This is a genomic window from Fictibacillus sp. UD (assembly GCF_043558025.1).
Taxonomy (GTDB): Bacteria; Bacillota; Bacilli; order Bacillales; family Fictibacillaceae; genus Fictibacillus.
Genome location: NZ_JARUHH010000003.1, coordinates 172,833 through 288,175, shown reverse-complemented (window position 1 = coordinate 288,175; position 115,343 = coordinate 172,833). Strand labels below are relative to the sequence as shown.

The 115,343-nt window shown below is 38.1% G+C and carries 116 protein-coding genes, 1 tRNA gene, 1 other RNA gene, 1 pseudogene and 2 other annotated features (2 of these 121 cut by a window edge); of the genes and pseudogenes, 87 read left to right on the top strand and 32 right to left on the bottom strand.

Going from position 1 to position 115,343, the window contains the following annotated elements:
* Positions 1-246, top strand: partial view of a phosphonate ABC transporter ATP-binding protein gene (gene phnC, locus P8610_RS07695; RefSeq protein WP_394603839.1) — the end only. It extends 492 nt beyond the left edge of the window; the window shows 246 of its 738 coding nt (coding positions 493-738); its start codon lies off the left edge, out of view; its stop codon occupies positions 244-246.
* Between the two features lie 601 nt (positions 247-847).
* Here phnC and selD read toward each other — a convergent pair.
* Positions 848-1,903, bottom strand: a complete 1,056-nt coding sequence (gene selD / locus P8610_RS07690; protein ID WP_394603837.1) for a selenide, water dikinase SelD — start codon at positions 1,901-1,903, stop codon at positions 848-850.
* Positions 1,904-1,996: 93 nt separating this feature from the next.
* Here selD and P8610_RS07685 point away from each other — a divergent pair, with 93 nt between their 5' ends.
* On the top strand, positions 1,997-2,233 hold the full coding sequence (locus P8610_RS07685) for an Rdx family protein (RefSeq protein WP_394603836.1): 237 nt from the start codon (positions 1,997-1,999) through the stop codon (positions 2,231-2,233).
* Between the two features lie 55 nt (positions 2,234-2,288).
* A complete protein-coding gene (gene selA / locus P8610_RS07680; protein ID WP_394603835.1) occupies positions 2,289-3,668 on the top strand; it encodes an L-seryl-tRNA(Sec) selenium transferase in 1,380 nt (459 codons plus the stop codon).
* Positions 3,669-3,730: 62 nt separating this feature from the next.
* On the opposite strand, the gene P8610_RS07675 is transcribed toward selA, so the two are convergent.
* Entirely contained in the window at positions 3,731-3,871 is a 141-nt protein-coding gene (locus P8610_RS07675) for a small acid-soluble spore protein P (protein ID WP_289495575.1), read from the bottom strand.
* A 76-nt stretch (positions 3,872-3,947) separates the two neighbouring features.
* Between P8610_RS07675 and P8610_RS07670 the strand changes: the two genes are divergently transcribed.
* Positions 3,948-4,205, top strand: coding sequence for a hypothetical protein (locus P8610_RS07670; RefSeq protein WP_394603834.1), 258 nt, complete (start codon positions 3,948-3,950; stop codon positions 4,203-4,205).
* Here the strand turns inward: P8610_RS07670 and sspO are convergent.
* Complete coding sequence (gene sspO, locus P8610_RS07665) at positions 4,202-4,372, bottom strand: small acid-soluble spore protein O (RefSeq protein ID WP_066241155.1); 171 nt, start codon at positions 4,370-4,372, stop codon at positions 4,202-4,204. The genes P8610_RS07670 and sspO overlap by 4 nt on opposite strands.
* Positions 4,373-4,453: 81 nt before the next feature.
* Positions 4,454-4,642 (bottom strand): DUF378 domain-containing protein, encoded by a 189-nt coding sequence (locus tag P8610_RS07660; RefSeq protein ID WP_394603833.1) that lies wholly within the window; start codon positions 4,640-4,642, stop codon positions 4,454-4,456.
* 283 nt (positions 4,643-4,925) lie between these two features.
* On the opposite strand from P8610_RS07660, the gene acnA reads away from it, so the two are divergent.
* Positions 4,926-7,652 carry an aconitate hydratase AcnA gene (acnA, locus tag P8610_RS07655; protein WP_289495572.1) on the top strand — a complete coding sequence of 909 codons (2,727 nt, stop codon included), beginning with the start codon at positions 4,926-4,928 and terminating at the stop codon, positions 7,650-7,652.
* A 37-nt stretch (positions 7,653-7,689) separates the two neighbouring features.
* On the opposite strand, the gene P8610_RS07650 is transcribed toward acnA, so the two are convergent.
* Positions 7,690-7,818 carry an FbpB family small basic protein gene (locus tag P8610_RS07650; protein WP_082820674.1) on the bottom strand — a complete coding sequence of 43 codons (129 nt, stop codon included), beginning with the start codon at positions 7,816-7,818 and terminating at the stop codon, positions 7,690-7,692.
* 148 nt (positions 7,819-7,966) lie between these two features.
* Between P8610_RS07650 and P8610_RS07645 the strand changes: the two genes are divergently transcribed.
* The 5 genes from P8610_RS07645 to P8610_RS07625 all read left to right on the top strand — a co-directional run bounded on the left by P8610_RS07645 (position 7,967) and on the right by P8610_RS07625 (position 9,834).
* A complete protein-coding gene (locus tag P8610_RS07645; protein WP_066241162.1) occupies positions 7,967-8,110 on the top strand; it encodes an acid-soluble spore protein N in 144 nt (47 codons plus the stop codon).
* 106 nt (positions 8,111-8,216) lie between these two features.
* A complete protein-coding gene (locus P8610_RS07640; protein WP_289495571.1) occupies positions 8,217-8,726 on the top strand; it encodes a hypothetical protein in 510 nt (169 codons plus the stop codon).
* A 47-nt stretch (positions 8,727-8,773) separates the two neighbouring features.
* The gene (tlp, locus tag P8610_RS07635) at positions 8,774-9,031 is read left to right on the top strand and encodes a small acid-soluble spore protein Tlp (protein WP_394603832.1); all 258 of its coding nucleotides are present in this window, start codon (positions 8,774-8,776) and stop codon (positions 9,029-9,031) included.
* 84 nt (positions 9,032-9,115) lie between these two features.
* Positions 9,116-9,538: an acyl-CoA thioesterase gene (locus P8610_RS07630; protein ID WP_289495569.1), complete on the top strand. Its 423-nt coding sequence runs from the start codon at positions 9,116-9,118 to the stop codon at positions 9,536-9,538.
* Positions 9,538-9,834: a hypothetical protein gene (locus tag P8610_RS07625; protein WP_394603831.1), complete on the top strand. Its 297-nt coding sequence runs from the start codon at positions 9,538-9,540 to the stop codon at positions 9,832-9,834. The genes P8610_RS07630 and P8610_RS07625 overlap by 1 nt, the downstream gene beginning before the upstream one ends.
* A 2-nt stretch (positions 9,835-9,836) precedes the next feature.
* Here P8610_RS07625 and P8610_RS07620 read toward each other — a convergent pair whose 3' ends face one another.
* Complete coding sequence (locus P8610_RS07620; protein WP_394603916.1) at positions 9,837-10,124, bottom strand: HesB/YadR/YfhF family protein; 288 nt, start codon at positions 10,122-10,124, stop codon at positions 9,837-9,839.
* A 207-nt stretch (positions 10,125-10,331) separates the two neighbouring features.
* On the opposite strand from P8610_RS07620, the gene P8610_RS07615 reads away from it, so the two are divergent.
* Positions 10,332-10,958, top strand: a complete 627-nt coding sequence (locus tag P8610_RS07615) for a uracil-DNA glycosylase family protein (RefSeq protein ID WP_394603830.1) — start codon at positions 10,332-10,334, stop codon at positions 10,956-10,958.
* 8 nt (positions 10,959-10,966) lie between these two features.
* Here the strand turns inward: P8610_RS07615 and P8610_RS07610 are convergent, their stop codons facing one another.
* Entirely contained in the window at positions 10,967-12,379 is a 1,413-nt protein-coding gene (locus P8610_RS07610; protein ID WP_394603829.1) for a Na+/H+ antiporter NhaC family protein, read from the bottom strand.
* 472 nt (positions 12,380-12,851) lie between these two features.
* On the opposite strand from P8610_RS07610, the gene P8610_RS07605 reads away from it, so the two are divergent.
* From P8610_RS07605 to P8610_RS07585, 5 genes are all read left to right on the top strand, one after another.
* Positions 12,852-14,387: a DEAD/DEAH box helicase gene (locus P8610_RS07605; RefSeq protein WP_394603828.1), complete on the top strand. Its 1,536-nt coding sequence runs from the start codon at positions 12,852-12,854 to the stop codon at positions 14,385-14,387.
* A 208-nt stretch (positions 14,388-14,595) separates the two neighbouring features.
* Positions 14,596-15,096, top strand: coding sequence for a metallophosphoesterase family protein (locus P8610_RS07600; protein WP_394603827.1), 501 nt, complete (start codon positions 14,596-14,598; stop codon positions 15,094-15,096).
* Positions 15,097-15,156: 60 nt separating this feature from the next.
* On the top strand, positions 15,157-15,705 hold the full coding sequence (locus tag P8610_RS07595) for a GNAT family N-acetyltransferase (RefSeq protein ID WP_394603825.1): 549 nt from the start codon (positions 15,157-15,159) through the stop codon (positions 15,703-15,705).
* Between the two features lie 100 nt (positions 15,706-15,805).
* Complete coding sequence (locus tag P8610_RS07590) at positions 15,806-19,318, top strand: dynamin family protein (RefSeq protein ID WP_394603824.1); 3,513 nt, start codon at positions 15,806-15,808, stop codon at positions 19,316-19,318.
* Between the two features lie 216 nt (positions 19,319-19,534).
* The gene (locus tag P8610_RS07585) at positions 19,535-19,657 is read left to right on the top strand and encodes a hypothetical protein (RefSeq protein WP_394603823.1); all 123 of its coding nucleotides are present in this window, start codon (positions 19,535-19,537) and stop codon (positions 19,655-19,657) included.
* Positions 19,658-19,683: 26 nt separating this feature from the next.
* On the opposite strand, the gene P8610_RS07580 is transcribed toward P8610_RS07585, so the two are convergent.
* Positions 19,684-21,138, bottom strand: coding sequence for a UDP-N-acetylmuramoyl-L-alanyl-D-glutamate--2,6-diaminopimelate ligase (locus P8610_RS07580; RefSeq protein WP_394603822.1), 1,455 nt, complete (start codon positions 21,136-21,138; stop codon positions 19,684-19,686).
* Between the two features lie 128 nt (positions 21,139-21,266).
* Positions 21,267-22,424, bottom strand: coding sequence for an aminotransferase A (locus tag P8610_RS07575; protein WP_394603821.1), 1,158 nt, complete (start codon positions 22,422-22,424; stop codon positions 21,267-21,269).
* 159 nt (positions 22,425-22,583) lie between these two features.
* Between P8610_RS07575 and P8610_RS07570 the strand changes: the two genes are divergently transcribed.
* Both P8610_RS07570 and P8610_RS07565 read left to right on the top strand, forming a co-directional pair.
* Positions 22,584-23,843, top strand: a complete 1,260-nt coding sequence (locus P8610_RS07570) for an MFS transporter (RefSeq protein ID WP_394603820.1) — start codon at positions 22,584-22,586, stop codon at positions 23,841-23,843.
* 212 nt (positions 23,844-24,055) lie between these two features.
* Positions 24,056-24,208 carry a hypothetical protein gene (locus tag P8610_RS07565; protein WP_394603819.1) on the top strand — a complete coding sequence of 51 codons (153 nt, stop codon included), beginning with the start codon at positions 24,056-24,058 and terminating at the stop codon, positions 24,206-24,208.
* Here P8610_RS07565 and P8610_RS07560 read toward each other — a convergent pair.
* On the bottom strand, positions 24,159-24,770 hold the full coding sequence (locus P8610_RS07560; protein WP_394603818.1) for a cyclase family protein: 612 nt from the start codon (positions 24,768-24,770) through the stop codon (positions 24,159-24,161). The genes P8610_RS07565 and P8610_RS07560 overlap by 50 nt on opposite strands.
* Before the next feature lie 2 nt (positions 24,771-24,772).
* Positions 24,773-26,275, bottom strand: a complete 1,503-nt coding sequence (gene zwf, locus P8610_RS07555; protein WP_394603817.1) for a glucose-6-phosphate dehydrogenase — start codon at positions 26,273-26,275, stop codon at positions 24,773-24,775.
* Between the two features lie 95 nt (positions 26,276-26,370).
* On the opposite strand from zwf, the gene P8610_RS07550 reads away from it, so the two are divergent.
* The 15 genes from P8610_RS07550 (at position 26,371) to P8610_RS07480 (ending at position 41,747) form a co-directional block, all read left to right on the top strand.
* Positions 26,371-27,213: a sulfurtransferase gene (locus tag P8610_RS07550; RefSeq protein ID WP_394603816.1), complete on the top strand. Its 843-nt coding sequence runs from the start codon at positions 26,371-26,373 to the stop codon at positions 27,211-27,213.
* 45 nt (positions 27,214-27,258) lie between these two features.
* On the top strand, positions 27,259-28,089 hold the full coding sequence (locus P8610_RS07545) for a PHP domain-containing protein (protein ID WP_394603815.1): 831 nt from the start codon (positions 27,259-27,261) through the stop codon (positions 28,087-28,089).
* A gap of 73 nt (positions 28,090-28,162) precedes the next feature.
* Complete coding sequence (locus P8610_RS07540; protein ID WP_289495550.1) at positions 28,163-28,759, top strand: trimeric intracellular cation channel family protein; 597 nt, start codon at positions 28,163-28,165, stop codon at positions 28,757-28,759.
* A gap of 122 nt (positions 28,760-28,881) precedes the next feature.
* On the top strand, positions 28,882-29,736 hold the full coding sequence (gene ablB, locus P8610_RS07535; RefSeq protein ID WP_394603814.1) for a putative beta-lysine N-acetyltransferase: 855 nt from the start codon (positions 28,882-28,884) through the stop codon (positions 29,734-29,736).
* Positions 29,737-29,793: 57 nt separating this feature from the next.
* Entirely contained in the window at positions 29,794-31,194 is a 1,401-nt protein-coding gene (locus tag P8610_RS07530; protein ID WP_394603813.1) for a sigma-54 interaction domain-containing protein, read from the top strand.
* Between the two features lie 124 nt (positions 31,195-31,318).
* The gene (locus P8610_RS07525; protein WP_394603812.1) at positions 31,319-31,474 is read left to right on the top strand and encodes a hypothetical protein; all 156 of its coding nucleotides are present in this window, start codon (positions 31,319-31,321) and stop codon (positions 31,472-31,474) included.
* A 117-nt stretch (positions 31,475-31,591) separates the two neighbouring features.
* Positions 31,592-33,019, top strand: a complete 1,428-nt coding sequence (gene ablA, locus P8610_RS07520) for a lysine 2,3-aminomutase (RefSeq protein WP_289495546.1) — start codon at positions 31,592-31,594, stop codon at positions 33,017-33,019.
* A 13-nt stretch (positions 33,020-33,032) separates the two neighbouring features.
* The gene (locus tag P8610_RS07515; protein ID WP_289495545.1) at positions 33,033-33,305 is read left to right on the top strand and encodes a YokU family protein; all 273 of its coding nucleotides are present in this window, start codon (positions 33,033-33,035) and stop codon (positions 33,303-33,305) included.
* A 77-nt stretch (positions 33,306-33,382) separates the two neighbouring features.
* Entirely contained in the window at positions 33,383-34,750 is a 1,368-nt protein-coding gene (locus P8610_RS07510; protein ID WP_289495544.1) for an aspartate aminotransferase family protein, read from the top strand.
* 15 nt (positions 34,751-34,765) lie between these two features.
* The gene (locus tag P8610_RS07505) at positions 34,766-35,497 is read left to right on the top strand and encodes a CoA transferase subunit A (protein WP_289495543.1); all 732 of its coding nucleotides are present in this window, start codon (positions 34,766-34,768) and stop codon (positions 35,495-35,497) included.
* Positions 35,440-36,102 (top strand): 3-oxoacid CoA-transferase subunit B, encoded by a 663-nt coding sequence (locus P8610_RS07500; protein WP_289495542.1) that lies wholly within the window; start codon positions 35,440-35,442, stop codon positions 36,100-36,102. Before P8610_RS07505 ends, P8610_RS07500 begins: the two co-directional genes overlap by 58 nt.
* A gap of 19 nt (positions 36,103-36,121) precedes the next feature.
* Positions 36,122-37,384 carry a peptidase gene (locus P8610_RS07495; protein ID WP_394603810.1) on the top strand — a complete coding sequence of 421 codons (1,263 nt, stop codon included), beginning with the start codon at positions 36,122-36,124 and terminating at the stop codon, positions 37,382-37,384.
* A complete protein-coding gene (gabT, locus tag P8610_RS07490) occupies positions 37,381-38,688 on the top strand; it encodes a 4-aminobutyrate--2-oxoglutarate transaminase (protein ID WP_394603809.1) in 1,308 nt (435 codons plus the stop codon). Before P8610_RS07495 ends, gabT begins: the two co-directional genes overlap by 4 nt.
* Positions 38,689-38,828: 140 nt before the next feature.
* Positions 38,829-40,280, top strand: a complete 1,452-nt coding sequence (locus tag P8610_RS07485; protein WP_394603808.1) for a hypothetical protein — start codon at positions 38,829-38,831, stop codon at positions 40,278-40,280.
* Between the two features lie 30 nt (positions 40,281-40,310).
* Positions 40,311-41,747, top strand: a complete 1,437-nt coding sequence (locus P8610_RS07480; protein WP_394603807.1) for a hypothetical protein — start codon at positions 40,311-40,313, stop codon at positions 41,745-41,747.
* A gap of 23 nt (positions 41,748-41,770) precedes the next feature.
* Here P8610_RS07480 and P8610_RS07475 read toward each other — a convergent pair whose 3' ends face one another.
* Positions 41,771-42,022 carry a DNA alkylation repair protein gene (locus tag P8610_RS07475; protein ID WP_289495537.1) on the bottom strand — a complete coding sequence of 84 codons (252 nt, stop codon included), beginning with the start codon at positions 42,020-42,022 and terminating at the stop codon, positions 41,771-41,773.
* Between the two features lie 104 nt (positions 42,023-42,126).
* Here P8610_RS07475 and P8610_RS07470 point away from each other — a divergent pair, with 104 nt between their 5' ends.
* The 3 genes from P8610_RS07470 to P8610_RS07460 all read left to right on the top strand — a co-directional run bounded on the left by P8610_RS07470 (position 42,127) and on the right by P8610_RS07460 (position 43,459).
* Positions 42,127-42,267, top strand: a complete 141-nt coding sequence (locus P8610_RS07470; RefSeq protein ID WP_289495536.1) for a hypothetical protein — start codon at positions 42,127-42,129, stop codon at positions 42,265-42,267.
* A 30-nt stretch (positions 42,268-42,297) separates the two neighbouring features.
* Positions 42,298-42,482, top strand: a non-coding RNA gene (gene ssrS, locus P8610_RS07465) — 6S RNA.
* Positions 42,483-42,565: 83 nt separating this feature from the next.
* Entirely contained in the window at positions 42,566-43,459 is an 894-nt protein-coding gene (locus P8610_RS07460) for a 5'-3' exonuclease (protein ID WP_394603806.1), read from the top strand.
* On the opposite strand, the gene P8610_RS07455 is transcribed toward P8610_RS07460, so the two are convergent.
* Together P8610_RS07455 and P8610_RS07450 are read right to left on the bottom strand one after the other, a co-directional pair.
* The gene (locus P8610_RS07455; RefSeq protein WP_394603804.1) at positions 43,456-44,385 is read right to left on the bottom strand and encodes a DMT family transporter; all 930 of its coding nucleotides are present in this window, start codon (positions 44,383-44,385) and stop codon (positions 43,456-43,458) included. The two genes, P8610_RS07460 and P8610_RS07455, sit on opposite strands and share 4 nt — an antisense overlap.
* On the bottom strand, positions 44,378-44,785 hold the full coding sequence (locus tag P8610_RS07450; protein WP_289495534.1) for a reverse transcriptase-like protein: 408 nt from the start codon (positions 44,783-44,785) through the stop codon (positions 44,378-44,380). Before P8610_RS07450 ends, P8610_RS07455 begins: the two co-directional genes overlap by 8 nt.
* A gap of 70 nt (positions 44,786-44,855) precedes the next feature.
* Here P8610_RS07450 and P8610_RS07445 point away from each other — a divergent pair, with 70 nt between their 5' ends.
* From P8610_RS07445 to P8610_RS07435, 3 genes are read left to right on the top strand one after another with little or no spacing between them, the layout of a single operon-like run.
* A complete protein-coding gene (locus P8610_RS07445; RefSeq protein ID WP_394603803.1) occupies positions 44,856-45,524 on the top strand; it encodes a reverse transcriptase-like protein in 669 nt (222 codons plus the stop codon).
* Between the two features lie 53 nt (positions 45,525-45,577).
* On the top strand, positions 45,578-45,877 hold the full coding sequence (locus P8610_RS07440; protein WP_394603802.1) for a DUF6123 family protein: 300 nt from the start codon (positions 45,578-45,580) through the stop codon (positions 45,875-45,877).
* Between the two features lie 2 nt (positions 45,878-45,879).
* Positions 45,880-46,524, top strand: a complete 645-nt coding sequence (locus tag P8610_RS07435; protein WP_394603801.1) for an HD domain-containing protein — start codon at positions 45,880-45,882, stop codon at positions 46,522-46,524.
* A gap of 183 nt (positions 46,525-46,707) precedes the next feature.
* Here the strand turns inward: P8610_RS07435 and P8610_RS07430 are convergent, their stop codons facing one another.
* On the bottom strand, positions 46,708-47,034 hold the full coding sequence (locus P8610_RS07430; RefSeq protein ID WP_289495530.1) for a 2Fe-2S iron-sulfur cluster-binding protein: 327 nt from the start codon (positions 47,032-47,034) through the stop codon (positions 46,708-46,710).
* 175 nt (positions 47,035-47,209) lie between these two features.
* Between P8610_RS07430 and P8610_RS07425 the strand changes: the two genes are divergently transcribed.
* From P8610_RS07425 to P8610_RS07410, 4 genes are all read left to right on the top strand, one after another.
* Complete coding sequence (locus P8610_RS07425; RefSeq protein WP_394603800.1) at positions 47,210-48,898, top strand: formate--tetrahydrofolate ligase; 1,689 nt, start codon at positions 47,210-47,212, stop codon at positions 48,896-48,898.
* 54 nt (positions 48,899-48,952) lie between these two features.
* Positions 48,953-49,102, top strand: a complete 150-nt coding sequence (locus P8610_RS07420) for a YycC family protein (RefSeq protein ID WP_082861366.1) — start codon at positions 48,953-48,955, stop codon at positions 49,100-49,102.
* A 78-nt stretch (positions 49,103-49,180) separates the two neighbouring features.
* Positions 49,181-50,041, top strand: a complete 861-nt coding sequence (locus P8610_RS07415; RefSeq protein WP_394603799.1) for a CvfB family protein — start codon at positions 49,181-49,183, stop codon at positions 50,039-50,041.
* A 380-nt stretch (positions 50,042-50,421) separates the two neighbouring features.
* Positions 50,422-51,837, top strand: a complete 1,416-nt coding sequence (locus tag P8610_RS07410) for an amino acid permease (protein WP_394603798.1) — start codon at positions 50,422-50,424, stop codon at positions 51,835-51,837.
* Positions 51,838-51,858: 21 nt separating this feature from the next.
* On the opposite strand, the gene P8610_RS07405 is transcribed toward P8610_RS07410, so the two are convergent.
* Together P8610_RS07405 and P8610_RS07400 are read right to left on the bottom strand one after the other, a co-directional pair.
* On the bottom strand, positions 51,859-53,400 hold the full coding sequence (locus P8610_RS07405; protein WP_394603797.1) for a solute symporter family protein: 1,542 nt from the start codon (positions 53,398-53,400) through the stop codon (positions 51,859-51,861).
* On the bottom strand, positions 53,397-53,732 hold the full coding sequence (locus P8610_RS07400) for a DUF485 domain-containing protein (RefSeq protein WP_289495525.1): 336 nt from the start codon (positions 53,730-53,732) through the stop codon (positions 53,397-53,399). The genes P8610_RS07405 and P8610_RS07400 overlap by 4 nt, the downstream gene beginning before the upstream one ends.
* 213 nt (positions 53,733-53,945) lie before the next feature.
* Between P8610_RS07400 and P8610_RS07395 the strand changes: the two genes are divergently transcribed.
* Both P8610_RS07395 and P8610_RS07390 read left to right on the top strand, forming a co-directional pair.
* Positions 53,946-54,626: an MgtC/SapB family protein gene (locus P8610_RS07395; protein ID WP_289495524.1), complete on the top strand. Its 681-nt coding sequence runs from the start codon at positions 53,946-53,948 to the stop codon at positions 54,624-54,626.
* Between the two features lie 12 nt (positions 54,627-54,638).
* Entirely contained in the window at positions 54,639-55,211 is a 573-nt protein-coding gene (locus P8610_RS07390) for a cysteine hydrolase family protein (protein WP_394603796.1), read from the top strand.
* Positions 55,212-55,244: 33 nt separating this feature from the next.
* Here the strand turns inward: P8610_RS07390 and P8610_RS07385 are convergent, their stop codons facing one another.
* Positions 55,245-56,309, bottom strand: a complete 1,065-nt coding sequence (locus tag P8610_RS07385) for an SDR family oxidoreductase (RefSeq protein ID WP_394603795.1) — start codon at positions 56,307-56,309, stop codon at positions 55,245-55,247.
* Between the two features lie 70 nt (positions 56,310-56,379).
* On the opposite strand from P8610_RS07385, the gene P8610_RS07380 reads away from it, so the two are divergent.
* Both P8610_RS07380 and P8610_RS07375 read left to right on the top strand, forming a co-directional pair.
* Positions 56,380-57,042, top strand: coding sequence for an NAD(P)H-binding protein (locus tag P8610_RS07380; protein ID WP_289495521.1), 663 nt, complete (start codon positions 56,380-56,382; stop codon positions 57,040-57,042).
* A gap of 63 nt (positions 57,043-57,105) precedes the next feature.
* Positions 57,106-57,537: a BrxA/BrxB family bacilliredoxin gene (locus tag P8610_RS07375; RefSeq protein ID WP_394603915.1), complete on the top strand. Its 432-nt coding sequence runs from the start codon at positions 57,106-57,108 to the stop codon at positions 57,535-57,537.
* A 90-nt stretch (positions 57,538-57,627) separates the two neighbouring features.
* Here the strand turns inward: P8610_RS07375 and P8610_RS07370 are convergent, their stop codons facing one another.
* From P8610_RS07370 to P8610_RS07360, 3 genes are all read right to left on the bottom strand, one after another.
* Positions 57,628-57,786, bottom strand: a complete 159-nt coding sequence (locus tag P8610_RS07370; RefSeq protein WP_289497624.1) for a YjcZ family sporulation protein — start codon at positions 57,784-57,786, stop codon at positions 57,628-57,630.
* Between the two features lie 624 nt (positions 57,787-58,410).
* Positions 58,411-58,998: a glycerol-3-phosphate 1-O-acyltransferase PlsY gene (gene plsY / locus P8610_RS07365; RefSeq protein WP_289495520.1), complete on the bottom strand. Its 588-nt coding sequence runs from the start codon at positions 58,996-58,998 to the stop codon at positions 58,411-58,413.
* A gap of 214 nt (positions 58,999-59,212) precedes the next feature.
* Positions 59,213-61,399: an MMPL family transporter gene (locus P8610_RS07360; RefSeq protein ID WP_394603794.1), complete on the bottom strand. Its 2,187-nt coding sequence runs from the start codon at positions 61,397-61,399 to the stop codon at positions 59,213-59,215.
* Positions 61,400-61,587: 188 nt separating this feature from the next.
* Between P8610_RS07360 and P8610_RS07355 the strand changes: the two genes are divergently transcribed.
* Both P8610_RS07355 and ltaE read left to right on the top strand, forming a co-directional pair.
* Positions 61,588-62,364: a class I SAM-dependent methyltransferase gene (locus P8610_RS07355; RefSeq protein WP_394603792.1), complete on the top strand. Its 777-nt coding sequence runs from the start codon at positions 61,588-61,590 to the stop codon at positions 62,362-62,364.
* A gap of 68 nt (positions 62,365-62,432) precedes the next feature.
* Complete coding sequence (gene ltaE, locus P8610_RS07350; RefSeq protein ID WP_394603791.1) at positions 62,433-63,452, top strand: low-specificity L-threonine aldolase; 1,020 nt, start codon at positions 62,433-62,435, stop codon at positions 63,450-63,452.
* 192 nt (positions 63,453-63,644) lie between these two features.
* Here the strand turns inward: ltaE and P8610_RS07345 are convergent, their stop codons facing one another.
* Both P8610_RS07345 and P8610_RS07340 read right to left on the bottom strand, forming a co-directional pair.
* Complete coding sequence (locus P8610_RS07345; RefSeq protein WP_394603790.1) at positions 63,645-65,102, bottom strand: amidase family protein; 1,458 nt, start codon at positions 65,100-65,102, stop codon at positions 63,645-63,647.
* Positions 65,103-65,241: 139 nt separating this feature from the next.
* Positions 65,242-65,982: a DUF6081 family protein gene (locus P8610_RS07340; protein ID WP_394603789.1), complete on the bottom strand. Its 741-nt coding sequence runs from the start codon at positions 65,980-65,982 to the stop codon at positions 65,242-65,244.
* A gap of 189 nt (positions 65,983-66,171) precedes the next feature.
* On the opposite strand from P8610_RS07340, the gene P8610_RS07335 reads away from it, so the two are divergent.
* From P8610_RS07335 to P8610_RS07280, 12 genes are all read left to right on the top strand, one after another.
* The gene (locus P8610_RS07335; RefSeq protein ID WP_289495514.1) at positions 66,172-66,456 is read left to right on the top strand and encodes a hypothetical protein; all 285 of its coding nucleotides are present in this window, start codon (positions 66,172-66,174) and stop codon (positions 66,454-66,456) included.
* A gap of 99 nt (positions 66,457-66,555) precedes the next feature.
* Entirely contained in the window at positions 66,556-66,921 is a 366-nt protein-coding gene (locus P8610_RS07330; RefSeq protein ID WP_289495513.1) for a DUF2203 domain-containing protein, read from the top strand.
* Between the two features lie 80 nt (positions 66,922-67,001).
* Positions 67,002-67,076 (top strand) — tRNA-Arg (locus P8610_RS07325).
* A gap of 137 nt (positions 67,077-67,213) precedes the next feature.
* Positions 67,214-68,122 (top strand): rhodanese-related sulfurtransferase, encoded by a 909-nt coding sequence (locus tag P8610_RS07320; protein WP_289497623.1) that lies wholly within the window; start codon positions 67,214-67,216, stop codon positions 68,120-68,122.
* 87 nt (positions 68,123-68,209) lie between these two features.
* Complete coding sequence (locus P8610_RS07315) at positions 68,210-68,527, top strand: hypothetical protein (protein WP_394603788.1); 318 nt, start codon at positions 68,210-68,212, stop codon at positions 68,525-68,527.
* Positions 68,520-68,897 (top strand): kinase-associated lipoprotein B, encoded by a 378-nt coding sequence (locus P8610_RS07310; RefSeq protein WP_394603787.1) that lies wholly within the window; start codon positions 68,520-68,522, stop codon positions 68,895-68,897. Before P8610_RS07315 ends, P8610_RS07310 begins: the two co-directional genes overlap by 8 nt.
* Before the next feature lie 51 nt (positions 68,898-68,948).
* Positions 68,949-69,770, top strand: coding sequence for an ammonia-dependent NAD(+) synthetase (gene nadE, locus P8610_RS07305; RefSeq protein WP_394603786.1), 822 nt, complete (start codon positions 68,949-68,951; stop codon positions 69,768-69,770).
* 88 nt (positions 69,771-69,858) lie between these two features.
* Positions 69,859-70,110: a hypothetical protein gene (locus tag P8610_RS07300; RefSeq protein ID WP_289495509.1), complete on the top strand. Its 252-nt coding sequence runs from the start codon at positions 69,859-69,861 to the stop codon at positions 70,108-70,110.
* 329 nt (positions 70,111-70,439) lie between these two features.
* Positions 70,440-72,383 carry a phospholipase D-like domain-containing protein gene (locus P8610_RS07295; protein ID WP_394603784.1) on the top strand — a complete coding sequence of 648 codons (1,944 nt, stop codon included), beginning with the start codon at positions 70,440-70,442 and terminating at the stop codon, positions 72,381-72,383.
* A 102-nt stretch (positions 72,384-72,485) separates the two neighbouring features.
* Positions 72,486-73,355, top strand: a complete 870-nt coding sequence (gene dat, locus P8610_RS07290) for a D-amino-acid transaminase (protein ID WP_394603782.1) — start codon at positions 72,486-72,488, stop codon at positions 73,353-73,355.
* A gap of 23 nt (positions 73,356-73,378) precedes the next feature.
* Positions 73,379-73,951: a DUF502 domain-containing protein gene (locus P8610_RS07285; protein WP_289495505.1), complete on the top strand. Its 573-nt coding sequence runs from the start codon at positions 73,379-73,381 to the stop codon at positions 73,949-73,951.
* A gap of 84 nt (positions 73,952-74,035) precedes the next feature.
* The gene (locus P8610_RS07280; protein ID WP_394603781.1) at positions 74,036-75,241 is read left to right on the top strand and encodes a DUF2515 family protein; all 1,206 of its coding nucleotides are present in this window, start codon (positions 74,036-74,038) and stop codon (positions 75,239-75,241) included.
* 19 nt (positions 75,242-75,260) lie between these two features.
* On the opposite strand, the gene P8610_RS07275 is transcribed toward P8610_RS07280, so the two are convergent.
* Positions 75,261-75,650 (bottom strand): hypothetical protein, encoded by a 390-nt coding sequence (locus tag P8610_RS07275; protein WP_394603779.1) that lies wholly within the window; start codon positions 75,648-75,650, stop codon positions 75,261-75,263.
* A 158-nt stretch (positions 75,651-75,808) separates the two neighbouring features.
* Here P8610_RS07275 and P8610_RS07270 point away from each other — a divergent pair, with 158 nt between their 5' ends.
* Positions 75,809-76,465, top strand: a complete 657-nt coding sequence (locus P8610_RS07270; protein WP_289495502.1) for a GDSL-type esterase/lipase family protein — start codon at positions 75,809-75,811, stop codon at positions 76,463-76,465.
* Between the two features lie 46 nt (positions 76,466-76,511).
* Here the strand turns inward: P8610_RS07270 and proC are convergent, their stop codons facing one another.
* The gene (gene proC, locus P8610_RS07265; protein ID WP_394603777.1) at positions 76,512-77,351 is read right to left on the bottom strand and encodes a pyrroline-5-carboxylate reductase; all 840 of its coding nucleotides are present in this window, start codon (positions 77,349-77,351) and stop codon (positions 76,512-76,514) included.
* Between the two features lie 308 nt (positions 77,352-77,659).
* On the opposite strand from proC, the gene P8610_RS07260 reads away from it, so the two are divergent.
* Positions 77,660-78,070 (top strand): group-specific protein, encoded by a 411-nt coding sequence (locus tag P8610_RS07260; RefSeq protein WP_394603776.1) that lies wholly within the window; start codon positions 77,660-77,662, stop codon positions 78,068-78,070.
* Here P8610_RS07260 and P8610_RS07255 read toward each other — a convergent pair.
* The gene (locus P8610_RS07255; protein WP_394603775.1) at positions 78,052-78,876 is read right to left on the bottom strand and encodes a GDSL-type esterase/lipase family protein; all 825 of its coding nucleotides are present in this window, start codon (positions 78,874-78,876) and stop codon (positions 78,052-78,054) included. The genes P8610_RS07260 and P8610_RS07255 overlap by 19 nt on opposite strands.
* A 91-nt stretch (positions 78,877-78,967) precedes the next feature.
* Between P8610_RS07255 and P8610_RS07250 the strand changes: the two genes are divergently transcribed.
* Together P8610_RS07250 and msrA are read left to right on the top strand one after the other, a co-directional pair.
* Positions 78,968-79,912, top strand: coding sequence for a DMT family transporter (locus P8610_RS07250; protein ID WP_394603774.1), 945 nt, complete (start codon positions 78,968-78,970; stop codon positions 79,910-79,912).
* A 300-nt stretch (positions 79,913-80,212) separates the two neighbouring features.
* On the top strand, positions 80,213-81,175 hold the full coding sequence (gene msrA / locus P8610_RS07245) for a peptide-methionine (S)-S-oxide reductase MsrA (RefSeq protein ID WP_394603773.1): 963 nt from the start codon (positions 80,213-80,215) through the stop codon (positions 81,173-81,175).
* Between the two features lie 18 nt (positions 81,176-81,193).
* Here the strand turns inward: msrA and P8610_RS07240 are convergent, their stop codons facing one another.
* Positions 81,194-82,555: an MATE family efflux transporter gene (locus P8610_RS07240; protein ID WP_394603772.1), complete on the bottom strand. Its 1,362-nt coding sequence runs from the start codon at positions 82,553-82,555 to the stop codon at positions 81,194-81,196.
* An 87-nt stretch (positions 82,556-82,642) separates the two neighbouring features.
* On the opposite strand from P8610_RS07240, the gene P8610_RS07235 reads away from it, so the two are divergent.
* The 6 genes from P8610_RS07235 to P8610_RS07210 all read left to right on the top strand — a co-directional run bounded on the left by P8610_RS07235 (position 82,643) and on the right by P8610_RS07210 (position 91,577).
* Entirely contained in the window at positions 82,643-82,924 is a 282-nt protein-coding gene (locus tag P8610_RS07235) for a hypothetical protein (protein ID WP_289495492.1), read from the top strand.
* A gap of 47 nt (positions 82,925-82,971) precedes the next feature.
* Positions 82,972-83,179 (top strand) — a binding site (T-box leader).
* Positions 83,180-83,223: 44 nt separating this feature from the next.
* A complete protein-coding gene (gene argS / locus P8610_RS07230) occupies positions 83,224-84,906 on the top strand; it encodes an arginine--tRNA ligase (RefSeq protein WP_394603770.1) in 1,683 nt (560 codons plus the stop codon).
* A gap of 105 nt (positions 84,907-85,011) precedes the next feature.
* Entirely contained in the window at positions 85,012-85,947 is a 936-nt protein-coding gene (gene rarD / locus P8610_RS07225) for an EamA family transporter RarD (protein WP_394603769.1), read from the top strand.
* A 171-nt stretch (positions 85,948-86,118) separates the two neighbouring features.
* Entirely contained in the window at positions 86,119-88,977 is a 2,859-nt protein-coding gene (locus P8610_RS07220) for a 2-oxoglutarate dehydrogenase E1 component (protein ID WP_394603768.1), read from the top strand.
* Positions 88,970-90,241 carry a 2-oxoglutarate dehydrogenase complex dihydrolipoyllysine-residue succinyltransferase gene (odhB, locus tag P8610_RS07215; protein WP_394603767.1) on the top strand — a complete coding sequence of 424 codons (1,272 nt, stop codon included), beginning with the start codon at positions 88,970-88,972 and terminating at the stop codon, positions 90,239-90,241. Before P8610_RS07220 ends, odhB begins: the two co-directional genes overlap by 8 nt.
* A 361-nt stretch (positions 90,242-90,602) precedes the next feature.
* On the top strand, positions 90,603-91,577 hold the full coding sequence (locus tag P8610_RS07210; RefSeq protein WP_394603766.1) for a nuclease-related domain-containing protein: 975 nt from the start codon (positions 90,603-90,605) through the stop codon (positions 91,575-91,577).
* 254 nt (positions 91,578-91,831) lie between these two features.
* On the opposite strand, the gene P8610_RS07205 is transcribed toward P8610_RS07210, so the two are convergent.
* On the bottom strand, positions 91,832-92,794 hold the full coding sequence (locus tag P8610_RS07205) for a quinone oxidoreductase family protein (protein WP_394603765.1): 963 nt from the start codon (positions 92,792-92,794) through the stop codon (positions 91,832-91,834).
* 155 nt (positions 92,795-92,949) lie between these two features.
* On the opposite strand from P8610_RS07205, the gene P8610_RS07200 reads away from it, so the two are divergent.
* Entirely contained in the window at positions 92,950-93,150 is a 201-nt protein-coding gene (locus P8610_RS07200; protein WP_394603764.1) for a DUF6501 family protein, read from the top strand.
* A gap of 48 nt (positions 93,151-93,198) precedes the next feature.
* On the opposite strand, the gene P8610_RS07195 is transcribed toward P8610_RS07200, so the two are convergent.
* The gene (locus tag P8610_RS07195; protein ID WP_289495484.1) at positions 93,199-94,278 is read right to left on the bottom strand and encodes a bifunctional 3-deoxy-7-phosphoheptulonate synthase/chorismate mutase; all 1,080 of its coding nucleotides are present in this window, start codon (positions 94,276-94,278) and stop codon (positions 93,199-93,201) included.
* 315 nt (positions 94,279-94,593) lie between these two features.
* Positions 94,594-94,804 (top strand) — a binding site (T-box leader).
* 53 nt (positions 94,805-94,857) lie between these two features.
* Here P8610_RS07195 and aroC point away from each other — a divergent pair.
* The 4 genes from aroC to aroA are packed head-to-tail and all read left to right on the top strand — an operon-like array spanning position 94,858 to position 99,513.
* Entirely contained in the window at positions 94,858-96,027 is a 1,170-nt protein-coding gene (aroC, locus tag P8610_RS07190) for a chorismate synthase (RefSeq protein ID WP_394603763.1), read from the top strand.
* A complete protein-coding gene (gene aroB, locus P8610_RS07185; RefSeq protein ID WP_394603762.1) occupies positions 96,028-97,101 on the top strand; it encodes a 3-dehydroquinate synthase in 1,074 nt (357 codons plus the stop codon).
* Positions 97,102-97,116: 15 nt separating this feature from the next.
* Entirely contained in the window at positions 97,117-98,214 is a 1,098-nt protein-coding gene (locus P8610_RS07180) for a prephenate dehydrogenase (protein ID WP_394603760.1), read from the top strand.
* A gap of 15 nt (positions 98,215-98,229) precedes the next feature.
* Entirely contained in the window at positions 98,230-99,513 is a 1,284-nt protein-coding gene (gene aroA / locus P8610_RS07175) for a 3-phosphoshikimate 1-carboxyvinyltransferase (protein ID WP_394603758.1), read from the top strand.
* 512 nt (positions 99,514-100,025) lie between these two features.
* Here the strand turns inward: aroA and P8610_RS07170 are convergent.
* Complete coding sequence (locus P8610_RS07170) at positions 100,026-100,802, bottom strand: hypothetical protein (protein ID WP_394603757.1); 777 nt, start codon at positions 100,800-100,802, stop codon at positions 100,026-100,028.
* Positions 100,803-101,224: 422 nt separating this feature from the next.
* On the opposite strand from P8610_RS07170, the gene P8610_RS07165 reads away from it, so the two are divergent.
* The 3 genes and pseudogenes from P8610_RS07165 (at position 101,225) to P8610_RS07155 (ending at position 102,844) form a co-directional block, all read left to right on the top strand.
* Complete coding sequence (locus P8610_RS07165) at positions 101,225-101,599, top strand: hypothetical protein (protein WP_394603756.1); 375 nt, start codon at positions 101,225-101,227, stop codon at positions 101,597-101,599.
* A gap of 155 nt (positions 101,600-101,754) precedes the next feature.
* Positions 101,755-102,212 (top strand): annotated as a pseudogene (locus tag P8610_RS07160) (GNAT family N-acetyltransferase).
* A gap of 122 nt (positions 102,213-102,334) precedes the next feature.
* A complete protein-coding gene (locus P8610_RS07155; RefSeq protein ID WP_394603755.1) occupies positions 102,335-102,844 on the top strand; it encodes a GNAT family N-acetyltransferase in 510 nt (169 codons plus the stop codon).
* A 378-nt stretch (positions 102,845-103,222) separates the two neighbouring features.
* Here the strand turns inward: P8610_RS07155 and cbpA are convergent, their stop codons facing one another.
* Positions 103,223-103,873, bottom strand: a complete 651-nt coding sequence (gene cbpA, locus P8610_RS07150) for a cyclic di-AMP binding protein CbpA (protein WP_289495479.1) — start codon at positions 103,871-103,873, stop codon at positions 103,223-103,225.
* A 405-nt stretch (positions 103,874-104,278) separates the two neighbouring features.
* Here cbpA and abc-f point away from each other — a divergent pair, with 405 nt between their 5' ends.
* From abc-f to P8610_RS07115, 7 genes are all read left to right on the top strand, one after another.
* Positions 104,279-105,898: a ribosomal protection-like ABC-F family protein gene (gene abc-f, locus P8610_RS07145; RefSeq protein ID WP_394603754.1), complete on the top strand. Its 1,620-nt coding sequence runs from the start codon at positions 104,279-104,281 to the stop codon at positions 105,896-105,898.
* Positions 105,899-106,021: 123 nt separating this feature from the next.
* Entirely contained in the window at positions 106,022-107,545 is a 1,524-nt protein-coding gene (locus P8610_RS07140; RefSeq protein ID WP_394603914.1) for an FAD-dependent oxidoreductase, read from the top strand.
* 359 nt (positions 107,546-107,904) lie between these two features.
* Positions 107,905-108,066, top strand: a complete 162-nt coding sequence (locus P8610_RS07135) for a hypothetical protein (protein ID WP_394603753.1) — start codon at positions 107,905-107,907, stop codon at positions 108,064-108,066.
* A gap of 143 nt (positions 108,067-108,209) precedes the next feature.
* Complete coding sequence (locus P8610_RS07130) at positions 108,210-109,949, top strand: ABC transporter ATP-binding protein (protein WP_394603752.1); 1,740 nt, start codon at positions 108,210-108,212, stop codon at positions 109,947-109,949.
* The gene (locus tag P8610_RS07125; protein WP_289495475.1) at positions 109,946-111,724 is read left to right on the top strand and encodes an ABC transporter ATP-binding protein; all 1,779 of its coding nucleotides are present in this window, start codon (positions 109,946-109,948) and stop codon (positions 111,722-111,724) included. The genes P8610_RS07130 and P8610_RS07125 overlap by 4 nt, the downstream gene beginning before the upstream one ends.
* A 99-nt stretch (positions 111,725-111,823) precedes the next feature.
* Positions 111,824-112,579 carry a TspO/MBR family protein gene (locus tag P8610_RS07120; RefSeq protein ID WP_394603751.1) on the top strand — a complete coding sequence of 252 codons (756 nt, stop codon included), beginning with the start codon at positions 111,824-111,826 and terminating at the stop codon, positions 112,577-112,579.
* Positions 112,580-112,954: 375 nt separating this feature from the next.
* A complete protein-coding gene (locus P8610_RS07115) occupies positions 112,955-113,392 on the top strand; it encodes a hypothetical protein (RefSeq protein WP_394603750.1) in 438 nt (145 codons plus the stop codon).
* A 48-nt stretch (positions 113,393-113,440) separates the two neighbouring features.
* Here the strand turns inward: P8610_RS07115 and P8610_RS07110 are convergent, their stop codons facing one another.
* Positions 113,441-114,769 carry an oligosaccharide flippase family protein gene (locus P8610_RS07110; protein ID WP_394603749.1) on the bottom strand — a complete coding sequence of 443 codons (1,329 nt, stop codon included), beginning with the start codon at positions 114,767-114,769 and terminating at the stop codon, positions 113,441-113,443.
* Positions 114,770-114,897: 128 nt separating this feature from the next.
* On the opposite strand from P8610_RS07110, the gene P8610_RS07105 reads away from it, so the two are divergent.
* Positions 114,898-115,343: the 5' end (the start) of a M24 family metallopeptidase gene (locus tag P8610_RS07105; RefSeq protein ID WP_394603748.1), read on the top strand. It continues 832 nt past the right edge of the window; 446 of the gene's 1,278 nt are visible here — the first part of the coding sequence; it begins with the start codon at positions 114,898-114,900; its stop codon lies off the right edge, out of view.

Sequence of the window (115,343 nt, the reverse complement as noted above, 5' to 3'; positions counted from 1 at the left end):
CCAAAAGTTTTCTTAGGAGATGAACCTGTAGCAAGCTTGGATCCAGGTACTGCGGAGAGAATTTTTCATCTATTAAAAGAAACACATGTTAAGCGAAACCTCGTTTCAATCATAAATGTTCATGATGTAGTTCTTGCTAAGAAATTCGCAACAAGGATTATTGCACTAAAAAACGGAAAGCTTGTTTTTGACGGGATGCCGGAAAAGTTTGACGATCAAATGTATGCAGAGATTTATAATTATTAAAAGGCTGTTTCATATTCTTTGTTGCAATGAAAGAGGTTAATTTCCGCTCCATGACTCGCTTTCCGCAGGGTGTGCGGTGAGCCCATCCACCGCTTTGCGTCATTGAATGGTCTCACCTGTCCCACTTATCCTGCAGGAGTCTCGTCATTCCGCTCCAATTAACGATTCAATGATGAAGCTCTTGAAAATCTACCTTTAGTAAAAATCTTTAAGAAAAGTTCTTTTTGAAGGATGGTTGCTATTTGGATTCTTCCTTTCTTCATTTGCAAGTTGATTGGAGCGAAAGGTGCTAGACTCCTACGGGACGAGCGGTCAGTTCGAAAAGTGGAAGTGGCTCGTTCAGCCCCGACAAGCAAAAGGTGAATGGGCTAGGAAGGTGTACTTTGCCTTCTGGACCATTTAGCTTTTGACCTCGAGGGGCTAGCCACTGCAACTAGACAGGTGGAGACTCCTAATGGCGCATAGCGGCAGGAGGCTCACCGTACGCCCCGTGGAAAGCGAGCAACCTGAAGCGGATATCAACTACTTACTACAAAATTTGCGAAAATAGGGTTTAGAAAAGAGCCGAATAAAAAACTCCGGAACCTGTCCGGAGTTTTTTTCATTTGGCTATGATTGATTTTTCGGTTAACTCCGAAACACGTCCTACGATGCTGGCATCTTTATTTCCTTTTGACTGAAGTCTTTTTAAGTATTTAGCTGCCTCGTCCTCAGGAAGGCTGACTAACAAACCTCCGGATGTTACAGCATCACATAAAATCAATTGCTGCCATTCCTCAAGATTTTCTCTATAGATTACGTCATCTTGAATCCAACGATGGTTCGCTTTTGAGCCGCCTGGTACAATTCCAGCTTGTGCCAGTTCATTCGTTCCAGGAAGGAGTGGTACGGATTCAAAATCAATGTGAATGGAGATACCGCCGGTTCCTTTAGCCATTTCAGCAGCGTGGCCAAGGAGACCAAAACCAGTTACATCTGTAACCGCATTTGGAGAGAGTCCCTCCAAACATTCTGCAGCCGTTTTATTTAATGCGGCCATTGTTTCGCTAACAAGCTCAACCTGCTTCTCTGAAAGTTTGTCATTTTTAATGGCGGTCGTTTGTATTCCTACACCGATTGGTTTGGTTAACACAAGAACATCGCCAGGTCTTGCTCCAACATTCTTAAACACCTTTGATGGATGAACAAGCCCTGTTACAGATAATCCAAACTTCGGCTCCGAATCATCGATCGAATGGCCGCCTACAAGTACGGCACCTGATTCTTTTACTTTATCAGCAGCACCTTTAAGGATTTCAGCGAGCACTTCATGTCCAAGCGTCTTAATCGGAAAACCAACAATGTTCATTACGGTAGTTGGTCTTCCTCCCATCGCATAAACATCGCTAAGTGAATTTGCAGCTGCAATCTGTCCAAACATATATGGATCATCAACGATTGGTGTGAAGAAATCGACAGTTTGAATCATGGCTAAATCCTCTGTTAGTCTGTATACTCCTGCATCATCAGAAGTATCTAGGCCTACTAAAAGGTTTGGATCATTTTCACGTTTAGGTAAATGACGCAAAACTTGCGCCAGGTCTTCTGGACCGATTTTACATCCTCAACCACCTTTAGATGACAGGTGGGTCAGCCGTACTTTATCTTTGCTAGTCATATGGGTTTAGCACCTCCTATTGAGTAGTATAAACATTTTTTTGTTAATTGGCTAAGGATATACTAAAATAGTCTTAAAAAAGGAGGATGAATGATGAAAGTAAGTATCGAATTCTGCATGATGTGAAACTTTGCACCCAAAGCCGCGAGTCTCGCGGAAGAACTTTTTAGCCATTTTCGCACTCATATTTCATCACTTGAACTGATTCCAAGCTCTGGCGGTGTTTTTGAAGTGTCTGTAAATGGGAATAAACTTTATTCAAAAAAAGAAACCGGTGAATTTCCGGATCATGATTTGATCATTGAAGAGTTAGAGAAATTAAAGGCTTAAACGAAGTTATCCTCCTTATAGGATGATCTTTATAGCCTTAAGGAGGAGCTTCACCATGTTAAAAAGAGACCTTTTAAGACAGCTGCCTGCTGTTCATGAGATTGTTAAAGATATCAGTTCTGAAGTGAATGGCAAACCTGAGAAGGAAATAACACGCGCTGTTCAAGATGCGATCAAACTCTGGCGTAAAAATATTCTTTCGGAACAAAATGACATTGACTTGAAAGCTGATATTCAAGAACTTATAAAGACTTCTGCTAGAAAAAGTTTATGTAATCCTGGGAATCAGATTCGCTCAATTATTAATGCAAGTGGAATCGTTATACATACTAATTTGGGCCGATCCAGACTTAGTGATAAAAGCGTACAGCGTATGTCAGAGACTGCTCATATGTATTCAAACTTAGAATACAACCTTGAAAAAGGGAAACGTGGATCACGGCATGACCTTATTGAAAACCTTATACAGCGAGTAACAGGAGCAGAAGCAGCAATGGTCGTTAATAATAATGCTGCGGCTGTTTATCTTGTGCTGAAGGCACTTGCAAAAAACAAAGAAGTTATTGTTTCAAGAGGAGAGCTTGTTGAAATTGGGGGCTCGTTTCGAGTTTCTTCTATTATGGAAGAAAGTGGTGCAATCTTAAGAGAAGTTGGAACAACCAATAAGACTCATTATTTTGATTATGAAAATGCATTATCAGATCAAACCGGTATGCTCATGAAAGTGCATACGAGTAATTTTAAAGTAATTGGATTTACAAAAGAAGTTCACTCTACTGAGCTATTAAAGTTAAAACAAAAAAATCCAGAACTCGTCATTTATGAGGACTTAGGCAGCGGAGCGCTTTTCCCATTCCATTCTCACGGCATTGGAGACGAACCTTTAGTTTCATCTGTTATTGGTTCAGGCATCGATGTTGTTTCGTTTAGCGGGGATAAATTATTGGGCGGACCACAAGCTGGAATTATTGCTGGTAAAAAAGAAATTATCGATACATTGAAAAAACATCAGCTTGCTAGGGTTTTAAGAGTTGATAAATTCACGATTGCCGCGTTAAACGAAACTTTAAATGCTTACTTAAATGGTGAACATATGACAATTCCAACAGTAAGGGATATTCTAAAAACATCGGAAGAAATTAAAGAAAAGGTGATGGAGTTAATGATAAAGGTTGAAAATCATTCATCACTCACAGTTAAAATCGTAGAAGAGTATTCTCAAGTAGGTGGAGGTACAATGCCAGATGTGAAGCTGCCTACTTATTGTATCGGACTGACACATCCAAAAGGCGCTGAATATTTGGCAAAAACTTTCCGTGATTTTCAAACACCAATAATTGTACGTATTAAAGAGGAAGAAGTGCTTCTTGATCTAAGAACGGTTACAGAAGAAGAAACGCTAACGATCTTGCATGCCATTGATTCTATTCAATAATCAAAGGGAAGGGACTGACACAATCGTGCTCGTCCCTTTCTTTTTGACAAATACCCTTTTATCTAACGGCCTTCACCATGGTTTTGGCCGGTGTGATTTCTTTGTTTTACCTTTTTAGATCCGCTCATCGGAGCAGGCTGTCCAGGATTTTCTCCCTTTGGAGCATTCTTTCTTATATCTTTAAACGTGTTATGCTCTCCCATAAAAAGTCCCCCTTATTGAATAATTATGATTTAAATTGGAAGGTTAAAGATATCAAACCAAAAAAGGAAGGTAACTATGCCCTATAACAAAGATAAACAACAAGCTTATCAAGCAGCAGAACAAGGCTACCACCACACGATTGATGTCTCAAAAAAACTTGATTCTTCAAGCGATGAATATGGTGTATATTACTCCCAGTTTATGACCGAGAACGAAAAGGCTTGTCAACAAATTGAAAATGCTCTTGAAACAGCCTCAGAACATCAGCAGCCTCAGTTAAAGAGCTACTTAAACGAACTTCAGCAGTTGCAAAGTCAGTTTCCCAAGCCTTAGTGGCGCTTTTTCGTCTTTTTATTGTTTTGACGTTCTGCTTCACTTAACTTCTCGTTAGGCAAGCTTAGCGCCTCATTTCCAAATTCGGTATTGTAACCTGCACCCTTTCCTTGTGCTTTGGCTGCATTCATACCAGGACGTGTGTGATTTGCTTTATTTCTTCCCATAATTGTTTCACCTCCGTTGGTTTTAGTTTGCTCAATTTAAAAAAGAAGAAGCACTCCAAAAAAAGGAGTGCTTCTTTACATTCAGCATTTATATTTTGAAAGTAACAGCCAAACACCTGATAACCCTACAAGGCTGTAAATAACCTTCGTAACCGTGGTAGCGCTTCCAAAAACTGCTGTAACAAGGTTTAAATCAAAAAGACCGATGAACCCCCAGTTTAACGCTCCGATTAAAACGAGTAATGCGGCTAATTTTTTTAACCAATCCATCATGTTTCCCTCCGATCCATATCGACATGTTACTAAAGTGGAAAACAAAAGATATATAACGTAATTCAATATATGCATATGGGAAAATGAAGGTGATTTTTTAATTGATAAGAAAAACTTATGTCGATTGATAACGATTAACTATTTTACTTATGAAAGGGTTTTACGTATGATAATAGAGGGAAAAAAAGATTTTGTGTCCGGTACTCTGAAATTGAACACATTTTTTCGACAATTTTTCTCATAATCGTGTATGATTGTTACTGAAGGGAGAGAGTGGAACATGAAAAGAAATGATGTATTTAATGCCCGTTCTACTTTTGATGTTAACGGTAAGGAATATAGCTATTACCGTTTAGGAGCGTTAGAAGAAGCGGGAATTGGTAACGTATCAAAATTACCTTACTCTGTAAAAGTATTATTGGAATCGGTTTTAAGACAGTATGATGGAAAAGTAATTAACAAAGAACACGTTGAAAACCTTGCAAAGTGGGGGACAAGTGAACTAAAAGATATCGATGTTCCTTTCAAGCCTTCACGTGTTATCCTTCAAGACTTTACTGGAGTTCCGGCTGTTGTTGATTTAGCGTCTCTTCGTAAAGCAATGAAGGATATGGGTGGAGATCCTTCTCAGATCAATCCTGAAATTCCAGTTGATCTTGTTGTTGACCACTCTGTACAAGTTGATAAAGCAGGAACTGAAGATTCTCTTGCTTTTAACATGAATCTTGAATTTGCCCGTAACGAAGAACGTTACAAGCTTTTAAGCTGGGCGCAGTCTGCGTTCGATAATTACCGTGCAGTACCTCCTGCAACGGGTATCGTTCACCAAGTTAACCTGGAGTATTTGGCTCCAGTTGTTCTTACGAGCGAATCAGAAGGAGAGACAGTTGCTTTTCCTGATTCACTAGTAGGTACAGATTCTCATACAACAATGATCAACGGTCTTGGTGTATTAGGATGGGGTGTTGGTGGAATCGAAGCGGAAGCTGGTATGTTAGGGCAGCCTTCTTACTTCCCAGTTCCAGAAGTTATCGGTGTGAAACTTACAGGTACACTTCCAAACGGAACGACTGCAACTGACCTTGCTCTTAAAGTAACGCAAGTATTGCGTGAAAAGAAGGTAGTAGGAAAGTTTGTAGAATTCTTTGGACCAGGACTTGCTGAGATGCCTCTAGCAGACCGTGCGACAGTATCAAACATGGCACCTGAATATGGTGCAACTTGCGGATTCTTCCCAGTAGATGAGGAAGCTCTAAACTACATGAGACTGACTGGAAGAACAGAAGAACAGATTCAACTTGTAGAAGCATACTGCAAAGAAAACGGATTGTTCTACACTGCAGGAGATGCAGACCCAGAATTTACATCCGTTGTTGAAATTAATCTTTCAGAGATTGAGCCAAACTTGTCAGGACCTAAACGTCCACAAGATTTGATTCCTTTATCTCAGATGAAAGACAGCTTTAACAAAGCGCTTGTTGCTCCTCAAGGAAATGCAGGTTTTGGATTAACCGCTGATGAGATCAACAAGGAAGTAGTTGTTAAGCATCCAAACAACGAAACATCTACGATGAAAACAGGTGCTGTAGCAATTGCTGCAATTACAAGCTGTACAAATACATCCAACCCTTACGTAATGCTTGGTGCAGGATTAGTTGCTAAGAAAGCCGTAGAAAAAGGATTAAAAGTTCCTGGTTATGTGAAAACATCTTTAGCACCAGGATCAAAAGTAGTTACTCGTTATTTAGAAGAAGCAGGTTTGATGAGTTACATGGATCAGCTCGGCTTTAACCTTGTTGGTTACGGCTGTACGACATGTATCGGTAACTCTGGGCCATTAGCTCTTGAAGTTGAAAATGCAATCTCTAAAAACGACCTGACAGTAACATCTGTTCTTTCAGGTAACAGAAACTTTGAAGGCCGTATTCATCCGCTTGTAAAAGCAAACTATTTAGCTTCACCTCCATTAGTAGTGGCTTATGCACTAGCTGGAACAGTTAACTTTAACCTCCAATCTGATTCTTTTGGAACAGATAAAGATGGCAATGAAGTTTACTTTAAAGATATCTGGCCGACTACAGAAGAAATTAATGAAGCGATGAACAAAGCAGTTACTCCAGAATTGTTCAAAAAAGAATACGAGCGTGTATTCGATGAGAACGAACGCTGGAATGCACTGAAAACTTCTGCTGATCAGCTTTATGGTTTTGATGCTGCTTCAACATACATTCAAAACCCGCCATTCTTTGAAGAACTTTCTGCAGAACTTAAAGAGATCCAACCTCTTAGAGATCTGAAGTTAATCGCTAAGTTTGGTGATTCTGTAACAACTGACCATATTTCTCCAGCAGGAGCGATTGGCAAGGATACACCAGCTGGAAGATATCTTATTCAAAATGGTGTTGAGCCTCGTGACTTTAACTCATACGGTTCTAGACGTGGTAACCATGAAGTAATGATGCGCGGAACGTTTGCAAACATTCGAATCCGAAATGCTGTTGCACCTGGTACTGAAGGCGGCTGGACAACATACTGGCCAACTAACCAAGTAATGAGCATTTATGATGCTGCTATGAAATACAAAGAGAATGGTACTGGCCTGATGGTTATTGCAGGAAAAGACTACGGAATGGGATCTTCCCGTGACTGGGCTGCTAAAGGTACTACACTGCTTGGTATTCAAACAGTTCTCGCTGAAAGCTTTGAACGTATTCACCGCTCTAACCTTGTGTTGATGGGTGTTCTTCCGCTTCAATTTAAAGATGGAGAGAATGCGGAAACATTCGGACTTACAGGTAAAGAATCGTTTACAGTTTCAGTTGATGAAAATGTAAAACCTCGTGATCTTGTTCAAGTAACAGCAACATTTGAAGATGGATCTGAGAAAACGTTTGAAGTAATCGCTCGTTTTGATAGTGAAGTTGAAATCGAATACTACCGTCATGGCGGTATCCTTCCGATGGTACTTCGCAATAAACTGGCTCATTCATCTCAAACTCAAAACTAATACAAAAAACCCTTTGCCTTAATGGCAAAGGGTTTTTTTATGCGTTTTTTGTATGTCTTTCATCAATCTTTTTTTCAAGCTGTTCAATATAAGTTTCATCCTTAAGCAGCTGTCTTTTGTTTTCATTAACAAGCTCTCTAAAGCTCATTTTTCTATTTTTCCTCATCATGACACCTCTTCATTTGAACTATTATCAATATAGCCAATCGAATATCAAAATAATCAGATTTCATAAAAATATTTGCTGTTTCTCTGATGAATAGATGATTTTGATTAATGGAAAAGTAAAAAGAAGACGAAAGGGGGTAAGACCTTTGAGTAATCCAAAACGCTTTCCAGAAGATTTTGTACCAAATCATATCGGCACACAGCCGCGTGAGAGCAACAGCAACAACGGAAAGAAAATGGCCAACAAGTCGCATGACCATGCTGATTATGTTCCTCCAAAAGGAAAATAAATAAACTTATGTAAATATTACCTCTCCAAAATTTCACGATTGACTCCCATATATGAAAGATTTTGTCGAAAAAATGTATGTAGTGAAAGAATTAGGAGGGGTACGTTTGATTACGGCATCTGTCAAACCATTACCTGTATCACATAATAAAGATGATCAGGATTATTTATACCGACAATTAGAGATTGAAATGCAGCGATTAGGACACCTTGTTCCGTTTCGTGAAGAGTTGAATTGGGAAAAAGAAATTACTACAATTGAAGTTGGTAATGAGGAAACCCTTGATAAATTGAAAAAAGCAGCAGCAAAAAATGATGGAGTATTTTTGTTTTACGCTAAGCTTTTTAAAGGTACGGTTTATCAGCACATCATTCTTCATCCAAATACGGAAGGTTTTTATTTGCCGTTTCGATTTGAAGAACCATTTCAAATCACAGTTAAGAATAAAAGATATTGGATCGGTTCATCGATAAGACTTGCTGAAGAGTTGGCTTGGCTGGAGATCACGATGAAAAACTCAGAGGACGAAAGTGTCGTTGAATATTGGAAATATCTAACGGAACTCTGTGAAACCAGCATTCAGAACATGAGTCCAATTTTACTCCAAAAAAATTAAGAATAAGATGATCTGTTTTTTGCACAAACTATGATGGTATTACTTCAATGAAAAAAGGAGAATTCATCATGCAAAAACCAAACAAAGACGACCGCAGCAACAACGTTGAACGGTTAGAGCAAATGGTTCAAAACACAGAGCAAAACATTTCAGAAGCTAACCAAACGATGGATAACACAGAACTTACTGCTAGTCAAAAAGAGCAGATCAAAGAAAAGAACCAGCACCGCCAAGAATCTATCGAACAGTTCCAAAATGAAATTCAGGAAGAAAAAGCCTATAGAGAAGGCAATGATCTACAATAATAGAAAGACCGGCATTTTGCTGGTCTTTTTTTGATTTTTCTACTAAAGTGTAAGGAAAAGATTAAAAAGGGGTACTGAATACATATGAATTTTGTCAAAACAAGCGTTGATGTCAGATATGCAGAAACCGATCAAATGGGAGTTGTTTATCATGCCAACTATCTTGTTTGGTTTGAAATAGGCAGAACGAAACTCATTGAACATTTAGGATTTAAATATGCGGATATGGAAGCACAAGGAATTTTATCTCCTGTTACAGATATTCAAGCTTCATATAAAAAGCCGTTAACATATGGGCAAAAAGCAATTATTAAAACCGCTATAAAAGAGTATTCGGGCATAAAGGTTGTCTATCTTTATGAAATTTATAATGAAGAAAATGTGCTATGTGTCACAGGAGAATCCACACATGTCTGTGTAAGAAAAGATAACTTCAGACCGATCTCAATAAAAAAATATTTTCCAGAATGGCATGAAGCATATTTAAAAGCGAGTATGGTCGACTGATGGCTTTTGGGATAAATCGTTCACAGCTAAAAGATTGGAAAGCAGAAGTTGAATCAGGGAATATAGCTTTTCTCACACACTTTTGGTATGATCCGCGTTTTCCAAATGAGAAAAGCGTTACAAAAGTAGGGTGCAGAGATATTCAAAAATTAGTACGTTGGGGAAAGCAATATGGCTTAAAAAAAGAGTGGATTCATGAAAGAGATGCTTATCCCCATTTTGATTTATTAGGGGATAAGCAAAAAGAGATTATGAAAGTAGAAGGGCGTAGCGAAGAACTGAAAAAGTTTTTATAATGTTAATTGGTATTGATTGTGTTATGAAAGTCATATTGAATTTCTCCGTTTTTTACAGAAACGGTTAAATCATTACCATCAAAAAACCATTCATCTTCTTCTTCAATAAAAAAGGTTTGTTCGTTCATGGTTAGTTCTGCTGCAGGGTGTTTAGGTGTATCTTTTGTTATGCCTAATGAAAAGCCGTCTTGTACGGTACTGCAGCCTCCAAGTCGCACAAAAAAGCGGATAGAATCATCCGGAGTTGCTTGGAGATCGTTTATGACATGTTTAGCTGTATCTTCATTCATATTAATTTTCAAATGTATTTCACTCCTTGAGATGCATTTTAGGTAATGATGTTATTGTGGCATATGCTAGTTGTATTCACAATCAAAACGATTATGTAAAAGTTCTTTGAAGTTATTGATGAGAAGGAACAGGATGAACTAAAAGCAAGAATTGATTTGATAATAAGATTTCTATCGATTCTGTTATGTGAAATAGGGGGCATTGTCATGAAAATCCATTCTTTTTTTACAGATGCTAAATCTTTATATAGTGTTCAAGACATTACAACAAAAGAAACAGAAATAATATTTATTTTAGAGTCACCACATAAAGAAGAAATAAAAGCGGGTGTCCCTCTTGCAGGGCTTTCAGGAAGATCGATGGCAAAAGAACTGTTTTTAGAAGAAGAAATACTTCCCATGGGCATATTTTTAAAACAAGCCATTTTAAACAAAAAGAAAACCATCTATGGTATTGTGAATGTTTGCCCATTTCCTCTTCAACAAACCGCTTTTCCTGATTCAGTATTTGTTGATAAGTATAAGGATGAAATACAAATTGCAGAAGCAATAAGGATCAGTTCAGCTAAACTTTATAAAGATGAAAACAAAGCTGCCTTTGACAAATTGCTTGTAGAGAATTTTGAGTACAGGCTTTCATCACTAATAAAAGAGAATACCATCATCGTACCGTGTGGAAGGTTTGCTGAAAAATATGTGAACAAGCTTTCAATTAAAGAGGATTTAACCATTCTCTGCGGAGTTCCTCACCCTTCCTATAATTCATGGTCAAGGGAACGATATCGTGGTGTTATACACGAATTAAGAGAAGAAGGAAAAAAACGAACCTCCTAAGTGGAGGTTCAAAAGAAGAACACTGTAACTCCATAAAGTACTGCGGTTATTCCTGCTGCAATAAGAGCGGGTTTCAATTTATATCTCGCATACGTGATAACGGAGAGATTGAGTATGCGGGCAATTGTATTCGTATCATCGCTTAATGGTGAAGCGAATGCTCCAAATGTGCCGCTTGCAAAAACAGCACCAATTACAAGAGGCAGAGATACGTCAGCGACACCTGCCATCGAAACACCGAGAGGCATTAATATCCCCCACGTTCCCCATGCAGAACCTATAAAATAAGAAACGGCACAGCCGAATATAAACAGCAACGGAACTATGACTGAAGCCGGAATCCAGCCGGCATATTGTGTGACGAATGCAGAAAAACCAAGCTCTTCTGTTACTGAAGATAAGCCCCAAACTACCGCTAGCAATACAATCACACTCATCAGTTCATTACCGCCAAAAATGAAACCGTTCAACAAGTCTCCTATTTTCATTTTTTGAAACCGCAGGAAAAGAAACGTGAAGATTGTCGTGAACAAAAGAGCAATTAACATCGCATCCATTACATCAGCAGATATAAAGGCTTCAAAAAAACCGCCTTGTGTTTTCTTATACCCATCCCACCAAGTTAAAAATAGAGTAAGGGACACGACTAAAAAGAGAGGTATGAGTAAGTTAAACGGTTTGTTAGGAAGTTCACGGTTAACCGCAGGATCACAGCTATGCCAATCATCATCTTCTTTTTCACCCACTGCTTTAGGATCACTTTCTTCTGTCGATTTTGAGTGATGAAAAAAACTTAAGTAGATTCCTACAAGAATCATGACAAAAGAAAAAAAGTTAAAAGGTATGCTTTGAATAAAAAGGGAATAGGGATCAGCTTTTATATTTTCATTTTTTAATGAAATGTCCACGATTGACGTCATGTAACCAACAAAAGCAGTTGCGATTGGAATTAAAACAATGATTGGGGTTGCTGTTGTTTCAATAACGAAACCAAGCTCTTGAGTTGACATTTTAACTTTCTTTAAGAGTGCTCTCATGATAGGAGCAATCGTAACAAAACGAAAACTAGGGGCGGCAAAGGTACCTATCGTTGAAACATATGTTAAAAACAATGCCCCTCTTTTTGTTTGAATTCGGTTGGAAGCTTCTTCAACAAAACCTTTTATTCCTCCAGAAAGTTTTATCATTGAGATTAGACCTGAAAATGCATACAAAAATACTAGAATTTTTATATTTTTAGGATCGATCAGTCCTTTTACTAAAAAAGAAACCATCTTTTCAAGTCCGCCAACAAGTGTTGGATGCAGAAGATAAGATCCTGTTAATAAGCCTGCTATCAACCCTGGCAATACTTGTTTTGTCTTGATAGCAATAGGAATTACAACTAAAAACGGTATGACTGAAACCCAGTTTTGATCCATAATGGTCCTTCTTTCACACAAAGGTAATACTGTTAGCGTGCGATGGTTTCAAAAATTTATTCTTTCTTATGTATCGAAATGATGTTTCATCTAAAACTCCATTGGTTAAAATAATACCGTTCTGCCTAAAATAACACATGTTTAAAAGATGTGTTAGAGAAAGATTCAATACCACTTGCAATGGAAAGAGTTGCATTTATTATAGTTACGTGATAAGTTTAACAACGGAATATATATGGACGGAACAAGTTTGAATTACGGATAGCCTTGTAACTATTAACGTTTAATTTTTACGCATATTCACATGGCTAAGCATTTCCAGTCAATAAAACCCGCGGAAATGCTATTTTATGTGCAAATCATGATGTATTTTGAAAAAACAAATTGGCCGGCAGCTTTTGCAATTTATTCGAATGCCGAGTCCACGAGGTTATCGTAAAACCTTTTTCGTCACAGAAAAGGAGATAGAACATTGACAACATTTCAAGAATTAGGACTTAGTCCTGAGTTGCTTCAATCCATCAACAATATGGGATTTGAGGAAGCAACACCGATTCAGCGTGACACCATTCCAACAGCACTTAAGGGGACTGACCTTATTGGCCAGGCACAAACAGGGACTGGTAAGACAGCTGCATTTGGTATACCGCTAATCGAAAAAATGGATACTAGATCACGATTCGTTCAAGGAATCGTATTAGCTCCAACTCGTGAGTTAGCTGTTCAAGTAGCAGAAGAACTTAATAAAATCGGTCAATTTAAAGGAATCAAAACATTGCCGATCTATGGTGGACAATCCATTGTTCGACAAATCAAAGCATTAAAAAATGGTCCACACATTGTAGTAGGAACACCTGGACGTGTGCAAGACCATATCAATAGAAAAACATTAAAGCTTGATAGCGTTCATACAGTTGTGCTTGATGAAGCTGATGAAATGCTTAACATGGGATTTGTTGAAGACATTGAAAAGATTTTAGAAAACGTTCCAACAGAACGTCATACGATGCTTTTCTCTGCTACAATGCCTAAGCAAATTCAGAACTTAGCTGCAAAATTCATGAAGGACGTATTGCTTATTAAAGTAAAAGCGTCTGAAATGACTGTTAAGAACATTGAACAAGAATATGTTGAAGTAAAAGAACGTCAAAAATTTGATGCACTTTGCCGCTTCATGGATATTCACTCTCCAGAGCTTGCGATCGTTTTCGGACGTACGAAGCGTCGTGTAGATGAATTATCTGAAGCATTAAGCAAGCGTGGATATTCAGCTGAAGGGATTCACGGTGACCTTCCGCAAGCAAAACGTGACAAAGTGTTGCGTGCGTTTAAAAACAACACGATCGAAGTTCTTGTTGCAACTGACGTAGCTGCTCGTGGTCTTGACATCTCTGGTGTATCTCACGTTTATAACTTCGATATTCCTCAAGATCCAGAAAGCTATGTTCACCGTATTGGACGTACTGGTCGTGCAGGAAAAACAGGTTATGCCTTAACGTTTATCACGCCGCGTGAGATCGATCACCTATACACGATCGAAAAAATTACAAAGCGTAAAATGGTAAAACGTGCGATTCCTTCAGTATCAGAAGCAATGGAAGGACAACAGCAGATTACTCTGGAAAAGTTGATGGAAGTAGTTGAAGAAGATAACTTTAACGGTTATAAGCAAACAGCTGTCGAGTTACTAGAAGAAAACGATTCAGTAACGCTTTTAGCTGCAGCTCTTAAGCTTCTTACAAAAGAACCTGATACGACTCCAATCAATCTTACAGATGAGCCGCCACTATCAGTTAAAAAGAGACGTCCTAACAATCGTTTCTCTGATCGCAGACGTTCTGGAGGCCCTAAAAGAGAGGGTGGAGGCGGAAGAGACAATCGCCGTTCTGGATATTCTAAAGGTGAGCGCAGTGGTTCTCGTGATGGCGGAAACCGCAGCAGCAGCGGCAGCCGTGATCAATCATACCGTTCACAAAAACGTGTTCGTGAAGATTTTAAAAACAGATAAGTATAACGAAAGCAAGGGGAATCTACCCTTGCTTTTTTTGCTCTTTTTATGAAGATAATGAAACAGATTAAGCGATAAAATTAAAAGATTAAGCGGTTATTCATATATATTAGTTGTTAAATGAGAAATAAAGGCGATTCGACATTACTCCGGTTGCAACGCTCAAACATAAAAAAGAGTGTAAATGAACTTGGGAAGGATGACTTCATTGAAAAAGATTTTAATTATCTCTGATACTCATATGCCGAAAAAAGGTACAACAATTCCTGAACCTATCCTAACAGTGCTAAAAAATGGTGTGGATTATATTTTACATGCAGGAGACTGGACGACGGAATCTTTATATGAAGAATTACAATCGTTTGCGCCTGTTTATGGAGTAAAGGGTAACGTGGATAATGGAACATGGAGCAGCACACTTCCTGAAAAAGTACTTTTGGAGCTAGAAGAAGTAAAGATTGCTATGGTCCACGGTCATCTTGGAAAAGGAAGGTCCACACCTGAGCGTGCTTTTAGAGCGTGCGAAGATGACGATGTGGATGTAATAATTTTCGGACACTCTCATATCCCGTTTCATGAAGTAAAAGATAACAAGATCCTCTTTAACCCTGGTTCACCAACTGATAAAAGAAGAGAAAAGCAGTTCTCGTTTGGGCTTGCTGTTGTTGAACAATCAACGATAAAGCTCAACCACCATTATTTTTCCTGATGAATGACAACATATAAACGAGACATAATAATACAATCATAGCAATGGAGGAATAATAGCATGCCATATGGGGACAGCTTTTCATTTACAGCAAAAAATGGTGAAGAAATCATCTTAAGACCCGTAGAAGAACAAGATGCAAAAGACATTACAGCACATGTTGAGGCAATCGTAAAAGCAGGAAGGTACCTCCAAAAAGAACAACCTCGTTCTGTTTCTGAAGAAATTGAATTTATTAATGAGGTCAAACAAAAAGAAAACATGTACACAGCTGTTGAGCGTAAAGGAAAAGTTGTAGGAATAGCGAGAGTCCTAAAAGGTGAACTTCAAATGAAAAAGCATACAGGTGTGTTCAGAACATGGATCCATCCTGATGCGCAAGGTCTTGGAATTGGAAAAGAATTATTGAATTATACACTTCGTTGGGGTGAGAGTAATAACTTACATAAAATTTGGCTTACCGTTTTTTCCGGCAACGAAAAGGCTGTAACGGTCTATGAAAAAGCAGGTTTTATAATAGAAGGAAGACAAAAGAATCAAGCTATCATCGATGGTGAAATGGAAGATGAGATTTTTATGGCTTACTTTTTTGATAAAATGAAAAAATAACTCAATCGGAATCCGGTTTAAAAAGATAATCAATGGTGAAATCGCTATCATATATATGGTAAAGTGGATAGTGATACAGTATTGAAGACAGGTGGATACGATGAAGTCAACTCAAAAAGAACTGCTATATACAGAAAAACAACGTTTGATCTCTTTATATGAAGAGTTCCATGAAATGAAACAACTAAAAGAAGAAGAACAACTGAGCAAACTTTTCCTTAAAGTAGCAAAGGAAGAGTTTGCTATAGCTTTTTGCGGCCATTTTTCTGCGGGAAAATCAAGTTTGATCAACGCCCTTTCTAAGACAGGAATACTTCCTTCCTCTCCGATCCCAACGAGTGCTAACATTGTTAAAATGATACAGGGAGATCCAAAGGCAGTTGTTCAATTGAAGAGTAAAGAAATAGTGACATTTAATGATCCTTACGACGTAAATGAGATTAAAGCTCTATGTAAAGATGCAGAGCTTGTGGAAGCGATAGAAATATATTATGAATCCAATGGTGATCGATCAAATATTGCTTATTATGATACACCAGGTATCGATTCTACAGATCCTCTTCATAAAAAAGCTACTGAAAATGTGGTGTACTTAGCGGATTTAATCTTTTATGTAATGGATTATAATCATATTCTTTCTGAAACTAATATTGAATTTATTCAATCATTGATTCATAGAGGAAAAGCTGTTCGACTTATTGTTAATCAGATTGATAAACATAGAGAAGATGAGCTTAGTTTTCATAACTTTAAAGAAAATGTGTTTAAAACATTTCAAACATTTGGGATCTCAAAAGAGCATATCTTCTTTACGAGTGTAAAGAAGCCAAGTTTTTCACACAACGACCTTACCGCACTAATGGCATACATTAAAAAGATAGAAATGAACAAGGATGCCTTGCTATTAGAGCAAATCAATCGTCAGCTGCAGCACTTTGTAAATGACTTTATCGAGAAGACAGATGATGACCAGCCTGCATTAGATGCGGTAAATGAAAAGTTAAAGCTCCTTTCTCATAACCGTGATGAGCTTGTACGACAGCTATCAATGAATGAGCAGTCTGTAAAAGAAAAGATAGAAAACATTAGAAATCATATGGTCAACATACTAGATTCTGCTCAGCTGATGCCTTTTGAGACGAGAGAAAAGGCAGGATTGTTTATCGAGTCAGCTAAAAAAGACTTTAAAGTCGGTTTATTCTTTTCTAAGCAAAAAACAGAACAAGAGCGGAAAGAACGATTAATAGCTTTTCAAGAAAAACTTCAAGAATCGGTTGATGCGCACGTCAATTGGCATGCTATAACTTATATAAGTTCACTCCAAAAAGAGATCAGCGAAGATTTGCCAGATTGGCAGCCGATACAAGTAAAAGAAGAGTTGTTGTATTCATTTGTACAATCTGGTTTGTCATCTCAAGGACAAGGACTTTTAAATTATTGCAATAGCATCTCTAACGAAATAAAAAAATTAGCACGGCAGCAAATTAGCGATTGTTTAACATTTGCTTCTGAGCAATTGAACCATTCGAATAGGGAAGAGTTATTAAGTCTTCAAACAGAATTGAAACGAAAAGAACAGGAAATAGTTAATCTGCAGAATGAAAAAGAAGTTGCAGAAACATGGGAAGAACAAAAATACGAATTAAATAAAATCCTTAATACTGACTTGCCAGGTCATCATTCTGTAAGTGAATTTGAAAAGATGTTGCTAGCAGAATATCATCCTATCTCAGTCGAATTGTTCAAAACTAAGTTTGATCAGCAAACAGAAGTTGATGATGAAATAGGGCCTGATACTGCTGCAAATGTAACAAGTAAGATTTCACAATCTGCATCACTTCAAAAGGAAACAGAGAATCTTTCAAAGACAGCTGCAATTTTAAAGCCTTTGTCAGGACTCACTCATTTAGCGGAAGAGATGGAGACGCTTCAGCATCGATTTGAAAAACGGTCATTTACGATGGTTCTTTTTGGTGCATTTTCGGCTGGTAAATCTTCCTTTGCGAATGCTCTATTCGGTGAAAATATTCTTCCATCTTCACCAAATCCGACAACGGCTGCAATAAATGAAATCAGGTTCCCAGATCAAGATAATCAGCACGGTTCAATCGTAATTCAAATGAAGAGCGAGGAAGAAGTTCTTCAAGAAATGAATATTCTTTTAGAAACATCACAACACGATTTAACGTTCATAACAGAATCAAGTGATGAAAAGATAAGTTCTTATAGAGAAGGATTCGGATGGGCGAACAAGCATTTGGGGAAGACTCTTCATTCAGATCTAACTGACATAAGTACCTATGCAGCAGATGAGACGAAAGCTTGTTTTATTAAAAAAATTACAGTTTATTATAACTGTCCGTTAACAGAAAAAGGATTAGTTCTAGTAGACACACCAGGAGCAAATTCTATTCATTCCCGTCATACTGAAGTAGCTTTTGAGTATATGAAGCATGCAGACATTATTATTTACCTGACTTACTTTAATCACGCGTTTTCATATGCTGATCGAGAGTTTTTAATTCAGTTAGGAAGAATCAAAGATACCTTCACCTCAGATAAGATGTTTTTTGCCATTAATGCTTCTGATTTGGCAGATAATGAAGAGGATAAGAAGGACGTAGTGAATCACGTTAAAAGTAATCTTCTTACTTTTGGGATTCGAAACCCGAGATTGTTCCCGGTGTCGAGTAAAAACGAATTAATTCACTCTGAGCGTGCTAACAGCGGTTTTGGTCCTTTTACTTCGAGTTTGTACTCGTATATTGAGCATGATCTAGAGCAAAGCATGATAAAGAGTGCACGGGCTTCAATTACACATGCCAGCCTTACCATACAAAATATCATTAACGAAACAAAGCTGCGCATGGAAAAAGAAGATGAGTATATAGAATCCTTGCAAATAAGAGAACGAACGCTTATTGATTATGGAAAGAGTCATGTCACATTTTCAAGAAAACAATTTGACCAAGAGCAAAAGGAACTTCTTTATTATATTAAACAAAGAGTATTGATTCGTTATCATGACTTTTATAAAGAGACGATTCATCCTGCTGCTGTGCAAAGTTCTAAAGCAGCTTTATCAGACTGTATAAAAGAGCTTTTCGTCAAACTTTCACATGACTTGAATCAAGAATTTAAAGCTTGCTCATTAAGGTTAGATAATTGGATACAAAAAGGTTTAAAAGAGAAAATAGAACACATGATTGATAAAGCTAACGACGAAGGAGTAAGTCTGCAGCAATCCGATCATACGAACTTATACAGCACACCTGCATTTTCTTTGGCTATAGAAAGTAAAGATGAAACACAGCAAAAGAAATGGTTATCTTATTTTAAGAATCCAAAACAATTCTTTGAGCAGAACGGTTCGATGGATCTTAAGAATGATCTTGTAAATGAAGTAGACAAAAAAGTGGAGAACTGGCTGATAGAAGCGAATAAGATGTTATCCGAACATTATGATGCTATACTGTTAAGCGCGGAAACGAATGCAAGACAGCAAATCATCAATCAATTGACTGCCTATTTCGAGGAATTAAAGAAGCCTGGAGATTTAGAAGAACGATTGCAGCAGATGCAGCACAGCTTGAAACAATTACAGGAGCTCTAATAACGAAAGCTCTTTACCAAAATTAGCTTTTGAGGATGGTGTTGTATACTTCATTGACAAATTGATTGAAGTATAAGGTGCGTGCTTACTAGCTACTTTCAATGATACTAAAAACAACCAGCACTCAAGGAAGAGTGCTGGTTGTTTTATTTGGCTATTTTCTAGACTTGTTTGCTTTAAAATGTTGTCTTCTATGCCAGTTGATTGGAGAGCAAGGTGGGAGACTCCTGCGGGACAGGCGGGCAGGTGAGACACTTAAGAGTGAAACGTACAAATGTGGCTCACCGCTTGCCCCGCGGAAAGCGAGCACCTGGAACGGAAATCAACCACTTCCAATAACAACGTTTGCGAAAACAGCCTTTTATTTAAATCAATGTTGGTTTATTCATCGATTGAAACAATTCGACAGTTTTAAGATCAGAATCAGACGGATGTGTATACGTTTCTTTATACTTTTCAGGTCCTTTTCCTGTAATAATCACTACAGAGTTCTCAGGAGCTTCTTCTAAAGCAAAGAAAATCGCTTCAGTCCGATCAGGGATGATGTCAGGCCGGAGGGAACCTTTTGGAATAGCTTCTTGTGTTTCTTGAATGAGCTGATCTCGATCCACACCGTTTAAATCGTCCACAGTTAAAATGGTTTTCGTCGTATATTCTGAAGAAATGCTAATCATTTCACTGCGTTTAGTTAGATCTCGGTTGCCTCTGAATCCAAACACATGATATAGTGGCCGATTACCTGCTTTTTTGCTTGCTGCTTCAAGCACTTGAGATACACCATCAGGAGTATGTGCATAGTCAACAATAACTTCTGTCCCATTAAGAAGGGTGATTTCTTCAAATCGTCCAGGAATTCCTTCAAAACTTTTTAAATGTTCGACAGAGCTTTTAATAGGTATTCCATAATCTAAGGCTGCAGCAATTGCAGCGGTTGTATTTAACGCATTATATTCTCCCGGCAACGGTAAAGGTACGGTTACCTGAAGCGTTTCATGTACCAAATTAAATGAATTTTTTCCTACATCTTCTATATAAAAATTGTCAGTTTTTTGCTTACCGTATGTCCAAACTTGAAGATCATTTTTTGAATTCAGTTCTTCTGTTAGACGTTTCCCATAAGGACCTTCACTGCATATAATAGCTGTTCCTTTATTTTTTAAATAGGAAAACAATTTAGCTTTACAGAGATAGTACGATTCCATTGTTCCGTGATAGTCCAGGTGGTCATGAGTTAAGTTCAAGAAGATTGCTTGATCATAAGTGATTCCTTCAATTCTTTTTTGTTCGAGACCATGTGAACTAACTTCCATAACAACCGCATCATCATTGCTCTCACTTAACATCTGCTGCAGAGTAACTGGGTCAGGGGTCGTATGTGTACTCTTCACTTTATTACCATTAATATAGTGATATACGGTACCGAAAAGAGCGGCAGAAGTACTATGTGAAACAAGTATGTGCTGTAATAAAAAAGAGGTAGTTGTTTTGCCGTTCGTACCAGTTATACCTGTCATTTTATGTTTTTTATATGGTTCATCATAAAAGTAAGAAGCGGCAAGACTCAATAATCGCTTCGTATCTTTAGCATAAAAATAATGACCTAGTCCGATATCCTCATCATACTCTCCGATAACGGCTGCTGCACCATTTTCGAATGCTTCTTGTATGTACTGATGGCCATCCGCTTGCACGCCAGAAATAGCAAAAAACAAGTATCCAGGTTTCACTTTTTTTGAATGAGAGGTAATCCCTGTGATGATAGGATCATCCTCAGTAGTAATTGAAATATGCAAGTGGCTTAATAAACCGTTTAACTTCACAAAAACGCATCCTTTGAATAAATTAATTTTAGTTTTTTTCTAATTCAAGTTTCTATACAGAGACTTTGAATTAACCGTAATATCTTTATGTTAACTTATTCGAAAAAACTGCCGAATTTGAGGGCAGTTTAAGTAAGAGAATTTATAAAGTTTTCGATTCCATCCATACCTTTTTTTAACTGCTCCATAGAGGCAGCGTAAGAAATTCGAATATACCCTTCTCCAAGAGTAGTGAAAGCATCACCGGGAACAACCGCAACTTCTTCATTTTGTAACAGCTTTAATGCAAATTCATAAGAAGATAATTCGAATTTTTTTACCGATACAAAAAGATAAAATGCTCCGTTCGGTTTTTCAAAGGAAATCCCCATCTTATTAAGCCTGCTGTAGCAGTAGTCTAAACGTTCTTTGTATGCTTCACGCATTTCTGATGCATCATCTTTACCATTCGTTAACGCCTCAATAGCAGCTGCCTGAGAAATGGTGGACGCGCATGTGACATTATATTGATGAACTTTTAATACATGCTGCAACAGGTTTTGAGGACCGAACAAAAGTCCAATTCGCCAGCCTGTCATGCTGTGTGATTTAGACAGACCATTTATGACAAATGTCTTTTCCCTCATTCCTTCAAAGTGAGCAATCGATCGATGCTTGCCGTTGTACTTAAGTTCGCTATAGATTTCATCTGATAGTACAAAGATGTCTTTCTCGCTCAAATATTGCGCGAGCTCCTTTAATTCTTGATCTTCAAGTACAACCCCTGTTGGATTAGATGGGGAAGGTATGATAATGGCTTTTGTTTTGTCAGTGATATGTTTGTCGATCAGTTCTGGAGTAACTTTAAATCCCGTCTGTGTTGTATCCATATATATAGTGTTCGCACCACATAAAGTGATTACGGGTTCATAACCAGGATAAACAGGAGCAGGAAGCAGAACATCATCATGATTACTTAAAATCGTGCGCAATGTAATATCAATCGCCTCGCTAGCTCCTGCAGTAACTATAACTTCACTTAATGGATCATATGTAAGCTCATATTTTTCTTTTACAAATTCAGAAGCGGCTTCTCTCAGTTCAAGATAACCAGCGTTATGAGAATAAACGGTTTGATTGTTATGTATAGCAGCTATAGCGGCCTCTTTGACGTGTAATGGAGTCGGAAAGTCCGGTTGGCCTAATGTTAAGGAGATGGCATTTGGAAACTGAGCAACTTCATTAAAAAACTTGCGAATCCCTGATATTTGAATTGATTTAGCTTGATCGTTTAGTAAATGCTCCACAAAGAATAACTTCCTTTCATTTTCTTCAAAAATTGCAAAAAGTACGTTCCCATAAGTGTATCTTTAATTGCTTTCTTCAGTCAATGGGTGTATTTTCTTGTATGGTTTTATGACTTTTTACAATACTAATGAGGTAATAGTACGGTAGTGGAGGAAATTATGGAAGCAAAGAAAAAGTTGGACTTACTTGCACTCGCATCCATTCCCCTTGTAATGACACTGGGGAATTCTATGCTTATACCCGTATTGCCTGAAATAGGAAAAGAACTTAATATTAGTTCGTTTAAGGTTTCGCTGATTATTACCGTTTATTCGATTGTTGCCATTCTTTTAATACCGATTGCAGGATATTTGTCCGACCGTTTTGGCAGAAAAAAAGTAATAATACCTAGCCTTTTTATTGCTGGAATCGGTGGATTGATCTCGGGTTGGGCTGCTTGGCAAGCCGATAATGCATTCACGTTTATTCTTATTGGGCGTTTTCTACAAGGTGTTGGTTCTTCTGGTGCGGCTCCTGTTGTTTTACCGTTAGTAGGAGATATGTTTAAAGATGAAGAAGAGGTAAGTTCAGGTTTAGGGTTGATTGAGACTTCAAATACGATCGGTAAAGTTTTAAGTCCGATATTGGGTGCGTTTTTAGCAACAATCATCTGGTTTTTACCTTTTTGGCTCATCCCGGTATTCTGTATTCTTTCTATTGTTTTAGTATTATTTTTAGTTAAAGTACCTAAAAAAGATCAAGAACAGCAGCCTTTTAAGGAATACATCAAAAACATAAAGAAAATTTTTCATAATGAAGGCAGATGGCTTTTCGCTATTTTTATAATCGGCGGCATCATTATGTTTGTATTGTTCGGCATTTTATTCTATCTGTCCACGATTTTAGAAGAAAAATATGGTGTAAAAGGGATTATGAAAGGCTTAGTAATCGCTTTGCCTCTACTTGCTTTATCAATTGCTTCTTTTATTGCAGGAAAAAAGATCAAGCAGAATAAAGTAGTTATGAAATGGTGTACATTCTCATCTATGGTCCTTTTAGGCGGATCGGTATTTTTAATCACATTTACTGAGAACGTTTATTTTTTATTAGGTGCACTATTCATAGCTGGCATTGGTATAGGTGCTGCTTTGCCAAGTTTGGATGCACTTATCACAGAAGGAATTGAGAAAGAAGCAAGAGGTTCCATCACATCGATCTACAGCTCGATGAGATTTGTTGGAGTTGCGTTAGGCCCACCTATATATGCAATTTTAATGAAATCTTCTCATGAGCTCGTGTTTTACACATCAGCAGGAGTTAGTATCGTTGGAGCGATTGCTGCATTCTTTGCTATAAAACCAGAAAAAGAAAAGGGCGGGGGAGATGAGGGAAAGAAAGATCCTCAAGTAAGCAAAAAGTTAAAACCGGCCTTAGAATAGTTTAAATAAAAAAAGCAGCGGAAAATCCGCTGTTTTTTTAATCTGGCTTTCTTCTATAGGATTGTTGCTTTGGAAGCATTTTGTTCAATTCTCTTCTAAGATAAGTTTATTGGAGTGTAAGGTGTGAGACTCCTCGAAAATTAAACATCAAATTTTCTTCGTGCGATGTGTCGCTGCCGTAGCATTCCTTGTCCTGCGGGACAGGCGGGCAGGTGAGACACTTAAGAGTGAAACGTACGAATGTGGCTCACCGCCTGCCCCGCGGAAAGCGAGCACCTGGAGCGGAAATCAACAACTTTCAAGAGCTACAGAGTGTTATTGTTCAATTAAGACAATCCTTGCAGGTGATGCATCCAATCCTCTGATTTTAAGAGGAGCAGCTACCATCAAGTATTCACCTTCAGGTACTTCTTTTAATTGAAGTCCTTCAATAATGATTACGTTGTTTTGAAAGAGCTGCTTATGAGTAGGATGATTTTCTTGTGCTCGCTCAACACCTAGTGCATCAATCCCAACTCCCGCTACACCAATCTCGGCCAAAACTTTAGCCGCATCACTGTTCACATAGATAAATTCAAAGTTAAATTCTGTGTCCCAAGAATTTTTTGTTTTAAAGAGAACAAAGTCATCTTTTTGAATATCTTTTCCAGCAAGATCTTCAGCAGATATGAACTCGCGTGAACTTGTAAGATCAATTACTTTTGCTTTTCGAACAAGTTTTTCGATCGCCAGTGTTTCGATCGTATCACCGCCAGGTACCATGTGCAGTGGTGCATCTACATGTGTACCTGTGTGAACATCCATTGCGATCCTTGTTTCTGTAACATGACCGTTTTGTGCAGTATTAAACTGAGGCTGTTTTTCAGGTTTGTTTTTATATACCGGCATACCTTCATAGATTGGTAAAGAAACATCATAAATCTTCATGGTTAACATTCCTCTCTAACTTTTGTAGGTTCCCACCAAGAATGGCCGTCTCTATTCAACAATTCATCTGCTTCAACAGGACCCATGCTGCCAGAAGGATATTGTGTAATTGGTGAACCTGTACCATCCTGCCAAGCTTTTGTAATGCGGTCAATAAAGTCCCAGCTAAGAGCTACTTCATCCCAACGAGTAAAATAGGTTGAATTCCCAAGAAGACAATCATGGAGAAGCTTTTCATATGCTTCTGGAGAGTTCATCTCAGCAGTTGATTTATTGTTATATGTCATATCGATCGGCAACAGATCAGATGTGTCACCTTTTGGTTTAGCATTAAGAGTCAGGCTAACACCTTCATCAGGCTGAACGTGAATTCTTAAAAGATTTGGCTGATATTTTTCTGTCTTTGCATGATAAAGAGCCATTGGACCTTGCTTGAATTGAATAACGATTTCTGTAGACTTTACAGCCATTCGTTTTCCTGTACGAATATAGAAAGGTACGCCTGTCCAACGGAAATTATCGATAAACAGTTTAGCAGCTACAAATGTTTCTGTTTTTGACTCAGGAGCAACATTTTCTTCTTGCAGGTATCCTGGAACTTTTTCACCGTTCATCTTTCCATCAGAATATTGTGCGCGAATCACATTCTTTTGCACTTCTTCTTCATTAAAGAAACGCAACGAACGAAGCACTTTAACTTTTTCATCACGGATATGTTCAGGCTTTAGTTCACCTGGCGGCTCCATAGCAACCATCATAACCATTTGAAGCATGTGGTTTTGAACCATATCAAGGAGCGCACCTGATTTTTCGTAATAAGCTGCTCGATCTTCTACACCTAAAGTTTCACTAGATGTGATTTGAACAGAGTCGATGTACTTGTTGTTCCAGATGGATTCGAAAATCGCATTTCCAAAACGAATCACTTGAATGTTTTGGACCATCTCTTTACCGAGATAGTGGTCAATACGATATATATCATCTTCATTAAAACTTTGTTGGATCTCTTCATTTAACTTCGTAGCAGAAGGGAGGTCATGACCGAATGGTTTTTCAATTACGATGCGCTGCCAGCCTTCTGTGTTTGTTATACCTTCTGATTTTAAGAAAGTAGGGATCGTTCCGAAAAAACTTGGAGCCATCGCTAAATAGTATAAGCGATTCCCATTCGTCTGATAATCTCTATCAAGCACGTTCAAAAGTTCTTCTAATTCATGATAGCTCGGTTCACTTGTTACATCCATTTTTAAATAATAAAAATGAGAAGAGAATTTTTTCACGATTTCTCGATCTGCATTCGGTGCGTGTTCGTTAATAGCTGAAGCGACTTCAGCTTGAAATTCTTCATGTGAATACTCTTTTCTAGAAACACCAACAACAGAAAAGTTCTCTTTCATATGCCCCTTTTGATACAATTGATAAAGAGCAGGAAATAGTTTTCGGTGAGCGAGGTCACCAGTCGCTCCAAATAATACAATGGACGCGTTTGGTATACTATGTATCATTTTGTACGTCACTTCTTTCTATCTTTTCTAATAGTTACAGCTTTCCCTAGATGCAGTTAAAATAACGTATTACTTCTTAAATAGGAGGTTTAAATATGTCCAATTTTGTAAGACCGGAATGGGTAGACAATAATCTTAATAGAGACGATATCGTGATTTTTGATTGCCGGTTTTCGTTAGCAAATCCTTCAGAAGGGATTGAGCTGTATAAACAGGATCATATCGAAGGCGCATATTATGCGGATCTGAACCAACATCTATCAGCACCAGTTTCAACTCATGGCGGTCGTCACCCATTACCTTCCGTAAACATACTATCACAATTTTTAGGCTGTTGTGGGGTTGACTCTGAAAAAATTGTTGTCGCATATGATGACCAATCAGGTGCTATGGCCTCCAGACTTTGGTGGCTATTGAAATACCTAGGACATGATAACGTATATGTTATGCAAGGCGGCTACACACACTATAAAGAAAAAGGTCATAGCATCACAAGAAAAATGCCTATAGAAAAGCAATCACACTTTAAGTCCAAAATTAGGGAAGACATGCTTGTCATGAAGGAGGATATTATATCTGTCATTAAAAACAGAAATAAAATGCTGATAGACGCTCGGGAGCCTAACAGATATAAAGGCTTGATCGAACCGATTGATCATAAAGCAGGCCATATACCAACAGCTATTAATATTCCGTGGGAGAAGCATTTTCAAAAAACCGGCTGGTGGAAAGAAAAAAAAGAGCTGCAGGAAATGTATGCAGTTCAACTTCGTTCTGACGAAAAAGCAATCGTATACTGCGGATCTGGCGTAACAGCTTGTGTGAATATTCTTGCTATGAATGAGGCTGGTATCACAAATACTGCGCTATATGGAGGCAGTTGGAGCGATTGGATCAGTTATCGTGATAACCCAGTTGAAAAAGAACAGCAAGAATAAAATTTCACGTACCGTAATTTAATTATAAATTTTAGGAGAACAAAAATGAAACAAAGCGATCTGCATACCCATACCACTGCATCAGATGGAACTTTTAGTCCAGCAGAAAACATTAAAAGAGCCCTTGAAAAAGGCCTTGGAGCCATTGCAATTACTGATCACGACACGGTAAGCGGTATAGAAGAAGCGATGCTTGAAGCAAGTAAACATCCAAATTTCGAATGTATTCCCGGTATCGAAATCAGTACATTGTATAAAGGACAAGATATTCATGTTCTAGGATATTATATCGATTATAAAGATGAAGAATTTCTTTCTGTTTTAACAAACCTTACTTCTGTAAGAGACAAAAGAAATGAAATGATTCTTCAAAAACTAAATAAACTTGGAATCAATATTAACAATTCAGAATTAGAAGCAAAAAGGCACGGGGATGGAAATGTTGGAAGAGGACATATTGCGGAGATTCTAATGGAAAAGGGGATTGTTCAATCTCTTCCAGAAGCCTTCGACAAATATTTAGGAAAAGGAAAAGCAGCATATGCTACACCTGAGCGCATTTCACCAATAGAAGCGATACAAATCATAAAAAAGGCAAAAGGTGTGCCTGTTTTAGCACATCCGGGCATTTATGGTGCTGACGAACTGATTCCTTTATTAAGTGAGAACGGATTGATTGGGATCGAGTGCTGTCACCCAGATCATTCATCACACCAAGTAATTCATTACAAAAAGTTAGCTGAAGAATACTCGTTAATAAAAACAGCAGGAAGCGATTTTCACGGTTTTCGAAACGGAGAAGTTTTTCATGGGGATCTTGGAAGCTGCAGTGTACCGCTCAGCACTATAGAGAAGTTAAAAAGTTTTTGCAAATAATACTTGCCAGTCGGTTCATAACCTTATAAGATTCAATACGGAGTATATTGTTTTTTAGAGAGGAAGAACGGGTTTGACTTGGGATTTATTAAATATCATTGGGACGATAGCTTTTGCGATTTCAGGTGCTTTAGTTGCAATGGAAGAGGATTATGACATTCTCGGTGTTTTTATTTTAGGTTTAGTTACAGCATTCGGTGGTGGTGTTTTGAGGAATGTATTAATCGGACTTCCGGTTGACACCATATGGGAACAAGGCCTTTTGTTAAAATCAGCACTTGCTTCAATGGGCATCGTTTTCTTTATGCCAGAAACTTTTATACAATACTCAAAAAGAAGTCTTCATTTTTTTGATGCAATAGGGCTTTCTGCATTCGCTATTCAAGGTGCGATTGCTGCCACAAGCATGAACCATCCAATAAGTGCAGTGATTGTTGCTGCAATATTGACGGGTATCGGCGGAGGCATGATTCGCGACGTGCTGGCAGGACGAAAGCCAGTCGTATTGCGTGAAGAAATTTATGCAGTATGGGCTTTACTTGGCGGGTTGATTGTAGGTTTAAATATTGTAAACAGTACCGTTGAATATATGATTCTGTTCATTTGCTTAGTTGCTTTTAGAATGCTATCTCTTAAGTTAAGATGGAGACTTCCTCATAGAGCTCTATAACAAATAGCAACAACTTAATCAAATTCTAAAAACCGCCTGAAGGAAGGTGGTTTTTTTTATGCAGGAATTTACTCTTGATTTATGGAAGTTAAATTATGTGATAGAACAGGAGGCGAAAAAACGTGCAGACGACCTATTATGAAAATCATAAGGTACAACAACCCCATTTCACTGCAGATACTTGCTTTGATTATTATAACGAGCGGCTTCGTATCGATGACTATCGAGGAAGCGTGAATCATTTAGTTATATGGTTAGAAGAAGAAGTGATAAAGAACAACTTTAACAAGGTAATTGTTAAATCTCGTTATGAAGATACAGCTCTCTGGATTCAGCAAGGTTACATCTATGAGGGGGAATTTACAAAATACTTCAATGGTGCACCTGCTATTGCCATGTGTAAATACATTACCAATGAAAGAAGAAACAGCCAATACTGGCTGGATGAAGATAACCTATTAAAAGGAGTTATGAAGCTGCCGCAAGGAGCCTCTCAAAGTCCATTTCCGGAAAAATACTCTCTCCGAATGGCTGATGTTCAAGATGCAAAGTCACTTGCAGAATTATATGGGGAGGTCTTTGAAGTTTATCCTACACCCATGGATAATCCGGAATATGTACTAAAAATGATTCAATCTGGAACACTGTTTTGTGTCGTTGAACATGAAAAGAAAATTGTAAGTGCTGCATCTGCTGATGTAAATTCAACGTATCATAATGCTGAGATTACGGATTGTGCGACTCTCCCTAACCATCGGAAATTTGGGCTGATGAAGCACTTAGTTGATCAGCTTGAGAAAGAATTATTTAATCGTAGTATCTATTGTTCTTATTCCATTGCACGTGCATTATCTTTTGGCATGAATGCTGTTTTTTATCAAAAAGGATATGTTTATAAAGGAAGGCTTGCTAACAATTGCAAGATCTTTAATAAATACGAAGATATGAATATTTGGGTAAAAGATCTATCAAGTTAGGTGCCGACTTTTCGGCACCTGATGACGAAAATTAAGCACTCTTGGTGGTGAGCGAAGATGATCACTGGTTCAATGGAAACAGCCGAAACGTTAAATGCCATTTTGAAAACAATTGATGAAGGAATCCATGTAGTCGATGCAGATGGTATAACTATCTTTTACAATTCGGTTGCAGCAACACTTGATGGATTAACACCTGATGAAGTTCATAATTGTCATGTACTCGAAGCGTTCCCCTCACTGACAACAGAAACCAGCACTTTATTAAAGGTCATTCAAACAGGAAAACCGATCTTTAATGAACACCAATCGTATACGAACCGAAAAGGCAAACAAATAGATACGGTAAACTCCACTTTACCGCTTTGGCTGAATGGAGAGTTGATAGGTGCGGTAGAAGTAGCAAAAGACCTTTCAAAAATAAAACAACTGTCTGAACAATTATTAGATTTGCAGTCAAAAATGAAAAGATTAAATAAATCACATAAGAACCAAACGTTTGCCAGTTACCACTTCTCAGATATTATCACGAATGATTCAACACTTGATCAAGTTAAGATGCAGTGTGAAAAAGCCTCACAAACCCAATCACCGATTATGATTTACGGAGAAACCGGAACCGGAAAAGAGATGTTTGTTCAAGCGATCCACAACTCTTCTAAACGCAGTTCACAACCTTTTGTTGTTCAAAACTGTGCTGCGATTCCAGGACCGCTGCTCGAAGGTATATTGTTTGGTACTACGAAAGGTAGTTTTACTGGAGCCATTGATCGTCCAGGAGTTTTTGAGTTGGCAGATGGAGGCACTTTATTTTTGGACGAGCTTAATTCAATGCCCGTTGAGCTCCAAGCTAAGCTCCTGCGAGTCGTTCAAGAAGGAGTCGTTCAACGAGTTGGGAGCCATGTTACCCGCAAGATTGATGTTAGGATAATCTCTGCACTCAATGAAAAACCTGAAGAGTGTATGAATAAAGGCAGTTTAAGACACGATCTATTTTATAGATTGAATGTTGTTTATTTCGAACTTCCTCCTTTAAGGGAAAGAAAAAGGGACATTTCGTTTCTGATTCAATATTTTGTTACGCATTTTAATGCTGTCTTCCAAAAAAAAGTTGAAGGCATTACAGATGAGGCAGAACAAGTGCTCCAAAATTATTCTTGGCCCGGTAATGTACGCGAACTTAAACACGCCATCGAACATAGTATGAACTTTTCCGAAGATTACTCGTTAATCGGACTAGAATTGCTGCCAAAGCATGTTGCACCTTCAAATGCTGCTATCCGTATAGAAAGTGCACCTGATTTATCTTCTGTTCCTCCATTAAGAAAGGCATTAGGGGATTATGAACAACAAATTATTCAGATGGCACTAAAACAAACATCTGGAAACATTCTTCAAGCAGCAAAAATTCTAGGAGTACCTAGGCAAACCCTTCAATATAAAATTAAACAAAGATAAACTGCCGATTTTTCGGCAGTTTTTTCTTTTTTGATAGGATCCCATCTAAAGACTGTTTTCTAAAAGATTGTAGCTTTCAAACCTCATTTATATTTACTTCCGTGATAGTTGATTGGAGTGCAAGGTGGGAGACTCCTGCGGGACAGGCGGGCAGGTGAGACACTTATACGTGAAACGTACGAATGTGGCTCAACGCCTGCCCCGCGGAAAGCGAGCACCTGAAACGGAAATCAACCACTTACAAAAACAACAAAGTAAGACTTTCCTTGAAAGTATATAGGCCCACAATCAGCTTAAGTGCATAAAGTATAGGTATATCACTAAATTTCTGAAATTTCTGTAACTTGGCATGCATCTTGCAAGAGTATGAAGTGTAGAAATAAAGGAGGTCGTTGACATGCCTGTAGTGAATGGATTATTCAAACCTAAAAAACATTGGAAAGAATTTGAGTTATGGAAAGATGTTACAGACGAGCAATGGAATGATTGGTTATGGCAGCTTACGAACACCATCAGAAATTTAAAGGACTTAAAGAGTATCATTAACCTGACACCTGAAGAAGAAGAGGGAGTCAAAATTTCGACGATGACAATCCCTTTAAATATAACACCTTATTATGCATGGCTAATGGATCAAGATGATCCAAGGTGTCCGATTCGTATGCAGTCAGTACCAATCGGCAAGGAAATTTTAAAGACGAAATACGATTTAGAAGATCCTTTACATGAGGATGAAGATTCTCCGGTTCCAGGATTAACACATCGTTATCCAGACCGCGTACTCTTTCTCGTAACCAATCAATGTTCAATGTATTGTCGTTATTGTACGAGAAGAAGGTTCTCTGGGCAGATTGGTATGGGTGTTCCAAAGAAACAGCTAGATGCAGCTATCAATTATATAAGAAACAATCCTCAAGTTAGAGACTGTTTAATCTCAGGTGGTGACGGATTACTAATTAATGACAACATCTTGGAATATATTTTAAAGAACCTAAGGGAAATCCCACACCTTGAAATCATTAGAATTGGTACACGTGCACCTGTCGTTTTCCCACAAAGAATTACAGAGAATTTATGCAATATTTTAAAGAAGTATCATCCGGTTTGGCTTAACACACATTTTAATACTTCATTAGAGATTACAGAAGAATCTAAAAGAGCATGTGAGATGCTTGCTAATGCTGGTGTTCCGGTAGGTAACCAGTCTGTAATTCTAGCTGGCATCAATGACAGTGTTCCGATTATGAAAAAGCTGATGCATGATCTTGTGAAAATTCGAGTTCGGCCTTATTACATCTACCAGTGCGATTTATCTGAGGGTATCGGGCATTTCCGAGCACCTGTTTCAAAAGGGTTGGAAATCATCGAAGGACTGCGGGGTCATACGTCCGGTTATGCTGTTCCGACTTTTGTAGTTGATGCTCCTGGAGGCGGAGGTAAGATTGCCGTTCAACCTAACTATTTAATCTCTCAATCACCAGAAAAAGTAGTTCTTAGAAATTTTGAGGGTGTTATCACTTCTTATCCAGAACCACAAAACTATCAAGCTGGCAGGGCTGATGCTTACTTCAATGAAGTTATGGGCACAGACCATATAAAGCCTGCCATCGGTGTTTCAGCTCTTATGCGAGATGAAGCTTTCAATCTCGTTCCACAAGGATTAAAACGTCTTGAAAGAAGAGAAGATTATGGATCTAATCCAGAGCATAGTTCTTTAAAAGATAAACGGGATAAACGAGATGAACTTAAAGAGAAAAAATTTAAGTTTGAACAGCAAAAAGACGAAGGAGTTTCACCGTCTCCTGAAGAACAAAAGAATGCATAGAAAGGAGGATAACATGAAGTGTTTATGGTGTGAAAGTGAAAAAGCAGAACAGACAGGTCTAACGGGTTATTGGGAACTTCCAGATGGTTCGAGAGCCGTTGAAATAACTGTAATCCCTTCTGTTTCCTGCTCTTCTTGCGGCATGGAATATCAAGAGGACCATGTTGTAGATGAAATTGAGGATCAGCTTATGCTGATTGATACGAAGAAAATAGATTCAACGATTTCGTATACTGATTTAATGAGCATACCAAGGTTTTTAAAGAAAAACTACTTTAAGATTTAACATCATATAGAGGAAGGAAATGTCTGATTTCATAATGGGCGTTTCCTTTTTAACCTCAGGAGGAAGGAGCCTTTTTCATGAGAAAATCACATCTCATCAAACCGGTTCTAGGAAACAACTATCCTGTTATCAGTCATGGTAAAGGAATCTATTTATATGATAAAGACGGCAAGCAATATATGGATGGATCTTCTGGAGCAATAACAGCAAATATCGGGCATGGTGTCCGTGAAATTGCAGAAGCGATGTGGAATCAGGCACAGCATGTTTCATTTGTATACAGATCACAGTTTACTAGTGATGCAGCAGAACACTTAGCAGAAAAAATAGCTCAATACGCTCCTGGAGATCTTAATTCCGTTTTCTTTGTGAATAGTGGTTCTGAAGCAACCGAGACAGCATTAAAGGTTGCTATTCAGTATTTTCAAGAACAAGGCAACATGACGAAAACAAAAGTCATATCCAGATGGACCAGTTATCACGGAATTACTTTAGGTGCTCTTTCCATGTCAGGTCATCAGTTAAGACGGCAGCGCTTCACTCCCCTTCTAGAAGACTTCCCTGCCGCACCTGCTCCATATTGCTATCAGTGTCCGTTAAAAGAGACTTATCCAGGATGCGGGGTAAAATGTGCAGATGATTTGGAGACGATTATTCAAGCGATAGGCCCTGATCAAATTGCTGCTTTTATTGCAGAACCAATCATCGGGGCATCAGGGGGAGCAATCGCACCGCCTGACGAATATTTTGCAAAGATCAGAGCTGTATGTAATAAATATGATATTTTATTTATCGCAGATGAAGTAATGACAGGTATGGGCAGAACAGGAAAGATGTTTGCTATGGAACACTGGAACATCATTCCTGACATCATAGCGTTAGGTAAGGGTATGAGTGCTGGATATACACCAATGGCAGCAACAATCGTATCAGATCGTATTATGAACGTGATTGAAGCAGGCAGCAAAGTAGTGATGAGCGGCCATACATTTAGCGCCAATCCTCAATCAGCAGCAGTTTGCTTAGCTGTTATTGATTATATGGAAAAAAACAAACTTCAGGAAAACGCAGCTGTTATGGGCCAGTATTTAATCACTCATCTGCAACGGCTGCAATGGAAATATCCGTTGATTGGTGATGTAAGAGGAAAAGGATTATTATGCGGTATTGAATTTGTTAAGGATCCAATTTCTAGAGAGCCTTTTGAGTTAAGCACGAAAGTAACCGACCGGCTCCTTTCCATCTGTTTTGAAAAAGGTTTACTCGTCTATCCAGCGGTCGGAGGTGTAACTGGATTCTCAGGTGACTCCATACTTGTTTCTCCACCGTTAACCGTTACGAAAGAACAGATTACCGACATGATAGATATCCTCGACCAATCGATTAGTGAACTAACTACCCAATTAATCACAGACGGATTATACATTACAGAAGCGACAAGTTGAAAGAGGTGTTGAAAGATGGTCCAGAGCGTAAATAAACAGATTTCACTAGAAAGCGCTTCTAACTATTTCTTTAATGGAATGTCGCTAATGGTTGGTGGGTTTGGAGGGGTTGGCGCTCCTCCTTCTCTCGTTAATTTAATTCTTGATAAAGGCATTCAAGATATTTTTCTTATCAGCAATGATACGGGGTTTCCTTGGATCGGCCCTGGGAAACTTATTACGGAAAAACGAGTAAAAAAACTGATTGCATCTCACATTGGCTCAAATCCAGAGGCAGGAAAACAAATGCAAGAAGGGCTTTTAGAGGTGGAATTTGTACCACAAGGAACGCTTGCTGAAAAAATAAGAGCAGGCGGGATGGGGCTTGGCGGTATATTAGTCGATGTAGGTTTAGGAACAGTCGTTGAAGCGAACAAAGAGAAGGTTTTTGTAAACAAAAAAGAATACATGATCGAAACCGCATTAACAGCTGATGTATCTATTGTTTATGCCAAAAAAGCCGATTTGTACGGAAACCTTATATATGACAAAAGTGCTCGGAATACAAACCCATTAGTAGCAACTGCAGGGCAGATTACGATTGCTGAGGTAGAAGAAATTGTTCCAGTAGGTTCACTTGATCCTGAAGAAATCATCACACCAGGTGTCTTTGTCGACTACATTATTCAAAGTAAAGGAGTGGACTGGAAATGGGTTTGGGAACTGAAACAAGGCAAAGAATCGCAAGAAGGGCAGCCCTCGAAATAAAGAATGGAATGACCGTGAACCTAGGCATCGGTATCCCGACACTCGTTGCTGACTACATCTCTAGCGATCTACATATCATGCTTCATACTGAGAATGGCATTCTAGGTATGGGTGGTTCACCTATAGCTGGTAATGAAGATGGGAACTTATCAAATGCAGGTGGCTATCCTGTTACGATACAGCCTGGTGCCTCTTATTTTGATAGTGCCACCGCATTTGGAATCATTAGAAAAGGACTGCTTGATGTAACCATTTTAGGCGCACTTGAAGTTAGTGAGCGAGGAGATATCGCAAACTGGATCGTACCTGGAAAACGTGTCCCTGGTATGGGTGGTGCGATTGATCTTGCACAAAAAGCAAAAAAAGTCATTATTTTAATGAACCACACAGATAAGAACGGTAATCCTAAAATTGTAAAAAACTGCTCTCTTCCTCTAACGGTTAAAGAAGGAGCAAACATGATCATAACTGAAAAAGCTGTTTTTCAATGTGAGAACGGAAAGCTGTATCTTCGTGAGATTATGAATCCTTATACGGTAGAAGATGTTATTCAAACTACAGGTGCTTCAATCGTTATTGATGAACAAGTATCCGTTTTTCAATGAATGTTAAGGGAGGTTTCACATGCTAGTTAAAGAAAAGCTCTCAAATTGGCTGATGAAAGAACAAGATAACGCCGTACGATTTTTACAAAAAACAGTGCAAGAGGCAAGTACCACTGGTAATGAAACAGGCGTACAGCACTTGATCGCACAAAAACTGAAGGATATTGGCCTCGAAGTTGATATGTGGTATCCAGATGGTGAAGAATTAGCGAAACATCCTAGCTATTGTGCAAGCCGAACAGATTTCAGTACAAGTCCTAATGTTGTTGGCATTTGGCGAGGAACAGGAAACGGCCGCTCTATCGTTCTTAACGGACATATTGATGTTGTCCCTGAAGGTGATCTGACACAATGGGATGAACATCCTTATAGCGGAAAAGTTATTGACGGTAAGCTCTATGGTCGAGGATCCACTGATATGAAAGGTGGAAATCTATCACTTCTGCTTGCTATTCAAGCATTAAAAGAAACAGGTGCTCAGCTAAAGGGTGATTTATTCTTTCATAGTGTCATAGAAGAAGAAAGTGGAGGTGCAGGAACGCTTGCGGCAGTACTGCGGGGTTATAAAGCAGATGCAGCCATCATTCCAGAGCCTACCAACATGAAGATCTTTCCTGCCCAGCAAGGTTCTATGTGGTTTCGGTTAACGATAAAAGGAAAGGCAGCTCACGGCGGTACTCGTTATGAAGGAGTTAGCGCGATTGAAAAAGCGAGTGTTGTTCTTTCAGCAATAAAAGACTTAGAATCGATTCGTAACAAGAGAATAACGGATTCATTATACAAAGATATCCCCATACCGGTTCCAATTAATATAGGGAAAATTACAGGAGGGAATTGGCCGTCATCTGTCCCTGATTCGGTTGAACTAGAAGGAAGAATCGGTGTTGCCCCTAACGAAACACTCGAAGAAGTAAAAGCAGAACTAGAAAGCTATTTATCTAACCTTTCAGATTCATGGTTAAAAGATCATCCAATCTCTATTGAATGGTTTGGAGCGCAATGGCTGCCTGGTTTAATTGAGACCGATCATCCACTAATGAACACCCTCTGCAAGAATTTTGAAGGTGTTACAGGAAATGCACCGATCATTGAAGCATCTCCATGGGGAACGGACGGAGGTCTTTTATCACATGTTGGTGATACTCCATCTATCGTGTTTGGTCCAGGTGTTACGGCAGTCGCTCATTACCCAAACGAATATATCGAGATTGCTAAGATTATGGAAGCTGCTGAAATTATTGCTCTAACGATTTATGACTGGTGCGGAGGCGAGAATATATGAAGAAATCAGAGGAGTTATTAAGACGAAAAGAATTAAACGTACCAAGAGGACCGTTTAATACCGTTTTGAACTTTGTAGATCACGCAAGTGGAAGCACGATGACAGATGTTGACGGAAAAGAGTATATTGATTTCGCTGGTGCAATCGGAACCTTAAATGTTGGCCATTGTCCGCCGAGAGTTGTTGAAGCATTAAAGAATCAAATAGAAAAATACATTCATCCATGTTTTCACGTAATGATGTATGAACCGTATGTGCAGCTTGCTGAAAAATTAAACGAAATTACACCAGGGGACCACCATAAGAAAACATTCTTTTTAAACAGCGGTGCTGAAGCTGTAGAAAACGCAGTAAAAATTGCAAGAAAATTTACAGGCAGAAAAGCAATCATCTCCTTCGAGCGTGGATTTCATGGAAGAACACTTCTTGCCATGTCATTAACAAGCAAGGTAAAACCTTATAAATTTGAGTTCGGTCCATTCGCACCAGAAACGTATAAGATGCCATACCCTTACTATTACAGAGATGACCGAAATATAGAAGAAACAGACGCCGCCATCTTAGAAAAATTTGAAGACTTTTTCTTAGGAGAAGTACCACCAGAGGAAATTGCAGCCATTATATTTGAACCTGTCCAAGGTGAGGGTGGTTTCGTTATCCCCTCCAAAACTTTTGTAAAAGGCCTTCGCCAAATTTGTGATAAATATAATATCTTATTGATTGCAGACGAGATTCAAACAGGATTTGGCCGAACTGGAAAAATGTTTGCCATGGAACATTTTGATGTTGTGCCAGATTTGATGACCATGTCAAAATCAATCGCTGCGGGTCTTCCGATTTCAGCTGTTACAGGCAGGGCGGAGATTATGGATGCACCAGCACCTGGGGAGATTGGTGGTACGTATGGAGGCAGCCCGCTTGGCTGTGTGGCAGCGTTAGAAGTAATAACGATGATAGAGGAAGAGAATTTATTAACACGAGCAAATGAGATTGGTGAAACCATTCTCCAAACGTTTACCAGATGGAAGTCTCAATATGATTTTATCGGTGATGTTCGTGGAATAGGCGCAATGTGTGCACTTGAAATTGTAAAAGACAAAAAATCAAAGACACCAGATTCAGACCGTGCAAAGAAAATTATTGCACTTTGTAACCAAAATGGGGTTGCTATAATGGGTGCTGGTCTATACAGCAACGTTATACGGATCCTATCACCGCTAGTCATAACAAATGAACAGCTTCTTCAAGGATTAAAGATCATGGAGAAGCAACTCAATAAAATAAGTGAAGCAGTATCCACTTAATCCTGAAACCTCGTCTTATAGGCGAGGTTTTTGAATTCAATTGAATAGAACTTACTATCTACCTAATAACTGGATATTTTTAATAAAAATTCAAGATATTGTGCTAATATGGGAGTACAGGGTTAAAGGAGTTGTCATATTTGCAGACATTAAAAAAAGTGTTGATCGGTACAGCGCTGATCGGCGGTTTTGCCATCTATACACAATACGAAAAAACTGCAGAGCCTGCTTGGTCTGTTAATGCAGAACAGTTTACAGTGGTCAAATCATTACATGAAGGAATGAAAAGAGAATATACAAAGTTTGAAGAACTTGAAATGGTCGATCAATATGGATTTCTTAAAGACGCCAATAAAACAGTGGCATTAGAAGAAGCTTATCGAACATTAACAATTGATAAGATTTGGAACTTGGAAGGCCGTTTGTATTTCTTATACAGTGTAGACGTAAAAGAGAGGGATAAAGACGAATATGATGTACCCCGTCTATCTGTAAAAAATATGTTGTTTAAAACGAAGGAAGGCAAAGAAATCGTCCTCAGAGCAGGGGAGAATATGGGAAGTCCAGGTTCAAGAGACGAAGGATTTGTATACAAACACAGACTTTATCGCTCAATGATGCTTATTCCCGGACCAATAGAAGACGAGGAAATCGACTGGTCCATTTTAGGACAAACGAACACGATACAACTTAAGGATCTTGCCATTTCCTATAAAAATGTCGGATCAAAAGCAATAAATGATATTTCATTAAAGGTAACCTCCGACAATCCTTATACGAAAGTATTAAAATCTGAAGCTATTAATCAGACCATTCCTTATGACAATCAATACGTAAAAATTAAATCAATTGATGCATTGTTGTACGAACAACGGCTTTCATTAGAGATTCCAAAGAATGCTGATGACTTAATAGGATTTTCAGTTGCATCAGACAATTCTCCACAAACTCAAACATTAGGCATTATAGGGACACCTAGTACAGGGTTTTACATGCCTTTATATGAGATGCCGTTTTTGGAGTCTGTAAAAAATGAAAAATCCATTACATTCAATTCATCGGTACATAAAGATAACCGCTCTTTTTCATGGAAAATTCCTAAAGAAGACATTCAAACTTTTCTTACAAACAAAGATCAACCTGTTGTGAAGAATGAAGTAATTGCGAATTTGAATGAAACGAAGGTTATATATGAAGGATTAACCTTGTTTGAAGGTATCCCTAGAATTATGCTTAGTGTAACGACTGCTTCCAAACATTCTGATGATCGAGGATTTATCCCTGAACGTTATTATAATGGAGATAAAGTACCGGAAGAATATGTTCGTCAATTTAAAAACAATTTGATTTCCATAGAAGATGAAATGAAAGCGAAAATAATAAACTTTGACATTCATCGCTCATATACAGAAGACAAAAGAACGTATTATATAACGTTTTTGCACGAAGAGGATATCAAAAATGGGGAGTGGAACCCAATTATGATTCCGCAGCAAGATCTAACGTTAACATTATCTAATCTTACTTATGAGAAGCCGCTCTCAAAACCAGTCACAATAAAATATAAGAATCCCATCAATAAAAGCAAGTAAAGCAATTTATATCCAAAGGGGAAATTTCGTTTGAACCACAAGTGGAAGAAAATCATCATTGGAGCTGTTTTATTAATCGGGTTCGTTCTATATACACAATTCGAAAAGAGTGCAGAACCTGCATGGAAAGTAAATAACGAAAATTTTCACATGGTTTCTGACTGGAATGAATTGATGGACATGGAAAAAATAAAATATAAGGAATTGCGATTTGTTGACCACTTCAATCTTTTAAAGAAAAGCCAAATATCACTGCCAATCCCTAATGATCAGAGAAAGTTTCATATCGAGCATACATGGAGTCATGGGCACCAGATGTATATTTTGTATAGTGTAGATCTTTTAGAACGAGATAAAGATGAATTTGAGGTTCCAAGGCTTTCAGTTGAAAGGATTAAATTAACTTCAAAAAAAGGGAAGGATTTCGATCTTCCAGTAGACCTTTTTCCAGGTGAAACTTTTAATAACGGATTGGTTTATAAACATAAATTGTATCGCTCAATCATCATCCATCCTTTATTTGATGGCCTGCAGAATCAAGAAGATTGGGATGAGGTTTCGAGCAGTGAACGTTATGAACTATCAGATCTTTCATTAAGCTCGAAGAAAAACTTTACAAAGCTCAAACCGATTGCTTTTAAGGTGAATCCGCCAAATAACCCTTTAAAACCTGAAACCATTGCTTCAGTAAATTTAAATCAAACATTAAGTATTCCTAAGCAAGTGCCATTGCAATTAAAGGATCTGGAATTCTTTCAAATTGGCTCTAGAATTTCTTTGTCTACTCATATAGATAAAGATCTTGTATCACTTGCTGGGAAAGTTAAAAAAAATAATATAGACTATCCAGTTGATTTTGATATAAGCGGTGATCATGTGAGTGGCTACTATTTACAAATGTACGCTGTTGAAAACGAGTTAGTAACTCAAGAGAAGGCTGATTCTTTAGAGCTGGTGCTGACGCATTTTGTTCAAAGGAAACGGGATAGCTATACCTTTTCGGTTTCAAGTTCTGACATAACCAAGTTTTCGCTTAACCCAACAAAAGACATTGATAAAAATGAAATAATCGCAAATGAGAAGTCGTTAAAAATTGTGTACCGAGGGTTATCAATGGAACAGGAAAATAAAGTAGTTGGAATTAAATTTACGCTCGATGATAATCAAGAAGGCATTGAAGATCATTATCTATACCCTCAGCCGTATTATCATTTTGGAGACGAACCTGGGGATGAACGGCATGTTCGTAACTTAGTATCAGTAAAAGACAATAAAGGAATGGAGCTTAAAAATTACGATATCCTGAATTATTATGAAGATGATAAACCTTCATTTTTAATCGTTTTTCATGAAGGTCTTCCAAAAGAAAATCTTACAGTTACTTTTTCAAATCTCTCTCATATAGAACCTTTGCAAAAACAGGTGGTTGTACCATTAAAACTTCCTGCTCCAAAAAATCAAAAATAGACTGCCGAACTGGCAGTCTTTTCTTATGCTCTTGGATTGCTCTGAGCACGCTTGATATACATTTCTTCTTCTCCAACAATTCCGCATGCACCGCATTGAATCAATCTTTCTGATCCTCGGTATGGAAGGTGGAACATATCTAATTGTCCATCTTCATACTGCTGAACAACGTCACCTGTTGAAGGATCAAGTTTTACCGAAACCGGATTTTGTTCGATCACATTAAAACGGGTACGATTGGTTTTGCAATTTGGACATAAATAAGGATTTGCCATTGTATTGACCTCCTTTTTAGTCTTAAGTTAACCAACCTAGGAAGAATTATGTAAGTTTTATTTTCAAGTGAAAAAGCCATAGTAAGAATAAGGAGGGATAAAACATGGGCAAACAGAAAAAAGGCAACGCAAATGCACAGCGCAACAACAATGTAAAAGAAAATGGAACTGAAAATCAAACTGAGTTTGCATCTTACGCTGAAATGGAAGTAGAAAAGATGCACCACGGCAAAAAAACAAAATGATTTTACTTCTTAACAATCAGGTAGTATAATAAAAATCTGCGATGTTAGTGACTTTTCCATGTCTTTAACCTATGTGCTAATGACGGGAATCCAATATGATCTGTCAGACAGTCATGCCTTGCATTCGACTTGGAAGGCTGTAACGGCAGCTGCGGATACCCACCTGAGAGATCAGGTTCCAAAGGCATATAAAGTCACGGCAGAGCGGACTTTACTTAAACGACAACAAGCGTATTTTACATCACATGTAAAATGCGCTTTTTTAAATAACATATAATTAGCGGGGGATTTAAAGAACATGGACATGGAGAAGAAAGAAGTACTGCTTTTGATAGATGGATTTAATTTGTTAAGCAGATGTTATTTTGCTACAGCATATGGAAAAGAAATGCATGACCTGCCACGGAACTCTAAAGGGCAATTTATAAATGCGATTCGCGTAACGATACAAAAACTGCTTATGCTTGTTCGTGAACACGAACCCTCACATATCGTTGTTGCGTGGGATGTTAAACGTGACGAAACGCTCAGAAGAGAAAAATTTGCAGATTACAAAGGAACAAGGAACGAATTGCCTGAGCCTCTTATTCAACAATATGAGACACTCGTCCAGCTTTTTGATGACATTGGAATCACTCAAGTTACGATTCCAAGATATGAAGCTGATGACATCATTGGAACACTCGTTCATCGCTGGCGCAATGAACGCGACGGTGAATGCATCATTTACAGCAATGACCGCGATTTGCTGCAGCTTTTATGTGAAAAAACGTCACAGCTGATTACGGTAAAACGCGATGAACTGAAGTATACGCTGAATCATTTTCAAGAGGAGTACGGCATCACACCTAATCAATGGATTGATGTAAAGGCTCTCTTAGGTGATAAGAGTGATAACATTCCAGGTGTAGCAGGTGTTGGTGATAAAGCAGCATTACCACTCATACAGCAATATGGAGCGGTTGAATCCATTTATGAAAACTTTGAAAATTTAGATCCTAGGTATAAACGATACCTTAAAAAACTTGAAGCTGGCCGAGAAATGGCTGTTTTAAGTAAAGATCTATGTACGATTTTTACGGATGTGCCTGATGTAATTGACAGAGATCTAGAGGAATGCAGATATATTTTAGACAAACAAATCGTTCGAAGCGCTTTGCAAGAACTTGAGATACAAATAAGAGTGGGTTAAGAAAGATCCCACTCTTTTTGTTTGCGTTTTATAAATAAATCATTAAATTTGATTTCAGACAGAATCATACCCAGCAATATAAAGAAACACCCTGTTAACGCTTTTGGTCCAAGACGTTCACCAAGCATGAGGAAGGCTGTTATGGCTGCAAAAACGGGTTCCATAGCAAAAATGAGAGCAACCCTTGCAGGAGTAGTAAACGATTGGAAATATGTTTGTGCTAAGAAAGCTAAAGCTGTTGCAAACAATGCAGTGATTACTAGTGCAGTGATTACTTCGGGTTGAAGCACCATTTTTGCTGCAAACATCTCTCGCCAATTCTCTGTGAATAAAGCTGTAAAAAAACTCAAGACAGAAACGGTTGCAAGCTGTATGACTGTTAAACACAAGGCATTGAATGATCCAGCGAACTTACCTGTAAAAACAATATGAAGAGCAAAAGAAACAGCACATAACAGTACATAAGCATCGCCGACATTTAATGTTAAACTGTTGTGTATAGTCAGTAAGTAGAGACCTGCAACAGCAAGTAACGAACTTATTCCGACTTGCCAATTCAGCTTGTGTTTCAACAAGATATAGCTAAAAAGCGGTACTAAAACCACACTTAAGCCTGTAATAAATCCAGCTTTAGATGATGTAGTATATAATAGTCCAACCGTTTGAAGGCCATAACCTAAGAACAACCAAAATCCGAGAATAACACCGCTTATCCAAAGATTTTTATTTTTAAAATGAATGAGTGATGACGAGTTAAACAAAAATAGAATAAGCACCAAGATAAGTGCCGCAAAACTAAAGCGTATCGTATTAAAGGAATAAGGCTCTAAAAAAGCAATAGCTTTTTGCACGATAACAAAAGTAGTTCCCCAGATTAGTGCAACCAGTAATAAATTGAAATCGGCAAACCAAGGTTTTTTAATCATTTGGCTGGCTCCTATTCATTTGAATGGCTTGCCTTGCCAATTCATCTGCTATCTTATTTTGTTTGGATGGTATCCACTTAATGAAAAACAGGTCGAGCTGTTGTGATAAGTTTAACGCTTTTTCTAATAGTTCAGTATAACGCTTATCTTTTGCGTATCTTTTATCGATCGCTCTTTCTACGGCTTGAGAATCTGTGCGAAAGGATACGATTCTCCAATCGTTTTCAATACATAACTCTAATCCATGAATAAGCGCATGATACTCAGCTTCATGGTTAGACATAACACCAATTGGAAAACGATGAGAATGAGTTGTGCCATTTCCGATTTTTACATATACGCCGGCTCCAGAAAGTCCCGGATCACCTGCACTCGCACCATCAATGTATATCTCTATCAAATGCGTCTCTCCTCTATATAAATATATACGTATTATAAAGTACTTTATAAAAAACAAAAAGGACAATACTATGAACTTCTCAATAGAGTATATGTACAAACACCCTAAATCACCATTAAAGATTCGGTTTGTTTCTGATCCAATGTCATTGAACGAAGCTCTCTTTATTACAGCTGACCTTGAAAAAACAGGAAGAGTGTCTGAATTGATCTTTATCGATACGAAGGGTGTTTCTTGGACAAAGAAAGAGCTTTTGAAGCTAACAGAGGTGAAAAAAGAAGAACCTAAGAACATTTCGATCTATTTTGATGGAGGGTATAAGGCAGAAACGGGAGCGAGCGGACAAGGAATTATCATTCGTTACTCTCAAAACGGTGTGAACTACCGTATCAAGAAAAACGTTAGTTTGACAAACCTTGAATCCAATAATGAAGCAGAATATGCAGCATTGTGGATCGCTGCACAAGAACTTGAAGAGCTTGGCGTACAGTATGAGGAAGTCATCATTCAAGGTGATTCAAAGGTAGTTATAGAGCAATTGAAAGGTGAATGGCCTTGTTATGAAACAAACCTCCAGAACTGGGCAGACAAGATCGAAACACTATTTAAGAAGCTTCAAGTCGAACCTGTTTATGAGTGGGTAGCAAGAAATAAAAATAAAGATGCAGATCAGCTGGTTACTCAAGCATTAAACGGAAAGATCATTCAAGCAAAGAAAGAAGTCATTGATAATCTTTAATAACTACTGGTACAATTTACTAGAATCTTTTGATTTTGGGGATGAGGCAAAAAATGGAAGAAAATATCCTAGATGATTATGTAGCTTTGCTGGCTTCTAAAGGGTTTCGTTTAAATGATGGTGATCTTCATTTTATTGATTTTGGCAGACATTATACCGATGCAACAGAATCACAAGTGAAGATTGCATTAGAAGTTACGCTCATACAGCAATTATCTTTTGATGGAAGTTACTTTATTGCACTTCTTGAATCTTTTGTAAAAGAGAAAATCACTTCAAAGAAACGCGCCTATGCTTTACTGAATCAATTAAAATCAAGCAGAGAAAAGAAACATTCTTGTACAGTGGGGTAAGCATGAAACATACGATAATCGATCAAACAGAGAATTTTGTAAAAAACAAGCTAAAAGACGAAAGCAGCGGACATGATTGGTATCACATATACCGTGTAAGAAATCTAGCTGAAAAAATTGCTGAAAAAGAAGAAGCGAACCATTTTGTATGTGTAATGGCTGCGTTGCTTCACGACATAGCTGATGAAAAAATTGCTGGAAGTGAAGAAGAAGGGTTAGAAGAAGTAAAGCAATGGCTAGAGTCTATATCCGTTGAAGATCATTACATAAGTCATATTTTGTCCATTATTTCTACTATGTCATTTAAAGGCGGTAATCAATCTGAGATGAATTCAATCGAGGGGAAGGTGGTTCAAGACGCTGACCGGCTGGATGCACTCGGAGCTATTGGAATCGGAAGAACGTTTGCATATTCAGGAGCAAAAGGACAATTGATGTACGACCCTGAGATTCCTGTTCGAGAAAAAATGACTAAAGAACAGTACCGAAATGAAAAAAGTACGGCCGTTAACCACTTTTATGAAAAACTATTAAAGTTAAAGCATGGAATGAACACAGATTACGCAAGAAAGCTTGCAGATGATCGTCATGTATTCTTAGAGAGCTTTTTGGATCAGTTTTTCGGTGAGTGGGAAGGGAAATTATAAGCTTTTACTTTTGAGTTCTGCTCGATTTACGAAGAAACAGTCTTTTAATGACAACTATTCTATTTAATTTCACCAGTTTTCATCTTTTATTGACGAGTTTTTCAATTATATTGACGAGTTGTTGATTTATTTTGACAAGATTAAAAAAAGCCCATTTCAGGGCTTTTTTACTTTTGTCTACTATTAACACTCTTCAGCAGGACGTGGACCAGCATCCAAACCTTCAGATGTTACAGTAAGGATTGGCTTAATGGAAGCGTCTTCCGTAACACAGATTTGGCATGATAATCGAACATTGCCAGAAAGACCTTTTGTAGCGATAATATTTGCTTCATTTTCTCCTATAGGACCTAAATCTCCGGATAAAACCTCAACGCGGCATGTTGTACACTTTGCTTTTCCTCCACAACGGTGGAGAATGTCGATTCCGTTATCCTCTAATGCGTTTACAAGTTTCTTTCCGTTCTCAATCTGATATGTACCAAAGCCTTGAACATCAATTTTTGCCATTATACTGCCTCCTAATAAATCTCTTAGTATATCTTTCCATACCTATTATACGATAACCTCTTACCAAGTAAACTAAACGATTAAAAGTTGTAATAGAAAAACTCGTCGCATCACATACTTGTTTCATATACAATAGATAGTGGAGACAATTTTACATATGGAGGGTTAAATCAACATGCTAGAAAAGGTTACGTATAAAAGTGATATCGAGATTGCCCAATCAGCTAAAATGCTGCGAATTGAAGAAATTGTAGGACAACTAGGAATTGAAGAAGATGATTGGGAGCCTTACGGAAGATACAAAGGAAAACTCTCATTAGATCTTTTTCAAAAACTTCAAAGTGTTGAAGAGGGAAAAGTAGTCTTAGTTACAGCAATTAGTCCAACACCTGCAGGAGAAGGTAAATCTACGGTAACAGTTGGACTTGGACAAGCACTTAATCGTGTAGGAAAGAAAACGATTATCGCTTTGCGTGAACCATCATTAGGCCCTAGCATGGGGATTAAAGGCGGAGCAGCAGGTGGTGGTTATTCACAAGTCATGCCGATGGAAGATATCAATCTTCACTTTACTGGCGACCTGCATGCCATTACTACTGCGAACAATGCATTAGCCGCACTTATTGATAACCACATTCACCAAGGAAACGAATTGAATATCGACCCGCGGCGCATCGTATGGAAGCGTGCATTAGATATGAACGACCGCGCTTTAAGAAAAATTGTGATCGGATTAGGCGGACCCGTTCAAGGCGTTCCTCGTGAAGACGGGTTTGATATAACCGTTGCATCTGAAGTTATGGCGATCTTCTGTTTAGCGAACGATCTAGAAGACTTAAAAGCACGACTTTCAAGAATGGTTGTTGCATTTGATTATGACAATCAACCTGTTACTGCAGGGGATTTGAATGCTCATGGCGCGCTGACATTACTATTAAAAGACGCAATTCGTCCAAATATCGTTCAAACATTGGAAAACACACCAGCTCTTGTTCATGGCGGTCCTTTTGCCAATATTGCTCATGGATGCAACAGTGTAATCGCAACAAAACTTGCATCTAAGTTAGGCGATATGGTTGTGACAGAAGCTGGATTCGGTGCTGATCTTGGAGCTGAGAAGTTCTTAGATATTAAAGCGAGATATGCTGGTATCAACCCAAGCGCAGTTGTTATTGTGGCTACAGTTAGAGCGCTTAAAATGCACGGTGGCTTAGCTAAAGAATATTTGAAAAATCCAGACGTTGGAGCACTTGAAAAAGGAATGCCAAACCTTGAGAAACACTTAGAAACATTAAAGCACTTTGGTGTTCCAGTCATTGTTGCCATCAATAAATTTATTACAGACACAGATGAAGAAATTGCATTTATTAAAGAATGGTGTAAAGCAAAAGGCGTTGCTGCTGAAGAAGCTGATGTATGGGCTAAAGGCGGAGAAGGCGGAGAAGCGCTGGCAAAAAGAGTATTGGAGACGATTGAAACCGAAAAAAATTCATACAAACCATTGTATGAATTAAACGTTTCTTTACAAGAAAAAATAGAAACCATTTGTAAAAAAGTATACGGAGCTGGCGAAGTGCAATTCTCTCCAAAAGCACTAAAACAAATGAAGCAGTATAATGACTTTGGATGGAATGAACTGCCTGTCTGCATGGCAAAAACTCAATACTCATTCTCAGATGATCCGAAAAAGTTAGGACGTCCCGAAAACTTTACCATTACGATCAGAGAACTGAAACCTTCAATCGGGGCAGGATTCATAGTAGCTCTAACGGGGGACGTTATGACAATGCCAGGATTACCTAAAGTGCCGGCTGCAAACAACATGGACGTTTCAGAAGATGGAAAAGCAGTAGGACTATTTTAAGAAATAGTATAAAAGATCCTTACAAACTGCTATACTTCTGTAGGAGGGATGCATATGAAACCATTACAACTTTCAGCAGACACTGCTGTTAAATTAGCTAAAGCATTAAACGTGCCATTGGAGCAGTTGATGCACATGCCACAGCATATCTTAGTAAAAAAACTGATGGAATTGGAAGCATCCAAAGAAAATAAGGATGAATAATTAAGAAAAGAAGGCGAAAACCTACTATGTAGGTTTTTTCTTTTTTCTTATGTATCTTTTAAAAAAAGGAATGAAAATATGGAATCAAAAAAACCAGGTTTAGTATACTCTCTTAAAGTACTAAGGAATTCAGATTTGGGCTATGTTCTTGATTTAGAAGATGGCAAGGAAGTCCTTTTGCACAAAGCAGAAGCCAAAAGCAAGCATGAAGAGGGAAGTTTAGTCGAAGTATTTTTGTATCAAGATCATGAAGGAAGACTTGCTGCTACGGAAACAATTCCAAAAGTACAGCTCGATTCATTGGCTTGGCTTGAAGTAGCAGGTGTAAACCGTAAGTTAGGTGTATTTCTTCACATAGGTATCAAAAAAGATGTGCTGTTATCAAAAGATGATCTGCCTGAATCATGGGACGAGTGGCCACATCTTGGAGACCGTTTATATTCCGGTTTAAAGCTGGATAAAAAGGGACGCCTCTTTGCTGATCTGGCAACAGAAGAAGAAATGGTTGAACAAGCAGAGGCCGCAACTGAAGAAGCATTTAATCAACAAACGTCTGGATATGTCTATAAGATAAACGAAGCTGGTGTCTTGTTGTTCACGGAATCTCAGCACATCGGATTTATTCATAACGACGAATTAAAAGTTAAGCCGCGTCTCGGTCAAAAGCTAGGAGCACGTGTTGCGTTCGTTCGTGAAGATGGAAGAATCAACTTATCGATGCGAGCAAGAAAAGAGATTGCGTACAGTGAAGATTCCGAGCGCATTTATCAATATTTAAGAGAAAACAAAGGACAAATGCCTCTTACGGATAAATCTTCACCAGAAGATATTAAAGAAACTTTCCAGATGAGCAAAGCTGCATTTAAGCGTGCGCTAGGAAAGCTTATGAAAGAAGAGAAGATTATTCAAGAAGACGGGAAAACATACCTTCAAATCTAACTCTTGCAGGAACCTGATTATTCAGGTTCCTTTTTTGTTTCCTAAAACATTTGCCAGTGGATGAAGCATCAACCAACAAGGTGAATGTAATCAAATCATGAAAGAACATTGATTAGGGGAGGGTATAAGTCTTTTCATTTGTGTCACTTTATGTCGACTCGCCGATATATGAGGAAAACTCGCCGGATTATGGTCAAAACTCGCGGGAATAACGTTGAAATTTCCGGAATTATTTTAAAAATTTCTTGAATTAGCCCTCCGGATACCCCACTCAGTATAAGAGAAGACCCTCAAAATAAAGTGAAACGTGATCATTTTTGGCATTTTGAGTTACAACTGTTCTCATTGGGTAAAATAGTTTTAGTGGAAAGGTGGGTTTTGTGTTGAAAAGAAATTTAGGTTTTTGGGTTTTAACGGCGCTTGTCGTCGGTAACATGGTAGGTTCAGGTATTTTTATGCTGCCTCGCTCACTTGCAGAGGTAGCAAGTCCATCTGGTGTTCTTTCCGCCTGGATAATTACGGGGTTTGGCGTCTTAATGACAGCGCTTGTATTTGGTAATTTATCATTAAGGAAACCTGAGTTAAATGGAGGACCTCAAAACTACGCTAAAGCATTATTTAAGGAAGATTCCAATTCTTCATTGTTAGCAGGTTACCTTGTAAGCTGGGGATATTGGGTAGCAAACTGGTCTGGTAACGTTGCCATCATCACAACTTTTGCGAGTTATTTATCTACTTTTTTTCCTGTTATGACTAACGCGAATCCATTATTTAAGATTCTGGGAACAACAGTTACAACTGGAGGCGTGATTACGTTTGCCGTTTGCACAATCCTTCTTTGGAGCGTCCACTATTTAATTCTGAATGGAATTGAAGGAGCAGGAAAAGTAAATTTTGTTGCAACCGCTGCAAAAGTTTTAGGTTTTTTGCTATTTATTCTTGCATGCCTCTATGCGTTCCAAGCTAGTAACCTTATTCCTTTTTACGAACCGATCGAAGGAGAGGGCGGTGTTCAAACTGGTTTTCTTTCGCAGATCAACAATGCGGCTATTGCTACATTATGGGCTTTTGTCGGAGTAGAATCAGCTGTAGTTTTTTCAACTCGTGCCAAGAAAAAGAGTGATGTAAAAAAAGCAACAATACTTGGACTGATAATCGCACTTGCACTGTACTTAAGTATCACGCTATTGGTCATGGGAACATTGCCACAGAATGAACTGGTTGAATCTCAAAAACCATTAGTTGACGCATTAAAAACTGCCATAGGTCCATCGGGAAGTATGGTGATGGCCACATTAGGAGTCATATCACTATTTGGTGCAACGATTGGATGGGTCTTATTATCTGCTGAAGTACCTTTTCAAGCCGCTAAGCAACGAATGTTTATACCTCACTTTTTAAAAGAAAACAAAAAAGGCTCTCCTGTTTTTTCACTCTGGATTACAAACTTATGTACGCAAGCCTTCTTATTTTCTGTAATCTCTCAATCCATGGCATCAGCATTTGATTTTATGATTTTTATTGCAACATTAGCTTTCTTGGTACCTTATATGGTCGCTTCTCTTTATCAACTGAAACTTGTAATAAAAGGGGAAACATATGAAGGTTCAAGAAGGAGCCGATCAACAGATGCAGTCATCGCTTCACTTGCAGCTATCTATTCGATTTGGGTAATCTATGCCGGAACAGCTGATATTAAGACCTTTTTATTTGGTATTGCTCTGCTTGCTTCAGGAATACTATTTTATCCTCTCGTTCCAAAACAAGCTGCTACAAAAGAAAAACCGGCTGAATAATAGCCGGTTTTCTCACTTTTATTATGCACCTTTACGCAATCCTGAACCTGTATTAGCTTTTACTAATATTTCGTTAAACTTGTCGGCATCAGAAGGTTTTGTTAGCATCGTGCCTACAATTGCTCCTAAGAAACCAAGCGGAATGGATACAATTCCAGGATTCGCGAGAGGGAAAATTGCTTCGCCCGTTAATATAGCTGCTCCTTCTATAGGAGACCAAACGCTTGGCGAAATTGCTACCAAAACTAGTGAGCTTATTAATCCAACAAGCATACCTGTTACGGCACCAGCTGTATTAAAGCGTTTCCAGAAGATCGTAAGCAGGATGATTGGAAGGTTCGCACTTGCCGCAACTGCAAAGGCAAGAGAGACCAAGAATGCAACGTTCAGTTTTTGTGCAAAAAGGGCTAAAATAATCGAGATAATAGCTACGCCAACAGAGGCCCATTTGGCTGCTTTCATTTGCTCTTTCTCTGTCGCATGACCTTTTCGCACGATATGTGTGTAAAAGTCATGTGCAAAAGCAGAAGCTGCTGATAGCACAAGTCCTGCTACAACCGCTAAAATGGTAGCAAAAGCGACAGCTGAAACAAAAGCAAATAAAAACTCCCCTCCAAGCACTTCAGCAAGCAATGGAGCGGCCATGTTTCCAGCAGCATTTGCTGCTACAATTTTATCTTGACCAACAAAAGCTGCAGCTCCAAAACCTAAAAAGATCGTCATGATATAAAAAGCACCGATCAACCATGTGGCATATACAACTGATTTCCTTGCAGTAGGTGCATCTTTTACAGTGAAGAATCGGATTAAAATATGAGGAAGGCCGGCTGTACCTAAAACGAGTGCTAAGTTTAATGAGATCGTATCAAGAGGATCTTTAAACTTGTTTCCTGGATTTAAAAAGGACTCACCAAGTGGAGTAGCATTTTTTACTTGGTTAAACATTTCTGTAAAACTGAATCCGAATTTTGCGAATACCATAACAGAAATGATAAATGTACCGAGCATTAATAAAATAGCTTTAACAATTTGCACCCATGAAGTAGCAGTCATTCCGCCAAAAACAACATAGACAGTCATTAAAACACCCACGATAAGGACGGAATATATGTAATCAATACCTAATAACAGTTTGATTAAGGCACCAGCACCAACTAATTGCGCAACCATATAAAAGGTTGATATCGCCATCGTATTAAGTGCAGCAACACCACGAACCTTTTTATCATTGAACCTTGCAGCAATCATATCCGCCATCGTATATTTACCTAGGTTACGAAGTGGCTCTGCGACCAAATATAGAACAACCAGATAGGCTACTAAAAAACCAATGCTATAGAAAAAGCCATCAAAGCCAGAAAGTGCAATTGTGCCCGCAATTCCTAGAAACGAAGCTGCTGACATATAGTCACCTGCGATAGCAAGTCCGTTCTGCATGCCAGTTAGGCCACCGTCAGCTGTGTAGAAATCACTTGTAGTTTTCGTTTTTTTAGATGCAAAATAAGTAATGACTAATGTTAAAGCGACAATTCCTAGAAACAAAGAAAACGCTGTACCATTCATGAGGAGGCCTCCTTGTCCATTTCTGTTACAACTTTTTCAGCAAGCTCATCGAATCGTTTTGCTCGCTTCGTATAGATCATACATAACGACCACGTCATTATAAATTGTGCAAATGCAAAGATCCATGCCCACGAGATATCACCTATGGCCCTTTGGTTCAATACATCTGTGTAAGCTGTTAAAAGGGGAAGGCTAAAGTAAAACAGTAAAAAAAATACGGTCATCGGCATAATAAAACGTTTTTTCTCTTCCATTAACTGCTTAAATTGACTGGATTCAACGATTTCGCTATACCTTGGGTGTTCAAATTTTTGCTGTTTTTTAGGTAACAAGTCATTTCCTCCTCAATATTTAATTTTGTGAAGTAAAAATTTCAAACCCCCTTTTTTAACTGAATAGTTTATATTTTCAGATAATAACATTTTCTATTATAAACTGAAAAACTTAATCCTTCAAATGCAAACCTATCGAACTTTAGAAGGATTTAATTCCCCTGTTTGCGTATTATTAAGTAAGGGCAAAAACAGAAGAGAGGTGTGAACATCATGAGTGTTGTCTTAGTTAAACTAGGAATGTCAGCATTTTTCGGACTTATCATCGGAATTGAACGAGAACTGAAAAACAAACCAGTTGGACTTAAAACAAGTCTTGTTATCTCAATAAGCAGCTGTTTGCTCACAATCGTAAGCATTGAATCTGCTAAACAATTTTCACTTGTTTCAAGTCAGACCGTTATGGATCCGATGCGTCTAGCCGCACAGATTGTTAGTGGAATCGGTTTTCTAGGTGCTGGTGTTATTTTAAGGCGCAGCAACGATGTGATTTCAGGGCTCACAACAGCCGCCATGATATGGGGAGCATCAGGTTTAGGAATTGCAGCAGGAGCAGGGTTTTATAAAGAAGCAGCTGCTGGTGCATTTTTAATATTGATCAGCGTAGAGCTTATTCCTTTAATCATGAAATGGATTGGTCCGAAAGCATTAAGACAAATTGATATTAAGTTAAAGTTAGTTGTAAATCCTGACACAAATATGAGTGATGTCATGAAAGAGATTAACGAGCTTAAAGTCAAAATCGTGAATGTGAGAATTAAAGATCTAGAAAACGACAACAAAAAGATGGAATTGTCAGCTTCCATTTACGAAAAAAGGTATACTACAGACCTTTATGATGATGTGAAGAAGATTGAAGGAATACGCAGTGTTGAGATTGAAACACTTGGTTAAATGGAGGATGGAATGAAAGCATTAATTGTAATTGATTACACGAACGATTTTGTAGCCGATGAAGGCAAGCTGACATGCGGAAAGCCTGGTCAGATAATTGAAGAGAGAATTGTATCACTTACAAAAGAGTTTTTGAGAAATGGAGATTATGTGGTTTTTGCTGTCGATGTTCATGAAGAAAACGACCCATATCATCCAGAAAGCAAGTTGTTCCCTCCACATAATATTCGATACACTGAAGGCAGGGAGCTGTACGGAAAGCTAAATGATGTTTATACAAAAAACCGTGCAGATTTAGCAAAGCAAATTCACTGGTTAGATAAGACTCGCTATAGTGCTTTTGCGGGAACGAATCTAGAATTAAAATTGCGAGAAAGAAACATACAAGAATTGCATTTAACAGGAGTGTGTACAGATATATGTGTATTACATACTGCTGTTGACGCATACAATAAAGGCTTTTCAATTGTAGTTCATGAAGATGCTGTTCAAAGTTTTAGTCAGGCGGGACATGAATGGGCATTATCACATTTTAAAAATACATTAGCTGCCGAAGTAGTCAGCAGCAGTAATAATTTAGTGTAAAGTAAGGGATGACAGTTTAGACTGCCATCCCTTTTAATACCTTTTCAAGTTATAATCACTGGCGTTGTTTTTGTAATATTGCACAATAGCGCCAACATATTCCTTGAACGGAGGACAAGTAATTTCAGTTCCTTGCAGGTCCCTAACTAGCTGAGTCGTATCATATTGCGCATCATGAGAAAAGTAAGAGAGCGTTTCATAAGGTACGCCTAGCCATTTAGAAAGGATAGTTATGGATAATAATCGTTCTGCAAACATTCTAGATAACGTCCAACTAGGTTTTTTACCAGTTAGCTCTTGGCATAATAAAGAATATGCTTCCTGAATAGAAGGTGAATCAGGACTAAGCATGTGGTACGTTTTTGATTCACCTCTAGGGTCGTGCATTAAGAATACGGAGGCTTTAATTATAAAATCGACGGGAACGAGATGGATTTTTGATGTTGACTTGCCGATATTAGGAATTGGAAGACGAGCTAAACGGTTTAAAAACTGCATCATAAAATAAGGTCCGTCAAACTTAATGGTTTCACCTGTTATTGAATCACCTACAATAATTCCTGGCCTAATGATGGTTGTTGGTATCCTATACATAGATGCTCTAACAATACTTTCTGCTTCATGCTTTGTTTGTTCGTAAAAATTACGAAAGCTTTGAGGCTTTCTAAAATCATTTTCAAGGATTTCCCCTTGCTCGTTACCTGATACATAAGCAGTGCTGTAATAACAAAATCGTTTTAAATCCTTGCATTTCTCTACAAAGGATAAGACGTTTTTAGTTCCGATAACATTACAGGAATACGCAGGATCATACGGAATGGTTAAATCGTATAGAGCTGCTAAATGAACACAATGTGTAATATGATTTGCAAGGTGTTCGATATCTGTAGAAGACAAACCTAAATTTTCTTTAGTAATGTCACCTTCTATAAGTCGTATATTTTCATGATGATTTTCTAGTTTTTTTTCGGCTATTTGTCTTTCTTGTTTTAAAATTAATAAGTAAAAAGAAGAAGATGGATATTCTGTTTGCAGAGCCTTTAAAAGTTTTGAGGCTATAAAACCTGGATAACCAGTGATAAAATAAGAATGCTTCACCCAAATACACCTACCAGTCCGAATTATTATTAAAAATTTGCTTTCAAGAAAAAGAAAGGGTCATTAAATAATGAATAGTGAAACCGTTATTATTGCAGGATCAAGTGGTTTAGTCGGTCAGGAAGTCGTAAAACAGCTCCTTAATGATCCTATGTGTCAAGAAATTATTATGCTCGTTAGAAAAGCGACAGACATAAAACATGAAAAAATAAAAGAAATCATATTCGATTTTTCAGCACCTGAATACCGCTTAGAAAACATTAAAGCTGATGCAATGTTTATCTGTATCGGTACGACGATGAAAAAAGCAAAATCGAAAAGTGCTTTTGAAGAAGTAGATCTGCATATTCCAGTTAAGTTAGGTAGACTTGCTCAAAAATTAAACATCAAACATCTTTCAGTTATTTCAGCCCTAGGAGCTAATGCCAAATCAACATTCTTTTATAATAGAGTTAAAGGGAAGATGGAGTCACAGTTGATCTCAATGAACCTTCCTCATCTCACAATTGTTAGGCCTTCTTTATTGATAGGGGTCCGTGATGAGTTCAGGCTTGGAGAAAGATTTGCTGAAAAGCTCTATAAAGCTTTACCATCTGTATACCCTAAAAAATATGAACCAATTGAAGCAAGTTCAGTAGCCAATACATTAATAAAAGAAAGTTTCAAACCTCATTATCAAAAAGTAAACATACTTGAAAATAAGAAGATTCATGAGATAAGCCGAAACAGTTAAAAAGATAGCTTGTTTACGTTATAATAACATTGTATGTAAATTATTCGTTTTCAGGAGGAATAAATTATGAATGCCTATGAAGAATATATGAAACAAATGGCTCAACCCATGAGAGATGAATTAACGCGCGCTGGTTTTGAAGAGTTGAAAACGCCTGAAGAAGTTAATTATTTTATGCAGGAAACAGAAGGTACTGCATTAGTTATGATTAATTCTGTATGTGGATGTGCTGCAGGTCTAGCCCGTCCAGTTGCAATTGCATCACAGAACCACTCTGTAAAGCCTGATCAATTTGTGACGGTGTTTGCCGGTCAGGATAAAGAAGCTACGGCTCAAATGAGAGAATTCTTTGGTGATATTCCACCATCTTCTCCTTCAATGGCTGTATTAAAGGATGGAAAAGTCGTTCACTTTATACATCGCCATAACATTGAAAACCATGCACCAGAGGAAATTCTTGAGAATTTGCTCGGAGCATATGACGAGCATTGCTAAGGCTTTTTATTCAGTATAATTGGACTATTTAAAAAAAGAAAGAGAGAAGCATAATTTGCTTCTCTCTTTCTTTTTTATAAATATAATGACTTAATGAGAAGAGGATGAAGATTCGTCGCAGTCGTCATCTTTACCGTGGAACGCTGTCGCTCCGATAATGATTAGCAGGATGAATAGAACAACAATAATTAGAAACCCGCAGCCATGTCCATAACCATAGCCTCCACCATATCCACCATGCAACGGCATGTTTGCTACCGGCTTCATATTAATGTTCATATTGTCACCATAAGGCATATTCATTTTCTTGTTTTCCATTTCAGTCCCTCCAAATATTTAAGTCTAGGTCAACGTCACATTACACCATATGACCGAACCACCTAAACGGACACGGACAAATGCGGAGTTTTTAGTGAAATCGCCTGTACTTTTTTAGGAGAAAAGCCTATTTTTAATTTTATTAGTATTAATTTGATAATTAAGCGAAGAAAATAAGTTTAAAAACCGCTTAGCAAAACAGATCGACTGGAATTTATGAACAAGGTAGCTTTTGATTTGAAAATGGTGCAGTTTCGAGTATCGAAACTGGTCGTAACATATACCTAGCTAGGTATTCAGCTAATGCATTCCAAAAGTTTAGGCACGTAATCCAAAAATTTTGGCCGTTTATCCACGAATTTCGGCTGTCAATCCAAAAGTTTTTGCTGTTTATCCACGAGTTTACAACCCTCGACATATTTCGCGTCATTTTTCTCGTCACATTAACATGCATCGTTGAGACCAAAGCATTTGAAAAAGAAATCAACCACTTACACGAGCAACGAAATTTTCTAAAATAGCATAAAAAAGACCGTTCTTATAATAAGAACGATCTTAAATCCATTTTACTTTTGGTTCTGTTTTTTTAGCGATTCTGACAATGTTTTGTCTGTGTCTAAAGATTAGAAAAAGTGTAAAGCCAATTAAGATGTAGGTTGTAATGGAGTCGCCAGAAAGCAAGAGACTTAAAGCGATTGAACCGACACCAGCCATAATAGATGAAAGTGAAACGTATTTACTTAAGTATAGCGTTAAAAAGAAGGTAAGCAGAACGAGAACAAATAAAAGGGGTTCTGCAAATAATAAAACACCGCCAGAAGTTGCTACTGCTTTACCGCCTTTAAATTTCGCAAATACTGGGTAACAATGTCCAATTACAGCTGGTATTCCCGCAATAAGTGGATGAAGGTCAATATCCAGCAAAACAGGCAGGCTTGCAGCTAATGTACCTTTTAAAACATCTGCTGCTGAAACAATAAAACCCGCTTTCTTTCCTAAAGTCCTAAACGTGTTTGTACCGCCTAAATTCCCGCTTCCATGTTCTCTGATGTCAATGCCATAACCTAGTTTTCCTACTAACAGGGCAAAGGGGATTGAACCTAGCAAATAAGAAATAAGAAGAATTATAATGATTTCAGTCATATGAACACCCCTAAAAATAAGACTAGCTATTTCTTATTATAGGATATAACGTTTTAATTTCCCACAATTAGTTTATAGAGAACTTGGTTGCCGTATAGCCTTTTGCGTCTGTCTTAGTTGCGGTAATACTGATCGACCTAAACTTGTTGCCTATGGCGAAAATCTTCATGCAAACAAGTTATACTTTCTGAATGTGTAAAAAAACGGCACCCCATTAGGAAAGGGCGCCGCGGTTTTTATTCTTCTTATTCTTTGAAAATGGCATCCACCAATTCCAGTCTCCGAGAAGCTTCATTAAAGACGGAACGAAGATCATCCTGACGATGGTTGCATCTATAAAAATAGCGAGTGCAATAGCAATACCTATTTGCTTTACAGGCATTACATTGGTGAAAGCAAAGGATCCTGTAATCACAATCATAATTGCAGCGGCTGAAGTAATGATTTTTGAAGTAGAGGTTAATCCCAATAATGTAGCGTGGTCATTATCACCGCTCTCCTCATAGATTTCTTGTATTCTAGAGATTAAGAAAACCTCGTAATCCATACTCAGTCCGAATACGATTCCGAACGTAAATACAGGTATCATCAAACCAATTTCAACGGGGTCCATCAGCACGCCGCTTTGGAATATCCAAACAAGAATCCCAAAGGTAGCTGCAAGACTAAGCATGTTCATAAAGATTGCCTTTATCGGTATGAATACAGAACGGAATGCAATCATTAGTATGAAAAGTGTAGTAATAAGTACAATCGCTAACCCATATGGTGCTTTTTCGATAATTTCATCAAATATCTCTTGATTAAACTTTGTTACACCACCGATTGTTAATGAAAGTCCATCATGTTCATCTTCCCATTCCTTAACGAATTGTTTGGCTTCATCACCTGTAACATCTACTGATAAATAAGCTCTGATTACTGCTGTTTCTTTATTAATGAACGGCTTTAATGCAGGGGATAACTGCTGCATTCCTTGTTCTGTCTGCAACACATCGTAAAGCTCTGAACCATTAAGCTGGTTAGTATAATTAAAAATTGATTCTGTTTTGGCTACTTCTTTTTCATTTTCAAGATTCTTTACTAATTTTTCTAACGCAAGCAGAGATTCTTTATTTGTAGTGTATGAATCATTTGATTCCGCCACGATAAGCACTGGATACAATTCATCTTCACCAAAGGTTTTTTCGAATTTTTCAAAGGCAGTTCTAGATTCATATTCTGGAGGAAGGGCCTCAGCTTCCGGAATTGAAAGTTTCATATCTTTAACGGGGGTTACGGATAACCCTAAAATACATGCTGCCGTAATCGCCATTATAACGGGTCGCTTCATAACAAAAGCCGCAAATGAATGCCAAACTGATTTTCCATTTTCTTTCGGTTTAAACAATTTTAACGCATTAACACGGTCACCAAGTACTGCTAAAATTGCTGGCAAAAATGTAATGGCATTCAGTACGGAAAGAATAACAACAACCATACCACCAATTGCAACTGTTTTAAAAATATCGATATTAATCAGCAGCATACCTGATAGACCTAAGAACACACAAAGACCTGAAAAGGCAATGGATCGACCTGCTGTTTGAACAGAGATTATGGTAGCTTTTTCGATTCCTCGATGAAGTTCTTCACGAAAACGATTTACAAGAAGCAGGGCAAAATCTATTCCTAATGCTAGACCGATCATAGGAACAACATTTAGTAAGAAAATACTTACGTTTGTTTCTTGACCATAAAAATAAAGAAGGCCAAGGGAGCTTACAACAGAGATCACTCCGACTATAATCGGTAATCCTGCAGCTATTAAACCGCCGAACGCCAGTAGAAGAATAACTAGTGCTGCAGGTATCCCTATTGCTTCTGCTCTTGCTAAGTCGTGTTGACTTGCAGTGTTCATATCTTCAGCAATAACCGGCCCGCCTGTTAATGAAACAGAGATCTCCTTGTCTTCAGGCAATCGGTCTCGTATTTGTTCAATGGAAGTCTTTAAATCTCCGAAGCTCTTATCAAACTGAATGGTAGCAAACGACACACTATCTTTTATCGTTTTTTCGGGAGTAGCATAGGGACTTTGAACGCCAACTACGTCTTGAACATCATCCATTTGCTCAATAGAATTCAGTACAAAATCTTTATATTTTTGATCTTGAGGGTTATATTCTTCGGAATCAAAGACCAGCATCACAGAAGACTTAGGCTGTTCGAACTTTTCTTGAAGAATATTCTCTACTTTAGAAAAAGAGCCATCCATTTCAAAACCGCTTCCACTTAATATTGAAGGAAGTTTGACAGCAAAGAAGCCTAATAGAATGGTAGTCAGTACCCAAAATGTTATAATAAGAACACGGAAACGATATGTAAATTTACCTAAGGCTTGAAACGATAAACCTTTTTTCATGGTGGTGCCTCCTCATACATATATCTTCCCATATTTTAGGTTTGTTCCAAGATATATGCAAATAATAAGAAGCCTTTTTTGAATTTGATTTTACTTACTTGATCATTTAGTTGGAGCGAAATCAACCACTTTCAGAATCAACGAAGTTTGCAATACAACATTAATTTATAAACAGACAGGTGAATACATTGATTGTTACAACAGCCGGAAAAAATGCATTGCGGTTACAAAATAAAGCAGAAGAAGTTGCCCTATCAATAGGAGGGACTTTTGTGGAGAGAGAAGGCCTCTCCATATCATCCTTAACCGAAAAGTACAATAAAGATGTACTCATGATCGGGGTAGACAAAATTTCGTATCATCCAAAAGACGGAGGCACACCTTTCTTCTTTCATCCTAATTCTTCAATGTTCCGTGTAAAGCAATTACTTAGAGGAGAAAAAGATGCCTTTATTGAAGCTAGCCAATTAAGTGAAGGTATGACTTTATTGGACTGTACATTAGGACTAGCTTCTGACTCTATAGTAGCTAGTTTGGTTACGGGAGAGTATGGCTCTGTAACGGGGATTGAGAGCAGTACCGCTATTTCATTTGTCGTTCGCAGCGGCCTTAAAGTATGGGAATCAAAACTGCCAGAGATGAATGCAGCCATGAGAAGAATTGAAGTTGTACAGAGTAATCATTACGAGTTTCTAAAAAAACAACCTGATAATCGCTATGATGTTGTTTATTTTGACCCTATGTTCGAATCAACCATCGCTTCTCCAGGTATGCAAGGTTTAAAAAGCAGTGCTGATTACGGGGAACTTACTAAGAAAACGGTTAATGAAGCATTAAGAGTATCTTCACAGCGTGTAGTGATGAAAGATAATCGAACAAGCACGAAATTTAAAGATTTGGGTTTTTCTGTGATTAAAAGGAATGCCAGTACTTTATATGGAGTAATTAATAAGCCCCTTTACTAAAGACTCTATTCTAAAAATGCAACAGAGTTTTTGGAAACAGCCTTAATAAATTTAGAATGAGGTGTAATATGATTGATCTTAGAAGTGATACCCTTACACAACCAACAAAAAAAATGAGAGAAGCCATCTATAATGCATCAGTCGGGGATGATGTTTACGGAGAAGATCCCACGATTAATAGACTAGAAGAATTGACTGCTGAAATAACAGGAAAAGAAGATGCTTTATTTGTTACTAGCGGCACACAAGGTAATCAATTAGCCGTTCTTGCTCAAACATCGCCAGGCGATGAGATTATCGTTGAAGCAGAGTCTCATATCTTTTTTTATGAAGGGGGAGCCACTTCAGCTTTAGCTGGTGTTCAGCCAAGAGTCGTTCAAGGTATCAAAGGCGAAATGAACCCTAACACAGTGAAAAGTGCTATTCGTTCTGATGATATTCATTTTCCTGATACTTCTTTAATATGTCTTGAGAACACACACAACCGTTCTGGAGGATCTATTGTTTCTTTAGAGAACATGAGCGCTATATATGATATTGCTTCTAACGCGGGCATACCCGTTCATATCGATGGAGCACGTCTCTTTAATGCAGTGGTAGCATCAAAAAGGGATGTGAAAGATTTTACCCAATATTGTGATTCAGTACAGATTTGCTTATCGAAAGGTTTAGGGTCCCCTGTCGGTTCCTTATTAGCAGGCAAAAAAGAAGTCATTCAAAAAGCGAGAAAATGGAGAAAGCGACTTGGCGGGGGAATGAGACAAGCAGGTTTCCTTGCAGCAAGTGGTATCATCTCGATAACAGAAATGGTAGATCGCTTAGCTGAAGATCACGAAAAAGCATTAAAACTAGCTGATGCCATAGAAGAAATGGATAAGTTAACTCTTGTTAACAGGCCTGATACGAACATTGTTATTGTTAATATAGAAAAAACCTTGCAAACCAATGAAGAATTCTTAAGTAACCTGAAGAAAGAAGGCCTGCTCGCCATCTCATTCGGGGAAGGACAAATTAGATTTACAACACACTATGATGTAAGTGCTGAAGACATCGAACTTGCGATTTCTGCAATACACCGTGTTATTTAAAAACAGGAATGAATGAGTATAGTGCTGTTTTTCACATACAATCTTGCTCTTAACAGTATTTGATTTTCGTTCTAGTTTGCTAGCTTCAAACCATTTGCAAATGGAGAGAAAAAGGCCTAAAGCAATAGTCATTTAGAAAAGAACCAAATTATCGTAAAAAAACCGGGTGCTATTCCCGGTTTTTACTTTTAACTATTTAAATACAACAGGTACCCTTTTTTGTGAAGCTTGTTCAAACGCATATGCCAACTGAATAAGCTTTTTCTCTGAGAAAGCAACACCTGTGAACATGACACTTAGAGGCAATCCAGCTTCATCAAAGCCTGAAGGGACGGAAATAGAAGGGTAGCCTGCTTTTGCTGGAATACCGTACCAAACATCGTTCGGGCTAATAATAGCATCAAGTTGATTTTCGTTCATCACGAGATCAATACCTTTGTTCTGTGTCTTTTCCAGATCGTTCATTCTAGATTGAAGATATTCTGTACTAGTTAAAGTTCCATCTGTTTCGTTGCTCTCGATTAGTAACTCTTGATTATACTTAAGGCAGTTATCCTTATGTTCATTATTAAACGCAATGACATCAGATAAGGTTGAAATACCAATTGCAGGGGAGACAGACTTTAAATAATGATTAAGACCTGATTTGAATTCATGTAAAAGAACAGTATAGTTAGATCCATCTTTTTCTAATGGAGAGATCTGATCTAAATAAATAATTTCTCCGCCTTGCGTTTTTATTAATTGTAGTACTTCATCAAACACAGATCTTTGTTTTTCATTCAGATCACGAATACAAAACTCATAGGTTACTCCAAATCTTTTTCCATTTAATGACGATTGTTCTAAACCATCTGTATATGAGTATTGCATAGGAGCAATATGGGTGGCTGCATCTTGAGAATCTACGCCTGCTATTACTTCAAGCAGTATTGCTGCATCCTTAACGGTTCTTGCCATTGGGCCTGCTGTATCCTGACTGATCGAGATAGGTATGATTCCTGTTCTCGATACCAAACCGACAGTTGGTTTGATTCCAACAATATTGTTATTACCAGCAGGGCATAATATAGATCCTGATGTTTCTGTTCCAATTGCAAGAGTGGCAAAGTTACATGCAACAGCCGCAGCAGATCCAGAACTGGAACCACTTACATCAAGTACGCCTGGGCCGTAGGGATTTAGAACTTGTCCGCCTCTCGAGCTATATCCATTTGGCATATTATAGGCCATGAAGTTCGCCCATTCGGTCATATTGGCTGTACCTAAAATGACAGCACCAGCTTCTCTCAGTTTCTGAACAATAAAAGCATCTTGTGGAGCATAATGGTTTTGAAGGGCTAATGACCCTGCGCTGGTATGCATCTGATCGGCAGTATCAATATTATCTTTAATGATGACAGGGACCCCGTGCAAAGGACCGCGTATTTTTCCGTTTTGCCGCTCATGATCTAAATTCCTTGCTATGAATAATGCATCAGGGTTAACTTCAAGAACAGAGTTGATTTGTGGACCTTGTTTATCATATCTTGATATTCGATCTAAATAATATTTGACAAGATCAAAAGACGTTAAATCTCCACTTTCAAAATGAATATGTAACTGATTTAGCGTTATTTCTTCAATTTGCAACACGTTTATTTGTGACATTCTGACGCATCCTCTCTTAATTACTCATTACTTATTATATAAAACTGTCGCAAAAAAAGGAATTTTCAAAGTATTCCTAGAATAAATAAAAAAAGGCCCGCATCATGCAGACCTATAAAGGTAAAACGCGATTATTGTATTATTCTTCAATCGTAACTTTCATAGGTGACCATTCACCAATGATGCCTTGTCCATGAAGAGAAGTACTGCCTTCTGGTGCTAAATCTTTTTCGGTCATAAGTCCAAGTGCAACTGTAAATTCATTAAATTTGATTGGAACATTTTTTACAGTTCTTACGATTGATCCGTTTACAGAGAAAATTACTTCGTCAGCTTCACGGTTGTAAGTAATTTGATATTCGTTCCATTCTCTATCGTTAAAATCTTTTTCTTCTTTAAAAATACAAAAGTATCTTGTTTTGTCGGTTTCAGGCACTGAAACACCTGGGAACGGAAGTACTGCATAAACACTTGCAAATTGTTCGTTCCCAGCAAAAAAATCAAGCGCTGCGCCAGTTGTAAAGTCCAATAAATTCACAGATACAAAACCATCGTATAAATCGTTAGCATGAGTACCGATTGGGCGAGAGCGCATTTTCCATTGAAAGGAGATGGTTCCGTCTTCAGGCACTTTAATCGATTCATTCGAATAATACATGTGTTTTGCATTATCTAAAAATTGCACAGAAGGGTGTGATTTAGTGAAGGGGTTAACCCTGACATACAACTCATCATTTCTTACAATAACAACTGCCTCTGGCTCTCTGAATTCGTGGAAAGATCCATCTGGAAGTGGAAAGCCTCCGATTCTCCACGTATCTGATTCAGTTAATATGGTGTGGAAATTTCCTAATACTATTTCTTTTTGAAGTTTTTTCATTAAACACAGCTCCTAGTTAATTGCTTATAAAGTTATTTAATCAAATATAGGTTGATGAGGCAAATGCTGGCTTTTCTATTAATACCCGTCCATAAAAAAACTAGATTTCTAATATGGACAAGTATATTTCAGAAAAAACTGAATAATAATGGTATTAAGAGCTCGCAAATTAAAGGGAGGGTGTTCTCTATGAAAACGGTATCTCAAATTAATTTACGAAAAGAAAAGGAAAAGACGTTCTCAAGTGATGATAGAATCATGCTTTTTATCACGAAGTTTCACTTAAAAGCAAAAAGGGATAAATGGTTAACGTTACGTCTTTTATTAAGAAAAGGATCTGTTGATCTTGTAGAACAAATCTTGATTAGTTCAGAGTACAGAAGGGATTTTCCTGAGCTTCTTGAAGATGATACGGTAAGAGACTTCTATTTAGACTTAAAGAATCCAAAAAAAGAAATGTGTCTAACCATTTAACCTTTTGGGGAACCAAAAGGTTTTCTTCTTGTCATTTTTGTGTGCAAAGTTTTTATCATTTGATATAATACGGACATGAAGGTGAAGGAGAACGATGTGATGAAGCGTTATACATTAGAAGAAGCCAACCAATTGCTTCCTGTCCTCTCAAAAGAGTTTGACTCTCTCCATAATTTACAAAGAGAGTTTGATCTTTGGTACGAATCATTTCAACAAGTTGAACCTCAGTTAAATGCTGAAGAAAAAGCAGCTTGGGAAAAGCGAATTCAATTCATGGAACTTGAAGCAGAAATGTTTATTTCTAATATATTGTCTCACGGAGTGTGGTTTGAAGATGCATTTTCTTCCACGCTGCATTTCCCAGCTATCTTAAATGGGAAAAAAGGTGTATTCAAATGGCATCCTGAAGAACCTGTCATCACGATCTATGAAAGCTCTGAAGATTCTCGTCATTTGGTAAATTAAGGAACAGTTATTTAATTGATGTAAAAAACACTTGTATTATTTTAAGAAATTGTTTATGATATTATTCGTGACGTAAATTAGCGCCTATAGTGAAATGGATATCACACGAGATTTCGGCTCTCGTATTCTGGGTTCGAATCCTGGTGGGCGCGCCACTTCCAATTGAATATATTGATTATCGGTTAGTTCCGGTACTCACCACGGGGATGGCTATTGGGACCGGTGGTTTTTTATTTGGCGTCGCAAAAAATAAACTAACGTTGCAGGTTGGTGAATAATTGTGTCAGAAAAAATGAGAGTACTATTGTATTACAAGTATGTTCCGATCGATGATCCAGAAAGCTTTAAAGATGAACATTTAAAGTTTTGTAAGGACTTAGGTCTTCTAGGAAGAATTATTGTAGCACCTGAGGGTATAAACGGAACAGTGTCAGGTACGTATGAACAAACTCAAATCTACATGGATCACCTTAAAGCAGATCCGCGATTTGAAGATATTGTTTTTAAAATAGATGATATTGAACAACATGCATTTAAAAAAATGTTTGTTCGTCATAAACAGGAACTTGTAACTTGGCGTTTTGAAGAAGACGTAGATCCAAACCAATTATCTGGTAAACGTTTATCTCCAAGAGAATTTTACGAAGCGTTACAGGACGAAGATGTTATTGTAATTGACGGACGTAATGATTATGAATATGAAATTGGGCACTTTCGCGGTGCGATTCGTCCAGATGTTAAAGCATCTAGAGATTTCCCTAAATGGGTACGCGAAAACATAAGCCAATTTAAAGATAAAAAAGTTTTAACGTACTGTACAGGTGGTATCCGCTGTGAAAAGTTCTCAGGCTTTCTTCTACAAGAAGGGTTTCAGGATGTATCACAGCTTGAAGGCGGAATCGTAACTTACGGTAAAGACGACGAAGTTCAAGGGAAGCTTTGGGATGGAAAACTCTACGTATTTGATGAGCGTATCTCAGTTCCGGTAAACCGCACAGATGAAGATGTAGTTATTGCTACATGTTATTATTGCGGAAAAACAGAAGATCGCTACGTGAACTGTGCAAATCCAGAATGTAACAAACAACATGTTTGTTGTACAGAGTGTGAAGTGAAGCATAAGCGTTCATGTACGAAAGAATGTTTAGAACATCCTCGTAACCGCTACGAGACAGAACGAAAAGAACAGCAAACCGTTTAATGGTAAAGCCAGTGATTATACTGGCTTTTTTTATTTTCCTGTTTTAAAGTTAACGGTAATGATGGATATCAAATGAGGTGGAAACAGATGAGTAATCGAGCAGATGAAATTTCTGAAAAAGTAATCAGTAATTATCAAAAAGACGAAGGTATGATGATTATTATTTACGCTCAATGGTGTGTAAATAATGGATTAGATCCAAAGGAAGTTTATCTTAAAGCTTATCCAGAACAAACGAATAACGAATATGTGATGCATATGTTAGAGCAGACTGTTCCATTCGAAGAGGCGGAGCACATTAGCAATGAAACATTGCTGCAAGTCCTATCCTTATTCGGTAATGAAGATCTTGCCTTTGTGGTTTCAAAAGAAATAGATGCAAAGATGGAGGCGAAAAATGACTGAAACAGAAAAGTTAGTACTCGCAAGCTATAAAACAGGGCAATATATAGGAAAAGCAGAAGATAAAAGAAATCAGATGGTACTAATCCATGTTTTAGCGGTAAAGTCACACCCATGGCAAGGTGATCTGCATCATCCTAAACAAGCTGACGTTCCTTTTTTTCAAGAAAGAAGAGCATTAAGTTATGGTGAGAAAACATGGGTGCCCGTCCATACAGTGAAGGAGTATACCGGTGACCTTCCAGCTTATAAAGACTCATTAAAAAGTGCACTGATTGGATACATAGAAAAATTAGAAGAAGACAATAGTGAATGGGCAAAGCGTTCTTTACAGTGCCTATATGAGCTTAAAAAAGATTATAAATTAGATTAAAAACGAACGGTAAGTGGAACAGTTAAGTACAAAGTAAAGGTGGCGATTAATTTGGTACTTCAACAACAGATCATTAAAGAATTACAAGTAGAACCTGAAATTAATGCAAAAAGTGAAATTCAAGCTAGAGTTCAATTTCTAAAAGATTATGTAAGGAAATCTGGTACAAAAGGTTATGTTCTAGGCATTAGCGGCGGACAAGACTCGAGCTTAGCTGGTAAATTAGCTCAGATAGCCATGAAAGAGCTGCGGGATGAAACCAATGAGGACTATAAATTCGTAGCTGTCAGACTTCCATATGGAGTTCAAAAAGATGAAGAAGATGCCCAACGCGCGCTAAAATTTATTGATCCAGATGTTTCTCTTACTGTAAATATAAAACCAGCAGTAGATGCTTCAGTAAACTCTTTTATGGAAGCAACGGATAAGGAGCTTACTAACTTTCTAAAAGGAAATACGAAGGCACGCGAAAGAATGAAAGTTCAGTATGATATTGCAGGAGCATACCAATGTCTTGTTATTGGTACCGATCATGCAGCTGAAGCAATAACAGGCTTTTTCACAAAACACGGTGATGGTGCTTGTGATATTGTACCTTTGTATGGATTAAATAAGAGACAGGGAAGAGAGCTGCTAAAAGAATTAGGTGCTGAAGAACGCATCTATTTAAAAGTTCCTACAGCTGATTTAGAAGACGATAAACCGCTAATCCCTGATGAAACAGCACTTGGAGTTACGTATGAAGAGATTGATGATTACTTAGAAGGAAAAGAAATCTCTTCTACTTCAAAAGAAAAAATTGAAAAGAGATACTTACAAACCATGCATAAAAGAAACCATCCTGCATCCATCCATGATACTTGGTGGAAGTAATATAAAGCACCTGGGAAAACCAGGTGTTTTTGTTTTGCAGCTTTTAGGTTATACTTGTTGTTGGAATAAAGGGAAGGGGATACATACCGTGAGTAAAACAGCAAAAATCATAATATCATTAGGAATTGTATTTTTAGCTTATTTCGTTTTTGATACGATTAATCGTGAAAATGCTCGAAAAGATCGTCTAAATGTGATTGACGATCATTTCAAAAAACCTTTCAAAATTGAAGAAGAGCTAAAAGAACAATATGATGAAGACTTCCTGATTGAAATGGACGACGAATTTTATATGGTAACGGTAAAAGACAATAAAGTCGTAAAAACCGTTAAACAATAATGTATGAGGCATGGCTCAAAAGCAAAGTAACTTTTGGAGCTAAGCCTCTTTTTCATACAATTAGAACGAAATACAGTTTCATTTTTGATTGTCTCTGGTGAACAACACAAATTCGTATCACATTAATTCGTATATATTCACGTTAATTAAATTTCTCTAATAATACTTCCTCAGTAGGACCATCTGCTTAAAAACCTTCATAAAACTTTTATATATAAAGTTCTTTAGGATGAATTTTCTTTACAATTCAAAATCATAAATAAACTTCTACTGTTCCTATGCTATGATTTTTCATGGCTTACATAACATGACAAAAAGGGGTTTGTTTTATGAAATGGAAAAAAAGTATATCCGCGTTTGTTTTGATGTCTGTTTTCTCTCTCAACTCACACCATGAACAAGTTGGTGCTGCCGGAACAGTTGAAGGACCTGTTATCTCTGAAATTGCCTGGATGGGGACAACGATAGATGCGAATGATGAATGGATTGAACTTTACAATCCTACAGATCAAACCATTCAACTTGATGGATGGACGTTAAAATCAGCAGATGATACTCCTTCTATTCAGCTTAGCGGTTCAATCAACCCAGGTGATACCTTTTTACTGGAACGAACTGACGATTCAACAGTACCTGGTGTTACAGCAGATCAAATTTTCACAGGCGCTCTATCAAACACAGGAGAAAGTCTTCAGCTTCTAGATTCATCAAATGGAATAAGTGATGCTGTTTCCAAGTGGTATGCAGGAGATGCTGCTTCTCGAGCAACAATGGAGAAGAAAAACCTCTCGACCAGCGGAGATGACATTCAGAACTGGAGAACAGCAACAGCTAGCTACGATGCAGGATTCGGAACACCCGGGAACATCCAGAGCACATCAAACGGACAAGCAGAACAATTGAACAATGTTAGTAATGATGTTGGAGCGATCAATGTTTATTTTAATAAAAGTGCCTTAACACAATTCGCGACACCTGGTAACGCGGCCAATTATAATATTAATCTTGAAAACAGATTGTTAAGTAGAATTAATTCAGCTACAAATTCTATCGATATTGCAACATATGAGATCAACCTTCCTAACATCGTAAACGCATTAATAGAAAAAGCATCTGCAGGGGTTTCAGTACGAATGTTAGCTGACTCAAAACCATTATCTGATGCAGAACATGATGCTCGATATGAGCTTATGAAAATATATCTAGAAAAATTAGCAAGAGGAAAAGATGGTGTAGTGAATACAGCCGATGATGTACACATTTTTTCAGACTCTATTATTTTTGCTGTAGAAGACACGGCTAAAAGAGCAGAATATAACCTTCCTTCAGATGGATTCAATGATTTTACACAACGCACAGTTACTGTCGGCAGTCAAAGTCAGACTGGACACATGCTAGTGGACGGTGAAGAAAAAGAAACAAACGCTTATTATTCTCCTGATACTCAAATGCACAATAAGTTTGTTGTTGTTGACGGGAAATGGGTCTTTACAGGTAGTTGGAATTTCACAACGACTGGACTATATGGGACAGATGAAAACAGGTCAAATGGAATACTAGACGGTAATTCTAACCATTCAATCGAGCTTCATTCAAATGAACTTTCTAGTACTTACAAAACAGAGTTTGATGAAATGTGGGGAAGCGGAGGTACGCAGCCTAATGCAGCTGTATCAAACTTCGGATCGCGGAAAACAGATAATACACCTCACCAAGTTACAGTTGGCGGTAAGACTGTAGAAGTTTATTTTTCACCTGGAGACAACGCCGTTCCAAAGATGAATGAAACACTTGAACAATCTGCTCACCAAAATACGTATTTCAGCATTTTTGCTTGGTCAGATCAAGCTTTAGTTGACACACTTAAAGTGAAGTGGGAAGGTTCCCCTAACGATTTAGAAGGAACGAAAACGGGTTTTGATATAAAAGGTGTTTTTGATGATTCATTTTGGAACATGTGGTGGTCTGCTTCCATTGACATGACAGGCAGAACCGCTACACAAACGAGCACTAATAATCCGAACACACGCTGGAAAAATCCAGCTCCTGTATTTATGGATAAAGAATCCAGAAAGCTGCACCACAAATATTTTATCATTGATGCTGATACTTCAAGTGACCCGCTTGTTATCACAGGCTCTACAAACTGGAGTACGAACGGCAATGATGTAAATGACGAAAATGCGCTATGGATTCATGACTTAGCTCTAACAAATCAATTTAAACAAGAATTTATGGCAAGATATGAACAGGCTGGCGGAACAATTAATTAAATTCTTCGTTCTTAAAAGTGACTCTTGATGGGAGTCACTTTTTCATTTACAGTAGATGAAAGCTCAATTGTATACATATCATTTATATGAGGTGGTAAAATCATGGAAAATTCATATGTTTTATATCACGATCAAATTATTAAAAGTGGTTCTATTCCAGTAGATCCTGAAGACAGAGGTTACCTTTTTGGTGATGGCATCTATGAAGTTGTTTTTGTCTATAACCGAAAACCTTTTGGATTTGATGAGCATTTTGAAAGGTTTGAGCAAAGTGCTCAAAAGTTAGAACTTTCTATGCCGTATGATATCACAACGTTTAAGCAATTAACGGATGAACTGATCAGCAAGAACAATGTTGTGAACGGAATGGTGTATATCCAAATGACTCGTGGAGTTGCACCGCGAAATCATCTATATGAACGGAATATGCAAAGTGTTGTTACTGGTTTTGCAAAATCTGTTTCATTAGATTCAATTGCTGCCTCGCAATCAAACGGAATTCAGACGTACTTGACAGAAGATATCAGATGGCTTCGCTGTGACATTAAAAGCTTAAACCTGCTTGGAAATGTAATGGCTAAACGGAAAGCAGCTGATTATGATTGCCAAGAAGCGATTCAGCATAGAGATGGAACAGTTACAGAGGGTTCCTCATCTAACGTTTTTATTGTTAAGGATGGTACACTTAAAACACATCCTGCAACGAACCTAATCTTAAATGGAATCACAAGACAACTCGTGTTAAAGATTGCACAGGAGATTGGAGTTCCTGTCTCAGAAGAAGCTTTTTCTGTTGAAGAACTGCTGAATGCTGATGAAGTTTTTATCACAAGTACAACCATGGAAGTCACACCTGTTATTAAATTGTTAGGAACGAAGGATCAAACTTACCAAATTGGTCCTGTCACAACAAAACTTCAAAAAAACTTTAAGCAAGTAATTGAAAAGAAAATATCTGCATTAAAATCTTAGTAAATGAATCTCTAGAGGAAAACATGAAAACATTACTTAAATACTTTATTAATGGATTGTTGACGATCCTTCCTATTGTATTGGCCGTATATATCATCTATAAAATCTTTGGATTTCTCGATAGCATTCTTGGCAATTTATTAAAGGATGTCTTAAAAGAAGACTATATCCCGGGAATCGGCCTTATTACAACCATTGTTCTGATCACCGTTCTAGGGTGGATGTCAACACAATATATCTCTGGGAAAATATTTAGACTCATTGATCGAATCTTAGAAAAAACGCCTTTTGTCAAAACCGTTTATACGGTAATCAAAGATACTATTCATTCTCTTTTTGGTGAAAAACGATCTTTTTCAACCGTTGTTCTTATCGAATATCCAGAGCTAAATATGAAAAGTGTGGGATTTATTACAACAGATGATGTAAGCAGCTTAAGTGATGAATTGTCAGACCACGTTGCTGTCTATATTCCCCAAACTTTTCAGATCGCTGGATTCACGTTCTTAGTTCCTAAAGATAAAGTCAAAGTTCTTGATATCAAACCAGAGGACGCTATGAAGTTTTTATTATCTGGCGGAGTTGCAACAAAATAAGGCTGAATTTAACACCCTTTATCCATACAGGGTGTTTTTTAGTTTCACTCTTCATACATTGAGAAGAAAGGGAGGGTGTTAAATTTGAATTCTTCTAAGAGGATACTAACAAAATTTACACTCATTCCAATCCATTTCTTACTTCAACCCTTTTCTTTATTAAGTAGAAAAAAAGTGTTATGGGAGCTGAGTTCAGAGCAAAAAGTGCAGCTGCAATTACAATGGAAACGAATTATGAAACACAGAAATAGCGTAAGAATCAGTTTTCAAAACAATAAAGAATTAATACAAAAAATCAAATACGAAACAAAATTAAAAAATAAGGACAACATTTCAAGAACAACTGCATATTTATCATTTTTCAAGAAACACCCTGAAATACAATGGGCATTTTTGGCTCATATGGTTTCAAGGAATGCAGGTTATTTTATGACTGATCTAAAAGGAGAATTCTTGCTTCACATCCTTGACGATGTATTTGCGGAGAATTTATATACGATGTTAGAAAAGGGAAACAGTATGATCTTCGAAGACGCATACCCTCAATTGCTTTTGTATGAAGAAAGTAAGACGAAGGGAATGTCGTTATTTTTCCTTTGTCATTTTTTTAATGTATCTCCATTTATGGAAGGGGTTTGGGAATTGTATTTTCAAGGAGATCATAGCCCGCTGCTACCCATCGCACAAATTATAAACGAACAAAGTCACATCGAAAACCACCTTGTCCAAACAGCGGAATACCAGCAGTTATTAAAGCATTTGACTTATCGTATCCAAGAATGGCTTCAGCTTTCTCAAATTTTGTTTCCTGTACTTCCGTTAAAGAATTCAGTTGGTAAGAATATGTACAATTTTGAAAGCCTTAACGCAAGAATTGAATTAGGCCAGAATTTATACCACATCCTCTTTCATCCTAAACATTTTCATAACACCTATACGTTTGCTCTTAAAACTCCTCATACTGGATCTCGAAACGATTATGACAGAAGTGTTTTCACTCTAAAAGATGATCCACATAAAAAGAAATATCCGATAGAAAAACTTTCTTTCTTTAAAACGAAAAAAAACCAAAAAATATATAGCCCACATCTTTATGATGTTTGGAAGCAAAATTATCATGGACCTTTTTTCAAGTCGAACTGGTTTTCAGAACAAGACTTCTCGATTGAAAAGATAAGGTTGGTAAAAAAGAAATCCATTCCAATCTCGTTGTCTTATTGGGCGGGACTTCACAAATTAGAATCTGCTTTTCTTTTGAAACACTATTATCGTCTAATCAAAAAAAAATAGAGGCCATTTATAATGGCTTCTATTTAAAGAAGGAAAGGATGTTGCCCATTTGCTGTGCAAGCCCCATAACTTGATTTGCTCCGCCCATCATTTTACCGAAGTTTAACCCAGATCCTTGGTTATTCTGAAACACTCCCATTTGATTCCCTTGCCCTTGTTTTTGGTTAAAAGGCATACTTGGCATCATCGGATGCGGCATTCCTGGAGGCATCATAGGCATCATATAAGGCATGTATGGCTGCTGGTTAAATCCTTGTGAATATTGTTGCTGCGGCATTGGAGCTGGAGTTGCAGGCGCATATGGCGGTCTGTCGGGTACTTGTTGGCTGTTTGCGTAACCCTTTGCAGTAGGAGTGGAAAAAGGATCGTATCCGCCGTATGGGAACATTCTCATAGATTTCTCTTTCAAAAAAAATCACCTCAAAATAGTTTCCATATATGTATATTCAACGAATTAAAAAGGGACATAACCCTTCCTAGGAAGTGATGAAAACGCCCTGTCCAAATTTTTCTCACATCATATTTTATAAGTAGAGGTGTGTTGCTGAAAAGGAGGATAAGGGATTTATGGTTAAATATAATGCTTCTTATGATTGGTTATTAACTGCAATCGGGGATTCCTTAACCGTTGGAGTAGGGGCACCCGTATTTGGAAAAGGCTATGTAGGAAGGTATGTAGGGTTCACTGAAGATATTTTTAATAAACAGATCCTAGTTAATAACTTTGCGGTTACCGGTACAACATCTGAAGAAATTCTCCTTTCCTTAAAAGACAAAGCAGTAAGGAATTCAATAAAAAACTCTAAAATTATCCTAATTACAGCAGGAGGGAACGATCTTATCCAAGCTGCATTTAAATATGTGTTTACACACAAAGAAGAACCTTTGTATCGTGCACTTGAAAAATGCAAAAGAAACTTAAAAAAAATCTTCAAGGTTATCTTTAAATTGAAAAAAGATGATAAAGAACCTTTTATCATTCGAATATGTACGCTTTATAATCCATATTTTAAATGGAGTAAAGCAATTGAATGGGTAAACTTGTTCAATAACCATATTAAAAGTTATGAGTCGTTGCCGAATGTTAGAGTGGCTGATCTTTATCAGGTTTTTAAAGGGAGAGAAAAAGAGCTTGTTTCCTTTGACAGTGTTCATCCGAACAAAAAAGGGTACCAAGTGATAGCTGTCTCATTGTTTGAGCTTGGTTTTAAAGAAATTGAATAAATTAAGACAGCACATGCCGTGAAAGCATGTGCTGTCTTACTTTTAGTTAAAGTGCAGGAACTTTTTCAAATTCTTTTCTTAACGTCTTTGAACGCTCCGCTGCATTTTCAACCGCTCTTTCAATGGCTATTCCACCTCCATTTTCTGCAAGAGCTTCAAGACCTGCTGCAGTTGTGCCATTAGGTGAAGTAACTTTTTTACGAAGCTCTGCCGGAGAATCGTCAGACTCCATTACCATTTTGCTCGCACCATATAATGTTTGAGCTGCAATATCCCGCGCCAACTCACGATCTAAGCCATTTTCTACAGCTACATCTTCCATGTGTTCTAAAAGATAATAGAAGTAAGCAGGACCACTTCCTGCGATGCCTGTAAAAACATCCATCTGTTTTTCAGAAATAATTTTTGCTTTGCCAATGGCTTTCGATAATTCTTGAGCTAAATCCAAATCTTCATTATTCACATGCTTACCGGCACTAATACCTGTGATGGATTCACCAATCATACTTGACGTATTCGGCATTACACGAATGATAGGAAGAGGCTTTTCTAAGATCTCCTCGATGTAACGTGTTGATATTCCTGCAAGTACGGAAAGAATCACATGATGATCTTGAAGTGCGGGTCTTAATTGCTGCAGAACTGCTTCTGCTTGTTTTGGTTTTACCGCAAGAATAATCACATCTGTGTTGCTTAAAGATAATTCGTTAAATGCAACCGTTTGAATGTTATATTTTTGATTCAGTTCAATTCTTCTATTGTCATTGGAATGGTTTGCAGCAGTAATTCGATCTGGAGAAATCCCCGCTTTGTTGATCAATCCTGATATCATTGCTTCTGCCATTGAACCTGCACCAATGAATGCTACGTTTCTGTATTTTAACATGCAACCCCTCTTTCAAAATTTGTTTTTTCATACTAACTCATTTTCTCATATTAACGAATAAATGAAGCTTATTTTTGTTTATATGTTACTTGCTTTTGCTCTTTACTAAATGTTGCTACGGAATACTTGCCACCATGAATCGTTGGTTGAAGTGCAAGGTGCGAGACTCCTGCGGGAAGAGCGGTTGATTAGCTAGCCGCATTTATATAAAGTACTATGTTAACATGTTCACAAATAGATGCAAGTTTATATATCCTTTATTACGTGATTGTAATATGATTTTTACATAAGAAAATAGGGGAGTGTGTATGATGAAATTTTATATCGCCTCGGGTTTTGCAAACATTTTATTAGTAAAACAAGTTGGAGCTAAAATAAAAAAAACGTTGAACTGGGAGCTTACATATGATTGGACTCAAAACGAGAGGGCAGAAACAAAAGAGGATCTTGCTGTTATCGGTATGGACGAATTTAAAGGGGTTATGGATTCTGATGTAATCATCGTGATTTTACCGGGGGGAAAAGGCTGTCATACTGAAATGGGAATAGCGCTGGGCAATAGAAAGCAGGTTGTTTTGCTCGATCCGGAAAATACGCTGCGTGATCTTTCCAAAGCAACAACGTTTTATTTTTTGCCACAAATTAAACATTGGGGTGGGTCAGTAGAAGAGCTGCTAACTCTATGCAGCTCTTCTAACCCTTATTGTGCTTCTTTATAAGATTGATTTTGAAAAGTCGTAATGGTCTTATCGGCAATTCTTGCGTATCCTTCATCATTGGGATGTATTGAATCATAAAGCCATTTATCCATATCTTCAGTTTGCAGAGCATCACTCACAGGAACAACAAGCGCTGGTTTATGAGCAAGAGCGGTCTCATATGCAATTAAGTTCCAATCATTGAGCAGCTTTTCGGTTGCTGGATAGTATTTCTGCTCTGAATTTACAACATTGTATAGTTCATTTAATACTAATATGGCATCAGGATTTTGCTCTCTAATCGTCTCAAAGATTTCGTTTAAATTTTTCTTATAGTCTGTTTTCACTTCGTCATAGCTTTGAATTGCTTTAATTGGACCTTCTTCTTTTGCTATTTGTACAAGATCATTTCCGCCAATATTGATTGATATAATATCAGCAGATTTAACAGATTGCTGAACAGCAGGTATTTCTAGCTGATTTAATAAGCCTTTGCTTGTAGCACCTGACACACCTTGATTCTCCAAAATGAACGTTTTGCCAGTTAAATTTTGAAGGTTTTCATTAACTTTGTTTGCGAAACCGCCTTCTTCTGAGCCTCTTCCTTGTGCGACTGAATCACCCAAAACTAAGTGATTAAACGTGGAATCTGGACTATCCTTTAAATAATCTAAGTACGTAATCTGTTTTAGTTTTGATTTATCATTTTTATCAATGACAGATTCTTTCTTGATCTGATTTATCTTATACTGAGGATAGTAGTACCATCCAGCTGTACCGATTACCATTAGCAAAAGAAGCAAGGATATGATATATCTTTTCTTCATTTTATCCTCCTCCTGAAATTTTTACTTGTATTAACAAATTATCAGTTATTGATAATAACATAAATATGCCTAGAAAGTGTAAGGTGAGAACTTGAATAACGATTCACTTAAAATACCAGTAATTATACCCTTGATTATAGGAATTATCGCCATTTCCTTTTCTTCTATTTTTGTTAAGTGGTCAGAAGCCCCAGTTTCTGTTCAAGGGATGTACCGCTTATTGTTTACATTATTATTAATGCTTCCTTTTGTTTGGAAACAATTTAATTTTCTCAAAAAGATCTCGTTTAAAGATGCAGCTTTACTATTTTCATCAGGAGCTTTTTTAGCATTGCACTTTTTATTTTGGATGGGGTCATTAAAATTAACGACAGTTGCAAGTTCCACAATACTCCTTTCATTACAGCCTGTTTTTGTAATGATTGGTGCCTTCATCGTGTTTAAAGAAAAAACTTCGAAAGCAGCAATGATAGGTATGCTTGTTGCTATAATAGGCGCGATTATGATTGGTTGGGGTGACATCGGTATTTCAGCCCAGCATATCCAGGGTGATCTGCTTTCCATTTTAGGAACAATAGTTGTGGCTTTGCATATGCTGATCGGCCAAAAGCTCCTTAAGTCGATACCTGCAACTCTTTATAGCTTCACTGTGTTTTTAACAGCTGTGATTGTTTTTGTTGTTTATAATACTTTCTTAAACATACCCATGACTGGATATCCTGAAAAGGAATGGGGAATATTTTTATTGCTTGCCATCATACCAACTGTTTTCGGACATGTACTTTTTAATTGGCTTTTAAAATATGTCACAGCAGCAACGATATCAATGGCCATTCTTGGTGAGCCTGTTGGAGCAACGATGCTTGCTTACATATTGATTGGAGAAACATTAACAGTCTCCCAATGGATCGGTGGTGCCATCGTTTTAAGTGGATTATATTATTTCTTACAAAATACCCGTAAACAAAAAAGAGATAAACCCCCAGCTCCAATCAAGAAACCTGTAACGGTAGGTCCAATTGTCAAAAAAGGATAAGCTCTTCTATAAAAATTTGTTGCTTTAGAGGCATTTTGTGCGGTTCTCTTCATTGACAAGTTGATTGGAGTGGAAGGATGCGAGACTCCTGCGGGACGAGCGCTCAGGTGAGACCCTTAAAGGCGCAAAGCGGCAAGGGGCTCACCGATCGCCCCGCGGAAAGAGAGCATCCTGGAGCGGAAATCAACCACTTTCATGAGCAACCAGGTTAAAGTGCCTAAGAGATAAGAGCCTTTTTCTATGCATTTGATTCTCATTCTTATATGATGTAACAAACAGTTAATAAAGGAGATGGATTTCATGAGTAACTATGCGAAAGCTACTTTTGCTGGTGGGTGCTTTTGGTGTATGGTTACACCTTTTGAAGAATGGCCCGGCATCATAAAAGTTGAATCAGGCTATACAGGCGGTCATACAGAAAATCCTACGTACAAAGAAGTTTGCAGTGAGACAACTGGGCATTTCGAAGCTGTTCAGATTACATTTGATCCATCAGTCATCTCGTATGAAAAAATAGTATCTGTGTTTTGGAAGCAGATTGATCCGACTGATGCAGGAGGACAATTTTATGACAGAGGGGACTCCTATCGTACTGCAATTTTTTATCACGATGATGAACAAAAAGCAGTCGCAGAACAATCTAAGAAAGAATTAGATGAAAGTGGACGTTTTAGTAAAGCAATTGCTACCTTAATTTTACCCGCTGATACTTTTTATGCCGCTGAAGAGTATCATCAAGATTATCACAAAAAGAACCCTTTTCATTACAAGCGCTATAGACAAGGGTCTGGCCGGGACGCTTTTATAAGATCGAATTGGGAAGATAAGGAACAAAAACAAGAAATCCTTAGAACCTTAAGCCCTATGCAATATAACGTGACACAAAACGATGCAACAGAACCGCCGTTTCAAAACGAATTTTGGGATCATACCGATGAAGGAATCTATGTAGATATCGTTTCAGGGGAACCCTTATTCAGTTCTCTTGATAAGTTTGATAGCAGCTGTGGCTGGCCAAGCTTTACAAAACCCGTCCGTTCTTCAACAGTTGAAGAAAAAGAAGATCTGTCACATGGGATGATTCGTACAGAAGTAAGAAGTAAGGATGCCGATTCTCATTTAGGACATGTTTTTACGGATGGTCCCCGAGATCGCGGAGGATTGCGCTATTGCATCAATTCAGCTGCACTCCGTTTTATACCGAAAGAACAGTTAAAAGAAAAAGGATATGGTGAGTATCTAACTCTTTTTGAAAAGAAATAAACCAGCCGCTCGGCTGGTTTATTTTTGTTCTGAAGAGGAATAGGAATGTGATTGGATAAATTTTAACCTGACGAATAAGAATACGGCTCCAGCTGATAGACCTGAAATAAGTCCGATCCAATAGCCATATGCTCCGAGTGTTGTAAAGTTAGCTAAATAATAGCCTACCGGCAGTCCAAGAACCCAATACGAAATAAATGAAAGCATGAACGTTACATTCACATCTTTATAACCTCTTAATGCGCCTTGAATGGGTGCACCGAATGCATCAGCTAATTGAAAAAAAACAGCGTACCATAAAAATGAAGTCGTGAGTTTGATTACTTCGGGTTCGTTTGAATACATCCGAGCCACTTGGTCATCAAATGCGATAAGAAAGACCGAAAGAATTAATGCAAAACCTACGGCTGCAATGATTCCAATATAGCTATATTGTGCAGCGTCTTTAAATCGACCAGCCCCTACCTCAAATCCCACTGCAATGGTGAGAGCGAAAGAAATGCTCAACGGAAGCATATAGAGGAAGGACGCAAAATTGAGCGCAGCTTGGTGAGCGGCAATGGTAACCGTATTAAAATCACTCATTAGGAGAGTAACTGCTGCAAAAATACTTACTTCAAAAAAGATGGCAAGTCCGATCGGCACACCAATTTTTAATTGTTCTTTCCAAGCTTTTAATGAAGGGGTGTAAAACTTGCGAAATAGTTTATAACCTCTAAAAGGATTGAATTTCATAACAATGATTACGGTTATTAAAGCTGTTATCCAATACGTAATCGCGGAAGCAACACCTGCACCAATACCGCCTAATTCTGGGAATCCCGCTTTACCGAAGATCAACAGGTAATTAAAAACAGCATTTACAGGTAATCCAATTAGTGTAATAAACATCGTTATTCTTGTCTGACCAAGTGCATCTATAAAAGAACGCAATGCTCCGTATAAAAAAAGGGGTAGAATACCGCAAGCTAGAGCAATTAAATAGCCTCTTGCTACTTTCTCGACTTCTTGATCTAATGACATAGCTCCTAAAATTGGATTTAAAACCAATGAACCTAGTATAAGAACAATAATCGATACAACAACGGATAAGTATACAGCCTGCATCACGGATCTAGGTACACCTTTAGTATTTTTAGCTCCTTCAAGCTGTGAAACGATAGGAGTTAGTGCCATTAAGATTCCATTTAGCCCTGTAAATATAGGGACCCATAAACTTGATCCAATAGCGACACCTGCTAGTTGATCGGCTCCTGAACGCCCGCTCATTACCGTATCAAGAAAATTCATAGCATATAACCCCAACTGAGTGATTAAAACAGGAACGACTAATAATAGGAAACTTTTATATTTATCTCTAAATGAATATGTCTGTATCATCTGCATACTTCCTTTATTGTTTAAACTGTCAATTCAAGACAATGCATTATATCATAAAACATATGTAATCCACGTAAAGGAGTAACTATGAGCGTACAATTTCTTTTTGAAGTTCAATCTGTTCTGCCAGGAGAGCAAGCAGAAGAAAAAATCGTGCTTGTTTCTACAGAACTTTTATATAAAAACAGCGGTGAAACAATCTTTACTGGCGTTATACCTGTAAGGGTATCAAATCATGGAGTTTTTGTTTCAGTATCTGCCATATCTGCAGCATTCACTTCCAAATACTTGCGCACAGAAACACTTTTCAGGTTAAAGCGATATATAAAACAAATGAGAGATTACTTGGATATTGATAAAAAGGAATAAGTTGACTTTTTTCTTTCGCCCTCATATAATATGAAAAACTATATGACAGAATATTTATGAAAAAGAGAGTACTCTGTAAAAGTTGTCATAGCGAGCCAGGGTTGGTGAAAGCCTGGTACAACATTCAGACGAAGCGCACTTTGGAAATGTTTGCTTGAAATGATTAGTAGGGCAAACCGGGCACATCCCGTTAACAGGTCAAGCGGCCTTTTTAAGGCAATGAGAGTGGTACCGCGGTAATCATCCGTCTCTTCTAGTAACTAGAAGAGGCGGTTTTTTTATTTTGGGAGGGAGAAAGAATGAACGGTAAAAAACAATTTGCAATTTTTCTAAAGAATAAACTGGTTGATGAACGATCGTTGGACCAAATTGAGAAATTAATTGAAAAGCCAAAACAAATCCATCAAGGTGATCTAGCTTTTCCTTGTTTTCAACTGGCAAAGATTCTTAAGAAATCCCCGAATGAAATCGCGAGCGAGCTTGCTACAGGAACTATTCCAGATCAGTTTGAGAAAGCAGAAGCAGCAGGCGGTTATTTAAATGTATTCCTTAATAAAAAAAGGGCAGTTTTAGAGCTTTTAACGAAGATATTACAAGATAAAGAGAATTATGCAGATCATGATTTCGGCAATGAGAAGACAATTGTTTTCGATCTTTCCTCTCCTAATATCGCAAAACCTTTTTCTATGGGCCATCTCCGCTCTACCGTGATTGGCTCCTCATTAGCATCGATCAGTGAGAAATGCGGATACAAAACAGAAAGAATCAACTATATCGGTGATTGGGGTACTCAGTTCGGAAAGTTAATCTGCGCTTACTTAAAATGGGGAGAAGAAGATAAAGTACGAGCTAATCCGATTGAAGAATTAACAAAGCTCTATGTTCGTTTTCATGAAGAGGCAGAAAACGATCCTTCATTAAATGACGAGGGAAGAATGTGGTTCAAGAAATTAGAAGACCATGATCCGCAAGCAACAGAATTATGGATATGGTTTAAAGATGCTTCATTAAAAGCCTTTCAAAAGATATACGAACTTTTGGATGTACAGTTTGATTCATACAACGGAGAATCCTTTTTTAACGATAAGATGGAAGAAACGGTAGTAGAGCTTCAGAGAAAAAACTTGTTAGAAACGTCAGAAGGTGCTCAAATCGTTAGAATAGGTGACGATATTCCGCCATGTTTAATTAAAAAGACGGATGGTGCAACTCTTTATGCGACACGTGACCTTACTGCTGCCATCTATAGAAAGAACACGTACTCCTTCGATCAAGCCTTCTACGTGGTCGGTCATGAACAGTCATTACACTTTGAACAAGTGAAACGTGTCTTAAAAAAACTTGGCCATGATTGGGCAGATAACATGCACCATGTACCGTTTGGTCTAATCTTACAAGACGGTAAAAAGATGAGCACTCGTAAAGGGAGAACGGTACTTCTTGAAACAGTCCTAATTGAAGCAATACAGTTAGCTGAACAAAACATTCGAGAGAAGAACCCTGAACTAAAAGAACTAAAAACGGTGGCACAACAAGTTGGTGTAGGTGCAGTCATATTTCATGACCTTAAAAATGAAAAAGGAAACGACGTGGAATTTTCACTTGAGCAGATGCTTAGATTTGAAGGTGATACAGGTCCTTATGTCCAATATACAGCCACAAGAATTCAGACGCTATTAAACAAAGGAAACTTTGATGGGGAACTGCCGCAAGAAATTTCAATTGAGGAAGAAAGCTGGGATCTCATTTCTGTCTTAAATGATTTTCCTGCAATGGTTGAACAGGCCTTCAAACGAAAAGAACCTTCAGTCATTTCAAAATATTTGTTGAAGCTATCTCATAAATTTAATCAATATTATGCAAACAATAAAATTCTAAACAGTCCTGAAACATCCGAAAGATTGGCATTATGTGCGTCCGTCCAGATTGTTGTAAAAGAAGGTCTGCGATTATTAGGGATCCAAACACCAAATCGAATGTAAAAAGTGGGTGACTCAGCTGTTTAAGTCGTGTTGCTGGCTAACCTTTTATGTTCCGTTATATAATCTTATAACTTCAACTTATATAAGGGAATCGGGGAACGAAATATGAAAACTGATGAACATACAAAAGGCATATGGTATGCAGCATTATCCTATTTAATCTGGGGTTTTCTGCCTCTTTACTGGAAGCCGCTCGATTTAGTTGGTTCAGGTGAAATTTTAGCTCATCGTATCTTCTGGTCATTTTTACTGATGATCGGTGTAATGATCCTTTTAAAAAGGAAAAATACTTTACAAAAAGATTTAAGAGTACTCATTACCAATCGAAAACAATTTTTTTCCGTGTTAACTGCCTCCGTGTTGATTAGCGGAAATTGGGTGATGTATATTTGGGCAGTAAATACAAATCATGTAGTAGAAGCCAGTTTAGGTTATTACATTAACCCCCTTGTAAGTGTTGTGTTAGGCATGCTTGTACTAAAAGAAAAATTAAACAGCTGGCAAATTGTTTCGTTTGTTATTGCAGCATGCGGTGTTTTCCTACTGACATGGCAATATGGAGAATTCCCTTGGGTGGCGGTCTTTTTAGCTCTTTCTTTCGGCCTATATGGACTCGCAAAAAAATTAGGAAGTTTTGACTCGTTAACAGGGTTAACATTTGAAACCATGTTTGTTGTTCCTTTTGCCTTTATTTACTTAGTTTACCTTCAATGGAATGGTGAAGCTTCATTTGTTTCAGGAGGATCTTTAACAACATTTCTATTATGGGGAGCAGGACTCGTTACCGCCGTTCCACTGATTTGTTTTGCACAAGGTGTTAAACGTATTTCCATGACCATGATCGGTTTTCTACAATACATTGCACCGACTATTATGCTCATTTTAGGTGTGTTCCTGTATCATGAAACATTCAGCAGAATTCACGTTATTTCATTTACTTTAATTTGGATTGCACTCCTTATATTTACACTCAGCAGAACAAAATGGGCAAATTATCTCATAAATCGTAAAAAACAAAATTCACTTTCTGCGAAAATATAGTATAATGGCAATGACCATTGCTTACAGTTGAAACCTTATCAATGATAAGGTTCTTTTCATTCATTGTTTGAGAGCGCTTTAAATAGGGAAATATCAAGGGCGAGAAATGATGAATCACCTGTTAACAGCAACAGCACAATACTTACAAAGGGAAGCAGGAGGGAACAAAAGATGAGTCATCAACGTTCCAAATCAGAAAATCCTTGGCAAGGACTGAGCGGTCCAAACCTGGCTTATGTCCTTGAACTATATGATCAATATAGCGTGGATCCGGAATCTGTTGACAGTTCATTCAAAGAGAGATTTGATGCTTGGGGTCCTCCAAGTGAGGGTTCTGAAACAAATCAACGTACTGCACAGAGTTTTGATGGAATGGATTTAGAGAAATTGGCAGCTGCTTTAAAATTGGCAGAAAACATCCGTACTTACGGTCATTTAGCTGCTAACTTATATCCAGTTGGAGAGTTTCCTAAAGACAACCACCATATTGACCCGAAAGAATTTAACTTAACAAAAGAAGATTTGAAAGCGATACCACCTTCCTTTATTTGGAAAGAAGCGCCATCAAGCGTTAAAGATGGCTATCAAGCAATTCAAATGCTGCAGGAAGTGTATACGAAAAACATTGCTTATGAGTTCAGTCATGTACATGAGACTGAAGAACGCCAATGGTTAAACACCATGGTAGAAACTAGCCAGCACTATCCTAAATTTACAGCAGAAGATAAGAAGAACCTTTTAACGCGTCTTTCAGAAGTTGAAGGATTTGAGAAATTCCTTCATAAGACGTTCGTCGGACAAAAGCGTTTCTCTATCGAAGGCGTTGACATGCTTGTGCCAATGCTTGACGAAGCTGCAAAAGAAGGATGCCGTGACGGAGCTGAACATGCTCTAATCGGTATGGCACACCGAGGACGTTTAAACGTACTTGCTCACGTTCTTGGAAAACCTTATGAATTAATTTTCTCTGAATTTCATCATTCTCCAAACAAAGAGCTAATTCCTTCTGAAGGTTCTAGAGGAATTAACTTTGGCTGGACAGGGGATGTAAAGTATCACTTAGGAGCTAGCAGATTGGTTGAAACTGATCAATCTCACAAAATTAAAATTTCACTTGCGAACAACCCAAGCCACCTAGAATATGTAGATCCAGTTGTTGAAGGGTATACAAGAGCGGCTCAAGAAACACGCGACAGCAAAGGTTATCCTGTTCAAGATACGTCAAAAGCATTTGCTATTCTTATCCATGGAGATGCTGCTTTTCCTGGTGAAGGAATCGTTGCTGAGACTTTAAACTTAAGCCGACTAAGAGGTTATCAAACAGGCGGAACACTTCATATCATCGCAAATAACCTCGTTGGTTTTACAACGGATAGCGGAGATTCGCGTTCAACGAAGTATGCGAGTGACCTTGCAAAAGGCTTTGAAATTCCGATCATTCACGTGAATGCAGATGACCCTGAAGCATGTATTGCTGCTGTACATCTTGCATACGAATATCGTAAAAAATTCCAAAAAGACGTTCTCATCGACTTGATCGGTTACCGTCGATTCGGTCATAACGAGATGGATGATCCTTCTGCAACACAACCAAAATTATATAAGCAAGTGAACAGCCATCCGACTGTTCGCGATGTTTACGCAAAACAGCTTGTTAAAGAAGGCGTTGTAACGGAAGAAGAAGTTAAAGGCATAGAGGAAGATGTTTTAACTAAGCACCAAACCGAATACGAAAAAGTACACGGGCGCAAAGAAAAATTTAAACTGGAAGACACAAGACTTCCAGATCCGTTATCGAAAGCACTTCCTGATATCGATACCACAATTTCGGTAACCGACCTTCAGGAACTTACTGAAAACATGCTAAAGTTCCCAGAGGACTTCAACGTTTACCCTAAAATCAAAAGAATTCTAGAACGCAGACGCAAAGCGTTCCAAGGAGAAAAAATTGATTGGGGTATGGCGGAATCGTTAGCTTTCGCTTCCATTCTGAAAGATGGAACACCGATTCGTATCACAGGGCAAGACTCTGAACGCGGTACATTTGCGCAAAGACATCTTGTTTTAAATGATAGTGAAAGCGGTAAGAAGTTCTCTCCATTGCATGCGATGGATGAAATTAATGTTTCGTTTGCTATTCATAACAGTCCGTTATCAGAATCATCAGTAGTTGGTTTTGAATATGGCTATAACGTGTTTGCACCTGAAACGCTTGTCATTTGGGAAGCACAATACGGAGATTTCGCTAACGTTGCTCAAGTTCTGTTCGATCAGTTCTTATCAGCAGGCCGTGCGAAGTGGGGACAAAAATCTGGTATGGTCATGCTTCTTCCACACGGATATGAAGGCCAAGGACCAGAGCATTCAAGTGCACGCTTAGAAAGATTCCTTCAGCTTGGAGCGGAAAACAACTGGACAGTAGCAAACGTAAGTACTGCTGCACAATACTTCCACTTATTAAGACGCCAAGCGAAACTTCTTTCAATGGATGAGGTACGTCCGTTAGTAGTAATGACACCAAAGAGCTTGCTTCGTGATGCGAAGGTTGCCTCATTAGCGGAAGCATTTGAAAGCGACCACTTTATGCCATTGCTCGAACAGCCAGGACTTGGCAAAGAAAAAGACAAAGTGAAGAAAATCTTGCTTTGCTCTGGTAAGATTGCGATCGACCTAGAAAAAGCACTTGAGCAAGATCAAGTGGCAAGAACGGAAATGCATATCGTTCGAGTTGAACAAATCTATCCGTTCCCAGAAGAAGAGATGACCGCTCTGTTAAATGAGTATCCAAACGTTGAAGACCTGATCTGGGTTCAAGAAGAACCTAAGAACATGGGATCATGGCTATATATTGAACCTAAACTCCGTACTGTTGCACCTAAAGGAGCACACGTTTCTTATATTGGTCGTCAAGAACGTTCGAGTACAGCTGGTGGGGAGCCAGACATCTACAAAAAAGAACAAGAACAAATCATCCAAACATCATTAGCACTAGACATACAATCGCGAGAGGGAGGCCGTGAACATGTTTGACGTTAAAGTTCCGGAATTAGCCGAATCTATTTCAGAAGGTACAGTAGCACAATGGCTTAAAAAAGAAGGCGACACAGTTGTTAAAGGCGAAGATTTAGTAGAGCTTGAAACAGATAAAGTAAATATTGAAATCAGTGCAGAACGTGATGGAGTCCTTAAAAATATCAAAGTTGAGCCAGGTGATACTGTAGCAGTTGGAGACATCATCGCTTCAATCGTTGAAGGTGGTGCTTCAGAATCTGCTGAACCAGCTGCAGAGGAAAAAGCAGAAGAGAAAACTGCTCCCGCTCAGAAGCAAGAACCAGTGGTAGAAAATGACGCGGCAGAAGAAGAAGTAAAAGCTTCAGACCGCCCGATTGCATCACCTGCAGCACGCAAGCTTGCTAGAGAAAAAGGCATCGATCTTTCCGAGGTTAATGCTCGCGATCCGCTTGGACGAGTTCGCACAGAAGATGTAAAACGCCACGCAGAAGGCGGAAGCAGCGAAAAGGCTGCCCCGGCATCCAAGCCAGCTGGACAAGCTTCTAAACCAGCTGCTTCAGTTGAACCGGTTAACCCTGAGAAACCTGTTGAGCGCGTGAAGATGTCCCGCAGACGTCAAACAATTGCTAAACGTTTAGTAGAAGCTCAACAAACGGCTGCAATGCTTACAACTTTTAATGAAGTCGATATGACTGCGATCAACGAAGTTCGTGCTCGCCGCAAGGACAAGTTCTATGAGCAAAACGGAGTTAAGCTAGGATACATGTCATTCTTCACAAAAGCTGTTGTAGGCGCTTTGAAGAAATTTCCTGCAATCAACGCAGAGATCCAAGGCGATGAAATGGTTCTTAAGAAGTTCTACGATATCGGTATCGCTGTAGGCGCTGAAGAAGGACTAGTTGTTCCAGTTGTCCGCAACGCTGATCGCCTTAGCTTTGCTGGCATCGAAAAAGAGATCGGAAACTTAGCTGAAAAGGCACGTTCTAAGAAGTTATCATTAGAAGACCTTCAAGGCGGTTCATTCACAATCACGAACGGCGGTATCTTTGGATCAATGCTTTCTACACCAATTTTGAATGCACCACAAGTTGGTATCCTTGGAATGCACACAATCCAATGGAGACCAGTTGCAATCGATAAAGAGCGCATGGAAAACCGTCCGATGATGTACATCGCACTTTCCTATGACCACCGTATCGTTGATGGAAAAGAAGCGGTAAGCTTCTTAACAACAATTAAATCACTTCTCGAAGATCCAGAGTCACTTCTTTTAGAAGGTTAATGAGTTAATGATGGATATGGAACACCTCCTGCTGCTGCAGGGGGTGTTTTTTTGCGGTGAGGATTGGTTGCAGGGATGAATGAAAGGGTTGGCGTTAGCCAAGATCCTTTCGATTGGAGTCGATGTTTGTCGAATCGCCTATATTTTTCTATAAACGCTTAATTGGGACTAAAAATCGCTTAATTTAGCTTCTAAATGACTTAATTACTTAGCGTTTTGAACTAATTTTCTCTGTAAAGAATTAATTGTGCACAATCTACTATTATTTGAATTCTTGTTAACTATCGAGTTCCTTTCACAAAAGGATTTTTTTGCTTTTTATCGAATTATGTAGAGAATTAAATAAACAAGAGGTGATCGTTTGATTAAAAAACCGCGAACAAAGCCACTCAAGCTACTCAAATTGGAAGTGATTTTACAAAGATTAGTACTCAATCATTCTAATATTGGTGAACTTCAAATAGAGTTAGCCAAATACACAGCTGGATATAGGGGAGAAGCTTCATTAGACTACCATTTGCATGATTTGGATGAAGATTCCTACGTAATCTTGCATGATGTAAGGCTTCCTAGAGATAAAGATAAGCAATACTATTTTCAAATTGATTGCTTGATTATCCATTTCTCATTTTGTGTGTTGCTGGAGGTTAAAAACCTGACGGGAGACCTTTACTTTGACCATCAATTTGATCAAATGAGACGCACAAAAAATGGGATAGACGAAACATTCCCTGATCCAGTTATTCAGGTTGAGCAACAAAAGGGTCATTTTAAAAAATGGCTAACTAGAAATCAGTTCCCGCTGATTCCACTACATACCCTCGTTGTTATCACAAATCCTAAATCCTTTATTACTATATCTCCACGTTATGGGAATAAAGCAGCCCAAATTATACGAGCCAAACACCTATCAAGAATTATCAACAATCTTCCCAAATTACAAAAACAACTTCTCACCAAGAAAGATATATCGAAAATAACCACTAGAATGTTAAAGCAGCATCAACAACTTAACACCGACCTTTTGAAGACTTATCATATAAAAGATTCAGATATAAAGACTGGGGTAGCTTGTCCATTCTGCAAACATTTACCGATAGTCCGTAAAAAGGCTGCATGGTATTGTTCAGTTTGCTTTAAAAAGTCTAAGGATGCACATATACAAGCTATACGAGATTATGCGATTTTGTTTGATGTAACCGTGAAAAACAAGACACTCCGGAATTTTTTGCACGTTCATTCCTCAACCAGCATGAAAAACCTCTTACAATCCATGGGTATCAATCCCAGCGGACCAACAAACTCAGCAACCTATCAACTTCCTTTTCCAAAATAAAACGTTTTCTACTTAACATAATATTATTCTACTCAAATAAAAGTTGGATCAGGCAGTGGGAGAATTTTCATTGCCCGTTTCATTTCTTGAACATTTGCACATTGCAAATAAATCACTTGCATCATACAATTGTTAATCGGGTGAAATATTTGCACTTTGCAACTAATAATTTTTGATAAAAAAAGATGGCCTCAACTTGAAGCCACCTTAAAAATAATTACATTTCTATATTCTATTGAAACAAAAATTACGCCTTAAGGAATCAACAAAATCTTGCCGGTACTTTTTCTGCTCTCAAGATATTCATGTGCGGTAGCTCCTTCACTTAAAGAGAAGGAAGTATCAGTTATTTTCACATGACCATTCTTAATCCATTCAAACAACTCACTCGAACGCTTTACACGTTCTTCATGAGAGGTGAGCACGTTCCATAAATCACCGCCAGTTAACGTCTTAGAAGTATCCATCAGCATGCGAGGATCAATGGACACAGGATCACCGCCAGCCATTCCAAAGAAAACAACTGTTCCACCAATCCGTGTAACTTCAAAACTATCCATAATCGTAGAGCCGACAGATTCATATACAACGTCTACACCTTTACCGAAAGTTTCATCTAATACACTTTCTTTCCAACTATCGTTATATAAGAATACTGAATCTGCTCCTGCACTCAATGCTACCTGGCGTTTTTTTTCTGAAGATGTTAAACCAATAACTGTTCCGCCTAATAGTTTGATGATTTGAATTAGCAGCTGTCCAACACCGCCAGCAGCAGCATGTACCAATGCAATATCACCTTTTTTGATAGAAAAGCTGTCCCTTGTTAAATAATGGGCAGTCAATCCTTGTAATAAAAGGGAAGCTGCCGATTCATAGGTTACACCTTCAGGGATGGGAATTGCTTTTTCTCTTGGTACAGCAACCAGCTCTGCATTTGCTGCAGGAACATCTGCAAAAGCGATTCGGTCACCAACAGATACATCATTTACATTAGAGCCTACTTGTATTACGATTCCAGCACCTTCGTATCCAAGAATGTAGGGAGGCTGTCCTTCTAGATGATAATTTCCTTTTCTTCTATAAACATCTGCAAAGTTTAAGCCAATTGCTTTCATTTCTAACAAAATGTCACCTGACCCAATTACAGGTTCGCTTATTTCACGGTACTTTAGAACTTCTGGTCCGCCAAATTGATCAAATACAAGTGCTTTCATAGATAAAGTTCTCCATTCTAATATAATGTTCTATATCATAGTAACCGATATAATTATAGGAATACTAGGGAAGCAGCTTAAAGAAATTGAATTTGACAGAAAACGTACTGCACATTATGATTTAACAAAAGAATTCCTATAAGGAGCGAAACATCATGATACATTTAGAGTGGGGTAACAGACCAACAATCCGAGAAATTAAATGTGTGCATACAGACGCAAAAAAGTATATGGTTAATCGTGCTTTAACAGCCGGTAAAACATTCGAATTAAAAAACGAAACAGAAGAGTTTTATTTCGTTGTTGATAACACTGGTAAAGTTGGTGGATACTACAAGGAATATTTCGAAGGGTAAGACACTACAAGAAAAGCCTGACTCTATGAGCCAGGCTTTATCCTTTTATTATGAATGGATTTTTTTCTTTTCTTTATTTAATAGTGCGTCCATGAATTCGTGGAATTCAGGGATGTTCATCTGTTGAGCTGAGTCAGATAACGCTACAGCAGGATCAGGGTGAACTTCAGCCATAACCGCATCAGCACCAATCGCCATAGCTGCTTTTGCAGCAGGGAGGAGAAGATCTTTTCTTCCTGTTGAATGGGTTACATCCACAACTACTGGAAGATGCGTTTCCTTCTTAAGAATAGGAACTGCTGAAATATCAAGTGTGTTGCGAGTTGCTCGCTCGTAAGTACGGATTCCACGCTCACAAAGAATGACTTGAGAGTTTCCTTGGGCTAGGATGTATTCAGCAGCGTACATGAACTCTTCAATCGTAGCGGCTAGTCCACGCTTAAGTAGTACAGGTTTGTTTACAGAGCCAGCAGCTTTTAATAGATCAAAGTTTTGCATGTTACGTGCACCGATTTGAATAACATCAACATAGTCTAAAGCCATCTCGATATCATTTGGGTTTAGAATTTCACTTACTACCGCAAGCTGATGTTCGTCTGCTGCTTTACGCAGAATTTTTAATCCTTCTAGACCAAGCCCTTGGAAATCGTAAGGAGACGTACGTGGTTTAAACGCACCGCCTCGGATTAATGTTAATCCTTTTTCAGCAATTACTTCTGCAACTTGTTTTACTTGTTCGTAACTTTCAACCGCACACGGCCCCATGATGAAGTGGGGATTACCATCACCAATTTTTTCACCTTTAACATTTACAATCGTGTCTTCAGGTTTCTTTTTACGAGATACAAGCAATGCTTTTCGGTTATCATCTTTTTGCAACTCTAAGCTTGCTTTGAAAATCTGTTTGAAAATATGCTGCACCGTAGAGGTTTCGAACGGACCATCGTTATGTGAAGCGATAAGATCTAATAGCTCTCTTTCTCTTACTGGATCAAAGCGTTTGACACCTTGCATTTCCTTTAGCTTCCCGATTTGTTGTGCAACATTGCCTCGTTCATTTAAAAGCTCTAAAATTTTCAAAGAGATATCATCCATCTGCTTTCGTAATACTTCTAATTCGTTTGACATGTGCGGTTCCTCCCCATATTTACACTCTTTTTTTTTAGTTCCTATATCGCGGCCGCTCATAGGCTTTTTTATAAACATAATCACATAGACACTTTCGCGCTTTAAAGCGTGTGTCTCATAAAGTATTGTTTGTAACTTTAAAGGGATTTCATAAGAATGTCAAGTACTTACCAGAAAAAAAGTTCAATTTAATTTTCGGCAGTTTTTTTGCTTCTTTGACATATAGAAGAAGGTAATGTAAATTTTAAGAAAAATGAATGAATTTCCTTTACAATAGCGCTTCAACGTGCTAAAACTGTTTATAACTTTATAAAATCAATTGCAATGAGAGAACAACAGTAGTGGAATGGTTCCCTGTTATTAGAGAGCTGATGGTGGTGCAAATCAGTACACAGCCTTTCACGAATTACAATTCTTGAGCATGCTTTTTTTGTAAAAGCCGGATTATTTCCGTTATGACAATGAAGGTGGCAGAGCTTTAGTCTTTGCTGTCAGGGTGGTACCGCGATATTAATTCGTCCCTGCTTATTAGCAGGGATTTTTTTGTACATTAAAACAGGCAAACAGGAGGAATTATACATGAGATATTTAACAGCGGGGGAATCCCACGGCCCTCAACTTACAACAATCATTGAAGGTGTACCAGCAGGTTTGCCTCTTTTGGCTGAAGACATAAACGAGGAGCTTGCAAGAAGACAGAAAGGACATGGAAGAGGGCGCCGCATGCAGATTGAAAAGGATCAAGTTCAGATCTTAAGCGGTGTACGCCATGGTGTAACACTCGGTTCACCGATCACACTCGTTGTTGAAAACAAAGACTTTACCCATTGGACAAAAATTATGGGAGCTGAACCTCTTGAAGATGAAAACGCCGAAGTAAAACGTGTCATCTCAAGACCGCGGCCAGGACATGCCGATTTAAACGGCGCGATTAAATACAACCATCGAGATATGAGAAATGTTCTTGAACGTTCTTCAGCTCGTGAAACAACCGTAAGAGTAGCAGCAGGAGCCGTTGCAAAAAAGATTTTGAAAGAACTTGGCGTACAAGTCGGCGGTCATGTCCTTGAGATTGGCGGAGTACAAGCCGAACAAACAACTTATGAAACCCTGAATGAACTGCGTGAAAAAACGGAAGCTTCACCGGTTCGATGTTTAGATGAAAACGCAGAAAAGGTCATGATGGATGCAATCGATACAGCAAAAGAAAACGGTGATTCTATTGGTGGAGTAGTTGAAGTGATCGCTGAAGGAATGCCTGTTGGAGTTGGGAGCTACACACATTACGACAACAAGCTCGATGCCAAACTTGCAGCTGCCATCATGAGTATCAATGCGTTTAAAGGGGCTGAGATTGGCATCGGTTTTGAAGCAGCTAGAAAACCAGGAAGCGAAGTTCATGATGAGATCCTGTGGGATATTGAACATGGCTATACACGAAAAACAAATAACGCAGGCGGATTTGAAGGCGGAATGACGACAGGGATGCCAGTTGTGGTACGCGGTGTGATGAAGCCGATCCCAACACTATACAAGCCGCTCAACAGCGTTGATATTGAAACAAAAGAAGTATTTGCAGCAAGCATTGAACGTTCAGACAGCTGTGCAGTTCCTGCTGCAAGTGTAGTAGCTGAATCCGTCGTTGCCTGGGAACTTGCAAGTGCGCTCGTTCAGCAATTCGGCCAAGATAACATGGAAGTCATTAAGAATAATATCGTTCAGCACCAAGAGCGTGCAAGGGTGTTTTAAATGAACACCATACAAATTACAACACCTTCAAAAAACTATCCAGTTTTTATTGGTGAGAACGCCATTTGGAAGCTTAAGAGTGTGTTAGAAAACTTAAACCCCGCTCCTAAGAATCTTTTAATCATAACGGATGAGAATGTAGGAAAACTTTATTTAAATGAAGTACAACATGTTATTGGTGAATCTTTTTCTTGCGAGACAATTCAAATTCAAGCAGGAGATGACCAAAAATCATTTGAAAACTATATTGCTTGTCAAAGCTTTGCCCTGAGTAAAGGATTGGATCGTACATCTATTGTACTTGCACTTGGAGGGGGAATGATTGGTGATCTAGCTGGTTTTGTAGCTGGCACCTATATGAGAGGGATTCGTTTTATACAGCTGCCAACTACAATTCTTGCCCATGATAGTGCTGTCGGTGGAAAGACTGGCATTAATCATCCAGAAGGAAAAAACATGATTGGAGTATTTCATCAGCCAGAAGCTGTAATCTATTCAACTGAGTTCCTAGCAACTTTACCTCAGCATGAAAAAAGATCGGGTTTTGCAGAGGTGATCAAACATGCATTAATTGCTGATGAAAGTTTGTATCAATCATTGTGTAAAAACGTTCAAACAATAGACGATTTAAACGGTGACTCTCTACTGCAAGCACTCATTAGAGGAATAGAGATTAAAAACGGAATTGTTTCACAAGATGAAAAAGAAAAAGGAATAAGAGCTTTTTTGAACTTTGGTCATACACTTGGGCATGCCATAGAAGGTGAACTTCAATACAAAGGGATCACACATGGTGAGGCTGTTGCACATGGAATGGCTTTTGCACTTTCACTTAATGAAAATACTGTACAGATCGGAAATGAATTAAAGAAATGGCTGAAATCTTTAGGCTACCCACCATTGTCAAAAACTTTATCCGTACCCTTACTAATCGAACGAATGAAGAAGGATAAAAAGGCTGAAAAAGGAAACATCCAAATGGTGCTGCTTAAAGAATTAGAAAAACCATATCTGTCCTCTTACCAAGCGGAAGAGTTAGAAATAAAACTAAGCGCTTTTTTGGAAGGGAATTAAAAAGGAGCATTTTATATGAGAAACGTCTTACTAATAGGAGTTGGATTGATTGGCGGTTCAATCGCTCTATCTATAAAAAATGAACATGATGCAACGATCTACGGGTATGACGTTTATACGGAGAGCAGTGAAACGGCTAAAAGACTAGGAGTAATAGACGTGGCTGTACATGACGTTGAAGATGCAGCTGCCATCGCCGACCTTATCATTATTGCAACGCCGGTAGAGGAAACATTAAAAGTGATGAAGCGATTAACTTCAATTACCCCTGTCATTAAAGCTCTTGTGATGGACGTAGGCAGTACGAAGAACTCAATCATGACCAAGGCGGAAGAACTTGCGAATAAAGGACTTCGTTTTATTGGCGGACACCCAATGGCTGGATCTCACAAAACAGGGGTAGAGAGTGCAAAGGCGCACTTGTTGGAAAATGCTTTTTACTTTCTGACACCAAACTCTATCACATCAGATGTGGATATTGATGAAGCAAAAATTTGGCTAAAAGGAACGCGCGCTAAATTTTTAGTATCTGAACCTGACGAACATGATTTTCTGACTGGAATTGTAAGTCATTTCCCACATCTTATTGCTTCAAGCCTCGTAAGAATTGCTCAAAATCATGCTGTTGACAAGCCTTTAATTCAACAGCTTGCAGCAGGCGGTTTTCGCGATATTACCCGTATTGCATCAAGTTCTCCAAAAATGTGGAGTGATATTGTAAGTCAGAACAAATCCCACCTTCTTAACCTATTACACGAGTGGAAAGAAGAAATGGATGAAGTGATACGCTTTGTAGAAAATGGAGATCAAGCTGAACTATATAATTATTTTGATGGCGCAAAATCGTTTCGTGATTCACTGCCAGTTCGTTCAAAAGGAGCGATTCATCCGTTTTCGGATCTGTATGTCGATATCTTAGATCGTATAGGAGCATTATCACATATTACAGCTCTTTTAGCAGAGTCAAATATCAGCATAATTAACTTAAGCATTCTTGAAGTAAGAGAGGGACTAAATGGGGTTCTTCGTTTAAGCTTTCAAAATGATAATGACCGGGATCAAGCGCAAGAAATTTTAAAAAATGAAGATTATTTAACACATATTACGTTATAGAAGGAGGCACTTGTTATGGAAAAGCACTTAAAATCTATTTCGGGATTAAAAGGAACAATTAAAGTGCCAGGGGACAAATCAATTTCTCATCGAGCTGTTATGTTTGGATCTATCGCGGATGGTAATACGACCATCAATGGTTTCCTGACAGGAGAGGATTGTTTAAGCACCATATCTTGTTTCAAAAAGCTAGGCGTAAACATACAGCAAGATGGTGAAAAAGTAACTGTAGAGGGAAAGGGACTCGCTGGTTTAAAGCCTCCTTCAGAAGATCTTTATGTAGGTAACTCTGGTACAACCATTCGTCTTATGCTCGGCATACTAGCTAACACACCATTTTCATCTACTCTAACAGGTGATGATTCTATTGCGAAAAGACCAATGAACCGGGTTACCCAGCCTTTAAAGCAAATGGGAGCCATAATAGAGGGCAATGATTCAGGAAACAAAGTACCTCTTCAAATAAAGGGCGGAAAAATAAAAGGAATACACTACACTTCACCGATAGCAAGTGCACAAGTAAAGTCCGCTGTCATTCTAGCTGGTCTTGAAGGAGAAGGCACAACTTCTGTTAAAGAACCCGTTAAATCACGTGATCATACAGAACGAATGCTCGAGGCGTTTGGGGTTGAAGTGGAAAATGACGGTTTGACGGTTTCCGTTGAAGGAGGACAGAAATTATCAGGCACCCACATAGAAGTGCCAGGTGATATATCTTCAGCCGCCTTTTTCTTAGTAGCTGGAGCCATCGTTCCTAACAGCGAAATCACCTTAAAAAGAGTTGGATTGAATCCAACTCGCACAGGAATATTAGAGGTTTTAAAAGCTATGGGCGCTAATGTAACTTATGAAAATGTGAATGAAGATACATCTGAACCTTACGGAGATTTAATTATAAAAACGTCGCCTTTAAAAGGTACCATCATTGAAGGAGCTCTCATTCCTCGTTTAATCGATGAAATTCCAATTATTGCGCTAGCTGCTACGCAAGCAGAAGGTCAAACCATTATACGAGATGCTCATGAGCTGAAAGTAAAAGAAACAGACCGTATCGAGACCGTGGTGAACGAACTGAAAAAAATGGGTGCCGATATCGAAGCAACAGAAGATGGTATGATCATTAACGGAAAAACACCTTTGCATGGGGCTGCTGTTCAAAGTTATGGTGATCACCGAATTGGAATGATGTTAAGTATAGCTTCTTGTATCTCAGAAGGTGAAACCACATTAACGAATAGTGAAGCCATTGCCGTTTCATATCCTTCATTTTTTGAGCAGTTGAAGAGTCTTGCAAACTGATATGGAAAATAGTCTTGTGCAATATTGTACTTGAAAGTAGTTGATTTCCGCTCCAGGTTGCTCGCTTTCCACGGGGCGTACGGTGAGCCTCCTGTCGCTTTGCGCCGTTAGGAGTCTCCACCTGACCCGCTCGTCCCGTAGGAGTCTCGCACCTTGCGCTCCAATCAACTTGCAAATGAGAGAATAGAATAACCCTTTTCAAATCAATGAAATTGATGAAGTATATCAAAACAATTCAAAAAACGTTCCTCAAAAGAGTAATGGGTTCTCTTTTGAGGAAGAAAACAAGAAATTACAAGCCAAATCGCATAGCAATTAGCATTATAAATCGCAGCGTAATTCGTTGCGGTTTTTTGGTTTCGAGATATAACTAATAAGCCAATTTTCCTGAAACAGCAATTGGATCTTTTTGAAAGATTAACTCTATTTTTGATCTATTCTGCTATGCAAAACAAGTAATGGCAGAATGGGACAATAGATAGAGATAGCTATTTATATGATAAGATTTAACTTTAACGGCAGTTTATTTTGGCTAAACGGCGTATTTCATCGCTTAGCTTTCGATTAACGGGATACACTTCTTCTATGAAGCTTAAAATACGAAGTGCAGATTCAGGTACATGATCATACCCCTGTACCATGTCTGCAATCATTTCCGCGAAACGAGGGTATCTTTTTTCCAGGCGCCTCTCGTTTCCGAAAGGATCGGGAAAGTAATCCACCTCTTGCTCTATCAAATGAAGTACGGATAAAATCCTGTCCACAGCATAACCTTGTACGAACCTCGTCGCTGATAGGCGCTCTCCCCTGGCAAAGCGGCCAAGTCCCACATAGAGATTAGTTAAAGCTTCGTTTAATGGATGGTCTAAAGAGTCTTTTTTGGGGCTAGGTATCGGGTTAGAAGGTTTTGAAATTCCGGTATTGTTGTAGGAGGGATCCTTCCAAACGACTCTCCCTTCCGTATAAGAACCATTAATCAGCTCCGATTCCTCAAAAACCGCATATTCACCAAAAATGCCGTCCTCAAACAAAACTTTATATCCAATCTCCGAATTCTTAAAAGAATAAGCTAATGGGTGAACTTCTTCAAGCCAATCCAAATGGTCGATATATCTGCTTTTTTGGTCATGTCTTACAATGACAAAGAAATCCAAATCTGAATAATCATCTAGCCGAGCAGTCTCAATTCCAACGGAACCGACACCTAACAATAAAAGTGCACCTCCTTTTCTTTCGAGCGATTTGCCGATCTCGTCGAGCCGATGCAACAGCATTTCTGTTCTCAACATTAGAAGTCCTCCTTTAGGTTAATGCAAAAAGGGCCCAACCTACTTTTCAGCGAGGTTGAACCCAAAGGTTTCATTGCCTTTATTTTCCTAATGCGATTTTACCATGAACCTTAATTTCTTTCTACCGAAAATGATTTTATTTTATGTGCGGTAATGTTTACCCTAATCGGGTGCTAAGAAGGATTAACGCTTTTTTATTCAACATATTGAACAAACGTGCAGTTTAGTTCAACAAGAATACCTAGCCGATGTTTTTTGCTCTGTTTAAGAATAATGGTGATTTTTAATAACTCTTCGAAATCTTACTTTCAGTTACCTGTCAGATGGTAAGAGATATTGGAATAGTATATTACTGGATTAATAAAATTGAAACAGGGAGAAAATGAGGTGATTTTATTTTAGAAAAACTCAGGAAAATTAATATGAAAACTGCTGTATTTATGGGAATTATTTTTTACTCTTTGACTATCTTAATTCACTTTCTTATTATAAGCAAAAGTATTCCATTCACATGGGTTAATGGTGGAAGGTCTGAATCATTCGCTGAACAGCTACCAATATCTGTTATAAGTATCGTTATTTCTATTATTGGAGTAGTTTTTACGTTGATTGTTGGTAGTATTAAATCATATAAATACAAAAGAGTAATAACCGTTATATGTTGGTTTTTAGTTGTACTTTGGTCTTTTGGATTTATACAACAATTGTTTGGAACACCTTTTGAAAAAATGGTTTGTTCGTTAGTATTGCTTATTGGAGTTATCTCGAACTTGCGTATGGCGAATGAAAAAAAATAGATGTAACTATTTAATTAATAAGTTTGTGAACAATTACACTTAAACTAAAGGGTGCGTTGATCCAAGAAGGATTGACGCAATTTTTAATGAATCTATTTAACAAACGTAGCAGGATTGTTGCATATGACGTTGGAACAAAAAGGGGCTTGAATAATATGTATACATATTTCAACGGATTGATTATTCGTGAAGGTACAAATGGGTTAGATGAATTATCATTAAAAGATTTATATATGGATGCTGGATGGGTTAGCAATGACACCCCAAACTGGCAAGATGAAAAATTTAAATTAGTGTTTGAAAACTCTACTTGGGCATTTACAGTATGGGAAAAGAAGAATTGGTAGGAATGGTTAGAGTGTTGTCAGATAAAATAATGTTTGCTACCAACTTGGACTTAATAGTTAAAAGTTCTTATAGAAATCAAGGGCTGGGACAAAAATTGGTTAAATGTTGCATAGAAAAATTGCCGCACGGGACTTGGTACTCTCATACAACATCTAATAATTTTCTTTTTTATGAAAAATGCGGGTTAAAAGTACAAGATACAAATGAAAGTGGTAACTGTGTATACTTTGGAAGGAGAAAAGCAAAAGAAGAAGGACACTTATAATTTTTTTATTCAACTATCGGGTGCTATTGCTGCATAAGGCGATTGTCCATTACCTCAAGAAAAGGGGAAGGTACTTGAAGAAGGAATCCAAATAATCGATGTACGAAAGGCTGGAATAAATCATGGCAAAAAAAGAAGCACCGAAAATTCAAACAGAACGATTGGTTTTACGTCCGAGAGCGGAAAAAGACATTCCCAATATGATTAAAATGTTCAACAATGATGAAGTAAGAGAATTTCTTGGAATTAACCCCCCTCGTGATGAACACTCAATGTTAGAAATGGTTAGGAATCGTACTGAAACAAAATGGACTGTCGCATTAAAAGATACTGATGAATTCATCGGTGATGTAATGATTCCAGAAATAGCAGAAGGTTATCTTGGCGAAATTGGTTATCGCTTCATGAGGGAGTATTGGGGAGGCGGTTTTGCGTATGAAACGGTTTCCGCGGTCATTGAGCATTGTAAAAGCACATTAAACCTTAAACGACTATCTGCTACCATAGATAATAAAAATATTAAGTCAAAAAAGTTAATTGAAAAACTCGGATTTACTTTGGTAACGGTGTTGCCTGAATCGAATATAAGAGGCAGAGTTGCCGATGTAGCTTACTATTCTCGTATAGTATAAGCATCCTTATGCTCTCCTAAGAAAAATGAACAAACAGGTGAGTGTTTAAATGGGGGATGTTTTTGGTCAAGGGATATGATTTTAGTGAAGAAGATTAGGCGGGATGATATTGAAAGAGTGATTAAAAAACTAATAATAGATGGTGAAGTTGAAAGAGTATTTAGTCGTTGTGAATAATAGGCTTATTCCACTAACGGGTGCGATTGTTGAATAATGCTATAAAAAAAGGAGCCACTGAAAAACCGGTGAAATTCAACCGTTTTTTCAGTGGCCGCGACAAAAATCTAAGCTTTTAAAAAGTCCGTTACATATCTACATATCCATTGTAAGGTGTTTCACTTGCTAAAAGTAATGATAAAAGGAAACATTCTTTGTGTGTTATTGTACGCTTGTGAAAGTTCTTAAATCTTCTATATCTGCGACTTTAAATCCATTTGCCTCTACTCGGTGAACAAGTTCATCGATTTCTTTGCGAGAAACACTTTCATTAAATGTAATAACTACGCGGCGCAGGAATTGTTTACCCGCATCTTGCGTGAATACACCTTCAATGTTGTACTCTTCATGAATGGCTGTGAACAGCTTTCTTAGTGATCCTTTTCCTTCTGTTGTAGATACGGTTAAGGAATAACCGCCTTTTTTAATTCCATAAGAATCCTCTAAAATGTCCATTACTTTAGAATGCGTGATAATTCCTAAAAAGTTATGGTTATCATCGACTACTGCCATGAAAGGCAGGCGTCGAATTGAAAACAGTACTTTAAAGTATGCTGTATTTTCGTGTATAAAAGCATCTTTTTCTTCAACAATTCTACTAACATGATCTTTAACAGAGCCAATATTATCAATGATATAATCCGATGTCGTTTCTTTAAAGAGTAAGCCTACAAACTTTTCTTCTTTTTCATCCAACACAGGAATACAGCGATACCCAGATTGAATAATCGTATATCGAGCCTCGCTGATCGACATATTTTCTGTTACATACGTTACTTTAGATTTTGTTAGATAGTTGGATTTTACTTTCATGTGACACACCCTTTTCAGAATAATATAAATATTTAAAACTATTTCGACAAAAAAAGCAAATACCCTGCTACATTTCAAGTCAACCTCAACTTTTTTCCTATTTGCACAATACGAACCATTGTCATATAATATTACTAGAATATTTACTAAATTCACAAAAAGGAGGTGTAAGGCATGCTTAAAGGTGTACAAATGTTTAACTGGCTGGTCGTTTTCCGTGCAATTACTTATGTGTTTTCTAAAATTGGTGGAGTCTGTCCATTTTCAGTTAAATCAAATAATGTACATCAATAAGTAACCTTACCCTATCCTTTTTTATTGACGAAAACCCATGGGCAGGTATGTTGCTCATGGGTTTTTTTATGCAAAAAGGACAGTGGCATTGAATAAAAGGAGATTGAAAAAATGATAGTATGCACTGTTCAACATGTGAAAAAAATGTACGGCGGAAACGAGATACTTAAAAATATTTCTTTAGAGATACACGAACAAGACCGGGTAGGAGTAGTAGGTCAAAACGGCTCGGGAAAAACGACTTTGTTCAAACTATTAAGCAATTTGGACCATCCCGATTCTGGATCTATTTTTATAAAAAAAGACGCCGAGATTGGGTACTTGGCACAGTTGCCAGCTCATGATGAAAATATGACGGTCATTGATGTGATTTCGTCAACATTCCGAGAGATCAAAGAAATTGAAGATCAAATACAAAAAGTTAATATATCATTAAGTGACCCAAAACAAAGTCACCACCTGGAGAAAAACCTTAATAAATTATACCTTCTTCAGGAAAAATTCGAGGACCTTGGAGGCTATTCAATAGAGTCCAAAATAAATGGTGTTTTGACAGGATTAGGGCTTGCACATTTTTCGAACAATCCATTTTACCAGTTAAGCGGCGGGGAACAGACAAAGGTAGGATTAGCGTGTTTGTTATTGAAAGAACCTGAACTGCTTCTGTTAGATGAGCCTACTAACCACTTAGACATTGAAACGATGAACTGGCTAGAAAACTATCTTCAAAAGTATAAAGGTGCAGTAATCATCATCAGCCATGATCGTTATTTCCTTGATAAAGTCACCGGAAAAACCATTGATATCGAAGACGGAGAATGCACAATTTATTACCACAGCTATTCCGGTTTTGTAAAAGAAAAAGAAAATAACCTTCTGCTAGAATTCGAGAAGTATCAAGAAGAACAAAAGAAGGTAAAAAAGATAAAAGAGTCGATAAAGCAACTGCGCGAATGGGGAGCACGATCTGGAAATGAAAAATTCTTTCGAAGAGCCAGAAGCATGGAGAAAGCACTTGTTCGAATACAAAATATGAAGCGACCTAAGCTGGAACGTAAAAAAGCAGCATTCGAATTTTCTTTAAATAAAAGAAGCGGTCAAGATGTAGCATTAATCGAACAAGTAAGTAAATCTGTTGATGGCCGAACCATTTTAAATAATATTGACCTGCAAATAAGATTTGGAGAGAAAATTGCACTTGTTGGAAAAAATGGATCTGGGAAAACAACATTAATACATGCATTGCAATCCAATGATTTATGTAGCGGTAAAGTGAAGCTAGGATCATCCGTCTCGATCGGTTATTTATCTCAAAAAGGACTTACCGCAGATCCTAAACAAACCGTACTTGATATTTTTAGAGATAAAGTCGCAATGGAAGAAGGAGAAGCACGGCATCATCTAGCAAAGTTCTTATTTTACGGAGCATCTGTTTATAAAAAAGCGTGTGATTTAAGTGGAGGGGAAAGGACTCGTTTACGGCTTGCTCAACTGGTATATGAAGGATTTAACTTTTTGATACTAGATGAACCTACTAATCATTTAGACATTGATTCCCGAGAAGCTTTAGAAGCAGCGTTAGAGGAATTTGAAGGAACAATTCTCTCTGTCTCGCATGACAGATACTTTATAAACAAACTGTTCGAACGAACGCTTTGGTTAGAACAAGGAATTTTAGACAGTTATAATGGATGTTTTGATTATGCACTTGAAAAGCGTATGGGAAATTAATTGGAAAACAGGCTAATTTTTAGCCTGTTTTTTGTTTTTTGATTGCACACTTTGAGTATGGGTAATAATGGTTGTATAACGTGTATTAACAGGAGGTATTTTGTGAGTAACTACGAATATAACATGCCCCAGTTCCCAGAACCGATTTGGAGACAAAACGTAAACCTGCCGACATACTCCTCATTAAGCGGAGATCATGAGTCAGAAGTTGTTGTTGTTGGTGGTGGAATAAGTGGAATCACAACTGCATTACTACTTGCAAAAGAAGGGAAGCAAGTAACCTTAATAGAAGCAGGAAAACTCATAAACGGTACAACTGGCCATACAACAGCGAAAATTACTTCTCAGCATGATATCATTTATGATCGTTTGATTTCGCATTTAGGATTAGAACGAGCTTCTCAATATTATCGTTCTAACGAATTCGCAGGACAATTGATTCATGACCTTGTTAAAGAACATAACATTCATTGCAATTATGAACCACATGACGCCTATCTTTTTGCAAACACAGATCAAGGTGTCAAAAAGCTGAATAGTGAAGCTGAGGCTTATGAAAGATTAGACATTGATGGAGAACTGGTGGACCAGCTCCCATTTAATATTCCTCATAAAAAAGCACTCGTTATGAGGAATCAAGCACACTTTCATCCGATCAAATATTTGACCGCACTTTTAAAAGAGATGGAATCACTCGGTGTCACTATTTTTGAAAACACGACAGCTGAGGATATTACAGAAGATAAAGAAGACAAAAAAGCAGTGGTTCTGACAAGCGAGGGACATAAGGTAAAAGGAGATTATGTAGTTTGCTGCACACATTTTCCGTTCTTCGATGGTTTAGGATTTTATTTTACAAGAATGATGGCGGATCGTTCATACGTATTAGCTGTAAAAACGAAAGATGAATTCCCACAAGGGATGTATATGGGTGTTGACGAAACTTCATTTTCTTATCGTTCTATTCTTCAAGATGGCGAAAAGATCGTGCTTCTGAGTGGAGAAAGTCATCAAACAGGACAGGGCATTCCAACTCATCAGCATTATGAAGCATTGTTAAAGGAAGCTAAAAAATCACTGAATCTGGATAGAGTGTTGTACCGGTGGTCTGCCCAAGATTTGATCACACTTGACAAAGTTCCGTTTATTGGAAAACTGACTCACAAACATGACCGTATTTTTGTTGCTACAGGATATAAGAAATGGGGAATGACAACTGGAACACTCGCCGCACTAATCATAAGAGATTCCATCCTAGGCAAGGAAAATGAGTTTGCTGACCTGTATAAACCGCAGCGGTTTCAGGCTGATCCGTCTGACATTAAACAGTTTGTCAAAGAAAACGCAGATGTAGCAAAACATTTTGTATCAGGAAAATTAGACAAACCGGCTAAACATCCAAGAAGCCTTCAGAAAGATGAAGGATGCGCAGTAACTCTTGATGGTGAAAGATGCGGTGCGTATCGTGATCAAAATGGGGAACTTCATATTGTGGATACTACCTGTACGCATCTAGGCTGTGAAACCGAGTGGAACAGCGGTGACAGAACATGGGATTGTCCATGTCATGGATCTCGTTTTTCATATGAAGGAGCCGTTGTAGAAGGACCAGCCAAAAAGCCGCTAAAACGGATTGAATTACAATAAAATACTGAATCAAGATGACCTATACAGGCTTAAATTAGCCTGTATAGGTCATGCTTTTGTATGTGTAAAATGATTGGGTTTAAATTCACAAGAAATGATTTGGATTAATGTGAATATAATATATGATGTTTTTTAAATCCAATCTATCGTTCAAATGGAAACTCCCAGCGTACTGATAGAAAACAGAGATGGCTTGCTTCTTCTCCTTAACGGAATAGAGCTTCGAATACCACCACAACAGTCTAACAAAAACGCTCTTTTTTAAAGGCTCTTTTCTTTAGGATTGTTGCTTTCAAACCTCATTTTATTTTTCTTCTGTGACAGTTGATTGGAGTGCAAGGTGGGAGACTCCTCGAAAATTGAACTTCAAATTTTCTTCGTGCGATGTGTCGCTGCCGAAGCCTTCCTTGTCCTGCGGGACAGATGGGCAGGTGAGACACTTAAAAGTGAAACGTCCAAATGTGGCTCACCGCCTGCCCCGCGGAAAGCGAGCACCTGGAACGGAGATCAACCACTTCTAATAACAACAAAGTTTGCAAAACAGTCTCACGAAAATAACAAGATATTTTTCTTATATTTTCAAAAAAATAACAAGTAAAAATAATGATAATTTTTTGAATTTGGTATAAAATAAAGTGCTTGAAAGCGAGAGGGGGAACTATATATGAAGCTTTTAAGAGAGACACTAAAGCACTTTAAGCCTTATTGGAGGGGGCTAACTCTAGCTTTTATCTGTTCTTTAATCGGTGGAGCTTTTACCGTTATACCACCTATTTTAGCAGGTAAGCTTGTGGATGAAATACTTCCGAATGAAATGACCGATATGATCGGATGGTTAGTCGCAGGAGTTTTATTTTCGTTTTTATTTAAAGTCGTTTTTGAATCACTTCAGGAATTTATCCAAATTCAAATTGGTTTGGATGTCATTACGGATATGCAGATGCGAGCATTTGGACGTTTGCATAAAACACCGATGTCATTTTTCACGAACACGCCTCGCGGAGATATGCTCTATCGTCTTACTCATGATGTTGAGGCCGTGCAGAATTTAAACAACACGGTAGTACCTCGTTTCGTTCAGCAAGTAGTTAGTGCTGTTGCTGCGTTCATTGCTGTTTTTGCGCTTTATTGGCCAGTAGCGATCGTGATGTTCTGTGTGTTCGCAATCTATCTGTATCCATCATTTAAACTTGGAACAACTATGAGAAAAATGAGTGCTGTTCAGCGTGATATGCGTGCAGACATCTATCATCACCTTCAAGAAAGCATCGAATCAACGAGACTCGTTCGCACATTTCAAACACAAGAACGGGAAATACATACACAGGATAAAAAGCTCACAGATTGGAAGAATTACTCTATTCGTGCAGCTTTAATAGGAAAAGTGAACTGGCGTCTTGGCAACTTATTCAATATTGCAACACCAGGTGTCGTCATGCTGGTCGGGGGGATTGCGGTTTGGAACAACACCATCACAGTCGGTACTCTTGTGGCTTGTCTTGGCTTTATCCCGACGATGTTTTTTCCAATTCGTTCTTTAGCTGAAAATGCACTTATCATTCAGCAAGCCATTCCAGCTCTGCAAAGAATCTATGAATATTTCGATCTGCCGGTAGAACATGAGGATCATCTTCCTAAGATGCAGCCAATACGAGGAGATATCGATGTTAATAATGTTTGGTTCCGTTATCCAGGCAATGAAGAATATGTCCTAAAAGGTGTGTCTTTGAATATGAAGGCTGGTCAGCATATTGGAATCGTTGGAACTAGCGGTGGCGGAAAATCAACGCTTATTCAATTGCTTCTCGGTCTGTATGAACCAGAAGCAGGTTCCATCCAGGTGGATCAGCAAAACTTGTTTAATTTTAACCGCAACTCTTTCCGGCAGCAGGTAGGAGTCGTATCACAAGAAACCTTCCTATTAAATAACACTTTGAGAATGAACTTATTGTATGGAAGAAAAAATGCAACACAGAAAGACTTAGATGCTGCGTGCGAAGCATCAGGACTTACTGAATTTATAAAAGAATTGCCAGAGGGTTATGAAACGATTGTCGGAGAACGCGGTCTAAAATTATCAGGTGGACAAAGACAGCGTGTTGCACTGGCAAGAGCTATTCTTCGCCATCCTGCACTATTAATCTTTGATGAGGCAACATCATCACTGGATGGAGAAACAGAAGAACGTGTTCAAGCTGCATTAGAAGATCTGATTCCTGGCAGAACAACAATAACCATTGCTCACAGACTAATAACGGTGAGAGATGCTGATCAAATCATGCTTCTAGATAAAGGAATAGTCGCTGAAGTAGGTACTCATGATGAACTTCTTGCCCAAAGAGGTCAATATTACGAACTTTATATGGCGCAATACAGTGAATTAGAAAAGGAGAGAGCGATATGAGCCAAACTGCTATGAAACAAAAGAATCGTGATGGCAGACGCGTTCTTGCCTTTTTAAAACCGCATAAGAACTGGGTTTTCGCTGATGCTTTCGTCATTGCGATCTCCCAGGTATTCTCTGCTCTCATTCCAACCCTTGCGTTAGGATGGCTAGTGGATACAATACTACCTGGTGAATCGAATAAACTTCTATGGGGATTAATGTGGCTTCTTATCTTTGCAGCGGTAATGGATCTAATTTTAATGGTAATCGATGAATATTTTTGTCACCAAGTGGCCAAAACCGTAACAAACTGGCAAAAGTTAAGGCTATTTAAACATTTGCAAATTTTACCTTTCTCTTTTTATCAAAACAACCAGTCTGGTGAAATGATGGCGCGTGTTTCTGATGATCCTGATACGCTTCATAACTTCCTTGCTTGGGAAGGTTCAACTTTTATGGCATCCGTTCAAGGAGTAATACTTTATAGCATTGTTTTACTTTGGATTCATCCCTTTTTGATGATAACGAGTGTCGTGTTAGGGGTCATCTTTTACTTAACGTCTAATGCTGTTGGACAAAGAACGCGTCAAGCATCAGCAAATGCCAGAAAAGAAGCGTCACGTTATCTCGAAAGACTTCGCGAATCCGTAACAGGCATACACCTTTCAAGAGTCTTAGGAGTTTCTGACGGCGAAGTATCCAGTGTTGCTGAAATTCGTAAATCTTTTATTAAAGAATCTCGATATGAATTAAAAGCAAGAATGCAATCCATAGTGGTTATTGGAAGCTACAATGGACTTGCACTAGCTGTCGTTTATGGACTTAGCGCTTATCTTATTTGGAACAATAAACTGACAACAGGAGAAATGCTGACTGCAGCGGGGCTTGTAGCTATTGCAGCAAACGAAATGCAAAGAATGTTAAGAAACTGGCTTTCTGTTAGAAGAACAGGACCTGCTTTGGATCGCTCTGAGCTTTTATTGAGCCAAAAAACATCAAGTGCTGAAACAGAAAAAGGAATGATTTTACCAGAAATAGAAGGTTCTATCGAATTAAGAGACGTGGCATTTGGTTATCCGGAAAAAGATGAAAAAGTTCTGAAAGGCTTATCATTTTCGGTTCAGCCAGGAGAAGCTATAGCACTTGTAGGACCGAGTGGATCAGGTAAGTCAACTATCGTTGATTTGCTGCTTCGACTCTATGAACCTGAAAAAGGAGCAATCTTCATAGACGGAAAAGATCTGTCTTCCATTGATGCAGGATGGCTGCGATCACAAATCGCAATCGTTTCACAAGACGTGCAGCTTCGCAACGGATCGCTTGCTGATAACTTGCGAATTGCTAAACCAGAAGCATCTGATGAGGAATTACTTAAAGCGCTTGAAGACAGCGGACTCGGTGAATTCGTTCAGTCACTTCCTGATGGTCTTAATACTCTTGTTGGAGAAAGAGGCAGTTTATTATCTGGCGGTCAAAAGCAAAGACTATCTTTAGCAAGGGCACTAGTAAAAGACGCTGCGATCCTTGTTCTTGATGAAGCAAGTTCTGCTCTAGACCCCATCACTGAAGTTCAAGTGAATGAAGCCATCAATAAAAGAAAATCGAAACAGACGGTATTTATTATCTCTCACAGACTATCCACCGTTTTAGCTGCGAATCGAATCATCGTGATCGAAAATGGGAAAATGATTGAGCAAGGTAAACACGAAGAATTGCTGCAGTCTGAAAATGGTGTATACAGCCGGCTGTTTAAGCGCGAAGCAGATATTGGAACACAAGCGTTCAGCAGTTAATCCTTTCGAGGCAATCTGACTTTAGGTTGCCTTTTTTTCATAAATTATCTCTGACTTGGGTATATATGAAACAAGGTATCCAAAAGGAGGTAATAACAAATGTCTGCAAAAATTAGAGCTTACCTGAATGTTCTAGCACTCGCAGCAGTAATCTTGGTAAATTATCTAGCAAACGCACTGCCGATAAACGGCAACACAACAGGTGAACTATCTGCAAAATATAACGTACTTATCACTCCCGCAGGATATGTGTTTTCCATATGGGGACTGATTTATTTGCTCCTAGGTCTTTGGGTAATCTATCAAGCGATTCCAAAGAATCAAAATAAACCCGTATTCCAAAGCATCGGTTTATGGTTTGTGCTCAACTGTATCCTTAATTGCACTTGGATTTTTGTTTGGCATTATGAGCAACTTGGCTTATCTTTACTCGTTATGATCGGCTTATTATTATCTCTGATCATCATTTATACTAGGATCCAAAAACAAGAAGACAAATCCGCTTTTATTAGACTGCCATTTTCAATTTATTTAGGATGGATAAGCGTTGCAACTATCGTAAATACTGCAGTAGTTTTAAAATACAGCGGATGGAACGGTTTTGGTCTTTCATCTGTCACGTGGACGATTATCATGCTTTTTGTCGGAACATTGTTAGCGATCATTTTCACAATACAAAACAGGGATTTAGTTTATCCACTCGTATTCGTATGGGCTTATATTGGAATCGGTGTAAGACATATGGGGAAAATCGACGTTCTTTCCAATACAAGCTTTGCATTAGCAGCTATGATTTTTTTATTCGTAATTTGGAGAGCGATCAAACACCGAAGCAGCATAGAGACGATGAAATGATGTGATGATTGTGTTTTGGTAATTAGGAATTTCTTCATAAGGAAATCTCCTACACACTAGCTTTAAAACTTCCTGGCAGAAGAACGAGTGAGCATTCTTAACTCTTTGTCAGCAGAAAGATTATGGATTTCTACTTCTAGTGCATATTTGAAATTTGCCTCCGTGAGCAGGGTTGATTGGAGCGCAAGGTGCGAGACTCCTGGGGGATCAGCGGGACAGGTGAGACACCTAAGAGCGAAGTGCCGAGGTGGCTCACCGCACGCCCCCCGGAAAGCGAGCACCTGGAGCGGAAATCAACCACTTTCAAGAGCAACGAAGTTAACAAAAACAGCCCTTAAATTACTCAAGACTTATATCTAAGAGGAGAAAGAAACAATGGTTAAATTATCAATGCCGGTTGGCTTATTGATTGAATCAGCTATCGCTGGTGAAGTCACTGGGGAACGTTTAATAGAAGTAATCAAAACGAAGAACATTGAAGCACTTCGACACATAGGAAAAGAAGAGTCTAGCTGGGCTTACTTGTTTGAATTTGCAGAACAAAACTGGGATACCATTGTTTCGGCAATACAAAATGGCTATACGTTCAAATTCATCACGATTCGAGGATTGCTGAACTTGATAAAAACCAAGTATTCGTTAATTGAAACCGAAGACTTTTTGATGACTGAGTTCGGCATAGATTTAAACCTTAAAGACGAGCAATTGGACTTTCTGCGATCTCGTATTCCTAATCAGTGGAATTTTACAAAACAAGAAAACGATAAATATAACGTACAAGCTGCATTATCACAGCCAACACAAGTGGTATAAGAAAAAAGCGTCTTAGAGGCAGTAGTGTTTCCTCTTAAGACGCTTTTTTTATTCTTGAAAATGATTTATTGGCCTCAAGAATGTATTGATTCCGATTGCTTTACACACTGAAAAATAATGAAGAAGCATCAACAGAACCGAACCGGCGTTCATTCCAATGATAATTCCGTGCATACCAAACGAAGGCTGTGACCCCAGAGTATACATTAGAGCAAATGACAGAGTTGTCGCCCACACCGATTGAATAAATGCGGTCTTAATTAATCCTAGCCCGATTAAATAAGCTTGGAGCGGTATAAGAAAAAAAGTAAATAAAAAGCTAGGCCATAACAATTCTAGGTAAGTAGCTGCTGAAAGAGAATGAAAGAACGTGACAGTTAACTTTTCTGAGAATAGAAGAAAAATCGTAACGGCAGGAAAACCATATAACGCTGTAATCCCCATAACGCGAATCAGCAGCATTTTAAGTTTCTCCACATCTTTTTTTGCCGTTGCTTCTGAAACCGTCGGAATTAAGACGACTAATAGTGAATGAGCAATGAAAGCTGGGAAGAAACCGATTGTAATAGCAACTCCTGCTAACAAACCGAACTGTTCTGTTGCAGCTGCAGCAGAAAGGCCTGTCATGGAGAGGGAGTACTTTATTAGAAAAGGTTGAACAGCGTTAGTAACGGCATGAAATAAACGTAAACCCGTCGTTGGTATAGTAACTGCCATAAGACTCTTGGTTACTTCTCCAGAACTTAAATGTTCATTCGTGTGTGACTGCATTCTCCTGTATTGAACGAGATAAGCTGTAAAAAGATAAAGAAAAACTACAAGTTCACTTCCAACGAAAGTAGCCAATGCTACAAGAATTGCGGTTTCTTTATCGAAAGAAAAGAGTTGATAGATCCCCGTTAACAAAATAAGCTGGGCAAGTTTTCGAAATAAATTTGAAAAAGCAAGTTTGCCCATTTGCTGTTTTCCCATAAAAAAACCTCTGGCGATTGAGGTAAGCGATATGAGAGGAATCAATAAGACCATCAACCACCTTACGAGAGGATGATAGTTATTGAATACAGGTATAAATGGAAGGATAATGACAGCTAGTACGATCATAGCAAGTGTAAGTAATAACGTTAATTTTGTAGCATGCTTTAACATGCTGTAATGTTGTTTGTCTTCTTTTTCGGCCACAAATTTTGAGATCGAAATAGGAAGTTCCAGACTTGCAATAATAATGATTAAGATGACAGTCGGAAAGATGGACATGTAATGTCCTAAGCCGAGTTCGCCTAGCTGCCTTGCTAAGACCATGTTTACGATAAACTCTAAGCTTTCACCTACTAATGCTGCTGCCGCTAAAAGTAATACTCCTCGAAAAAATATATTCATACATGGTGCATCTCCTTGTACACGTTGTCCTCCTATTCATATGCACTAAAAAATGAAACGAGACCTCAAAGGACTTTAAACTTATAAAGAGAAAGATAAGAATATGGCATTGTAAGGAGAGAGTAGTGATGAAAATACATACAAAAGAAAATTCAGCTTATATAACAATAAAACCTTTAGCAGAACGTCAACGAATAATGGACGAATGGCTTTTAACAAGACTGCAGCAATTATTACCTGCTTTAATGAAGAAACATCAAACAGATATGTGGGTAACAATTGGAAAAGAATATCATGAAGATCCTATAGGCATAACCTTTTTCCCCTCAGCGATCGATAGTTCTAGAAGGCTGACGATTTTTGCCTTTGTAAAAGAAAAACAATCTGAAGAAATAAAAAGGTACGTGATTTCTTCTAATAAACAATTCGAACCTTTCTATAGCTGTTATCCCGCTCAAAAAGGGGAAGATTCATTCAGCGTCTTGAGAAGAATTATGGATATTTATCAACCTAATAACATTGCTGTAAATACATCTTCACATTACTCTTTCTGTGACGGATTAAGTCATTCTGT

Bases quoted from the DNA above. Each gene is read 5' to 3' on its own strand.
- selA (WP_394603835.1), top strand. From the start codon at position 2,289: ATGTTAAAAAGAGACCTTTTAAGACAGCTGCCTGCTGTTCATGAGATT.
- P8610_RS07675 (WP_289495575.1), bottom strand. From the start codon at position 3,871: ATGGGAGAGCATAACACGTTTAAAGATATAAGAAAGAATGCTCCAAAG.
- P8610_RS07670 (WP_394603834.1), top strand. From the start codon at position 3,948: ATGCCCTATAACAAAGATAAACAACAAGCTTATCAAGCAGCAGAACAA.
- sspO (WP_066241155.1), bottom strand. From the start codon at position 4,372: ATGGGAAGAAATAAAGCAAATCACACACGTCCTGGTATGAATGCAGCC.
- P8610_RS07660 (WP_394603833.1), bottom strand. From the start codon at position 4,642: ATGGATTGGTTAAAAAAATTAGCCGCATTACTCGTTTTAATCGGAGCG.
- acnA (WP_289495572.1), top strand. From the start codon at position 4,926: ATGAAAAGAAATGATGTATTTAATGCCCGTTCTACTTTTGATGTTAAC.
- P8610_RS07650 (WP_082820674.1), bottom strand. From the start codon at position 7,818: ATGAGGAAAAATAGAAAAATGAGCTTTAGAGAGCTTGTTAATGAAAAC.
- tlp (WP_394603832.1), top strand. From the start codon at position 8,774: ATGAAAAAAGGAGAATTCATCATGCAAAAACCAAACAAAGACGACCGC.
- P8610_RS07630 (WP_289495569.1), top strand. From the start codon at position 9,116: ATGAATTTTGTCAAAACAAGCGTTGATGTCAGATATGCAGAAACCGAT.
- P8610_RS07625 (WP_394603831.1), top strand. From the start codon at position 9,538: ATGGCTTTTGGGATAAATCGTTCACAGCTAAAAGATTGGAAAGCAGAA.
- P8610_RS07620 (WP_394603916.1), bottom strand. From the start codon at position 10,124: ATGAATGAAGATACAGCTAAACATGTCATAAACGATCTCCAAGCAACT.
- P8610_RS07615 (WP_394603830.1), top strand. From the start codon at position 10,332: ATGAAAATCCATTCTTTTTTTACAGATGCTAAATCTTTATATAGTGTT.
- P8610_RS07610 (WP_394603829.1), bottom strand. From the start codon at position 12,379: ATGGATCAAAACTGGGTTTCAGTCATACCGTTTTTAGTTGTAATTCCT.
- P8610_RS07595 (WP_394603825.1), top strand. From the start codon at position 15,157: ATGCCATATGGGGACAGCTTTTCATTTACAGCAAAAAATGGTGAAGAA.
- P8610_RS07590 (WP_394603824.1), top strand. From the start codon at position 15,806: ATGAAGTCAACTCAAAAAGAACTGCTATATACAGAAAAACAACGTTTG.
- P8610_RS07570 (WP_394603820.1), top strand. From the start codon at position 22,584: ATGGAAGCAAAGAAAAAGTTGGACTTACTTGCACTCGCATCCATTCCC.
- P8610_RS07560 (WP_394603818.1), bottom strand. From the start codon at position 24,770: ATGAAGATTTATGATGTTTCTTTACCAATCTATGAAGGTATGCCGGTA.
- zwf (WP_394603817.1), bottom strand. From the start codon at position 26,275: ATGATACATAGTATACCAAACGCGTCCATTGTATTATTTGGAGCGACT.
- P8610_RS07550 (WP_394603816.1), top strand. From the start codon at position 26,371: ATGTCCAATTTTGTAAGACCGGAATGGGTAGACAATAATCTTAATAGA.
- P8610_RS07545 (WP_394603815.1), top strand. From the start codon at position 27,259: ATGAAACAAAGCGATCTGCATACCCATACCACTGCATCAGATGGAACT.
- P8610_RS07530 (WP_394603813.1), top strand. From the start codon at position 29,794: ATGATCACTGGTTCAATGGAAACAGCCGAAACGTTAAATGCCATTTTG.
- ablA (WP_289495546.1), top strand. From the start codon at position 31,592: ATGCCTGTAGTGAATGGATTATTCAAACCTAAAAAACATTGGAAAGAA.
- P8610_RS07515 (WP_289495545.1), top strand. From the start codon at position 33,033: ATGAAGTGTTTATGGTGTGAAAGTGAAAAAGCAGAACAGACAGGTCTA.
- P8610_RS07510 (WP_289495544.1), top strand. From the start codon at position 33,383: ATGAGAAAATCACATCTCATCAAACCGGTTCTAGGAAACAACTATCCT.
- P8610_RS07505 (WP_289495543.1), top strand. From the start codon at position 34,766: ATGGTCCAGAGCGTAAATAAACAGATTTCACTAGAAAGCGCTTCTAAC.
- P8610_RS07500 (WP_289495542.1), top strand. From the start codon at position 35,440: ATGGGTTTGGGAACTGAAACAAGGCAAAGAATCGCAAGAAGGGCAGCC.
- P8610_RS07495 (WP_394603810.1), top strand. From the start codon at position 36,122: ATGCTAGTTAAAGAAAAGCTCTCAAATTGGCTGATGAAAGAACAAGAT.
- gabT (WP_394603809.1), top strand. From the start codon at position 37,381: ATGAAGAAATCAGAGGAGTTATTAAGACGAAAAGAATTAAACGTACCA.
- P8610_RS07475 (WP_289495537.1), bottom strand. From the start codon at position 42,022: ATGGCAAATCCTTATTTATGTCCAAATTGCAAAACCAATCGTACCCGT.
- P8610_RS07470 (WP_289495536.1), top strand. From the start codon at position 42,127: ATGGGCAAACAGAAAAAAGGCAACGCAAATGCACAGCGCAACAACAAT.
- P8610_RS07460 (WP_394603806.1), top strand. From the start codon at position 42,566: ATGGACATGGAGAAGAAAGAAGTACTGCTTTTGATAGATGGATTTAAT.
- P8610_RS07455 (WP_394603804.1), bottom strand. From the start codon at position 44,385: ATGATTAAAAAACCTTGGTTTGCCGATTTCAATTTATTACTGGTTGCA.
- P8610_RS07445 (WP_394603803.1), top strand. From the start codon at position 44,856: ATGAACTTCTCAATAGAGTATATGTACAAACACCCTAAATCACCATTA.
- P8610_RS07440 (WP_394603802.1), top strand. From the start codon at position 45,578: ATGGAAGAAAATATCCTAGATGATTATGTAGCTTTGCTGGCTTCTAAA.
- P8610_RS07435 (WP_394603801.1), top strand. From the start codon at position 45,880: ATGAAACATACGATAATCGATCAAACAGAGAATTTTGTAAAAAACAAG.
- P8610_RS07430 (WP_289495530.1), bottom strand. From the start codon at position 47,034: ATGGCAAAAATTGATGTTCAAGGCTTTGGTACATATCAGATTGAGAAC.
- P8610_RS07425 (WP_394603800.1), top strand. From the start codon at position 47,210: ATGCTAGAAAAGGTTACGTATAAAAGTGATATCGAGATTGCCCAATCA.
- P8610_RS07420 (WP_082861366.1), top strand. From the start codon at position 48,953: ATGAAACCATTACAACTTTCAGCAGACACTGCTGTTAAATTAGCTAAA.
- P8610_RS07415 (WP_394603799.1), top strand. From the start codon at position 49,181: ATGGAATCAAAAAAACCAGGTTTAGTATACTCTCTTAAAGTACTAAGG.
- P8610_RS07405 (WP_394603797.1), bottom strand. From the start codon at position 53,400: ATGAATGGTACAGCGTTTTCTTTGTTTCTAGGAATTGTCGCTTTAACA.
- P8610_RS07395 (WP_289495524.1), top strand. From the start codon at position 53,946: ATGAGTGTTGTCTTAGTTAAACTAGGAATGTCAGCATTTTTCGGACTT.
- P8610_RS07390 (WP_394603796.1), top strand. From the start codon at position 54,639: ATGAAAGCATTAATTGTAATTGATTACACGAACGATTTTGTAGCCGAT.
- P8610_RS07380 (WP_289495521.1), top strand. From the start codon at position 56,380: ATGAATAGTGAAACCGTTATTATTGCAGGATCAAGTGGTTTAGTCGGT.
- P8610_RS07370 (WP_289497624.1), bottom strand. From the start codon at position 57,786: ATGCCGTTGCATGGTGGATATGGTGGAGGCTATGGTTATGGACATGGC.
- plsY (WP_289495520.1), bottom strand. From the start codon at position 58,998: ATGACTGAAATCATTATAATTCTTCTTATTTCTTATTTGCTAGGTTCA.
- P8610_RS07360 (WP_394603794.1), bottom strand. From the start codon at position 61,399: ATGAAAAAAGGTTTATCGTTTCAAGCCTTAGGTAAATTTACATATCGT.
- ltaE (WP_394603791.1), top strand. From the start codon at position 62,433: ATGATTGATCTTAGAAGTGATACCCTTACACAACCAACAAAAAAAATG.
- P8610_RS07345 (WP_394603790.1), bottom strand. From the start codon at position 65,102: ATGTCACAAATAAACGTGTTGCAAATTGAAGAAATAACGCTAAATCAG.
- P8610_RS07340 (WP_394603789.1), bottom strand. From the start codon at position 65,982: ATGAAAAAACTTCAAAAAGAAATAGTATTAGGAAATTTCCACACCATA.
- P8610_RS07335 (WP_289495514.1), top strand. From the start codon at position 66,172: ATGAAAACGGTATCTCAAATTAATTTACGAAAAGAAAAGGAAAAGACG.
- P8610_RS07330 (WP_289495513.1), top strand. From the start codon at position 66,556: ATGAAGCGTTATACATTAGAAGAAGCCAACCAATTGCTTCCTGTCCTC.
- P8610_RS07320 (WP_289497623.1), top strand. From the start codon at position 67,214: ATGAGAGTACTATTGTATTACAAGTATGTTCCGATCGATGATCCAGAA.
- P8610_RS07315 (WP_394603788.1), top strand. From the start codon at position 68,210: ATGAGTAATCGAGCAGATGAAATTTCTGAAAAAGTAATCAGTAATTAT.
- P8610_RS07310 (WP_394603787.1), top strand. From the start codon at position 68,520: ATGACTGAAACAGAAAAGTTAGTACTCGCAAGCTATAAAACAGGGCAA.
- P8610_RS07295 (WP_394603784.1), top strand. From the start codon at position 70,440: ATGAAATGGAAAAAAAGTATATCCGCGTTTGTTTTGATGTCTGTTTTC.
- dat (WP_394603782.1), top strand. From the start codon at position 72,486: ATGGAAAATTCATATGTTTTATATCACGATCAAATTATTAAAAGTGGT.
- P8610_RS07285 (WP_289495505.1), top strand. From the start codon at position 73,379: ATGAAAACATTACTTAAATACTTTATTAATGGATTGTTGACGATCCTT.
- P8610_RS07270 (WP_289495502.1), top strand. From the start codon at position 75,809: ATGGTTAAATATAATGCTTCTTATGATTGGTTATTAACTGCAATCGGG.
- proC (WP_394603777.1), bottom strand. From the start codon at position 77,351: ATGTTAAAATACAGAAACGTAGCATTCATTGGTGCAGGTTCAATGGCA.
- P8610_RS07260 (WP_394603776.1), top strand. From the start codon at position 77,660: ATGATGAAATTTTATATCGCCTCGGGTTTTGCAAACATTTTATTAGTA.
- P8610_RS07255 (WP_394603775.1), bottom strand. From the start codon at position 78,876: ATGAAGAAAAGATATATCATATCCTTGCTTCTTTTGCTAATGGTAATC.
- msrA (WP_394603773.1), top strand. From the start codon at position 80,213: ATGAGTAACTATGCGAAAGCTACTTTTGCTGGTGGGTGCTTTTGGTGT.
- P8610_RS07240 (WP_394603772.1), bottom strand. From the start codon at position 82,555: ATGATACAGACATATTCATTTAGAGATAAATATAAAAGTTTCCTATTA.
- P8610_RS07235 (WP_289495492.1), top strand. From the start codon at position 82,643: ATGAGCGTACAATTTCTTTTTGAAGTTCAATCTGTTCTGCCAGGAGAG.
- argS (WP_394603770.1), top strand. From the start codon at position 83,224: ATGAACGGTAAAAAACAATTTGCAATTTTTCTAAAGAATAAACTGGTT.
- rarD (WP_394603769.1), top strand. From the start codon at position 85,012: ATGAAAACTGATGAACATACAAAAGGCATATGGTATGCAGCATTATCC.
- P8610_RS07220 (WP_394603768.1), top strand. From the start codon at position 86,119: ATGAGTCATCAACGTTCCAAATCAGAAAATCCTTGGCAAGGACTGAGC.
- odhB (WP_394603767.1), top strand. From the start codon at position 88,970: ATGTTTGACGTTAAAGTTCCGGAATTAGCCGAATCTATTTCAGAAGGT.
- P8610_RS07205 (WP_394603765.1), bottom strand. From the start codon at position 92,794: ATGAAAGCACTTGTATTTGATCAATTTGGCGGACCAGAAGTTCTAAAG.
- P8610_RS07200 (WP_394603764.1), top strand. From the start codon at position 92,950: ATGATACATTTAGAGTGGGGTAACAGACCAACAATCCGAGAAATTAAA.
- P8610_RS07195 (WP_289495484.1), bottom strand. From the start codon at position 94,278: ATGTCAAACGAATTAGAAGTATTACGAAAGCAGATGGATGATATCTCT.
- aroC (WP_394603763.1), top strand. From the start codon at position 94,858: ATGAGATATTTAACAGCGGGGGAATCCCACGGCCCTCAACTTACAACA.
- aroB (WP_394603762.1), top strand. From the start codon at position 96,028: ATGAACACCATACAAATTACAACACCTTCAAAAAACTATCCAGTTTTT.
- P8610_RS07180 (WP_394603760.1), top strand. From the start codon at position 97,117: ATGAGAAACGTCTTACTAATAGGAGTTGGATTGATTGGCGGTTCAATC.
- aroA (WP_394603758.1), top strand. From the start codon at position 98,230: ATGGAAAAGCACTTAAAATCTATTTCGGGATTAAAAGGAACAATTAAA.
- P8610_RS07170 (WP_394603757.1), bottom strand. From the start codon at position 100,802: ATGTTGAGAACAGAAATGCTGTTGCATCGGCTCGACGAGATCGGCAAA.
- P8610_RS07165 (WP_394603756.1), top strand. From the start codon at position 101,225: ATGAAAACTGCTGTATTTATGGGAATTATTTTTTACTCTTTGACTATC.
- P8610_RS07155 (WP_394603755.1), top strand. From the start codon at position 102,335: ATGGCAAAAAAAGAAGCACCGAAAATTCAAACAGAACGATTGGTTTTA.
- cbpA (WP_289495479.1), bottom strand. From the start codon at position 103,873: ATGAAAGTAAAATCCAACTATCTAACAAAATCTAAAGTAACGTATGTA.
- abc-f (WP_394603754.1), top strand. From the start codon at position 104,279: ATGATAGTATGCACTGTTCAACATGTGAAAAAAATGTACGGCGGAAAC.
- P8610_RS07140 (WP_394603914.1), top strand. From the start codon at position 106,022: ATGCCCCAGTTCCCAGAACCGATTTGGAGACAAAACGTAAACCTGCCG.
- P8610_RS07130 (WP_394603752.1), top strand. From the start codon at position 108,210: ATGAAGCTTTTAAGAGAGACACTAAAGCACTTTAAGCCTTATTGGAGG.
- P8610_RS07125 (WP_289495475.1), top strand. From the start codon at position 109,946: ATGAGCCAAACTGCTATGAAACAAAAGAATCGTGATGGCAGACGCGTT.
- P8610_RS07120 (WP_394603751.1), top strand. From the start codon at position 111,824: ATGTCTGCAAAAATTAGAGCTTACCTGAATGTTCTAGCACTCGCAGCA.
- P8610_RS07115 (WP_394603750.1), top strand. From the start codon at position 112,955: ATGGTTAAATTATCAATGCCGGTTGGCTTATTGATTGAATCAGCTATC.
- P8610_RS07110 (WP_394603749.1), bottom strand. From the start codon at position 114,769: ATGAATATATTTTTTCGAGGAGTATTACTTTTAGCGGCAGCAGCATTA.